The 114,226-nt window shown below is 45.7% G+C and carries 127 protein-coding genes, 1 other RNA gene, 3 pseudogenes and 1 riboswitch (2 of these 132 running past the window's edge); of the genes and pseudogenes, 98 read left to right on the top strand and 33 right to left on the bottom strand.

The annotated features are described in order from the left end of the window. The 10 genes from panC to M1E06_RS09725 form a co-directional block, all read left to right on the top strand. Positions 1-347, top strand: the 3' end of a protein-coding gene (panC, locus tag M1E06_RS09680) for a pantoate--beta-alanine ligase (RefSeq protein WP_026579393.1). 520 nt of this gene lie to the left of the window's left edge; 347 of the gene's 867 nt are visible here — the last part of the coding sequence; the start codon falls outside the window, past its left edge; its stop codon occupies positions 345-347. Beyond that, a complete protein-coding gene (gene panD / locus M1E06_RS09685) occupies positions 347-730 on the top strand; it encodes an aspartate 1-decarboxylase (RefSeq protein ID WP_003182918.1) in 384 nt (127 codons plus the stop codon). The genes panC and panD overlap by 1 nt, the downstream gene beginning before the upstream one ends. Before the next feature lie 123 nt (positions 731-853). Beyond that, complete coding sequence (dinG, locus tag M1E06_RS09690; protein ID WP_035338528.1) at positions 854-3,646, top strand: ATP-dependent DNA helicase DinG; 2,793 nt, start codon at positions 854-856, stop codon at positions 3,644-3,646. Between the two features lie 152 nt (positions 3,647-3,798). Next, positions 3,799-3,969, top strand: a complete 171-nt coding sequence (locus tag M1E06_RS09695; RefSeq protein WP_003182913.1) for a YpmA family protein — start codon at positions 3,799-3,801, stop codon at positions 3,967-3,969. A gap of 9 nt (positions 3,970-3,978) precedes the next feature. Beyond that, entirely contained in the window at positions 3,979-4,464 is a 486-nt protein-coding gene (tseB, locus tag M1E06_RS09700; protein ID WP_020451926.1) for a cell wall elongation/penicillin-binding protein regulator TseB, read from the top strand. A 21-nt stretch (positions 4,465-4,485) separates the two neighbouring features. Continuing rightward, on the top strand, positions 4,486-5,670 hold the full coding sequence (locus M1E06_RS09705; RefSeq protein WP_023857423.1) for a pyridoxal phosphate-dependent aminotransferase: 1,185 nt from the start codon (positions 4,486-4,488) through the stop codon (positions 5,668-5,670). 148 nt (positions 5,671-5,818) lie between these two features. Then, entirely contained in the window at positions 5,819-7,111 is a 1,293-nt protein-coding gene (gene asnS, locus M1E06_RS09710; protein WP_026579395.1) for an asparagine--tRNA ligase, read from the top strand. 74 nt (positions 7,112-7,185) lie between these two features. After that, entirely contained in the window at positions 7,186-7,884 is a 699-nt protein-coding gene (locus tag M1E06_RS09715) for a DnaD domain-containing protein (RefSeq protein WP_023857421.1), read from the top strand. A 16-nt stretch (positions 7,885-7,900) separates the two neighbouring features. Beyond that, positions 7,901-8,563, top strand: a complete 663-nt coding sequence (nth, locus tag M1E06_RS09720) for an endonuclease III (protein ID WP_023857420.1) — start codon at positions 7,901-7,903, stop codon at positions 8,561-8,563. After that, complete coding sequence (locus tag M1E06_RS09725) at positions 8,560-9,063, top strand: YpoC family protein (RefSeq protein ID WP_035338530.1); 504 nt, start codon at positions 8,560-8,562, stop codon at positions 9,061-9,063. The genes nth and M1E06_RS09725 overlap by 4 nt, the downstream gene beginning before the upstream one ends. 20 nt (positions 9,064-9,083) lie before the next feature. On the opposite strand, the gene M1E06_RS09730 is transcribed toward M1E06_RS09725, so the two are convergent. Both M1E06_RS09730 and recU read right to left on the bottom strand, forming a co-directional pair. Next, a complete protein-coding gene (locus M1E06_RS09730) occupies positions 9,084-11,753 on the bottom strand; it encodes a penicillin-binding protein 1A (RefSeq protein WP_035338532.1) in 2,670 nt (889 codons plus the stop codon). Positions 11,754-11,810: 57 nt separating this feature from the next. Continuing rightward, positions 11,811-12,407: a Holliday junction resolvase RecU gene (gene recU, locus M1E06_RS09735; protein WP_003182896.1), complete on the bottom strand. Its 597-nt coding sequence runs from the start codon at positions 12,405-12,407 to the stop codon at positions 11,811-11,813. 52 nt (positions 12,408-12,459) lie between these two features. Here recU and M1E06_RS09740 point away from each other — a divergent pair, with 52 nt between their 5' ends. Beyond that, positions 12,460-13,419, top strand: a complete 960-nt coding sequence (locus tag M1E06_RS09740; RefSeq protein WP_035338534.1) for a DUF2515 domain-containing protein — start codon at positions 12,460-12,462, stop codon at positions 13,417-13,419. A gap of 31 nt (positions 13,420-13,450) precedes the next feature. On the opposite strand, the gene sspM is transcribed toward M1E06_RS09740, so the two are convergent. Beyond that, complete coding sequence (sspM, locus tag M1E06_RS09745) at positions 13,451-13,555, bottom strand: acid-soluble spore protein SspM (RefSeq protein ID WP_009328007.1); 105 nt, start codon at positions 13,553-13,555, stop codon at positions 13,451-13,453. Between the two features lie 198 nt (positions 13,556-13,753). Between sspM and M1E06_RS09750 the strand changes: the two genes are divergently transcribed. Both M1E06_RS09750 and M1E06_RS09755 read left to right on the top strand, forming a co-directional pair. Beyond that, entirely contained in the window at positions 13,754-13,981 is a 228-nt protein-coding gene (locus M1E06_RS09750) for a YppD family protein (RefSeq protein WP_035338535.1), read from the top strand. A 57-nt stretch (positions 13,982-14,038) separates the two neighbouring features. Further along, complete coding sequence (locus M1E06_RS09755; protein ID WP_023857415.1) at positions 14,039-14,410, top strand: YppE family protein; 372 nt, start codon at positions 14,039-14,041, stop codon at positions 14,408-14,410. A 23-nt stretch (positions 14,411-14,433) separates the two neighbouring features. Here M1E06_RS09755 and M1E06_RS09760 read toward each other — a convergent pair whose 3' ends face one another. Continuing rightward, positions 14,434-14,634: a YppF family protein gene (locus tag M1E06_RS09760; protein ID WP_011198064.1), complete on the bottom strand. Its 201-nt coding sequence runs from the start codon at positions 14,632-14,634 to the stop codon at positions 14,434-14,436. 178 nt (positions 14,635-14,812) lie between these two features. Here M1E06_RS09760 and M1E06_RS09765 point away from each other — a divergent pair, with 178 nt between their 5' ends. Next, positions 14,813-15,259 carry a YppG family protein gene (locus tag M1E06_RS09765; protein WP_020451916.1) on the top strand — a complete coding sequence of 149 codons (447 nt, stop codon included), beginning with the start codon at positions 14,813-14,815 and terminating at the stop codon, positions 15,257-15,259. Positions 15,260-15,277: 18 nt separating this feature from the next. Here the strand turns inward: M1E06_RS09765 and M1E06_RS09770 are convergent, their stop codons facing one another. Beyond that, positions 15,278-15,697, bottom strand: a complete 420-nt coding sequence (locus M1E06_RS09770) for an Hsp20/alpha crystallin family protein (protein WP_023857414.1) — start codon at positions 15,695-15,697, stop codon at positions 15,278-15,280. Between the two features lie 172 nt (positions 15,698-15,869). On the opposite strand from M1E06_RS09770, the gene M1E06_RS09775 reads away from it, so the two are divergent. The 8 genes from M1E06_RS09775 (at position 15,870) to M1E06_RS09810 (ending at position 23,313) form a co-directional block, all read left to right on the top strand. Then, positions 15,870-16,376, top strand: a complete 507-nt coding sequence (locus tag M1E06_RS09775; RefSeq protein ID WP_020451914.1) for a PTS sugar transporter subunit IIA — start codon at positions 15,870-15,872, stop codon at positions 16,374-16,376. Between the two features lie 132 nt (positions 16,377-16,508). After that, positions 16,509-18,752 carry a DEAD/DEAH box helicase gene (locus M1E06_RS09780; RefSeq protein WP_051967080.1) on the top strand — a complete coding sequence of 748 codons (2,244 nt, stop codon included), beginning with the start codon at positions 16,509-16,511 and terminating at the stop codon, positions 18,750-18,752. Between the two features lie 5 nt (positions 18,753-18,757). Continuing rightward, positions 18,758-20,071 (top strand): ribonuclease H-like domain-containing protein, encoded by a 1,314-nt coding sequence (locus tag M1E06_RS09785; protein WP_035339366.1) that lies wholly within the window; start codon positions 18,758-18,760, stop codon positions 20,069-20,071. Positions 20,072-20,312: 241 nt separating this feature from the next. Then, positions 20,313-20,582, top strand: coding sequence for a CotD family spore coat protein (locus tag M1E06_RS09790; RefSeq protein WP_020451911.1), 270 nt, complete (start codon positions 20,313-20,315; stop codon positions 20,580-20,582). A gap of 116 nt (positions 20,583-20,698) precedes the next feature. Continuing rightward, entirely contained in the window at positions 20,699-21,250 is a 552-nt protein-coding gene (locus M1E06_RS09795) for a DUF1273 domain-containing protein (RefSeq protein WP_020451910.1), read from the top strand. An 80-nt stretch (positions 21,251-21,330) separates the two neighbouring features. Then, the gene (gene gpsB, locus M1E06_RS09800) at positions 21,331-21,627 is read left to right on the top strand and encodes a cell division regulator GpsB (RefSeq protein ID WP_003182873.1); all 297 of its coding nucleotides are present in this window, start codon (positions 21,331-21,333) and stop codon (positions 21,625-21,627) included. Positions 21,628-21,679: 52 nt separating this feature from the next. After that, positions 21,680-22,066: RNase P RNA component class B (gene rnpB, locus M1E06_RS09805), an RNA gene on the top strand. Positions 22,067-22,161: 95 nt separating this feature from the next. After that, positions 22,162-23,313 carry a THUMP domain-containing class I SAM-dependent RNA methyltransferase gene (locus M1E06_RS09810; protein ID WP_026579403.1) on the top strand — a complete coding sequence of 384 codons (1,152 nt, stop codon included), beginning with the start codon at positions 22,162-22,164 and terminating at the stop codon, positions 23,311-23,313. 128 nt (positions 23,314-23,441) lie between these two features. Here the strand turns inward: M1E06_RS09810 and M1E06_RS09815 are convergent, their stop codons facing one another. Then, positions 23,442-23,903: a hypothetical protein gene (locus M1E06_RS09815; RefSeq protein ID WP_020451908.1), complete on the bottom strand. Its 462-nt coding sequence runs from the start codon at positions 23,901-23,903 to the stop codon at positions 23,442-23,444. Between the two features lie 255 nt (positions 23,904-24,158). On the opposite strand from M1E06_RS09815, the pseudogene M1E06_RS09820 reads away from it, so the two are divergent. The 15 genes and pseudogenes from M1E06_RS09820 to M1E06_RS09890 form a co-directional block, all read left to right on the top strand. Then, positions 24,159-24,280: pseudogene (locus tag M1E06_RS09820) on the top strand (IS1595 family transposase); the annotation flags it as partial. Between the two features lie 146 nt (positions 24,281-24,426). Next, complete coding sequence (locus tag M1E06_RS09825; RefSeq protein WP_026579404.1) at positions 24,427-24,789, top strand: hypothetical protein; 363 nt, start codon at positions 24,427-24,429, stop codon at positions 24,787-24,789. A gap of 197 nt (positions 24,790-24,986) precedes the next feature. After that, complete coding sequence (locus tag M1E06_RS09830) at positions 24,987-25,163, top strand: hypothetical protein (protein WP_020451906.1); 177 nt, start codon at positions 24,987-24,989, stop codon at positions 25,161-25,163. 108 nt (positions 25,164-25,271) lie between these two features. After that, the gene (locus M1E06_RS09835; protein WP_026579405.1) at positions 25,272-27,191 is read left to right on the top strand and encodes an ATP-dependent DNA helicase; all 1,920 of its coding nucleotides are present in this window, start codon (positions 25,272-25,274) and stop codon (positions 27,189-27,191) included. A gap of 115 nt (positions 27,192-27,306) precedes the next feature. Further along, positions 27,307-28,809, top strand: a complete 1,503-nt coding sequence (locus M1E06_RS09840) for a carboxypeptidase M32 (protein ID WP_026579406.1) — start codon at positions 27,307-27,309, stop codon at positions 28,807-28,809. Between the two features lie 139 nt (positions 28,810-28,948). Further along, positions 28,949-29,048, top strand: a riboswitch (purine riboswitch). 117 nt (positions 29,049-29,165) lie between these two features. After that, on the top strand, positions 29,166-29,750 hold the full coding sequence (gene xpt, locus M1E06_RS09845) for a xanthine phosphoribosyltransferase (protein ID WP_020451903.1): 585 nt from the start codon (positions 29,166-29,168) through the stop codon (positions 29,748-29,750). Beyond that, positions 29,747-31,063 (top strand): nucleobase:cation symporter-2 family protein, encoded by a 1,317-nt coding sequence (locus tag M1E06_RS09850; RefSeq protein WP_035338544.1) that lies wholly within the window; start codon positions 29,747-29,749, stop codon positions 31,061-31,063. The genes xpt and M1E06_RS09850 overlap by 4 nt, the downstream gene beginning before the upstream one ends. A gap of 73 nt (positions 31,064-31,136) precedes the next feature. Beyond that, entirely contained in the window at positions 31,137-31,688 is a 552-nt protein-coding gene (locus M1E06_RS09855; RefSeq protein WP_020451901.1) for a GNAT family N-acetyltransferase, read from the top strand. A 41-nt stretch (positions 31,689-31,729) separates the two neighbouring features. After that, positions 31,730-32,827, top strand: coding sequence for a type III polyketide synthase (locus M1E06_RS09860; protein WP_035338545.1), 1,098 nt, complete (start codon positions 31,730-31,732; stop codon positions 32,825-32,827). 7 nt (positions 32,828-32,834) lie between these two features. Beyond that, positions 32,835-33,338 (top strand): isoprenylcysteine carboxyl methyltransferase family protein, encoded by a 504-nt coding sequence (locus M1E06_RS09865; RefSeq protein WP_035338546.1) that lies wholly within the window; start codon positions 32,835-32,837, stop codon positions 33,336-33,338. Between the two features lie 63 nt (positions 33,339-33,401). Further along, positions 33,402-33,497, top strand: a complete 96-nt coding sequence (fbpC, locus tag M1E06_RS09870) for a Fur-regulated basic protein FbpC (RefSeq protein WP_003182857.1) — start codon at positions 33,402-33,404, stop codon at positions 33,495-33,497. A 144-nt stretch (positions 33,498-33,641) separates the two neighbouring features. Next, a complete protein-coding gene (locus M1E06_RS09875) occupies positions 33,642-37,205 on the top strand; it encodes a dynamin family protein (protein ID WP_035338547.1) in 3,564 nt (1,187 codons plus the stop codon). Positions 37,206-37,279: 74 nt separating this feature from the next. After that, positions 37,280-37,549 carry a YpbS family protein gene (locus M1E06_RS09880; RefSeq protein ID WP_023857403.1) on the top strand — a complete coding sequence of 90 codons (270 nt, stop codon included), beginning with the start codon at positions 37,280-37,282 and terminating at the stop codon, positions 37,547-37,549. A gap of 79 nt (positions 37,550-37,628) precedes the next feature. Further along, positions 37,629-37,778 (top strand): hypothetical protein, encoded by a 150-nt coding sequence (locus M1E06_RS09885; RefSeq protein ID WP_003182852.1) that lies wholly within the window; start codon positions 37,629-37,631, stop codon positions 37,776-37,778. An 84-nt stretch (positions 37,779-37,862) separates the two neighbouring features. Continuing rightward, positions 37,863-38,750: a 5'-3' exonuclease gene (locus M1E06_RS09890; RefSeq protein ID WP_020451896.1), complete on the top strand. Its 888-nt coding sequence runs from the start codon at positions 37,863-37,865 to the stop codon at positions 38,748-38,750. A 9-nt stretch (positions 38,751-38,759) separates the two neighbouring features. Here M1E06_RS09890 and sspL read toward each other — a convergent pair whose 3' ends face one another. From sspL to M1E06_RS09905, 3 genes are read right to left on the bottom strand one after another with little or no spacing between them, the layout of a single operon-like run. Then, a complete protein-coding gene (gene sspL, locus M1E06_RS09895; RefSeq protein ID WP_003182847.1) occupies positions 38,760-38,906 on the bottom strand; it encodes a small, acid-soluble spore protein L in 147 nt (48 codons plus the stop codon). A 42-nt stretch (positions 38,907-38,948) separates the two neighbouring features. After that, entirely contained in the window at positions 38,949-39,347 is a 399-nt protein-coding gene (locus M1E06_RS09900) for a reverse transcriptase-like protein (RefSeq protein ID WP_020451895.1), read from the bottom strand. After that, positions 39,337-40,038, bottom strand: a complete 702-nt coding sequence (locus tag M1E06_RS09905; protein ID WP_023857402.1) for a queuosine precursor transporter — start codon at positions 40,036-40,038, stop codon at positions 39,337-39,339. Before M1E06_RS09905 ends, M1E06_RS09900 begins: the two co-directional genes overlap by 11 nt. Positions 40,039-40,131: 93 nt before the next feature. Here M1E06_RS09905 and M1E06_RS09910 point away from each other — a divergent pair, with 93 nt between their 5' ends. Beyond that, positions 40,132-40,773 (top strand): reverse transcriptase-like protein, encoded by a 642-nt coding sequence (locus tag M1E06_RS09910; RefSeq protein WP_229030001.1) that lies wholly within the window; start codon positions 40,132-40,134, stop codon positions 40,771-40,773. 14 nt (positions 40,774-40,787) lie between these two features. After that, positions 40,788-40,973 carry a zinc-finger domain-containing protein gene (locus tag M1E06_RS09915; RefSeq protein ID WP_003182841.1) on the top strand — a complete coding sequence of 62 codons (186 nt, stop codon included), beginning with the start codon at positions 40,788-40,790 and terminating at the stop codon, positions 40,971-40,973. A 59-nt stretch (positions 40,974-41,032) separates the two neighbouring features. Here the strand turns inward: M1E06_RS09915 and M1E06_RS09920 are convergent, their stop codons facing one another. Further along, positions 41,033-41,299: a DUF2564 family protein gene (locus M1E06_RS09920; protein WP_020451892.1), complete on the bottom strand. Its 267-nt coding sequence runs from the start codon at positions 41,297-41,299 to the stop codon at positions 41,033-41,035. 160 nt (positions 41,300-41,459) lie between these two features. Between M1E06_RS09920 and M1E06_RS09925 the strand changes: the two genes are divergently transcribed. Beyond that, positions 41,460-41,642: a hypothetical protein gene (locus tag M1E06_RS09925; protein WP_003182837.1), complete on the top strand. Its 183-nt coding sequence runs from the start codon at positions 41,460-41,462 to the stop codon at positions 41,640-41,642. Between the two features lie 54 nt (positions 41,643-41,696). Here M1E06_RS09925 and cspD read toward each other — a convergent pair whose 3' ends face one another. Then, positions 41,697-41,897, bottom strand: coding sequence for a cold-shock protein CspD (cspD, locus tag M1E06_RS09930; protein ID WP_003230776.1), 201 nt, complete (start codon positions 41,895-41,897; stop codon positions 41,697-41,699). Positions 41,898-42,181: 284 nt separating this feature from the next. Between cspD and M1E06_RS09935 the strand changes: the two genes are divergently transcribed. Next, on the top strand, positions 42,182-42,871 hold the full coding sequence (locus M1E06_RS09935) for an AIM24 family protein (protein WP_020451891.1): 690 nt from the start codon (positions 42,182-42,184) through the stop codon (positions 42,869-42,871). A gap of 53 nt (positions 42,872-42,924) precedes the next feature. Here M1E06_RS09935 and M1E06_RS09940 read toward each other — a convergent pair whose 3' ends face one another. Together M1E06_RS09940 and metA are read right to left on the bottom strand one after the other, a co-directional pair. Further along, complete coding sequence (locus tag M1E06_RS09940) at positions 42,925-44,076, bottom strand: diglucosyl diacylglycerol synthase (RefSeq protein WP_020451890.1); 1,152 nt, start codon at positions 44,074-44,076, stop codon at positions 42,925-42,927. Between the two features lie 269 nt (positions 44,077-44,345). After that, on the bottom strand, positions 44,346-45,254 hold the full coding sequence (metA, locus tag M1E06_RS09945; RefSeq protein ID WP_035338549.1) for a homoserine O-acetyltransferase MetA: 909 nt from the start codon (positions 45,252-45,254) through the stop codon (positions 44,346-44,348). 151 nt (positions 45,255-45,405) lie between these two features. Here metA and M1E06_RS09950 point away from each other — a divergent pair, with 151 nt between their 5' ends. From M1E06_RS09950 to M1E06_RS10000, 11 genes are all read left to right on the top strand, one after another. Beyond that, positions 45,406-47,085, top strand: coding sequence for a formate--tetrahydrofolate ligase (locus M1E06_RS09950; RefSeq protein WP_035339368.1), 1,680 nt, complete (start codon positions 45,406-45,408; stop codon positions 47,083-47,085). Positions 47,086-47,100: 15 nt separating this feature from the next. Then, a complete protein-coding gene (locus M1E06_RS09955; RefSeq protein ID WP_020451887.1) occupies positions 47,101-47,580 on the top strand; it encodes a glutathione peroxidase in 480 nt (159 codons plus the stop codon). After that, entirely contained in the window at positions 47,568-48,239 is a 672-nt protein-coding gene (locus M1E06_RS09960; RefSeq protein ID WP_216904413.1) for an HD domain-containing protein, read from the top strand. The genes M1E06_RS09955 and M1E06_RS09960 overlap by 13 nt, the downstream gene beginning before the upstream one ends. Before the next feature lie 30 nt (positions 48,240-48,269). Next, complete coding sequence (locus M1E06_RS09965; RefSeq protein ID WP_026579412.1) at positions 48,270-49,406, top strand: conserved virulence factor C family protein; 1,137 nt, start codon at positions 48,270-48,272, stop codon at positions 49,404-49,406. 343 nt (positions 49,407-49,749) lie between these two features. After that, positions 49,750-51,426, top strand: coding sequence for a dihydroxy-acid dehydratase (ilvD, locus tag M1E06_RS09970; protein ID WP_020451884.1), 1,677 nt, complete (start codon positions 49,750-49,752; stop codon positions 51,424-51,426). 88 nt (positions 51,427-51,514) lie between these two features. Then, positions 51,515-51,949, top strand: a complete 435-nt coding sequence (locus M1E06_RS09975; RefSeq protein WP_025811259.1) for a BrxA/BrxB family bacilliredoxin — start codon at positions 51,515-51,517, stop codon at positions 51,947-51,949. A gap of 36 nt (positions 51,950-51,985) precedes the next feature. After that, positions 51,986-52,756, top strand: coding sequence for a class I SAM-dependent methyltransferase (locus tag M1E06_RS09980; RefSeq protein WP_035399808.1), 771 nt, complete (start codon positions 51,986-51,988; stop codon positions 52,754-52,756). A gap of 272 nt (positions 52,757-53,028) precedes the next feature. Next, complete coding sequence (locus tag M1E06_RS09985) at positions 53,029-53,631, top strand: YpjP family protein (RefSeq protein WP_035338552.1); 603 nt, start codon at positions 53,029-53,031, stop codon at positions 53,629-53,631. Between the two features lie 15 nt (positions 53,632-53,646). Further along, entirely contained in the window at positions 53,647-54,186 is a 540-nt protein-coding gene (locus tag M1E06_RS09990) for a phosphatidylglycerophosphatase A family protein (protein ID WP_025811261.1), read from the top strand. A gap of 357 nt (positions 54,187-54,543) precedes the next feature. Further along, positions 54,544-55,032 carry a dihydrofolate reductase gene (locus M1E06_RS09995; RefSeq protein ID WP_020451878.1) on the top strand — a complete coding sequence of 163 codons (489 nt, stop codon included), beginning with the start codon at positions 54,544-54,546 and terminating at the stop codon, positions 55,030-55,032. A 14-nt stretch (positions 55,033-55,046) separates the two neighbouring features. Then, positions 55,047-55,670, top strand: a complete 624-nt coding sequence (locus M1E06_RS10000) for a hypothetical protein (protein WP_025811262.1) — start codon at positions 55,047-55,049, stop codon at positions 55,668-55,670. Between the two features lie 40 nt (positions 55,671-55,710). On the opposite strand, the gene trhA is transcribed toward M1E06_RS10000, so the two are convergent. Beyond that, a complete protein-coding gene (gene trhA, locus M1E06_RS10005) occupies positions 55,711-56,352 on the bottom strand; it encodes a PAQR family membrane homeostasis protein TrhA (protein WP_020451876.1) in 642 nt (213 codons plus the stop codon). Positions 56,353-56,367: 15 nt separating this feature from the next. After that, positions 56,368-57,369 (bottom strand): sigma 54-interacting transcriptional regulator, encoded by a 1,002-nt coding sequence (locus M1E06_RS10010; RefSeq protein ID WP_075213131.1) that lies wholly within the window; start codon positions 57,367-57,369, stop codon positions 56,368-56,370. Positions 57,370-57,601: 232 nt separating this feature from the next. Between M1E06_RS10010 and ilvA the strand changes: the two genes are divergently transcribed. The 7 genes from ilvA (at position 57,602) to ypmT (ending at position 62,512) form a co-directional block, all read left to right on the top strand. Further along, entirely contained in the window at positions 57,602-58,870 is a 1,269-nt protein-coding gene (ilvA, locus tag M1E06_RS10015) for a threonine ammonia-lyase IlvA (RefSeq protein ID WP_020451874.1), read from the top strand. Positions 58,871-58,962: 92 nt separating this feature from the next. Continuing rightward, on the top strand, positions 58,963-59,214 hold the full coding sequence (locus M1E06_RS10020; protein WP_020451873.1) for a YpmP family protein: 252 nt from the start codon (positions 58,963-58,965) through the stop codon (positions 59,212-59,214). Positions 59,215-59,364: 150 nt separating this feature from the next. Then, entirely contained in the window at positions 59,365-60,207 is an 843-nt protein-coding gene (locus M1E06_RS10025; protein ID WP_020451872.1) for a DegV family protein, read from the top strand. A gap of 8 nt (positions 60,208-60,215) precedes the next feature. Next, entirely contained in the window at positions 60,216-60,806 is a 591-nt protein-coding gene (locus tag M1E06_RS10030) for an SCO family protein (protein ID WP_031305174.1), read from the top strand. A 139-nt stretch (positions 60,807-60,945) separates the two neighbouring features. Further along, on the top strand, positions 60,946-61,698 hold the full coding sequence (locus M1E06_RS10035) for an SGNH/GDSL hydrolase family protein (protein ID WP_020451870.1): 753 nt from the start codon (positions 60,946-60,948) through the stop codon (positions 61,696-61,698). 9 nt (positions 61,699-61,707) lie between these two features. Next, the gene (locus tag M1E06_RS10040; protein ID WP_020451869.1) at positions 61,708-62,280 is read left to right on the top strand and encodes a YpmS family protein; all 573 of its coding nucleotides are present in this window, start codon (positions 61,708-61,710) and stop codon (positions 62,278-62,280) included. A gap of 31 nt (positions 62,281-62,311) precedes the next feature. Next, complete coding sequence (ypmT, locus tag M1E06_RS10045) at positions 62,312-62,512, top strand: protein YpmT (RefSeq protein WP_020451868.1); 201 nt, start codon at positions 62,312-62,314, stop codon at positions 62,510-62,512. A gap of 95 nt (positions 62,513-62,607) precedes the next feature. Here the strand turns inward: ypmT and M1E06_RS10050 are convergent, their stop codons facing one another. Next, entirely contained in the window at positions 62,608-63,312 is a 705-nt protein-coding gene (locus M1E06_RS10050; protein WP_020451867.1) for a DUF4397 domain-containing protein, read from the bottom strand. A gap of 96 nt (positions 63,313-63,408) precedes the next feature. On the opposite strand from M1E06_RS10050, the gene M1E06_RS10055 reads away from it, so the two are divergent. Then, positions 63,409-64,740, top strand: a complete 1,332-nt coding sequence (locus M1E06_RS10055; protein ID WP_026579414.1) for an MATE family efflux transporter — start codon at positions 63,409-63,411, stop codon at positions 64,738-64,740. Between the two features lie 135 nt (positions 64,741-64,875). Beyond that, positions 64,876-65,964 carry a diguanylate cyclase gene (locus M1E06_RS10060; RefSeq protein ID WP_020451865.1) on the top strand — a complete coding sequence of 363 codons (1,089 nt, stop codon included), beginning with the start codon at positions 64,876-64,878 and terminating at the stop codon, positions 65,962-65,964. 60 nt (positions 65,965-66,024) lie between these two features. Here M1E06_RS10060 and M1E06_RS10065 read toward each other — a convergent pair whose 3' ends face one another. Further along, positions 66,025-66,276, bottom strand: coding sequence for a hypothetical protein (locus M1E06_RS10065; RefSeq protein ID WP_020451864.1), 252 nt, complete (start codon positions 66,274-66,276; stop codon positions 66,025-66,027). A gap of 62 nt (positions 66,277-66,338) precedes the next feature. Further along, entirely contained in the window at positions 66,339-66,773 is a 435-nt protein-coding gene (locus M1E06_RS10070) for a MarR family transcriptional regulator (RefSeq protein WP_020451863.1), read from the bottom strand. Between the two features lie 356 nt (positions 66,774-67,129). On the opposite strand from M1E06_RS10070, the gene msrA reads away from it, so the two are divergent. Both msrA and msrB read left to right on the top strand, forming a co-directional pair. Next, positions 67,130-67,675, top strand: a complete 546-nt coding sequence (gene msrA / locus M1E06_RS10075) for a peptide-methionine (S)-S-oxide reductase MsrA (RefSeq protein ID WP_020451862.1) — start codon at positions 67,130-67,132, stop codon at positions 67,673-67,675. Beyond that, positions 67,662-68,102: a peptide-methionine (R)-S-oxide reductase MsrB gene (gene msrB / locus M1E06_RS10080; protein WP_020451861.1), complete on the top strand. Its 441-nt coding sequence runs from the start codon at positions 67,662-67,664 to the stop codon at positions 68,100-68,102. Before msrA ends, msrB begins: the two co-directional genes overlap by 14 nt. 353 nt (positions 68,103-68,455) lie before the next feature. Here msrB and M1E06_RS10085 read toward each other — a convergent pair. Further along, positions 68,456-68,604, bottom strand: a pseudogene (locus M1E06_RS10085) (DUF2178 domain-containing protein); the annotation flags it as partial. A gap of 79 nt (positions 68,605-68,683) precedes the next feature. Here M1E06_RS10085 and M1E06_RS10090 point away from each other — a divergent pair. From M1E06_RS10090 to M1E06_RS10155, 14 genes are all read left to right on the top strand, one after another. Further along, on the top strand, positions 68,684-70,450 hold the full coding sequence (locus M1E06_RS10090) for an ATP-dependent nuclease (protein ID WP_020451860.1): 1,767 nt from the start codon (positions 68,684-68,686) through the stop codon (positions 70,448-70,450). Then, on the top strand, positions 70,438-71,814 hold the full coding sequence (locus M1E06_RS10095) for a UvrD-helicase domain-containing protein (RefSeq protein ID WP_035338557.1): 1,377 nt from the start codon (positions 70,438-70,440) through the stop codon (positions 71,812-71,814). The genes M1E06_RS10090 and M1E06_RS10095 overlap by 13 nt, the downstream gene beginning before the upstream one ends. Positions 71,815-72,159: 345 nt before the next feature. Continuing rightward, positions 72,160-72,927, top strand: a complete 768-nt coding sequence (locus M1E06_RS10100) for a GNAT family N-acetyltransferase (RefSeq protein ID WP_025811273.1) — start codon at positions 72,160-72,162, stop codon at positions 72,925-72,927. 80 nt (positions 72,928-73,007) lie between these two features. Next, positions 73,008-73,136: a YjcZ family sporulation protein gene (locus M1E06_RS10105; RefSeq protein ID WP_003182774.1), complete on the top strand. Its 129-nt coding sequence runs from the start codon at positions 73,008-73,010 to the stop codon at positions 73,134-73,136. A gap of 139 nt (positions 73,137-73,275) precedes the next feature. Then, entirely contained in the window at positions 73,276-74,511 is a 1,236-nt protein-coding gene (locus M1E06_RS10110; protein WP_020451857.1) for an MFS transporter, read from the top strand. 152 nt (positions 74,512-74,663) lie between these two features. Further along, positions 74,664-76,004, top strand: coding sequence for an aspartate aminotransferase family protein (locus M1E06_RS10115; protein WP_020451856.1), 1,341 nt, complete (start codon positions 74,664-74,666; stop codon positions 76,002-76,004). Then, positions 76,001-76,693, top strand: coding sequence for a CoA transferase subunit A (locus M1E06_RS10120; RefSeq protein WP_020451855.1), 693 nt, complete (start codon positions 76,001-76,003; stop codon positions 76,691-76,693). Before M1E06_RS10115 ends, M1E06_RS10120 begins: the two co-directional genes overlap by 4 nt. After that, on the top strand, positions 76,675-77,328 hold the full coding sequence (locus tag M1E06_RS10125) for a 3-oxoacid CoA-transferase subunit B (RefSeq protein ID WP_020451854.1): 654 nt from the start codon (positions 76,675-76,677) through the stop codon (positions 77,326-77,328). The genes M1E06_RS10120 and M1E06_RS10125 overlap by 19 nt, the downstream gene beginning before the upstream one ends. Positions 77,329-77,341: 13 nt before the next feature. Next, complete coding sequence (locus tag M1E06_RS10130; protein WP_026579416.1) at positions 77,342-78,610, top strand: peptidase; 1,269 nt, start codon at positions 77,342-77,344, stop codon at positions 78,608-78,610. 27 nt (positions 78,611-78,637) lie between these two features. Further along, complete coding sequence (gene ablB, locus M1E06_RS10135) at positions 78,638-79,471, top strand: putative beta-lysine N-acetyltransferase (RefSeq protein WP_023857378.1); 834 nt, start codon at positions 78,638-78,640, stop codon at positions 79,469-79,471. Positions 79,472-79,569: 98 nt separating this feature from the next. Further along, a complete protein-coding gene (gene kamA, locus M1E06_RS10140; protein WP_101561006.1) occupies positions 79,570-80,979 on the top strand; it encodes a lysine 2,3-aminomutase in 1,410 nt (469 codons plus the stop codon). Then, positions 80,976-81,257 carry a YokU family protein gene (locus M1E06_RS10145; protein WP_020451850.1) on the top strand — a complete coding sequence of 94 codons (282 nt, stop codon included), beginning with the start codon at positions 80,976-80,978 and terminating at the stop codon, positions 81,255-81,257. The genes kamA and M1E06_RS10145 overlap by 4 nt, the downstream gene beginning before the upstream one ends. Positions 81,258-81,343: 86 nt before the next feature. Continuing rightward, positions 81,344-81,565: a YozE family protein gene (locus tag M1E06_RS10150; RefSeq protein ID WP_020451849.1), complete on the top strand. Its 222-nt coding sequence runs from the start codon at positions 81,344-81,346 to the stop codon at positions 81,563-81,565. Between the two features lie 165 nt (positions 81,566-81,730). Continuing rightward, positions 81,731-82,411 (top strand): hypothetical protein, encoded by a 681-nt coding sequence (locus M1E06_RS10155; protein ID WP_020451848.1) that lies wholly within the window; start codon positions 81,731-81,733, stop codon positions 82,409-82,411. Here M1E06_RS10155 and M1E06_RS10160 read toward each other — a convergent pair. After that, entirely contained in the window at positions 82,404-82,538 is a 135-nt protein-coding gene (locus M1E06_RS10160; protein ID WP_020451847.1) for a hypothetical protein, read from the bottom strand. The genes M1E06_RS10155 and M1E06_RS10160 overlap by 8 nt on opposite strands. A gap of 122 nt (positions 82,539-82,660) precedes the next feature. Here M1E06_RS10160 and M1E06_RS10165 point away from each other — a divergent pair, with 122 nt between their 5' ends. From M1E06_RS10165 to M1E06_RS10175, 3 genes are all read left to right on the top strand, one after another. Next, a complete protein-coding gene (locus tag M1E06_RS10165; RefSeq protein ID WP_020451846.1) occupies positions 82,661-82,831 on the top strand; it encodes a YozD family protein in 171 nt (56 codons plus the stop codon). Between the two features lie 109 nt (positions 82,832-82,940). Then, positions 82,941-83,552 carry a phosphatase PAP2 family protein gene (locus M1E06_RS10170; RefSeq protein WP_240635804.1) on the top strand — a complete coding sequence of 204 codons (612 nt, stop codon included), beginning with the start codon at positions 82,941-82,943 and terminating at the stop codon, positions 83,550-83,552. Between the two features lie 63 nt (positions 83,553-83,615). Then, positions 83,616-83,927 (top strand): YodL domain-containing protein, encoded by a 312-nt coding sequence (locus M1E06_RS10175; protein ID WP_173636688.1) that lies wholly within the window; start codon positions 83,616-83,618, stop codon positions 83,925-83,927. A 37-nt stretch (positions 83,928-83,964) separates the two neighbouring features. Here the strand turns inward: M1E06_RS10175 and M1E06_RS10180 are convergent, their stop codons facing one another. From M1E06_RS10180 to M1E06_RS10190, 3 genes are all read right to left on the bottom strand, one after another. Beyond that, entirely contained in the window at positions 83,965-84,096 is a 132-nt protein-coding gene (locus M1E06_RS10180) for a hypothetical protein (protein ID WP_023857374.1), read from the bottom strand. Positions 84,097-84,166: 70 nt separating this feature from the next. Continuing rightward, complete coding sequence (locus tag M1E06_RS10185; RefSeq protein ID WP_216904416.1) at positions 84,167-85,039, bottom strand: TIGR03943 family putative permease subunit; 873 nt, start codon at positions 85,037-85,039, stop codon at positions 84,167-84,169. A 16-nt stretch (positions 85,040-85,055) separates the two neighbouring features. Beyond that, the gene (locus tag M1E06_RS10190; RefSeq protein WP_020451841.1) at positions 85,056-86,063 is read right to left on the bottom strand and encodes a permease; all 1,008 of its coding nucleotides are present in this window, start codon (positions 86,061-86,063) and stop codon (positions 85,056-85,058) included. Positions 86,064-86,270: 207 nt separating this feature from the next. On the opposite strand from M1E06_RS10190, the gene deoD reads away from it, so the two are divergent. After that, positions 86,271-86,969 (top strand): purine-nucleoside phosphorylase, encoded by a 699-nt coding sequence (gene deoD, locus M1E06_RS10195; RefSeq protein WP_003182742.1) that lies wholly within the window; start codon positions 86,271-86,273, stop codon positions 86,967-86,969. Positions 86,970-87,002: 33 nt separating this feature from the next. Continuing rightward, the gene (locus tag M1E06_RS10200; RefSeq protein ID WP_020451840.1) at positions 87,003-87,824 is read left to right on the top strand and encodes a M15 family metallopeptidase; all 822 of its coding nucleotides are present in this window, start codon (positions 87,003-87,005) and stop codon (positions 87,822-87,824) included. A 35-nt stretch (positions 87,825-87,859) separates the two neighbouring features. Here the strand turns inward: M1E06_RS10200 and M1E06_RS10205 are convergent, their stop codons facing one another. Beyond that, positions 87,860-88,114: a hypothetical protein gene (locus M1E06_RS10205; protein ID WP_020451839.1), complete on the bottom strand. Its 255-nt coding sequence runs from the start codon at positions 88,112-88,114 to the stop codon at positions 87,860-87,862. A 99-nt stretch (positions 88,115-88,213) separates the two neighbouring features. After that, positions 88,214-88,924 (bottom strand): class I SAM-dependent methyltransferase, encoded by a 711-nt coding sequence (locus M1E06_RS10210; RefSeq protein WP_020451838.1) that lies wholly within the window; start codon positions 88,922-88,924, stop codon positions 88,214-88,216. Positions 88,925-89,083: 159 nt separating this feature from the next. Here M1E06_RS10210 and M1E06_RS10215 point away from each other — a divergent pair, with 159 nt between their 5' ends. Beyond that, positions 89,084-90,481: a S41 family peptidase gene (locus M1E06_RS10215; protein ID WP_020451837.1), complete on the top strand. Its 1,398-nt coding sequence runs from the start codon at positions 89,084-89,086 to the stop codon at positions 90,479-90,481. 44 nt (positions 90,482-90,525) lie between these two features. Here the strand turns inward: M1E06_RS10215 and M1E06_RS10220 are convergent, their stop codons facing one another. Both M1E06_RS10220 and M1E06_RS10225 read right to left on the bottom strand, forming a co-directional pair. Then, positions 90,526-92,007: a sodium:solute symporter family protein gene (locus tag M1E06_RS10220; protein ID WP_020451836.1), complete on the bottom strand. Its 1,482-nt coding sequence runs from the start codon at positions 92,005-92,007 to the stop codon at positions 90,526-90,528. After that, complete coding sequence (locus M1E06_RS10225; protein WP_020451835.1) at positions 92,007-92,210, bottom strand: DUF3311 domain-containing protein; 204 nt, start codon at positions 92,208-92,210, stop codon at positions 92,007-92,009. Before M1E06_RS10225 ends, M1E06_RS10220 begins: the two co-directional genes overlap by 1 nt. 320 nt (positions 92,211-92,530) lie before the next feature. Here M1E06_RS10225 and M1E06_RS10230 point away from each other — a divergent pair, with 320 nt between their 5' ends. Next, complete coding sequence (locus tag M1E06_RS10230; protein WP_020451834.1) at positions 92,531-93,136, top strand: alpha/beta hydrolase; 606 nt, start codon at positions 92,531-92,533, stop codon at positions 93,134-93,136. A gap of 44 nt (positions 93,137-93,180) precedes the next feature. Here M1E06_RS10230 and M1E06_RS10235 read toward each other — a convergent pair whose 3' ends face one another. Further along, the gene (locus tag M1E06_RS10235) at positions 93,181-93,801 is read right to left on the bottom strand and encodes a nitroreductase family protein (RefSeq protein ID WP_020451833.1); all 621 of its coding nucleotides are present in this window, start codon (positions 93,799-93,801) and stop codon (positions 93,181-93,183) included. A gap of 134 nt (positions 93,802-93,935) precedes the next feature. Here M1E06_RS10235 and M1E06_RS10240 point away from each other — a divergent pair, with 134 nt between their 5' ends. The 3 genes and pseudogenes from M1E06_RS10240 to M1E06_RS10250 all read left to right on the top strand — a co-directional run bounded on the left by M1E06_RS10240 (position 93,936) and on the right by M1E06_RS10250 (position 95,360). After that, a complete protein-coding gene (locus M1E06_RS10240) occupies positions 93,936-94,256 on the top strand; it encodes a winged helix-turn-helix transcriptional regulator (RefSeq protein ID WP_023857369.1) in 321 nt (106 codons plus the stop codon). 5 nt (positions 94,257-94,261) lie between these two features. Next, positions 94,262-95,004: pseudogene (locus M1E06_RS10245) on the top strand (SDR family oxidoreductase). A gap of 65 nt (positions 95,005-95,069) precedes the next feature. Beyond that, positions 95,070-95,360 (top strand): hypothetical protein, encoded by a 291-nt coding sequence (locus tag M1E06_RS10250; protein ID WP_020451831.1) that lies wholly within the window; start codon positions 95,070-95,072, stop codon positions 95,358-95,360. A gap of 112 nt (positions 95,361-95,472) precedes the next feature. Here M1E06_RS10250 and M1E06_RS10255 read toward each other — a convergent pair whose 3' ends face one another. Both M1E06_RS10255 and M1E06_RS10260 read right to left on the bottom strand, forming a co-directional pair. Further along, the gene (locus M1E06_RS10255; protein ID WP_020451830.1) at positions 95,473-96,171 is read right to left on the bottom strand and encodes an expansin EXLX1 family cellulose-binding protein; all 699 of its coding nucleotides are present in this window, start codon (positions 96,169-96,171) and stop codon (positions 95,473-95,475) included. A gap of 228 nt (positions 96,172-96,399) precedes the next feature. After that, the gene (locus M1E06_RS10260; protein WP_020451829.1) at positions 96,400-96,852 is read right to left on the bottom strand and encodes a germination protein GerT; all 453 of its coding nucleotides are present in this window, start codon (positions 96,850-96,852) and stop codon (positions 96,400-96,402) included. Positions 96,853-96,933: 81 nt separating this feature from the next. Between M1E06_RS10260 and rarD the strand changes: the two genes are divergently transcribed. From rarD to bshB2, 4 genes are all read left to right on the top strand, one after another. Further along, complete coding sequence (rarD, locus tag M1E06_RS10265; RefSeq protein ID WP_020451828.1) at positions 96,934-97,866, top strand: EamA family transporter RarD; 933 nt, start codon at positions 96,934-96,936, stop codon at positions 97,864-97,866. A 74-nt stretch (positions 97,867-97,940) separates the two neighbouring features. Further along, on the top strand, positions 97,941-98,216 hold the full coding sequence (locus M1E06_RS10270) for a hypothetical protein (RefSeq protein WP_023857365.1): 276 nt from the start codon (positions 97,941-97,943) through the stop codon (positions 98,214-98,216). Between the two features lies 1 nt (position 98,217). Further along, positions 98,218-98,568 (top strand): YojF family protein, encoded by a 351-nt coding sequence (locus tag M1E06_RS10275; protein ID WP_020451827.1) that lies wholly within the window; start codon positions 98,218-98,220, stop codon positions 98,566-98,568. Positions 98,569-98,584: 16 nt separating this feature from the next. Next, positions 98,585-99,250 carry a bacillithiol biosynthesis deacetylase BshB2 gene (gene bshB2, locus M1E06_RS10280; protein WP_025811289.1) on the top strand — a complete coding sequence of 222 codons (666 nt, stop codon included), beginning with the start codon at positions 98,585-98,587 and terminating at the stop codon, positions 99,248-99,250. Between the two features lie 42 nt (positions 99,251-99,292). On the opposite strand, the gene M1E06_RS10285 is transcribed toward bshB2, so the two are convergent. Beyond that, positions 99,293-100,651, bottom strand: a complete 1,359-nt coding sequence (locus tag M1E06_RS10285) for an MATE family efflux transporter (RefSeq protein ID WP_023857362.1) — start codon at positions 100,649-100,651, stop codon at positions 99,293-99,295. Positions 100,652-101,770: 1,119 nt separating this feature from the next. Between M1E06_RS10285 and M1E06_RS10290 the strand changes: the two genes are divergently transcribed. The 6 genes from M1E06_RS10290 (at position 101,771) to odhB (ending at position 111,215) form a co-directional block, all read left to right on the top strand. Further along, entirely contained in the window at positions 101,771-103,087 is a 1,317-nt protein-coding gene (locus tag M1E06_RS10290; RefSeq protein ID WP_075213120.1) for a C40 family peptidase, read from the top strand. A 144-nt stretch (positions 103,088-103,231) separates the two neighbouring features. Beyond that, complete coding sequence (locus M1E06_RS10295; protein WP_407640594.1) at positions 103,232-103,792, top strand: superoxide dismutase family protein; 561 nt, start codon at positions 103,232-103,234, stop codon at positions 103,790-103,792. 94 nt (positions 103,793-103,886) lie between these two features. After that, a complete protein-coding gene (locus M1E06_RS10300; protein WP_023857357.1) occupies positions 103,887-104,777 on the top strand; it encodes an ATP-binding protein in 891 nt (296 codons plus the stop codon). A 10-nt stretch (positions 104,778-104,787) separates the two neighbouring features. Then, complete coding sequence (locus M1E06_RS10305) at positions 104,788-106,701, top strand: cobaltochelatase CobT-related protein (RefSeq protein ID WP_456270527.1); 1,914 nt, start codon at positions 104,788-104,790, stop codon at positions 106,699-106,701. A 384-nt stretch (positions 106,702-107,085) separates the two neighbouring features. Continuing rightward, positions 107,086-109,920, top strand: a complete 2,835-nt coding sequence (sucA, locus tag M1E06_RS10310) for a 2-oxoglutarate dehydrogenase E1 component (RefSeq protein ID WP_020451820.1) — start codon at positions 107,086-107,088, stop codon at positions 109,918-109,920. Between the two features lie 14 nt (positions 109,921-109,934). Further along, positions 109,935-111,215: a 2-oxoglutarate dehydrogenase complex dihydrolipoyllysine-residue succinyltransferase gene (gene odhB / locus M1E06_RS10315; RefSeq protein ID WP_020451819.1), complete on the top strand. Its 1,281-nt coding sequence runs from the start codon at positions 109,935-109,937 to the stop codon at positions 111,213-111,215. A gap of 31 nt (positions 111,216-111,246) precedes the next feature. Here the strand turns inward: odhB and M1E06_RS10320 are convergent, their stop codons facing one another. Then, positions 111,247-112,227, bottom strand: coding sequence for a bile acid:sodium symporter family protein (locus M1E06_RS10320; RefSeq protein ID WP_026579553.1), 981 nt, complete (start codon positions 112,225-112,227; stop codon positions 111,247-111,249). Between the two features lie 214 nt (positions 112,228-112,441). Between M1E06_RS10320 and M1E06_RS10325 the strand changes: the two genes are divergently transcribed. Further along, positions 112,442-113,782: a sodium-dependent transporter gene (locus M1E06_RS10325; protein ID WP_020451817.1), complete on the top strand. Its 1,341-nt coding sequence runs from the start codon at positions 112,442-112,444 to the stop codon at positions 113,780-113,782. 225 nt (positions 113,783-114,007) lie between these two features. On the opposite strand, the gene M1E06_RS10330 is transcribed toward M1E06_RS10325, so the two are convergent. After that, positions 114,008-114,226, bottom strand: the 3' end of a protein-coding gene (locus M1E06_RS10330) for a hypothetical protein (protein ID WP_020451816.1). The gene runs 312 nt beyond the window's last position; only the last 219 of its 531 coding nucleotides appear in the window; its start codon lies beyond the right edge, outside the window; it ends in the stop codon at positions 114,008-114,010.

Genomic DNA, 114,226 nt, shown 5'->3' on the forward strand with positions numbered 1-114,226 from the left:
AAACAAAACGGGAAGAAGACGGGCTTGCCAAAAGCTCAAGAAATGTCAACCTGCGAGCAGAAGAACGGCAGGAAGCACCCGCTCTCTATCAAGCCCTTCAGCGCGGCGCCGAGCTGATCCGTGATGGAGAGAGGGATGCGGAAGCTGTTAAGCGAGAGGTTCGGAGCATTCTTGAAAAAACGAGCGGTGTCATCGATTATGCGGATATTTATTCATATCCCGATCTGGAGATCAGGGAGCCATTGACTGGAAAAGTCATCATAGCGGTTGCCGTTCAGTTTTCCAAAGCCCGCTTAATTGATAATATCATCGTCGATATCCCGGCAGATCAAAAGGAGGATTTATGATGTACCGTACGTTAATGAGCGCAAAACTTCACAGAGCGAGAGTGACGGAAGCCAATTTGAACTACGTCGGCAGCGTGACAATTGATGAAGATTTGCTGGATGCCGTCGGAATGATGGCAAATGAAAAAGTGCAAATTGTGAATAATAATAACGGGGCCCGGCTGGAAACGTACATCATTCCCGGTGAAAGGGGGAGCGGCGTCGTTTGTTTAAACGGAGCTGCCGCCCGCCTTGTTCAAGTGGGAGATGTCGTCATCATCGTTTCTTATGCCATGATGTCTGAAGAGGAAGCAAAGACCCATAAGCCGAAGGTTGCCGTTTTGAACGAGAGAAACGAAATCGAGGAAATGCTGGGTCAGGAGCCCGCCCGTACCATTCTGTAGCCCCCTTGCCTTTAGGGGGCTTTCATATCGTTTAGAAAGAGTAGAAGGCGAAGCTTTTTCCCCGCATCTTTCTAAAACGTGTTACACTTTTGTCGAAGGTATCGAAATTGAGGTGTCCATTGAATGAACAATCAACGATATGTGGTCATTGATGTGGAAACGACAGGGAATTCGCCGAAAAAAGGCGACAGAATCATTCAAATTGCAGCGGTTGTGATTGAAAATGGACAAATGACCGAACGTTTCTCCAAATATGTGAATCCCAATCAGCCGATTCCCGCTTTTATCGAGCAGCTGACGGGAATTTCGAATGAAATGGTTGAAAATGAAGAGCCATTTTCGGCGATTGCCGAAGATATTTTTGAGCTGCTTCAAGACAGCTGTTTTATCGCTCATAACATTCATTTTGATCTTGCTTTTGTAAAGTATGAGCTGCAGCAGGCCGGTTTTGGCGAGCTTGAATGCAGCGTTCTCGATACGGTGGAGCTTTCGAGAATCGTTTTTCCGGGTTTTGACGGCTATAAATTGACTGAGCTGAGCGAAGAGCTTCAGATTCGCCATGAAAACCCGCACAGGGCTGACAGCGATGCGGAAGTGACCGCTTTGATCTTTTTACATATGATGGACAGACTGAAAAGGCTGCCGATTCCGGTTTTGAAATCAATCAGACGTTTATCCTGGCATTTGATCAGTGACGCGCAGGAGCTTTTTGACGGCTTGATCGCTGAAAAAGGCGCCGATGCCGAACTTGATGCCGGCTTTATGAAGGTTGGTTCCTTTGTGATCAGGACCCCTGAAGACGAGGATGAAGAGGCCGGTCATAAGAGCCGGGTCCCGCAGACAGAGCCGCTTATTTGGGAAAAAGACGGCGGACTTTCTTCATTGGACGACCGGTTTGACAAGAGAGAAGGACAGACGAAAATGATGCGGGAGGTCTGGACCGCTTTTCAAAATCATGAGCATGCTCTGATCGAAGCTGCCACTGGAATCGGAAAAACGCTCGGATATCTCGTGCCGGCTGCAATCCGCGCCAAGCAAACAGGCAAGCCGGTCGTGATCAGCACATATACGACATTGCTTCAGCAACAGATGATCAACCGTGATATCCCGCTTTTGGAAAAGATTTTTCCTTTCCCGGTCAAAGCCGCGGTTTTAAAGGGCCGCTCTCATTATTTATCCATTCGCAAGTTCAAGCATATTTTACAGGAAGATGATGACAATTATGATAGAGTCCTTGCAAAAGCGCAAATTCTCGTCTGGCTGACAGATACAGAAACGGGCGATTTATCGGAAATTAATCTTCCGTCAGGCGGAAAGCTTCTGTGGGACAGACTGGCATATGATTCGCATTCATATGCAGAAAACAGCACCCTAAGGAAACTGTGTTTTTATGAGAGAGCCAAAGCGCGGGCGCAGAAGGCTGATATGATCATTACCAATCATGCGCTTCTGTTGACTGACGAAGCCAATCAGCGAATTCATACCGGTGATGCCGATACGTTTGTTATTGATGAAGCCCATCACTTTGAACGCGCAGCGGGCGAGCAGTATGGGGCAAGAGCAGACTATGTCTTTCTCCATAAAAGGTTGATGCGGCTCGGCACCCTCAAACAAAGGGGGATTTTAAAAAAAGCCGAACGCCTCTACCGGTCAGCAGGCATTTCACCAGAATCTTTTTTCCAAATGGACGAATGGCTCGCTCAGCTTCTTGAAGAAAGCGATCTGTTCTTTACGGCTGTTCATTCTTTTGTCAAGCGGAGGAAACCAAGAAACGATCTCAACCGTCTCTTATATAAGATCGGCGAAATCGGTGAAAGCAGGGCATGGAACAGGCTTGAAGAAAGCGCGAGAAGACTGTGTTCCTTGCTGTATGACATGCACCGGCTGTTTTCGGATCAAAAGAAAAGCCTCGCTGAAAAACAGGCTTCCTTCACCAGCCGCCAGGTGTTTTTGTTAGAGGAATACGATTCATGCATGGACGACCTTGAAGAATATCGAAAGACGCTCGCCCGCTTGATGTTTGACCCTGTCGAAGATGAGGTCGTCTGGATTGAAATTGACGCGAAGGGCGCAAAAAACGCCGCGGCCATTTACGCTCAGCCGCTTGATACAAGCGAAGTTCTGGCCGACCGGTTTTTCACCGAGAAAAAAAGCGTTGTGCTCACATCGGGGACGCTTGTCGTCGAGAACTCATTTGGCTATATGATCAAAAAGCTCGGTTTAAGCGATTTCTATCCGAGGACCTTGCAAATCGAGGCGCCTTTTTCTTATGATAAGCATATGAACATCATGATTCCGACAGATGTCAGCCCGATTCAAAACGATCCTGAAGACTATATTCGAGATGTCACGCGTTTCGTCAAGGCGCTTGCAAAACAGAAAAACGCCAAAGTGCTCGTCCTGTTTACGTCTCATGATATGCTGCGAGATGTCTACCATGCAATAAAACAAGAGGAAGATTTTCCTTGTCAGCTCCTCGCACAGGGGATTTCCGGCGGAAGCCCCGTCAAGGTTATGAAATTGTTTAGATCGTATCCCCATGCGGTTCTTCTCGGAACGAACCATTTTTGGGAGGGCGTTGACTTTCCGGGTGACGAGCTGACGACGCTGGTCATCGCAAGGCTGCCGTTCAGGCCGCCAGACCACCCCGTTGAATCAGCCAAGTGTGACCGGGCAAAGAGAAGGGGAGAAAGCCCGTTTCAAGCGGTATCTCTGCCGGAAGCTGTCCTGGCATTCAGGCAGGGCATCGGCAGACTGCTTCGCTCGGAGAAAGACAGCGGAACGGTCGTGATTCTCGACCGCCGCATCCGAACCTCTTCCTACGGTACGGTGTTTATGAAGGCTCTGCCCCCTGCAAAAGTCATGGAGCCTACATTCCTTGAGCTTGAAGCGTACATAGCCGGGAAAAACGGCTAAAAGCCGCATAAAGCGGCTCTTAAATGGTGTGGATTAAGGTTTTATTTTTTAGGCTGTTTATTTAAACGGTTATCCCGTTGTAACAACTAGTATGGCTTTAGGCACAGAGAGTATGAATTACAATTATTGTTTCGTTCGGAGGTATTTGAAAAATGGAAAACAAAATCGAAATTTTATCTACCGTAAGCGTCGAGCATTCAGAAGACCTGTATAAAATCGTCGACCTTTTGAACCGCACGCTCAAACGCGATGATCTCATGTTCGGCCTCGCTCTCGATGAAGAAGATCAAAAACAGGCCATTTTTACGATTTATCGTACTTAGGAGCAGAAAATGGGCAAAAAAACATTAATTTTCATACTGATATTTGGTATTATCTTTTTAACAGCACTTCTTGCGGGAGCGAATGTCTACCGTACGGCTATGGATCAGAAAGAAAGCGGCCACGAGCAGGCTGCCGAAACAGCCAAGCAGGAAGCAGGCTTAAAACAAGTTGACAGCGTGGAGACGTTTGTCGGCAAAGAAAAGCAGTACATTGTCACAGGGACGGACAAAAAAGGCGGCAAAATGTATGTTTGGGTGCCTGCTGACAAAAAGCAGAAAACGATTTACAAAAAAGCGGCAGACGGCATTACCGGCCGCCAGGCTTCAAAAGCGGTTCAGGATGAAGGCCTTGTGTCTGAGCTTAAAGAGGTGCACCTTGCAAGGGAAGGCAATGTTCTATTGTGGGAAGTTACATACTTAAATAAAGATGGGCAGTACAGTTTAAGCTATGTGGACTTTATAAACGGAAAAATTCACAAAAATATTACGCCTTAGACGAAACAGGGGGAAATCGAGTTGAATCTAGCTAAAAGAGTATCAGCGTTAACACCATCTGCAACACTGGCAATCACTGCAAAAGCAAAAGATTTAAAAGCGGCAGGGCACGACGTCATCGGTCTTGGGGCGGGTGAACCGGATTTTAATACGCCTGAGCACATCATTGAGGCGGCTGTCCGTTCGATGAATGAAGGACATACCAAATACACGCCTTCCGGAGGTCTTGCGGCGCTGAAAGACAGCATCCGCGAAAAATTCAAGCGCGATCAGGGAATCGAGTACCGCCAATCTGAAGTTATCGTGTGCACAGGTGCAAAGCATGCTCTTTACACCCTATTTCAAGTGCTCCTCGACGAAGGGGACGAAGTGATTATTCCGACTCCGTACTGGGTCAGCTATCCTGAACAAGTCAAGCTTGCAGGCGGCAAACCGGTATTTGTGGAAGGCCTTGAGGAAAACAGCTTCAAAATTTCTCCGGAGCAGCTTGAAAAAGCCGTCACGGAAAAAACGAAGGCTGTGATCATCAATTCCCCAAGCAATCCGACAGGCATGATGTATACGGAAGAAGAGCTGAAAGCGCTCGGTGAAGTATGCCTTCGCCGCAACATTCTAATCGTATCTGATGAAATATATGAAAAGCTGATTTACGGCGGAAAAAAACATGTATCCATCGCACAGCTTTCTCCAGAACTTAAAAATCAAACCGTAATCATCAACGGGGTTTCCAAGTCACACAGCATGACCGGCTGGAGAATCGGGTATGCGGCAGGCAGCGAACCGATCATTAAAGCGATGACGAACCTTGCCAGCCACAGCACGTCAAATCCGACATCTGTCGCACAATACGGAGCCATTGCCGCTTACAATGGACCAAACGAGCCTGTTGAAGAGATGAGAAAAGCTTTTGAAGACCGGCTGAACAAGGTGTATGAACTGCTTGTTGACATTCCGGGATTGACATGCCTGAAGCCTGAAGGGGCCTTCTACTTGTTCCCGAATGCAAAAAAAGCGGCAGAATCGTGCGGCTTTTCAAGCGTTGATGAATTCGCCGAAGCGCTTTTGGAAGAAGAAAAAGTTGCGATCGTTCCCGGTTCAGGGTTCGGCGCACCGGACAACATCCGTCTGTCGTATGCGACATCCCTGTCACTTTTGGAAGAAGCGGTCGCACGGATTCGCCGCTTTGTCGTGAATCGCAGCCGCTAGAAGCAGAAAGCGTCCGCAGCTGGACGCTTTTTGCATGCACGCAAGCTGCATTGACCTGATCCAATCAAAAAAGGTATAATATACGTTATGGACGTCAGAAAGAATGAGGGCTTGACCGAATTCTTTCGTGTTTTGGAGGGAAACGATAGTGAAAACAACAATAAACCAAGTGTACAAGCATGTTGGTGAAGAAGTAACAATCGGCGCTTGGATCGCCAACAAACGCTCAAGCGGCAAAATTGCGTTTTTGCAGCTTAGAGACGGGACAGGCTTTATCCAAGGAGTCGTCGTCAAAGCGGAAGTGGACGAAGAAACATTTCAAGCTGCTAAATCTGTCACACAGGAAACATCTTTATATGTAAAAGGCGTCGTCAAAAAAGACGAGCGTTCGCCACTCGGCTACGAGCTTGCAGTCACATCGCTTGAAGTCATCCATGAAGCGACAGATTATCCGATTACGCCAAAAGAACACGGAACAGAATTTTTGATGGATCACAGACATTTGTGGCTCCGATCAAAACGGCAGCATGCAACGATGAAAATCCGCAATGAAATCATTCGCGCTACATACGAATTTTTCAATAAGGAAGGCTTTGTTAAAGTCGATCCTCCGATTTTGACGGGAAGCGCACCTGAAGGAACGACAGAGCTTTTTGCGACAAAGTATTTTGACGAAGATGCCTACCTTTCGCAAAGCGGCCAGCTTTACATGGAAGCAGCTGCAATGGCTTTAGGAAAAGTCTTTTCATTCGGGCCGACTTTCAGAGCTGAGAAATCAAAAACGAAGCGCCATCTGATTGAATTCTGGATGATCGAACCGGAAATGGCGTTTGTCGAATTCAATGAAAACCTTGAAGTTCAAGAGAACTATGTCTCTTTCATCATTCAAAGCGTGCTTGAAAACTGCAAAATTGAACTGAATACGCTCGGCAGAGACACTTCCAAACTGGAGCTTATCAAAGCGCCTTTTCCAAGAATCACGTATGATGAAGCGATTCAGTTCTTAAAAGAGAAAGGCTTTGACGATATTGAATGGGGCGATGACTTCGGCGCTCCTCACGAAACGGCGATTGCCGAAAGCTATGACAAACCGGTATTTATTACACACTATCCGACATCATTAAAGCCGTTTTATATGCAGCCTGCACCTGACAGGGACGATGTCGTACTGTGCGCTGACTTGATTGCGCCTGAAGGCTACGGTGAGATTATCGGCGGATCTGAACGGATCCATGATCTTGAGCTTCTCGAAGCGCGCCTGAAAGAGCATGGTTTAGAATCGGATGCTTATCAATGGTATGCAGAGCTGAGAAAATACGGCTCAGTTCCGCATTCAGGATTCGGACTCGGACTCGAACGGACGGTTGCCTGGATCTGCGGTTCTCCGCACGTCCGCGAAACGATTCCGTTCCCAAGACTATTAAATCGCTTATATCCTTAAGAAAAAAGTCTCCTGATTGCAGGAGACTTTTTCACAGTCATCCATGATATACTGGAAGGTAAGAGGTGTATCGAATGAAAAAACAGCACTTTATTAAGATGCAGGAGATGGGATCTGTCACCATTCCGAATCTGCTTTTTTTGAACTATCGGGAGCTTGGCTTAAATGAGACAGAATTCATGCTGCTCTTAAACATTAAAATGCATGTTGAAAGAGGTTCATTTTTTCCGACGCCGGAGGAATTAAGCAAGACGATGTCGATTGAAACCGAACAATGTATGAACATGCTGAGAATGTTCATTCAAAAAGGCTTCATCTATATAGAAGAATGCGAAGACCAGAACGGCATTAAGTTTGAAAAGTATTCGCTCGAACCTCTCTGGGGCAAGCTGTTTGAGCATCTTGAAATGGACGAGCAGAAGAAACTCGCTGAACAGAATGAAGGCGAAGAGAAGAGCCTTTATACGATCTTTGAAGAGGAATTTGCGCGGCCGCTGTCTCCGCTTGAATGCGAGACGCTCAGCATCTGGCTTGACCAGGATCATCACGATGCACAGCTGATCAAACAAGCTCTCAAAGAAGCCGTCATATCAGGAAAACTCAATTTCCGCTACATTGACCGGATTTTGTTTGAGTGGAAGAAAAACGGCATTTCAACAGTCGAACAAGCCGCAAACTACAGCCAAAGATTCAGGCGGAAGACCGCACCGCGGCAGAGTGAGCAAAAGGAGTATACAAGACAGGTTCCTTTTTACAATTGGCTTGAACAATAAAGTGAAAGGTGAAGACATGCTGACAAAAAAACAGATCGAGTTTTGTTTAGAAACAATCGGTGAAATGTTTCCGGATGCTGAATGCGAATTAGTCCATGACAATCCGTTTGAACTTGTCATCGCCGTCGCTTTATCGGCCCAATGCACAGATGCGCTTGTCAATAAAGTGACGAAAACGCTTTTCAAAAAATATAAAAAGCCTGAAGATTATCTTGCTGTTCCGCTTGAAGAGCTGCAGCAGGACATCAAATCGATCGGCTTATACCGGAATAAAGCAAAAAATATTCAAAAGCTCTGCAAAATGCTGCTGGAAGAATACGGCGGTGAAGTGCCGAAAGACCGGGATGAGCTGGTGAAACTTCCGGGCGTCGGGAGAAAAACCGCCAATGTCGTCGTTTCCGTTGCATTCGGTGTTCCAGCCATTGCCGTCGACACCCACGTGGAAAGGGTCTCAAAAAGGCTCGGCATTTGCAGATGGAAGGATTCGGTCACGGAAGTCGAAAAGACGCTGATGAAAAAAGTGCCTGAATCAGAGTGGTCCGTTACTCATCACCGCCTGATCTTTTTCGGACGCTATCACTGCAAGGCGCAAAGGCCGAAATGTGAAGAATGCCCGTTGTTTTCTCTGTGCAGGGAAGGGCAAAAACGATATAAAAAAGGGCTGGTGAAGCTGCCGTGACAAGCGTTTCTCTGTTGGACGAATACGAAAAAACGCTGCGTAAGAGAAGACCGGAATCCGGCGAAAGGCTTGACGTTCTTTCGGAAAATCCGCTCTGCTGCGATTTTTTTCAGGACATAGAAGAGGACAAGCCGTGGGAGCATGCGGAAGAATGGGTTCCGCTTCTGTTTGCGGCTTGGGAGCGTACAAAAGAAAAGGTTCTGCCCGTCTTTAAAACGAGAAAGTCAAGGTGCAGCCAGGATGATATGCTGAACGGGGTGTGCTGCTTGATCGCAAGCCTTCACTGGACGATGGGGGAGCCTGTCACAAGTCTCAACTGGGAGGCTATCACCCGTAAGGATTTTGGAGCCAAGCCGATGAACTGGACGGAACGCCTTGAGTTTATCCTCCAGAAACCAACGCAGTATCATTGTTTTATTCAGCTTGACGAATTGTTTACGGAAATGAAAAAGCAATTTTATAAATATGTTGCCATCAATCATAAAAAAGCCACTCACTAAACTGTGAGTGGCTTTTTAGATTAATGGGTGCCGGTTGATTGACCATTGGAATTTGTTTGTTGATCATCTGTGTTGCTGTCTTGATCCGGGTTTTTGTTTTTGTCTTTATTCTGATCTTTGTTTTGATCATCGGCGTCATCATCTTTTCTGCCGTCTGTATTTCCCGGATTTTGATTGTTTTGATCTGGATTGCCTGAATTTTGATCATCCGGCTGATTAGAGTTGCCGTTATTTTGTTTGTCTTTGTCCTGATCATCATCAGCATCCTGCTTCTTCTCGTCATCCTCGTCTTTCTTTTCATCGTCCGCTTTTGACTCATCATCTTCAGCCGCGTTGACTTTAAGCGTCACAGAAGCAGGGTCGCTTTCGCCATCTTCAGTAACGGCCGTGACTTGGAATTTGTAGACGGATCCTTCTTTTGCATTCGGTATGACGGCTTCTTTCGCACTGCTGCTTTGAATTTCGCTGTATCCACCACCGTCAACAGATTGTTTGACTTTAAAGGATACATCACCGTCTCCGGAATATGACCATGAAAGCTTGATGCTCTTTGATGCTTCATCATATTCTGCGCTCAAACCTGTCGGCTTGTCGGCATCTTCTTTTTCCTCATATTTTTTCGAAACAGTCGTCGGCTGTGTGCCTTTTACAAAGTACTCAGTGACTTTTTTATCGCTAGGCGTGTTGCTGCTGGCAAGCACCGGCGGGTTCGAGCCTTTTAGAACTGTCGCTTCAACGACGCTGTCAGGCTTTTCAAATGAGCCGCTGCCGTTGTCCACCTTGGCAATCAGTTTTTTGAACAGAAGTTTGGCGACTTGCTGTTCGTTTGCGCTCAGCGAATTAAAGCCTTCTTTACCGGTCCAGACCGCTGCCGTATATTGCGGCGTATAGCCGACGAACCATGAATCCCTCGCTCCATTTCGACTTATGCCGTGTTTTCTAATGTCGTCCTCGGTAAAGTTCGTCGTACCCGTTTTACCTGCTACAGTAACGCCATTGACTTGGGCGGCTGTTCCTGTTCCTCGCTGAACAGCGCTTTTCAGCATATCCGTTATCATAAATGCGGTATAATCGCTCATGGCTGCCTTTGATTCAGGCGTCAAATCAAGCTTTGTGCCGTCATTGAATTCCACCGCTGTAACAGTATGAGGCTCATTGTAGTAGCCGTTGTTGCCGAATGCGCTGTACGCTCCGGCCATTTGCAGAGGCGACACACCGTTTCCGAAGCCGCCGATTGCGTACGATTCGTGCAACTCATCCTTATCAATCGAAAGGCCAAGGCCTTTTGCAAAATTTAACACGTTATCTTTTCCGGCTGCCTGGAACGCTTTTAAAGCTGGAACGTTCCGAGAATCGACAAGTGCCTCTCTCATCGATATCCAGCCTCTGTGTCTTCTGTCATAGTTGTTAATCGGATCACCGGTTGAATACGTGTATGCTTCATCGTTAATCTGTTCATACGTCGACCATTTCTTGTTCTCAATGACTGGGCCGTAGTCAAGGATTGGCTTAATCGTTGAACCAGGTTGACGTTTCGTATCTACTGCATAGTTAAATTCGCCTGCTTTCCGGTCGCGTCCGCCGCCGAGTGCGCGGATTTCTCCGGTCTTCGTATCAAGCAAGGTGAGGCCGGCCTGCATTTTTTCGGTATACTGGATCGAATCGCCGTCCATCAGCTCATCCACATAATCCTGTGCATCTGTATCAATCGTCGTGTAAATCTTCAGTCCGTCCGTTCCCGGAGTGACGTTCGCTTTTTCTTTCACTTCGGCGACGGCCTGCTCGATAAACGCGCTGTATTTGTTGGACGTTGTTTTTGCGTACTCCTTCGGAGAGACAAGGCCTTTTGTGACGGCTACTTTTTTCGCTTTGTTGTACTCTGCGTCAGAGATAAAGCCGTGTTTATTCATCAGACTCAGTACGACATTGCGCCGTTTCTCGGCTTTTTCCGGATGTTTAATCGGGTTGTAGTTATTCGGGCTTTGCGGCATGCCGGCAAGCGTTGCGGCCTGCTCGACCGTTAAGTCGTTTAGATCTGTCACCCCGTAGAATTGCTCAGCCGCTTTTCCGACACCATAGGCCTGCGGCGAGAAGTAAATCCGGTTTAAATACATTTCCAGAATTTCGTCTTTTGAATATTTTCTTTCGAGCTGGAACGACAGCCAGACTTCCTGGACTTTCCGTTTCAGCGTTTTTTCATGTGACAGAAGAGAGTTTTTGACGACCTGCTGTGTGATCGTACTTCCGCCTTCAGAACCGAATCCGCCTTCGAAGTTTGCCAGAAGCGCTCCTCCGATCCGGATCGGGTCGACGCCGTGGTGGTCATAGAAACGCGCGTCTTCCGTTGCAAGAAATGCGTTTTTGACGGAATCAGGGATGTCTTTAATCGACACGTACGTCCGCTTTTCTGAACCAATTTCGGCGATTTCTTTTCCGTTTTTGTCATAGACGGTGGAAGAGTACGGTGTTTTCAGTTTTGCGTCATCAAGGGACGGCGAGTCCGCTACCATCACCGCAAAAGTGACGCCCCCGGCAATCAAGCCGATAACACCAATGATTAAAATGGATAAAAGAATTTTCTTAAACAATCCTGCTTTTTTCTTTTTCTTGGGTTTAGAATGAGTATTAGACCTGCTATTGCCCTGCTGGGCTTTTCGCCGTTCCTGGCGGCTGTTAAATTGATCTGACATAACATCTCAACCTTTCGTAGTTAAACCTTTCCGCTCACATGACTTTAAAATCATAATTTATGATGGCGAAAAATACAACTGATCAATAATCTTAATATAATCAATTCTTGGCGAGTATCCAAGTGAAATAGGGTGAGCGGCTTCCTGAAGCTCGTCTTTTCGGATTGATTTTCTGCCGTTTTGCTTTTTCCGCTCCCAGAAATAAAATAATTTTTCTGCTTCCAAAAAATAAATTTCTTCAAAAGCGGATATGATAACAAAACAAATGCCGTCTTGCGCCACAACCTGCTTCATATGCTCGATCTGATGATCGTGGAAATTCTGAAGCGGGAAAGAGGTCCGGCTCTTCGTTTCTTTCGCTTCAAAATCGATGTAGCGGCCTTTATAAACCCCATTATAATCAGTAGTTGACGACTGCTTGAAATATGCTTCCTTGATCACCGCAGCGCTTCGCTTCGGATAATCGACCTGAACAATCTGTACAGGAGTCGGTTTTTTATGGATGACCGCAATCGAATGAGATTGATAATACATATTCGTTTCATTCAGGTCATCTTCGAGGGTCATGCCGCGATTGGAATACGACGGCTTCTTTTGCAAGGATGAGGCAGCTGTTTTCGGCTGATACGATTTGCCGTTCGGGTAACGAATCACTTTCTTCATCCTCCTTTTACAAAAATCTGGATACTAACGGAAGTGGCTGATCTTGCACAACACTTTTTCCGCGGCGGAGCTGACGAGCCGCATTCAAGAGCTGACCGCAAAACTGAACAAGGACAATATCTCACGGACAAATGCCTACAAACGCTACTTTGACCGCCATCCTGAAATCAAGTGGTCGCTTTTGGCTTCATTTGTTTCCAGGAATGCCGGCTGGTCGATGACCGATTTAAAAGGGCGTTTATTCGAGCTCGGACTTACGGCTTTTCAGCAGAACTGGCTGTTTTTAACGTATGAAAGAGCGAACTGGCTGATTTTTTCGGACGCCTATCCGCAGCTCCTGTTATACCATTGGTCCAAGCAGCTTGGCCAGCCGCTGTTTCATTTGCTCTCCTCATTTGGTGTGTCTTCATTTATGAAAACGGAGTGGGAGCGGTTCTGGCATGAGCGCGATCAAAAGCGGCTCATGTACGCTCTCATTATAAATGAACAAAACACTATCCAAACTCCTATTATACAAAATCCTTTGTTTAAAAAGAATGTTTTTCAGACGATTCCTTTTCAGCTATGTGAATGGTTTCACTTCAACACAGTCATTTTTCCGACGGTAGAAGGCGTTTTTTACGGCGTGTCTGTCAAACGCTTCACTAGTTTAAAGGAAAGGATCAAGCTCGGCAAGCAATTAAGCGAGCTGCTGTTTTCGCCTGAGCTTTTCCCCGGTTTTTTTCACTTTACATCATGTGTTCCGCATACCGGGTCGCGCTTTGATATGGAACGCTGGGCAGGGGTTAAAATCAGAACCTCGCCATTTTTGAGAACGTGTTATCCCGTTGTTGCCCATTCATTAGACGGATTAAAATCCGATTGGTTTCGCGGAGGAAAGAGAGAGGCGATGTTCAAAGATGAAAAACTGCCGAAAACGATCGAAATCACCGATTGGTATTTTCAAAAAAGAAGGCAGCTGCAGGCATTGTTTTCACTGGAGCATTGGCTGAATAAGAGGTAAAACAGAAAAAAGCAAGGGTTCTCCTTGCTTTTTAAGTGGACGGGCGATTAGGTCCGCCTAATTTCTTATCCAGTGTGTCTGTTTGTTTAGCATCAGGTTTTGTTTTCGCAGGTGATTTCTTTTTGTTGTTTTCCACAGCGGGCACCTCCTTACCTTTTTAGATTTTGCAAAAAAGCGCTGATCATACCATTTTTCGCAAGATCACTTGTCGAAAGCGGGCGTTTGGCTGGAAAATGAGTTTCTTTGGCGGTTTGCTTCTAGTTTTGTCAGCTGCGGAGGAGAGGGGGCGCATAGGGGAGAATGCATAGAAGGCGATCAAAAAGGAGGGAAGCAAATGAACGGATTTGCAAGCAAAGACTCGGTCCTTCAAATGCTTTTGGAAACGGAATCAGACATGTCGTCTGCTGAGAAAGCTTTGACAGAAGCCGTACGCCGGGCGGAGCATGAAAAGCGGGCTGGCTGGAACGAACGGCTCGATCTGATTGAAAAAGAACTGGCAGAGCTCTCAGCTTGTTTAAACAGCACGTTAATGGGAGTGGAGCCAAGAGGAGAGACGGCATAAGCCGGATTCGTTGTAACGGTCGTCTTCCTTTGGTACGATAAACCCGAGGTGAAAAAATTGGATACACAATCTCTTCTTGTACAGACACGGGAATTAATCCGCCTCGTAAAAGAAGCGGAAGAACGATACAGTAAGGGAAAAGAGGAAGGGACGGAATACGATTTTTTCGAGGTTGTCAAACCTTCTGTCGAGAGATTCGAACAAACAGTGAAAAGCTGGCTGGCGGAAAGCCTGCCTTATATCAAGGCGAAACGGCCAAAATACATTTATGAAGAGCAGCTCAGCTCGGTTGAGGAAAATGCAAATGAAATTTTCATGCAGTCCTACTTCTGCAAAATCCATAAAAAACGCTTTAAAGATCTGACGGAGTCCGTCCTCTATACGCTGAAAAACGTAGAAGACGATATATTAAAAGAAGACCGGGATTAGAACCCGGTCTTCTTTTTGTTTGTTTAGCTGGCGTCCGTATTCATATCATAAGCAGGGTGCTGTGCGCCATTCGCTTCAAGAACTTTCATACTTGTGCGAAATTCGTTTAATGTCAGATGTCCCTGGATATACAAAAACTTGGCAAAATCCATCAGTTTGTTCATGCAGTCTGTCTCATACTGTTTCATCTCGGCAAAACAATTTCTTAAGTATGATACGTTCATATGGTGCATCCCCTCTCCTTTATATTAATAATATCGTACCATAACAATTCGACTTTTTTCTGTTTTTCAAATATTAAAATTTTCGACACTTTTTGACAAACTTGTGACAGAACCTTTGGAACAGGAAATGCCTTTATATCATACACATATAAAAAAGGGCTTTAGGAGGAGAGGAAAGATGGAAGAGAGGAGAACCGCCGTATATCCTTATTCCGGCCCCGGTGCGTATGTTCAAGCCGATCAGCAAAACCATCATGCCTATCATCCCGTTCAGCCGTACTACAGCCAGGAAACCGTCCCGTACGCTCATCCAGCTCAGCGGCCGCAGGCCTATCAGCAGCCGATCGAGCAGAATGTGGACCCGTTTTCAGTCTATCATCAGCCTGTTCAGCAGCAAATGCAGCCGCCGCTTCCGCCGTTTCAGGCATTTCCTTATCAGCATCCATATCCCTCGCCGCGGCCGAATCTCCACCAGCCATCACAGTTTCAAAGCTTTCTGTCGCAATTCAAAAAAAAGAACGGGCAGTTTGATTTCAGCAAAATGATGGACACCGCTGGCCAGATGGTGAGCACGGTCAACCAGGTCGGAGCGCTGGCCAAAGGGTTTATGGGATTCTTCAAATAAAAAAAGCATGGATGAAGGTCATTCATGCTTTTTTTGCTCCGGAAATGAGACCGTGAGGATATTTTGGTTCCACGACGTCTTCATTGTTTCTTCGCGGACGGGATATGGGAGCAAAACGGTTCTGGACAGGCTTGTAAACGATGAAGAACCGCCGCTTTCTTTTTTCTCCTTCAAGGCGACATGAAGATACCTCGATTTCGCTTCAATCATGATATCTCCGTTTTGAAACGATTCAGGAACGGCAATGTCGACGTGAAGCGCCTCATTCTCCTCTCTGATGTTCATGGAAATGGTGGAATTCTGAAGCTGGTCTGATATCAGTTTTTGGAATGAATTTAAAATATCGTGGAAAGGTGAATTGTAAAATAACTGTTCAACCGCTTCTTGAATTTCGTCTTTCTTGCTGAGCGAGTGATTGTCGTTTTCCTTGAAATCCATTCTTCATCACCCCGGTTTTTTATTTTCAGCTTATGCAGGGGCTCTTGGTATGGTTATTCATTGATGGGAATTTGAAAGTGTGGTTAAATAGTGGGGAATCCAAAGATTTATTTAACCTGTTCCTCTTTTAATAGCCATCATAAAGAGGCGTTTTGAAAGGAGCCCAACTGTATTGCTGAAAAAATTATTCGGTATTGGTCAGAAACAAAATGAAATGAAAGAAGAAACCGTTTTTTCACCGGTAGACGGACAAGTTTTGGAACTTTCAAAAGTCCCTGACCCCGTTTTCTCCCAAAAGATGATGGGTGACGGAATGGCTGTCGAGCCTTCCGCAGGCGAGATCGTCTCACCTGTCGACGGGGAAGTGATCCAGCTGTTCCACACAAAACATGCCATCGGCATCCGTTCACTGTCCGGCGTGGAACTCTTGATTCATATCGGTCTGGAAACCGTAGCGATGGAAGGCGAAGGTTTCACAGCCCATGTCAAAGAAGGAGACAAAGTAAAAGTCGGCGATCCTTTGATAACGTGCGATTTGGAACTGATCAAGGAAAAAGCGAGCAGCACCATTACGCCGATCGTCATTATGAACGGTGATGTGTTGGAGCGCGTCACAAAACATGAAGAGGCAAAGGCGAAAAAAAGCGAGACAAAGCTCATGGAGCTTAAAGTTAAGTAACAGCAAAAAAGCAGGGAGCGATTCTCTGCTTTTTCATTTTCTCAGGAAATCACCTCTTTCAGAACGAACGGACATTCGCTAAAATAGAAGGGAGAGGTGACAGCGTTGTTTCAAAAACGAAATTTGACAGATATGATTCAGCTTCTGAAAGAAGACCAAGCTTTCAGCAGGCAAATTGTTCATTGGCATACAATTGAGGAAAAAGAAGCGGATTACCGCGATTTTCCTGAAGGTTTAGATAAAAGAATCGTGCATGCTTTACAGCAGAGAGGGATAGAAAAGCTGTATTCCCATCAGGCTGACGCGTTTCTGCACAGCGCCGCCGGCAAAAACGTGACGCTTGTGACGCCGACGGCATCCGGGAAGACGCTTTGCTACAATCTGCCCGTCATTCAGCGGATCACAGAAGACCAGGATGCGCGCAGCTTATATCTTTTTCCGACAAAGGCATTGTCGCAGGACCAAAAAAGTGAACTGAACGAATTAATCGATGAAATCGGTGCGTCGATCAACTGTTATACATATGACGGAGATACGTCGCCTTCGATCAGGCAGAAAGTCAGAAAAGCAGGACATATCGTCATTACAAACCCGGATATGCTGCATTCGGCGATCTTGCCCCACCATACAAAATGGGTGTCATTGTTTGAAAATCTGAAATATATCGTCATCGATGAGCTTCACGTATACAGGGGAGTCTTTGGCAGCCATGTAGCCAATGTCATCAGACGGCTGATGCGGATCGCTGAATTTTACGGAAGCAAGCCGCAGTTTATCTGTACATCCGCGACGATCGCCAATCCATTGGAGCTCGCTGAGACGCTCACAGGGCAGCCGATGCATCTGATTTCAAACAACGGCGCCCCGTCGGGAAGAAAGCATTTTTTATTTTACAACCCGCCGATGGTCAACCGTTCGCTTAACATCAGGAAAAGCGCGACCCTTGAAGTGAGAAAGCTCGCATCCGAATTTCTGAAAAACGGCATTCAAACGATTGTGTTTGCAAGAAGCAGAGTCCGGGTTGAAATTATATTGACATACTTGCAGGAAGTGATGAAACCGATTGTCGGCCCTCATTCGATTCAGGGGTACAGGGGCGGCTATCTGCCGAACGAGCGGCGCGTCATTGAAAAAGGCCTTCGCAGCGGGGACATTAAAGGCGTTGTCAGCACGAATGCGCTTGAGCTGGGCGTTGATATCGGACAGCTGCAGACATGCATCATGACCGGATATCCGGGAACGATCTCGAGCGCCTGGCAGCAGGCCGGCCGCGCTGGAAGAAGGCACAACGAAGCGCTGATTGTCATGGTGGCAAGTTCCGCCCCGCTCGATCAGTACATTGTACAGAATCCGGACTATTTCTTTAAACAAAATCCCGAGACTGCCGTCATTAATCCGGATAACCTGGTCATTCTTGTCGATCATATTAAATGCGCAGCCTTTGAACTGCCTTTCAAAAGAACGGACACATTCGGCGGTGCCGACATCGAGGATATTCTTGACTACTTGGCAGAAGAAAGAGTCCTCCACTTAACCGGGAACACGTATCACTGGATGAATGACGCTTTTCCGGCGCACGGCATCAGCTTGAGGTCGGCTTCTCAGGAAAATGTTGTCATTATTGATCAGTCAAAGCGCGAGAAGGCGAAAGTGATCGGGGAAATGGACAGGTTCAGCGCCATGACGCTTCTGCACGATGAAGCCATTTATTTGCATCAAGGCATCCAATACCAGGTGGAAAAGCTTGACTGGGAGGAGAAAAAGGCGTTTGTCCGCGAGGTTCAAGTTGATTACTATACGGATGCCAATCTCGCCGTCCTATTGAGAGTTCTCGAAGTTGACAAGGAGAAAAAGACAGAAACCGCAGCGTTCGGTTTTGGGGATGTGACCGTTCAGGCGAAAGCGACGATTTTTAAGAAAATAAAATTTGAGACGCATGAAAATATCGGCTCAGGCCCGATTCATCTGCCTGAAGAGGAACTGCATACCAATGCGGCTTGGGTGCAGGTGAACGATGAGGAGCGGCAAAATTGGAACGACATCAAATTGGAAGAAGCTTTGCTTGGGACTGCAAACGTCCTGGGACATGTCGCCGCCTTAAAAGTGATGTGCGATCCGTCTGATCTGCACGTTTTTCCGCAAATTAAAGCCGTTCATAACGAAAAGCCGACGATCTTTTTGTATGATCGCTATCCCGGCGGAGTGGGGCTGTCTCAGAAAGTGTATGAACAAATGCCTGAGATCATCAGTGAAGCGCATCGGCTGATTTCAAGATGTCCGTGTGAGTCAGGATGCCCTTCCTGCATAGGAGTGGGCGGCAGCGGCGATCAGACAAAAAACAATGCGCTGCGCCTTTTAAAAGGCTGGAAAGGTTGAGCGGAATGTCTTTAAAACGAAAACTTAACCGCTATAAGCATCACCTGGGAAATCAAGCGAAAGAAGAAAAAACGGATTCTCCGGCAGAAAAGCGGACTTCCGCGTCCGTCGGCTTTGAGAAAGAATGGGCCGAACTCGGTGTTAAACCGTATGTGTTTGAGGACTGCTATTGCCTGATCAGGGAAGTCGTTTATCCGTTGACACATGTTCATGGCCATTACGCATTTTCTGAACTGCATGAGACGGTTAGGCGCTGGAACAACAGCGACGTTTCCCATTCGCTTTCAAGCAAAGGGTATACACCGAGCCAGCTTTTCTTCTTTGATACGGAAACGACCGGTCTCGGGGGAGGGGCCGGCAATGCGATCTTTTTGCTCGGCCATGCACGGGTGTATGACGACCGCGTAGTCGTCAAACAGCATCTGCTGCCAAAGCCGGGGCACGAAGCCGCCCTCTATCACAGCTTCCTGAGTGAAGTCGATATTCAGTCTCTTGTCACCTATAACGGGAAAGCGTTCGACTGGCCTCAGGTGAAAACGAGGCACACGCTGATCCGCGACAGGGTTCCGAAGCTGCCGGATTTCGGCCATTTTGACCTGCTCCACGGATCCCGCCGCCTTTGGAAGCATAAGTTTGACCGCGTCTCTTTGGGGACGGTGGAAAAGGAAGAGCTGGGTGTTGGAAGAACTGAAGATACGCCGGGCTACCTGGCGCCGATGATGTATTTTCATTTTTTAAAGGAGGAGCGTCCGGAAATCATTGAAGGCGTTTTGCGCCACAATGAGCTTGACGTGCTTTCTTTAATTTCTCTTTACATCCATTTATCGAAGAAAATCCTCACTCCGGAGCAGACAGCGGAAGCAAACGAAAAGTACGCGATGGCCAAATGGCTTCTCGCCAACCGGGAGACAGAGCTTGCGACAGCGCAATTGCAGGAGCTTGAAAAAAAGCCTTTCGAGCAGTCTGAACGCGCATCATTCGATTTATCCATGCAGTATAAAAAGCAGGGCATGCTAAAAGAAGCCGCATCCCTTTGGCTGAAGCTCCAAAATGGAACAGACGGAAAAACCGCCTGGCGCGCAGGCATCGAACTCGCCAAATACTTTGAACATCGAAAGCGGGACATTCGGGCCGCCCTCGAGGTAACGGATAACCTGATGCTGCAGCACGGTTCACAAAAGTTTGAGCTGACCGAAAAAGAAGTAGCCGGTCTTTTGAAACGGCGCGAGCGGCTGGAAAGGAAATTCGGACGAAATATTCCCCGGGCAAGCGCAGAAAACGACGATCTTCGAAAGCCAAACATTTCAAGCATGTTATGAATTGTAGAAACCGATCGCTTCTTGTAAAATAGCGTTAGAATGGTTTGAAGGGAGCGTCGATATGTATAAGGGGCTGTTTTATCTGTTTTTTGTCGTCGTACTGTTTATCGTATTAATCATGACGAATTTCAAGGAAAGCTTTATGGCTTACTTTTAAAATAGGTTTTTATATTAGTACATGTTTACCCCTTGCTTCATAGTTTAATAGTGTATATAGAAGCTTAAAGAAAGGGGAATTTTCATGCACTGTAAACCGCATGTAATGGCGCCGATTGTTCATCCTACTCAATGCTGCTACAACCATACGCAAAGCAAAACCGTCGTACCGCACATTCACCCGCAGCACACAACGAATGTCAACCATCAGCATTTTCAGCATGTTCATTACTTCCCGCAAACTCAATCAGCTGTCAACCAGGCATCACATCAGCACTTCGTGAGCCCTGGCGCAGGAATGATGCCCGGGCCTGGAGCGATGCCAGGACCTGGAATGGGTATGGGTCCTTACTAAAAAGGATTTTCGGAAGTTTTGTCAGGATGAACGAGCGCCGGATTGAACGTGAGCAACAGAATATCTTTTAAAAAAATGGGGCGGAATACGGCCCCATTTTTTAGCAGGTGATCATAATGAAAGTATTGGCCGTTACAGGGTACAAGCCGTTTGAACTGGGGATTTTCAAACAGGAAGACAAGGCCCTGTTCTACATAAAAAAAGCGCTTGAAAACCGATTGACCGCCCTGCTTGAGGAAGGGCTGGAATGGATCCTTATCTCAGGCCAGCTCGGCACGGAACTATGGGCGGCGGAAGTTGCGTTTTCGCTGCAGGAAGAATATCCCGACTTGAAAGTGGCGGTTATCACTCCGTTTTTGGAACAGGAAAAGAAGTGGAACGAGAAAAATCAAGAGCAGTATGAAGCTGTGCTCGCAGCCAGCGATTTCACTGAAAGCTTGACACACAGGCCGTACGAAAGCCCGGTCCAATTTAAACAAAAAAACCGGTTTTTCATCGAAAAGGCGGATGGCTTATTGATTCTGTACGACGAGGAAAGAGAAGGCTCGCCTGTTTATATGCTGAATGAAGCAAAAAAAGCTCAAGAAAAACGCGATTTTCCGATTTACACGATTACGATGGATGACCTGAGAGTCACCGTTGAAGAAAGCAGCTTTTACGAAGAGTAAAAAGTGCAAGAGAAAATTTGACATTGCACACGTTTTCTGAAAAAATATAAGATGATGATTCACGATATGAGGTGAAAAAGATGCTTGCTGATAAAGTGAAGCTTTCTGCTAAAGAAATTTTGGAAAAAGAATTCAAAACAGGAGTCAGAGGCTACAAGCAGGAAGATGTTGACAAATTCTTGGACATGGTCATTAAAGACTATGAAGCCTTCCATCAGGAAATCGAAGAATTGCAGCAGGAAAACCTGCAGTTGAAAAAACAGCTTGAAGAAGCGAACAAGAGACAGCCGGCTCAATCAAATACGACCAATTTTGATATTCTAAAACGGCTTTCCAATTTGGAAAAACATGTGTTTGGAAGCAAATTATACGATTGATGAAAACCGCTTGCCCTTTAGAACAAACTAAGCTATAATAGTTGATGTCTTAACGTTCGGGTAATCGCTGCAGATTTTACATCTGTAGAGGAAAGTCCATGCTCGCACGGTGCTGAGATGCCCGTAGTGTTCGTGCCTAGCGAAGTCATAAGCTAGGGCAGCCTTGCAGAAGGCTGACGGCAGGAAAAAAGCCTACGTCCTTTATGGATATGGCTGAGTATCCTTGAAAGTGCCACAGTGACGAAGTCTCACTAGAAATGGTGAGAGTGGAACGCGGTAAACCCCTCGAGCGAGAAACCCAAATTTTGGTAGGGGAACCTTCTGGACGGAAATGAACGGAAAGAAGGACAGAGTTGACTCTGTAGATAGATGATTACCACCCGAGTACGAGGCTTAGCAGCCGACAGCAGTACGACGGAACAAAACATGGCTTACAGAACGTTACACACTATTATGATGATGACAATGTATAAGCTCTCCGCAGGTAGGAGAGCTTTTATCATGTAAAAAACATACATAAAAACAGGTGATATGATGAAAACCTATACATTAATTGCAACAGCGCCGATGGGAATTGAAGCGATCGTTGCCAAAGAGGTGCGAGATCTAGGATATGATTGTACGGTTGACAACGGCAAAGTCGTGTTTGAAGGTGATGCCCTCGCCATCTGCAGAGCCAATCTGTGGCTGAGAACTGCTGACAGGGTGAAAGTGCAGGTTGCCGAATTTACGGCCAAGACCTTTGACGAGTTATTCGAGAAGACAAAAGCGATCGACTGGAGCGCCTATCTTCCTGAACACGCCTCATTCCCCGTGACGGGAAAGTCTGTTAAATCAGTGCTTGCAAGCGTGCCGGACTGCCAGCGCATCGTCAAAAAGGCGATCGCCGAGAAGCTGAAATCAGCGTATCAGACACAAGGCGGGTGGCTTGAGGAAACAGGCCCGGAATATAAAATCGAAGTCTCCCTTTTAAAAGACAAAGCGGTCATTACGCTTGATTCATCCGGAGCCGGGCTTCATAAACGGGGATACCGAACCGGTCAAGGGGAAGCGCCGCTGAAAGAAACCCTCGCTGCAGCATTGATTCAATTGACAAATTGGACGCCTGACAGACCTTTCGTCGATCCGTTTTGCGGTTCGGGCACGATACCGATCGAAGCGGCTTTGATCGGCCAAAATATTGCGCCGGGTTTCAACAGGGATTTTGCATCCGAAAGATGGGAATGGATCGGCAAAGAAGTGTGGGATCAAGCAAGGCTTGAAGTCGAAGACAAAGCGAATTATGATCAGCCGCTGTCAATTTCGGGGTATGACCTGGATCATCGTATGATCGAGATCGCCAAAGCGAATGCCGAGGAAGCGGGACTAGCCGATTTCATCGAATTTAAGCAAATGCAGGTAAAGGATTTTCGGACGAAAGAGGAATACGGCGTGATTGTCGGAAATCCGCCGTACGGGGAACGCCTCGGTGAAAAGAAAGCAGTCGAAGCCATGTATAAAGATATGGGCGAAGCATTTGCCGGACTTGATACGTGGTCTGTTTACATGCTGACATCAAACGAGCGTTTTGAAGAGTGCTACGGGAAAAAAGCGACAAAAAAACGGAAACTCTTTAACGGTTTTATTAAGACGGACTATTACCAGTATTGGGGGAAAAGGCCGCCAAAACCGAATAAAGAGAAGTGAAGCTAAAAGGCTGCCATGAAACGGCAGCCTTTTTTCTTTCCATAGCTGGAAAGCCGCCGAACGGCGTTTTTAAATTTGCGCGCCCGCGGGATTATCCCCTTAAAAGCGCATGGCAAAACATCGATTCACTAGTAAATCCATGAATCATTTTTCTTTTTATAAGACGAATCATAGCATTTTTTGCGCGGCTCATAGTAGCAGTCTTTCTTGCAAGGTTTGTGGTAATCGTAGTCTTTTTTACAAGGCTCATGGTAGTAATAATCCTTTTTGCAATAATCGTAATCCTTCTTGCAAGGCTTATGGTAATCGTAGTCTTTTTTGTAATCCTCATGGTAGTAATAATCCTTTTTGCAATAATCGTAATCCTTCTTGCAAGGCTTGTGGTAATCGTAGTCTTTTTTGTAATCCTCATGGTAGTAATAATCCTTTTTGCAATAATCGTAATCCTTCTTGCAAGGTTCATGGTAATAGAAGTCTTTTTTGCAAGGCTCATGGTAGTAGTAGTCCTTTTTGCAATAATCGTGATCTTTCTTGTAAGGATCATAATCATAATCCCAATAATCTTTCTTTGCCGGTTCATAATAGTACATAAACTCTCCACCTTTAGTCTATAAATTTTTAAGTCCCTACAGGATATGATAGAAAAACAGAATAGACTGGGTTTTTATTGTGGATAAAGCGCACATTGTCTAACACAGTCCTTACTATCTGATGTTAAGCTGTTGTTTGACTGGAAAAAGGGTGTTTGACCGCTGTGAAAACGGTTAAACGTAAATGTTGATATTTGATAACTTCCCCGAAATTTTGATACAATCAAAATCAGAACAAATATTCGATGGTAAGTTATCAAGGAGAGCAAAGCGTTTAGCAACTTGTTAAAGGATATCAGCAGATTACCACACACCCAAAAAGAACAAGATGGGTTAAACGCTATGTTGAACCTTCTTCCACTGTGAGTGGTCGATTGTCGCTGCGAAATATCTTGATTTTTATTTGTCGATAGTCGAAATGACAGTTTACGACTCGCAAAAATGAATGTGCAGTCCTAATTCAACCATTAAGCAGATTGTTAAAAAATGTTGAATCATTAAAAAAGAAAAATGAGGTTTGTATATGAATTCTGTCAGCCAAGAAATCCAAGATTTTTCCATTCAATCGTTGGAGTCAACTTTTAATAAACTAACAAATGCTTATAAAAGCACGAAAGAAAAAGGTTCAAACACAACTCTTGTCAAAAAGAGACTAAACGCAGTAAAAATTGGTTTAGAAAGCCTAAAAGGTATTTGGAATGGAGAAGATTTTGGCTATAACGAAGAAATCATATTGACTTCTAAAGAAGTTTTACAAGGTATCATTCCATCTATTGAAAAACAAATAGCCAAAGCAAAAGAAGGCAGTCCTCAAAAAACATTAAAAGAGCGTCGCTTGACTGCACTAAAACTGGCAATCGAATCTTTGGAGAACCGTCTTATATAAGACGGTTCTTAAAGTTTTTAATTGTTCCGGAATTGGGTGAGTTACATAACAAGATTGAAGGAAACCATTTTTCACTATGGATTCCCTTTATTTTTGCGTATTTATCAAGAGCAAAGAAAAAACATAAAATCAGCCTGTATAAAAACGATTCATCCTGCATATACTCGGGATTATTGATTTTGAAAAGGGGTGATTTCATGTTGAACAGCGATCACATTCATATGATTCAAAAAGCGCTGGAGACGTCAGAAAACCAGCTCGAGGACATTGGCGAAGAGCGCCTTACATATGCTAAGGAAGAATTGAAAAACGCGATCAGCCATATGGAATCGACGGATCATCCGTTTTTGACGCATTCGATTTACCGGAAATAGTTAAGAGAGGCTTCCTGCTCCTTTTCTCAAATCTTTCTTGTTGAATTTCCCGAATCATAGTGATAGGATAGAAGTTCTGAAAACTCGATAGTTGGGGGTTGGAGCAGGGTGACAGCATCTCGTCTGCCTTTTTCATTAACAAAAACAAAAAACTTTTATGAAGAACTGAACAATTGGATCGGTGATGTATTTTACGATATTCTTCCTGAAAAAGGCTTTGATTTGCGCGATGAGCAAATATTCATGGCTTTTCAATTAGAACGGGCATTTAAGGAAAAGAAGGTCATGTTTGCAGAAGCCGGAGTCGGAACCGGAAAAACGCTCGTCTATCTTCTGTTTGCCTTGAGCTATGCCAGGTATACGGGCAAGCCGGCGGTCATCGCTTGTGCGGATGAGACGCTGATCGAACAGCTCGTCAAAAAAGAAGGCGATATTTACAAAATTTCCGAGCATTTGGGCTTGACGATTGACGCAAGGCTCAGCAAATCGCATGATCAATATTTATGTTTGAAAAAACTGGAGAAAACGATGCAGCGATCTGATGATGAGAAATGGCTTGACCTCTACGAAAGTCTGCCGTCTTTCGTTCATGAATCGCAGGGCATGCAGTCTTTTTATCCGTACGGCGACCGCAAAGAGTATTCGTCTTTATCAAATGATGAATGGTCTGAAATCGGTTACGATTCTTTTCAAGACTGTCTCACGTGCGACATGAGGCACCGATGCGGACTTACACTGTCAAGAGACCATTATCGAAAATCAACCGATTTCATCATCTGTTCCCATGATTTCTATATGGAGCACGTTTGGACAGAAGAGGCGAGAAAACGGGAAGGCCAGCTTCCGCTTTTGCCGGAACACAGCGCTGTGGTTTTCGATGAAGGGCATCTGCTCGAGTTTGCGGCGCAAAAGGCGCTGACGTACAGGGTGAAGCAATCGACGCTCGAAATGTTTCTCGAGCGCCTGCTCGGCAATGACATCAGAGAAGAATTTGCAGAGCTTGTCGAAGAAGCGCTTCGCGCCAACGACGAATTTTTCGGTTTGCTTTCAGAAAACGCCGAAAAAGCAGAAGGCTCTGAGCGCATGCGCATCAAAGATCATGCCAATCTGAAAAAAGCGGCCGCCGAGCTGTATGATTTGCTTGAAAAGATCGGGGAGGCGCTCGTTTTTGAAGGCGAGCTGTACACGATCGACCAATACGCTTTAACCGTTGTTGAAGAGTATCTCGAACAGATGGCTTACTCCCTTTCGCTCTACAGGAAAAATGCGATCAGCTGGCTTGAGCAAAAAGAGCTTGAGTCAACATTCGTCGTCATGCCGAGAACCGTCTCCGAAGTTCTCGGAGAAAAAGTGTTCTCCAAGCAGATTCCATTTATTTTCTCATCGGCGACATTATCGGAAAACGGATCGTTCGATTATTTAGCGACAAGCCTTGGGATCCGCGACTACTTATCATTTACCGTTGATTCGCCGTACGACTATGAAGAGCAGATGAAAGTGTGCATCCATCGAATTGAGGAAAAAGAAGCAAAAGAAAAAGCGGCAATCCGTGCAATCAAAGAATCGGGCGGGAAAACGCTGATCCTGTTTCCGTCTTTTGAGGAGCTTCTGTCCTTCAAGCGCCGGACTGCACAGGAATCATTTTCGTTTCCTGTTTACTTTGAGGGGGATGAAGAAATCAGTACAATCGTTGAAAAGTTTCAAACGGTTGAAGAATCCGTTTTGTGCTCTGTGCATCTATGGGAAGGGCTCGATATTCCCGGAGATCCGCTGCAACATGTCATCATCTGGTCGCTTCCTTTTCCGCCGCATGATCCTGTGTTTGAAGCGAAGCGGAGCGGTTTGGAAAACGCCTTTCGCGAAGTAGACCTTCCTTACATGCTGCTAAGGCTGCGCCAAGGCATCGGCCGTCTGATCAGATCAAACAGCGACCGCGGCACGATCAGCATTTTTGCGGGCGATGAACAAGAATGGAATGTGATAAAAGAAGTCGAATCTGTGCTTCCTGTTCAGCCGGTTTATGTATAAAGAAAAGCGGACATCCCGCTTTTCTTTTTTTTGGTTGCATAAAAGTTGACTTTCGTAAATATTTCCATTAGTCTGATTACAATTCGCATCATATAAGGGAAGAGGAGGATGAATGATGTCGATCAATACATATGAAAAAGAGTTTTTAGAAACATTAAAGAAAATCAGCCGGTATGAGCAGGCGATTAACGTGATGTATTGGGATATGAGGACGGGCGCGCCGAGAAAAGGCGAAGAAAGCCGCGCCGAAGCGATCGGACAATTGTCGGCAGACGTCTTTCAAATGAGAACGTCCCCGCGGATGAAGGAGCTTTTGGATGCCCTTGCCGAGCAAAAACAGGATCTGCCTGCCGATACACAGAAAGCGGTTGAGGAAGCGAAAAAAGAATACGATTTAAACAGCAAGATTCCGGAAGAGGAGTTCAAAGAATATACGACGCTGACATCCAAAGCGGAATCCGTCTGGGAAAAAGCGAAAAAGGCGTCCGATTTTTCTCTCTTTGCTCCGTATTTAGAAAAAATCATCGACTTTAAAAAACGATTTATCTCGTACTGGGGATATGAAGGCCACCCCTATAACACCCTTTTGGACCAATACGAACCAGGCGTTACAGTCGAAAAGCTCGACGGCCTTTTTTCTGAATTGCGGGAGGCGATCGTTCCGCTTGTACAAAAGATTGCCGCCAGTGATCAAAAGCCTGATACGGGCTTTGTGCACGAACGTTTTCCAAAAGAGCGGCAGCGCGATGTATGCCACTTTTTCTTAAAAGAACTGGGCTATGATTTTGAGGCGGGGCGCCTGGATGAGACGGTTCATCCTTTCCAGGTGACGATCAGTCAAGGGGATGCCCGGGTGACCACAGCATATAATGAAAACGATTTTCGCTCGGCCGTTTTCGGAACGATTCATGAATGCGGCCATGCCATTTATGAACAGAACATTGATGAAGCGCTGGGCGGAACCAATTTAGCAGACGGCGCATCAATGGGGATACATGAATCCCAATCCCTTTTCTATGAGAACTTTATCGGCAGACATCAAGGTTTTTGGAAGCGGTATTTTGAGAAAATAAAAGAAGCAAGTCCTGACCAGTTTGCAGGCGTTACTGCCGAAGGGTTCTACAGGGCCGTTAATGAATCAAAGCCGTCGCTGATTCGGATTGAGGCTGATGAGCTGACATATCCGCTGCATATTATGATTCGCTACGAAATTGAAAAAGCGATTTTCAGCGGCGAAGTATCGGTCAGAGACCTTCCGAAACTATGGAATGACAAATATGAAGCATATCTGGGCATTAAGCCTCCTGACGATGCTAAAGGAATTCTCCAGGATGTCCATTGGTCCGGCGGCGATTTCGGTTATTTCCCTTCATATGCGCTCGGATATATGTATGCGGCTCAACTGAAATCAAGCATGCTGAAAGATTTTCCGGAGTTTGACCGCATGATTGAAAACGGCGAATTTGAACCGATCAGAAAGTGGCTGACAGAGCACGTTCACATCCACGGCAAAAGAAAAAAACCGTTGGACATCATCAAGTCTGCGACAAGCGAAGAATTAAACGTCCGTCATTTAATCCGCTACCTGAAAGAAAAATATACAACACTCTATTTGTAAAAAAGAAATCCCTCCCGTGAGCCCGGGAGGGATTTTTGGATCAGAATTTTCTGTTAAATACGAACATTAAACTGAAAAAAATGTGTGCAGGTTCGTCTTTTTTGTTTTATCCCTTTTCAACCGGATCGAAAGTTGATATAATTTGATACATTATATCACTCATATAATCGCGTGGATATGGCACGCAAGTTTCTACCGGACACCGTAAATGTCCGACTATGAGTGGGCGCTAAGAAAACGAACGTCTTTTAGTGAAACAGACGGAATTCGTCTTTTTAAGCATTGCCCGCTCGCATTCAAAATCCGAGCGGACAATGCTTTTTTTATGAAGGGCAATTGATGAACGGAGGGGTTTAATGGAAAAGCTAAAACGAAAAATTGCAGAGCATGGCACGGTGTTGTCTGACGAAGTGCTGAAAGTTGATTCATTTTTAAATCATCAAATCGATCCGGAATTAATGCTTGCTGTGGGCGAAGAGTTTGCCTCGCTTTTCCGGGAGGAAGGCGTCACGAAGATTGTGACGATTGAATCCTCAGGCATCGCACCTGCCGTGATGGCAGGCTTGAAACTGGGCGTGCCGGTAGTATTTGCAAGAAAGCGTCAATCGCTTACCTTAACGGAAAATCTGTTGACGGCTTCTGTCTATTCATTTACAAAAAAAACGGAAAGTACGATTGCCGTATCAGCCAGCCATCTTTCAAAGGATGACAAAGTTCTGATCATCGACGATTTTTTGGCAAACGGACAAGCGGCGAAAGGGCTCGTTTCCATCATTGAACAGGCCGGCGCAAAGGTGTGCGGAATCGGGATTGTCATCGAAAAATCATTCCAGACGGGCAGGGAGGAGCTTGACAATCTTGGAATCAGAGTCGAATCCCTTGCGCGTATTGCATCTCTTGCCGATGGAAAAGTTACCTTTTTACAGGAGGTTGGGTCATGAAACTTACGGCCGGTAAAACCGTTTCATTAAGCATTCAGCACGTCCTGGCCATGTATGCAGGAGCCGTTGTCGTGCCGCTGATCGTCGGCGGCGCTCTCGGCTTGACGCCGGCTGAGCTCACATACCTTGTGTCTGCCGACATTTTGATGTGCGGTGTGGCGACACTGCTGCAAGTTTGGAAAAACCGCTTTTTCGGAATCGGTTTGCCTGTTGTATTGGGGTGTACGTTCACAGCCGTTTCACCAATGATTGCGATTGCTTCAAAATACGGTATTCCAGCGATCTATGGAAGCATCATAGCAGGCGGTGTGATTGTCGTTATCGTTTCTTTTTTCTTCGGAAAGCTTGTTAAGTTTTTCCCTCCCGTGGTCACAGGATCGGTCGTCACGGTGATCGGTATTACCTTGATTCCCGTTGCGATGAACAACATGGCCGGCGGTGAAGGCAGCAGCGATTTCGGCGAGCTGTCCAATCTTGCTTTAGCTTTTTCCGTTTTACTGGTCATCGTCCTTTTATATCGTTTTACAACAGGATTTATCAAATCCATTTCCATTTTAATCGGTTTAATTGCAGGAACAGCCGGCGCCGCTCTGATAGGAAAAGTTGATTTTACAGAAGTGGCAAACGCAGGCTGGGTGCAGATGATCCATCCGTTTTACTTCGGCACTCCCGTTTTTGAGATCACACCGATCTTGACGATGTCTCTCGTCCTGATCGTCAGCCTTGTCGAGTCTACAGGCGTCTACTTTGCATTGGGTGATTTGACGGACCGCCGGCTGACAGAAAAAGATTTGGCAAAAGGATACCGTGCCGAAGGGATTGCCGTGCTGTTGGGCGGGGTTTTCAACGCCTTCCCTTATACGGCCTACTCGCAAAACGTCGGTCTCGTCCAGCTGACAGGAGTTAAGAAAAACAGCGTGATCGCGCTCGCTGGAGCTTTTCTAATTATGTTGGGGCTGTTTCCGAAAGCCGCTGCTTTAACGACGATCATTCCTAAACCTGTGCTCGGCGGCGCTATGGTCGCGATGTTCGGCATGGTGATCGCCTACGGGATCAAAATGCTGAGCCGGGTTGATTTCGGAAAGCAGGAGAACTTATTGATCGTAGCGTGTTCCATCGGACTCGGCCTAGGCGTGACGGTTGTACCGCAAATGTTTCAAAACCTTCCCGATGCCGTCAAGCTTTTGACAGAGAACGGAATTGTCGCGGGAAGCTTTACAGCCATTCTCTTGAATGCGATCTTTCATATCCATCCGTTTTCTCGTCATGCTGAACAGCCTGAAGCAGTTCCAACTGAAAAATCAGCCGTTTAAAACCTCACAGATTGTGAGGTTTTTTTGCATTGCGGATAAGCCATACTACCGGTATGAAGAGGAGGCGTAACGAATGGAAACTGTGAATGAGCTTGTCGAACGAATCAGCACGAAAGACGGCGGTGAAGCTGTCATCCGTCCCGTCAAAATGGCGGATGCCCCCGACATCATTGAAGCAGTAAAAGATGTGATTCAAACCGGTGTGTACATCCAAAAAGAACGGCCGCGCACACTTGAGGAAGAGCGGGCATTCATCAGCGATATGATGGAAAAGGATAACATGTATGCGGCGGTTGAAATCGATGGTGCGGTGTACGGAATTGCCCGGGTCATTCGCGGCGACCTCAAAATGAAGCGGCACACGGGGCTGTTCAGAACATGGCTTCACAGCAAAGCGCAAGGGCTTGGAATCGGCAGGGAAATCATGTCCTACACCCTCAACTGGTGCAGGTTGCATCGTCTGCATAAGCTCTGCCTGACCGTATTTTCTGCAAATAAAGCAGCGCTGTCGCTCTATGAGAAAAGCGGCTTTATCATTGAAGGGGTTCAAAAGGAGCAGGTTTTTGCGGACGGGAAATATGAAGATGAAGTGCTGATGGCCTATTTTTTCGAGAGGTCCACATAAGGCCGGGCGATTCGGGAGACGCTGTAAATAGAGGTGGTGTTATGGCCTACGTCATTTCGGCGGGGACAAGCCTTCCCCGCTGCCATGTTGACCAGAAGGAAGCGGCCGTTTTTGCGAGGGAGATGTTCAAAGATTCATTTAAAGACATTGACCGGCTGCTGTCAGCTTTCCAAAATGGAGAAATCGCTTCAAGACAATTTGTCATGCCTTTGGATTGGTATAAAGAATCCAGGAGCTTCAAGGAAAAAAATCAGGCGTACATTGAAATGGCTGTCAGACACAGTGCAGAAGCCGTTTCGAATTGCCTGTCAGACGAACGGTTTTTGAAAAAAGAAATCCCTTTCGAAAAAATTGAAGCGATTTTTTTTATATCTTCTACAGGCATCTCGACTCCCGGCATTGAAGCGAAGCTCATGAACATTCTGCCTTTTTCAAAACAGACGAAGCGGATTCCGATTTGGGGGCTCGGCTGTGCAGGAGGAGCATCAGGTATAGCGCGGGCATTCGAATACTGCAAAGCGTTTCCAAAAGCCCATGTCCTTGTGATTGCGGCGGAGCTGTGCAGCTTAACGTTTCAAAAGGATGATCAATCGAAAAGCAACCTTATCGGCACATCTTTATTTGGCGATGGAATCGCCGCACTCTTAATGTGCGGCAAGGAAGCGGATATCTCATCAGCCGGATTGGAAGTTCTTCCGGAAGTAGTGAGCTCACAATCAGCCACCTTGGAAGATTCGGAAGATGTCATGGGCTGGGAAATCAATGACAACGGTTTCCGTGTTGTTTTTTCCAGGGACATTCCGACATTGATCAAAACACATTTAAAGAATGATGTCGAAGCATTTCTCAATAGGGAACAACTCGCTTTGGAGAACATTCAAGTATTTCTTGCCCATCCTGGCGGAAAAAAAGTTCTCGACGCTTATATAGCAAGCCTCGGCTTTTCCGAAGCGCACATCGACTGTTCACGAAAAATTTTGGCCAGGCACGGCAATATGTCATCAGCCACTGTGATGCATGTTTTAAAAGAATATTGCCTGCATGGCAGTCCCATACCGGGAAAATACGGTCTCTTAGGGGCGCTCGGCCCGGGCTTTTCATCGGAGCTGCTGCTTTTGAAATGGACAAAAAGAGAGTGACTGACACATGTTTTGGACAATTTTAAGCATTTTTGCCGCCCAGCGCCTGTTTGAGCTGGCAGTCGCGAAGTTCAATGAAAAAAACGCTCTGAAAGAGGGAGCGGTCGAATACGGGAGACGTCATTACCCTTATATCGTCGCGATGCATGTTTTGTTTTTCATATGTTTGATTTGGGAAACGATCGCTTTTCAACGCGGACCTCTTCCGATGGCGCTTGTCGTATTAACAGGCCTCATCTTCACTCAGGCCCTCCGGTATTGGGCGCTCTTTTCTCTGGGGAGATGCTGGAACACGAAAATCCTTGTCATCCCTGGAACGAACCTTGTCCGAAAGGGGCCTTATCAATGGTTCAAACACCCTAACTATGTGGCGGTGGCTCTTGAATTTCTGCTTTTGCCCCTGCTTTTCCAGGCATACGCCACCGCACTTTTATTTACGGTGCTCAACGCTGCTGTCATGTACATCCGCATCCGCACGGAAGAACAGGCATTAGAAAAATTACACCATTGAAAATGATTATCATTTCATTTATAATGATGATAAACATTCTCATTATAGGATGGTGAGTCGCGTATGACGATGTTTTTTTTGCTGGCGGCGGTCAGTACATACAGTTTATTGATTGGTTATGTCTTAAAAGGTATCGCAGGAGCGAATCCGCAAAAATAAATAAATACACGTGCTGAAGCTGCCGAAACAGGCAGCTTTTTCTCGTTTTTTCTTTCAGATTGTGAAGAAAAATACAGCAAGGTTGTGTAAAATGGGAGAAAGGGCTAAGATGGCAAACAACAACGCATAAAAGGGGTAGGAAACATGGCACAAATAAACACGAAAGACGACTTGTTGAAAAGAGCCGGAGCGGTTTTCGGGGAGCTCAGGAAGAACGGGGATGACAAGCGGTCTGCGCAGCTTGCGGGAATCATCCGAAAATGGCTGAGAAAAGAAGTGTACATTGCGTTAACCGGACATTATTCAGCAGGAAAATCATCGCTATTGAACGCGCTGCTTCAGGAAGACGTCCTGCCGACAAGTCCGATACCGACGAGCGCCAATCTTGTGCTGGTTCGCCGGGGGGAAATGAAAACAACACTCCATACGATCGATGGAAGATACGCCCGGATGGATGGCTCTTATGATAAAGAAAAAGTGCAGGCGTACTGCAGGGACGGCAGCCAGATTGAAATGGTGGAAATCGAGGGGCCATTTTCAGGAATCGCGCCTCAGGCCGTCTTAATTGACACGCCCGGAATTGATTCGACGGACGATGCCCATTTTTTATCGGCGTCTTCGATACTTCACCAGGCGGATGCCTTGTTTTATGTCGTGCATTACAATCATGTCCATTCCGAAGAAAATGTGAAATTTCTTCGATCAATAAAAGATCAGATACCCAATATTTTTTTCATCGTGAACCAGATTGACCGTCATGACGAAGCAGAAACAGGCTTCCATGCCTATAAAAAGCAAGTGCTTGATATGCTGCAGAAAGAAGGGATCGATGAAGATCATCTCTTTTTTACATCGGTCACCGAAGCCGGTCATCCGCTGAACGAATTCACCTGGCTTCGCGCTGTGCTGGAAAGGTTGCAGCATCAATCCGAACAGCAGCTAAAGGCATATACGGAGCAAAAAATCAGCAGCCTGATTCATGAACATATCAAAATGCTGATCAGTGACGAAGACACGGCTCTGTCTGAAGAAACCGCTTCCTTAAGAGAAAAAGTCGAGTCTGTAAAAGCAAGGCTTGCCGATTTGATAGAACAGGAAAAACGGGCGGAGGAACAAATCAAAAAAGACATTCATACAATTGCCCAAAACGCAAACTTAACGCCGTTTGAGATGAGAGAACTGGCCAAATCGTATTTGGAATCTATCGAAAAAGGCTTTAAAAAAGGATTTCTTTTCAGCAAGGCCAAAACGCTTGAAGAAAAACAAAAACGAAAAGAAGTGTTTCTTGCCGACGTTCAAAAAAGGGTTCAAGCCGAAATCGACTGGCATGCCATTGAAGCAATCAAGGCTTTCATGAACCGCTTTAACGTCCAGAGTGATGAACTGCTTCGGGACGTTCTTCAATTTCGGACAGAGGTAGATGAAAATGAACTGCTTCGTTCCCAGAAAAAAGGGGCTGAGCTTACACCGGAATACGTGCTGAACTATACGAAAGAACTGGCTGAAAACATCAGAAGAAAGGCAAAAAGACAAGCGCAGCCGCTTATCGATCAGCTCAAAACATTCATCAAAGAAAGAAACGGCCTGCAGGCGGAAGCGATGAAAGTCGAATATGAAGCGGAACAGGCGAAGCTCGCCGAGCTCGAAAGCCGGTTGATCGAACAGCAGAAGTCATATGAAAAAGCAAACCGTCTCTGGGATCAATGGGAACACGGCGATCAGAGCGAGCTGCCAGCGAATTGGTATGCCGAAGAAAAAAAGCCCCTTGAAAAACCGCTTGATGCCCGACGAGCGGAACCGGTCCGTGTGCAAGGGGAAAACAGCAGCCGTAAAGACGATGTGCTCCATCCGAAAAAGGGCGTTTCTGAGTACATTGAGCACTTTTTCGACTTGGCCCGGTTTTTGGCGGATATTCCTGCTTTGGAAAAGCAGCGAAAAGCATTCTTGGACAAAACGGAACGCCTTCATACAAGGCAGTTTACCCTGGCGCTCTTCGGCGCATTCAGTTCCGGCAAATCGTCTTTTGCAAATGCGCTCTGCGGGCGGAAAGTGCTGCCGTCATCTCCGACGCCGACAACGGCAACGATTAATAAAATAACAAAACCGTCGGGAACCAAAAGGAACGGGACGGCTGAAGTCGTTTTTAAAACGGAAGAGGAAATCAGAGCGGAACTGGATCAGCTATTGGAGGGGAAAATGGCTGCGGCAAAAGGCTCCGCTTTTGGCGAAAAACTTGGAAAGCTTTTGAAAAAAGGAGACCTGGATGATGATGAACGGCTGCTGATCAAGAACTTCCTCAAAGCTTATGAGCGTTATGGTTCATATATCAACGATCGGGAAATCCTGACGATTTCCGCTGAAGATCTGCATCCGTATGTCGCTGAAGAACAAACGGCCTGCGCCGTCCGTGAAGTCACCGTTTATTTGAGCACACCGGTCACGGAGAAAGGAATTACGATCGTCGATACACCGGGTGCCAGCAGCATGAATAAGCGGCATACTGAGCTTGCGTTTCAATACATGAAAGATGCCGATGCTCTGCTTTACTTAACATACTACCAGCATGCATTTTCCAAAGCGGACCGGTCGTTTTTGCGCAAGCTCGGACTCATTAAAGACGCTTTCAGCATGGATAAAATGTTTTTTATTTTAAATGCGGCAGACCTCGCGGAAAACCCGGCCGAATTACAGACGGTTGAAGACTATGTTAGGGGAGAGCTCTTGAAAGAAGGCATTCAAAACCCGCATCTGTATCACGTATCGAGCAAACAGGAGCTCAGCAAAAAAGCTTCGCCGAATAACGATTTCAGCAGATTAAAGCGGGAGCTCGACGATTTTATCGAAAATGGTCTAGCCAGAACAGCTGTCGAAGAGCTGCTTGATGAAGGCAAAAAACTGTGTGAAACCGTCTTTCAGCTCCGCCGTTCACTGCACCGTTCCGCTGAAGAAAAGGAAGCGGAGCAAAAGCGGATCGCCAAAGCTTATCAAGCGGCTTTAGCTGTCATTGAAGAAGCAGAAAAGGGATCATCAATCCTTCAAATGACCGAAAAGGATGTGGAAGAGCAATTTTACCACATGAGGCAGCGCCTGGCCTTTTATGCACATGATTTATTTAAAGCTGCAATCCATCCAGGTCTTCAGAACGGAGATTGGCGCGCCAATCTGCAAACCGCTTTGAAAAGCTGCTTAAAGGAGTATGAATTCGAATTTTTGCAGGAACTAAAAGCGCTTGATATCAGAATGGAAAACATCATGCTCAAGTATGCCGGCGAACAGTGGGCAAATGCCGTAAAAGAGCGGCTTGCCGATAATCCTTATTTTGCGGTTCATATCACAGCTGACCGCCCTGAGACCGGCAGCTGGGAAACAGCTGCAGCGTCAGCGGATGAAGGGGAATTTGCAGATGAACTGAAAATGTTCAAAACGCCTAAAGCGTTTTTTCAGCAAAATGGCAAAGCCCGGCTTGTCGAGGCGTTTACTGCAAAGCTTTCGGCTATCACGGACGAATGGATTCAACGTGAAAAGCGGACATGTTTAAAGCGCTGCAAAACGAGCGCCGGACAATTACAGAAAGCGGCTGTTCTGTCCGCAAAAGCTCAACTCGAAGAACAAAAAGAAGCGTACTTTCATGAGCCGTTGGAAAGCGCAGAGCGTGAAAACATTGAAAAAGCGCATAACTTGGCAGGCGAATGGCTCCGCTCAAGTTGAATCAGATTGATATTGGTATGGATATCTGGCCGGCAGACATGATAGACTGAATAAAAAAAGAAGGGAATTAGATGATGACAAACGTTCATGAAGCCATTACAGCACATTCCAAAAAACAGCACCAGCACATCAAGCAGTTCGTGCGTCTCGAACAGGAGAGGGAAAAAGCGATCGATGAAGCGGTTGATAAGTGCCGGCGAAATGAAGCATTTTCAACCGGCCTCATCAACCAAATTACCATGCAAATGAACGAATTGGCCAAAAAAGGCATCGTTCCCACGAGACGGCTCGTCTCGAAAGAAATGGTCGCCGAATACGTCAGCCGAAAATATCCGCAGGCCTAGCTGGTGAATCCTTCCGCGTGTGGCGTCATGTTTTTTTGCAAAACATAAACCATGTCACGCCCGCTGGAGGTGAAGTGTAATGGGAAGAACAAAGCTTGGCAACGCGAATGCACAGCGAAACAACAACGCTAAAAAGAAGAACGGCTTTAATACTGAATTTGCGACTGAATCCTATTCGCAAATGGAAGCCGCCAAATTAATTTCTAGCAAAAAACAGCACCAAAAATAGAAACAGCGTCGATTGACGCTGTTTTCATCATTTTTGCTCCTGTGGTACAATAAGTGCATTGTATGATGAAAGGAAGTTTCCATAATGAACAAGAAGCTGCTGCTTGTAGACGGGATGGCTTTATTATTCCGGTCTTTTTTTGCGACTGCGGTGCACCGCAATTTTATGCTGAATGACAAAGGGGTGCCGACGAACGGGGTTCACGGCTTTTTAAAGCATCTGTTAACCGCGGTGTCTGCGTTTGAACCGAGTCATGTCGTCTGCTGCTGGGACATGGGAAGCAAAACGTACCGCAACGATTTATTTAAGGACTATAAAGCGAATCGCGGCGAGCCGCCTCTAGAATTGATACCGCAATTTGACATGGCAAAGGAAGCGGCGGAAGAGCTCGGGATTTTAAATATCGGCATTGCGGGCTATGAAGCCGATGACTGCATCGGCACGCTGTCAGCGATGTTCAGCGAAGAAGCGGAGATCACGATCGTCACCGGTGATAAAGATTTGCTTCAGCTTTTAACAGTCAATGTTAAAGTCGCCCTATTACAAAAGGGAATCGGCAATTATAAAGTATACACGGAAGAATCATTCAGTGAAGAGACCGGTGTCGAGCCGAAGGCTTTGATTGACATCAAAGCGCTGATGGGTGATACAAGCGATAACTACCCGGGTGTAAAAGGCATCGGCGAAAAGACGGCCTACAAACTGATTAAGGAATATTCGACTGTTGACCGGCTGCTGGAAAACATCGGACAGCTGACAAAGGGTCAGCAGACGAAAATAACCGAATGTCTTGAAGACCTGAAGCTGTCCAGAATCCTTGCAGAAATCAAATGCGATGTACCGCTTTCCTGCTCATTGGACGACGCAGACTTCACCTTGATGCATGACAGGGCGAAAGCGATGCTGAGACTTCATCAAATACGGGGAATCGAACCGCTGCTGGTGAAATTCGAAAAAAGAGAGATCGGATAACCGATCTCTCTAATGTTTTGTATTGCTTTTTTTCGCCCGGTTTTCAAGCTCGGTTTTTGGGTCTGTATGCCGGTTATCCCGGTTTAATACAATATCTCCCTGGGGCGTGACACCGCCTGTCAGGCGGCCTCTTCCTGCTGAATGCTGTTTTTCCACATGAACCACCTCACTCGTTATGATGTGCAGCGGGAATGGATTTTACTCGGGGTGATTCAGCAATATCGCCTTTTTCGCAAGCTTGTCAGCCGCCTGGTTAGACTTCGAAGGAATCCACTTGATAAAAAATAAATCAAAATCGTTTTTTAAGCGGATGATTTCATCCAGATAAGGCTTAAATGCCTGATTTTTGACAAACTCCAAATCCGCCGTGCGCTCGACGATCTGCGAATCGGTCCGAAACGAAACGATCCGGTAGTTTCGTTCGGCGCACAGCTTCATTCCTTCGATCAGCGCCTTGAATTCCGCTTCATGATTGCTCAGTAAGCCGGCGGGAAGGGAGAAGGACTCGGTCTTCTGACCGTCTTTGATGAAAATGCCAAGTCCGGACGGTCCGGGATCACCCGCGCTTGCTCCGTCGATATAGACCTCAATCGGCATTGTTTCCGCTCCTTTCATCCAAAGGGGTGATTCTTTTAGCGGCATAAGCGTACGGCGCTGCGAAAACGGCGACAACGAATTTCAAGACATATGTCGTGATGAAAATCTGAATCCAGACATTCAGCGGATAAGCGCCCATAAATGCGACGCTTGTAAAAATCAATGTATCGAGCAGCTGGCTTAGGGCTGTGCTGCCGCTGTTGCGAAGCCACAGTGCCCGATCGGAAGGAAATAACCTTCTGATTCCCGAATATACATAAACATCAAGCGTTTGGCTGATGATATAGGCGAGCAGGCTGCCGAGCGCCACACGGGGCAAGAAGCCGAATATCGTCTCCAGCGCAGGCTGTGCAATGTCTTCCGGATGCGGCTTGAACAGAAGCGCTCCCTGCATGACGAGCGTCAAAGCAATCAGAATGAAAAAACCGATTGAAACGGCTTTTTTCGCTTCTTCCTTTCCGTATCTTTCATTGATGACGTCAGTCGCAAAAAATACGCTTCCGTACAGGATGTTGCCGAGTGTCGCGGTCAACCCGAACAGCTCGACCGTTTTGACCACCTCGATATTGGCGGCGGCTGTCGCAAAACCGATCCAGACAAATAAACCGGTTTTGCCAAATCGTTTAAAAAAGAAGAGAACAATGATAAAATTAATGATCGCAAAACTAATCCATAATATTTCGTTAAACAAGAACGGGTACTTCCTTTCTGAATAAACTGTTTTGATTATAGCATAACAAGCCATAATTTGAATAAAGGTGATTTTGTGAAACTGAGAGCAGGTATGAAAATCAAGATTAAAGGGTCTTCACCCATTCCTTTTACAGCTGATGAATGGATCGAGATGAAAGAGGCAATGGCGGCTGGGCGTCAGCTTTCTCAAAGTCCGTATGTCACTGAACTTGAGTTTGAAGATGAGAAGGGCAGCTTTTGGACTCTGAAAGAGCTGGAAAAGCTGAAAGAAGAACTTGCGGCTGAACCGGATGAGATCACCGTCTATTTTGACGGCAGCTATGATAAAGAAAGTCAGCTCGCTGGTTTAGGCATTGTGATATATTACTCCCTCGGCGGGGACCGGTACCGATTGAGAAAGAATAAGAGCTTTCGGCTGACAACGAATAACGAGGCGGAATATGCGGCTCTCTCCGAAGCCGTTAAAGAGCTTAGAGACCTTGGGGCAAGCAGGAACTCTGTCGTCATAAAAGGGGATTCGCTCGTCGTGCTGAACCAGCTTGAAGGTAACTGGCCATGCTATGACCCCGTTCATTCGAAATGGCTGGACAGAATCGAGAGCCAGCTTCAAAAATTAAAGCTAACGCCCACCTATATTCAAATCAGCCGCAAAGACAACAAGGAAGCGGATCAGCTCGCAAAAAAAATGCTTGAGCATACCATTGTGGAAAGCCAAATCAAACTAGATGAATAACGGAGATGAACGTTTTGGATAAGAAAGAGATCTTTAAGGAACTCACACATTTGCAGGACACCTACTGTGAAGGGTGCTTCATTAAAAAACACTTCAGAAAAGAATACGGAAAAACGTATGCCCACGCATTTTGCATTTCAAAATGCACGGTCGGAGAAAAGCTCCGAACCTATGGAGACGTGCTGACAAACAAAAATTGATCCCCCCAATAAACCATCATCCTTGGGCCGCGCTAAAAAAACCGCTGAACGCGGTTTTTTTAATGCTGTGATTCGTCAAGCTGGTGCTGGCAATCATTTAAGATGTTGAGCTGTTCGTTTAAGAAGTCTTCATCCAGGGCGGATAGTTCCTCAGCCTGTGACAGCTGTCTGGCGTCTTCGATGGATTGATACGCCGATTTCAGCAAAGTGGAGCTCTTTTGCCTCGTCGCCATTCCCGTCGTCTTTTGGGCGGTTTCTACGGCTATTTCAAGCTGCTTGCGCTGATTAAATCCCGTTACAAGATCATCGCGATGTTCTGAGTTCATGATCATACACCTCCGACAAGTATTTTTTCTAAAAAAGGCATTTTTATGTGTGAAATAGAAAAAATAAAGTAAAATTAATCCGATATAACTATTGAACCTAAAAAATATAAGTCTTTATTACTAATTTAGGTAATCATGAAAAAAAGGAGTCTGAGGAACAGTGGAAAGCAATGAACTGCAAACCGTTCTTCACAAGACATTTGTGGAGGTATATAAAGATCTTGAACAGCTCGTTGATATCGCGAAAAAGGGGCGTCCATCTCTCGAGAAGAACATTGAAGAAATCGAGCAAAGGTTGAAGCAAAATATACTGGCAATCGAAATTCAGCTGAAAATTAAATAGGAGAGGCAAAAAATGCCTCTCCTCTTATTTGAAGTCTCAATTGTCTTGATTTTGTTAAAGCTTTACAACGTTAGATGCTTGAGGTCCACGATTACCTTCAACAATCTCGAAAGAAACTTCTTGTCCTTCTTCTAGAGATTTGTATCCGTCACCTTCGATTGCAGTGAAATGAACGAATACATCGTCTCCGCCTTCAACTTCGATGAAGCCGAAGCCTTTTTCATTGTTAAACCATTTTACTTTACCGTTTTGCATATTGCTTAATCCTCCTAGTACTGTAGCACAATGTGCTAAAAAAAATTTTCATCATCTAACGGTGTTCTGCTAAATGATGGTTTCACTATACACTATCTATGGAGGCTTCGTCAAGCTGTCAAGAGAAAAAAATGAACTTTAATGCTTTTTTAAGGAATTTCTTTGAAATCGTTTTCAGTTTCTGGTTATTGATCATTATTTTTCGCAAAGTGGACGAAACATTTTAAGCGTCAGCCCGTATATAATAAAACCAATATCAGGAATGCGAAGAGGAGTGTTTATAGATGAACCGTTATTCGGTTGATGAGTTTGTATCCAAAACCCAGCAGGAAGACAAAGGGGAGGGGCTGTTTGAAATGGAAACACCCCGTCTCTTGGAAGTTAATCTCGATGGAAAAGTGTGGGCAAAGGCCGGTTCGATGGTTTCCTACAGGGGAAGAGTCAAATTTAAGCGTGAAGGGGTATTTGAACACGGAATTGGACGGATGGTGAAAAAAGTGTTCAGCGGAGAAGGGGCTGCACTGATGAAAGCGGAAGGAAACGGAAAGGTGTACCTTGCTGATCAAGGAAAGAAGATCTCCATCTTAAACTTGAAGGGGGACTCCATATTTGTGAACGGGCACGATCTGCTCGCATTTGAGCCGTCAATCCATTGGGACATCAAACTGATGAAAAGAATTTCCGGCATGCTGGCCGGCGGATTGTTTAACATTAAGCTTGAGGGAACTGGAATGGCTGCAATCACAAGCCATTACGAACCGCTCACTTTGATCGTAACCCCGGAAAGCCCAGTCTATACCGATCCAAACGCAACGGTTGCCTGGTCTGGAAGCCTTCAGCCTGAATTTGTGACAGATGTATCTTTTAAGACGTTCATCGGCAGGGGAAGCGGGGAATCGATCCAAATGAAGTTTTCAGGGAACGGGTTTGTCGTTGTGCAGCCGTTTGAAGAAGTTTATTACTCGGAATCTTAATATTAAACGAAAAAAACACTTGCAGGGCAAGTGTTTTTTTGACTCGGGCTTTTTTAGGACAGCGCCCGGACAGTCTGTTTTTTGTTCATGATGATTTCAGACTGCTCGATAATGTCCGTCAGGATGACTTCTGATGAATTGGATAAATGCAAGTTTTTAATGTTTTTCTTCATTTCGTTTAACTTTTTCTCATCAGCCAAAAGGGAGGAGACTGATTCAAGAATTTCCTCATGCCTGTTGACGACGATGGCAGCTCCTCTGTCTTCGAAGAACAGGGCATTTTCCTTTTCCTGCCCGGGAACAGGCTTGTAAAGGATGACGGGAACGCCGATTGCCGTGGCCTCCGTCAAGGTAATTCCGCCCGGCTTTGTGATCATGCAGTCAGCCACCCTGAACAGCTCGTCAATTCTTTCGATATAACCGAGTGATTTCAGCTTGTTTGGATAAAGGGCTTCAATGTCTTCCAGTGAAGATTTCAGCATCGTATTTTTTCCGCACACGACGACGACTTGAACATCCTCTTTCGTTACCAGAGATTCACACAGTTCCTTTACGTTTTTAAGAACCCCGTGTGCGCCTGCCATGATCAGCAATATCTTCTTGTCGGGAGACAGCTGATACTTCTCGTAGATTTTATCTTTGTCCATTTCTTCTTCAAACTGCCTGCGGATCGGAATACCCGTGATCTTGACATTGCTCGGGTGAGTGCCGATTTCGAGCAGTTTTTCCTTCACATAATCAGTGGCTACGTAATATTTGTCAATGTGTTCGTGGACCCAAATTTTGTGAAGGCAGAAATCCGTCATGACGTTAAAGGTCGGAATGACTTTTCCCATTCTCCGTCTGTATTCGGGTACGACAATCATTGGAAACGTATTGATGATGATGTCTGGCTGATGTTTTTTAACCAGTTGGTCCAGCCGTTTATTTCCCATTTTGAAATAAATATTAAACTTTCTTTTATTGTAAATTTTATCGACCCCATAGTAGAAAAGGCGATAAAACTGTTTACCGATTGAAAAGCTTTTCAGGTAGAGATACTGTGTGATCTCTGACACAATCGGGTTTGATTCTTGATACAAATTCGAAACAGTTACATTCTTAAAACCGAGCCGTTCGCACTCTTGGTAGAGCGTTTTGGCTACTTGAACATGGCCATTTCCGTAATTTGCAGTCAAAATTAATATATTTTTATTGGTATTCAAGCATATTCACCTCAATTAATTCAAACAGCAAGAGCTAAAATGGTAAAAAAACAGGAGTCAATGTCCACACATACCATACCATAAATATTATTTTAATTATAAATGAAGAACAAAAATTAAGGTATTTTTAAAGTATGGATCGGCAGGAAAGCACTGGGTTCCTTATTATTCCTGCTTTCGCGGCCAAGCCGAACCCCCTTATGGAAGACTAACCCAACAGTATTTTAACACATTTTGAATGTCTTGCATCAGACCAGGGCATGAGAATTTCATTTCCACTCGTACGGTGTTTCCTGGTAAACGTAATAATTCAGCCAGTTCATGAACAAAAGAGTCGCGTGGGCTTTCCAGCGGTTTACAGGCGAAGCGCCGTCCGGCCCGTCTTTAAAATAATTCACCGGCGGATCAATGTCCATGTTTCTGGCCAAATCCCTTTCATACTCTTCTTTAAGAGTATCTGTATCATACTCAGGATGTCCAGTTAAAAAAACTTGTTTTTCATCTTTTGAAGCAATTAAACAGACGCCCGCTTCATCGGATACGCTGAGCACTTTTAAATGAGAAACGGCTTTTAGGTCATCCATATTTATATCTGTATGCCTTGAATGCGGGACATAGTAGAACTCTTCAAAGCCTCTGACCAGTCTTTCATTTTTCTCCATTATTCTGTGTTCGAAAACGCCAAATGTTTTTTTCGGCAGTTTGACTTTGCGAATTCCGTAATGATGATAAAGCCCCGCCTGCGCTCCCCAGCAGATGTGAAGCGTTGACGTGACATGCGTTTTGCTCCACTCTAAAATCTCCTGAAGTTCTTTCCAATAGGACACTTCCTCATACTCCAGGTGCTCGATCGGCGCGCCGGTAATGATCATGCCGTCAAATTTTCTGTCCCTGATCGAAGAAAAAGTTGTATAAAACTGTTCCAAATGCTGCCTTGGTGTATGTTTTGGCGTGTGTGTAGACGGTATTAAAAAAGTGAAATATACCTGTAAAGGAGAATTTCCGAGCATTCTGAGCAGCTGTGTCTCGGTCCTGATTTTCTGCGGCATCAGATTAAGAATCACAATATTTAAAGGTCTGATGTCCTGATGAAAAGCCCGTTTTTCATCCATGACAAAAATATTTTCACTTTCAAGAATCTGCTTCGCTGGCAAATTGATAGGTATGTTGATAGGCAACACGCCACCTCCGGTTTTCTCCGCTGATTTTTCTTCATTATAGGAACTTTTTGGCGATATTTCAATGTGTGAATTGTGTTACAATGAAAGAAGTGTGTGAAAAATATGGAAAATCATCGTGTGATGAACCAAAAGGAGGATCCTCTTGCAAATGAAATCCCATCTATCAGACATAGAAATCGCCCAAAGCACGGAATTAAAACCGATTGCCGAAATTGCACGGAAGCTCAATATAAATGACGATGAAATAGAGTGTTTTGGTTGCACAAAAGCGAAAATTTCTTTAAAAATTTTTGAGCGTTTAAAAGAAAAAAACGATGGACAGGTGATTTTGGTAACCTCCATCAACCCGACCCCGGCCGGCGAAGGGAAGTCGACTGTCACCGTCGGATTGAGCCAGGCGCTCTGGCAGATTGGCAAAAAATCGATCGTTGCACTGAGGGAACCTTCACTCGGTCCGACAATGGGACTGAAAGGCGGGGCTGCCGGAGGAGGATATTCCCAGGTTCTGCCGATGGAGGATATCAATCTTCACTTTACAGGAGATATGCATGCGATCACAGCTGCGAACAACGCTTTAGCGGCTTTTATAGACAATCATATTCATCAGGGAAACGAATTAAACATCGATATTAGAAAAATCGTCTGGAAAAGGACGCTTGACCTCAATGACAGGGCGCTGCGCGAAACCGTTGTCGGCTTAGGCGGAAAAGCGAACGGATTTCCCCGGGAAGACGGCTTTGACATTACAGTCGCATCGGAAATCATGGCCGTTTTATGCCTGGCCGGAGACTTGGCCGATTTAAAAAGACGTCTGGCGGCAATGATCGTTGCCTACACTGTTGACGGACAGCCGGTGACGGCCGGCATGCTCGGTGTTCAGGGAGCGCTCGCTCTCCTGTTAAAAGATGCCATCAAACCAAACCTTGTTCAGACTGTTGAAGGAACACCGGCGCTCGTCCACGGAGGCCCGTTTGCAAACATCGCACACGGGGCGAACAGTTTGATCGCGACTAAAACGGCGGCGAAACTGGCTGATTATGTCGTGACTGAAGCGGGATTTGGCGCGGATTTGGGTGCGGAAAAATTCATGCACATCAAAACGAGAGCCGGCGGGTTCACCCCGGGAGCGGTCGTGATCGTCGCCACCGTAAGAGCGCTGAAAATGCACGGCGGAATGCCTCTCGCCGATTTGAAGCAAAAAGACGTAAACGCATTAAAAAGCGGAATCGCAAACCTTGCCAAGCATATCGAAACGATAGACGCCTTCGGTCTTCCGTACGTTGTGGCCGTCAACAGGTTCGTACACGATGCGGAGGATGAGCTTGAGACGGTTCTTGGCTGGTGCAGGGACAACGGGCATCCGGCTGCACTGTGCAATGTTTGGGAAGAAGGCGGAAAAGGCGGGATTGACCTGGCAAGTGAAGTCATTCATGTCATGGAGCAAAAGGACAATCATTTTTCCTATTTATACGAATTAACCGACTCGATCGAAGACAAATTAGCCAAAATTTCCCGCACCGTTTATGGAGCCGAGGGGGTAGAGTTTACCGAAAAGGCGAAAAAGCAGCTGCTGGAATTGAAAAAGAACGGATTGGACGGGCTGCCAGTATGCGTGGCCAAAACTCAGTATTCTTTATCAGATGATCCGGGGAAAATTGGCAGGCCGAAAGGTTTCAGCATCACCGTCCGTGAATTAAAACCATCGAGGGGCGCGGGATTTATCGTCGCTTTAACTGGCAGCATTTTAACAATGCCCGGGCTGCCGAAACATCCTGCTGCACTTAAAATGGATGTCGGTGAAGACGGCAGGGCCAAAGGTTTATTCTAAAAAGGAGGGACCGTCATGTCCATTTACGATATCAGCGTCAAGACGATTAAAGGCGAGGACACGACACTGCGGCCGTATAAAGGCAAAGTGCTTCTCATCGTCAACACGGCCTCAAAGTGCGGATTTACACCCCAATATCAACAGCTTCAAGACTTGTATGAAACATATAAAGACCGGGGGCTTGAGATTCTGGGCTTTCCCAGCAACCAATTCATGAATCAGGAGCCTGGCGATGAAAAAAGCATAGAAGAATTTTGCAGCGTAAACTACGGGGTCACGTTTCCGATGTTTTCGAAGGTGAATGTAAAAGGAGATCAAATCCACCCGCTGTTCCGCCACTTGACGAACAAGGCGAAGGGCATGCTTGGAACAAAAGCGGTCAAATGGAATTTCACAAAATTTCTCGTTGATCAAACCGGGGAGAACGTTGAGCGTTTTTCACCGCAAACCAATCCAAAGGAGATGGAGGAGGCCATTCAGAAATGGCTGGGCTGAATCAGGAACAAACAGAACAGATCCGCTTGATGTCCGAATGGGTAAGAAAAAAGCTCGCAGCCGAAGGGACAGGACATGACTGGCTGCATATCGAAAGGGTTCGGAACATAAGCCTTCAGATTGCAAAAGAAGAGGGTGCAGACCTGTTTGTGACCGAAGCTTCCGCCCTTCTCCACGATATGATTGATGTAAAGCTGGACGATGAACACCGGGTTCCGCTTGATGAGTTGAAAAGGCGCCTCTCAGAAGACTGGAAGGTCGATCCTGGAACGGTTGACGGGATTCTTGCCATCATCACAAGAATGTCATTCAGAGACAGAGAAAAATATAGAGACGAACGCCTTTCAAAAGAAGGTATGGCAGTTCAGGATGCCGATCGGCTTGATGCGATCGGCGCCGTCGGGATCGCCAGGGCTTTGATGTATGCAGGGGCAAAGGGTCATCTCCTCTACGGGAGCGCCAATGCGCCTACTGCTGTCGGCCACTTTTACGAGAAGCTTCTCCTTTTAAAAGATTTGATGAATACAAAGACGGGACGGATGCTCGCGGAAAAAAGGCATCAGCTGATGCTCGAATTTCTCGGCGAACTGGAAAATGAATGCGCCTTCTCCAGAGAAAGCCGCCTTGATAGATCAGGGCCGGGGGTTATGGTAGAATAAGACCGGATCTTTTAACAGAGGGGGACAATGATGAAAATTAAATCGATAGAACCGACACCGAGCCCGAATACAATGAAGGTGATTTTGACCGAAGAACTGCCGGGCGGAAAAAGCAATAATTATAAAAAGGACCATGCGGAAGGCGCGCCTCCCGTCATCCAAGAGGTTTTAAACATAGAGGGAGTAAAAGGCGTCTACCATGTGGCCGATTTTATCGCTGTCGAGCGCAATGCGAGATTTGACTGGAAAGACATCCTCCCTGCCGTGCGTGCTGCTTTCGGAATGGACGAAGCCGAAGAGGCGGGGGGCCGTTCCGAAGAAAAAGAATCGTTTGGCGAAGTTAAAGTCTTCGTGCAAATGTTCAGCGGGATACCGATGCAGGTGAAATTGACCGACGGCGAGCGCGAGGAGCGCTTCGGCCTTCCGGAACGTTTCCAAGAAGCGATCTTGAAGCTTAAAACCGCGTCTTCCAACGTCGTGCTCGAACGGTCTTGGAAAGAGCAAGGCGTCAGATTCGGCGATTTTTCAGAAATCGGCCGTGAAGTAACGGAAGAGCTTGAGGCGGCTTACGATGAGGAGCGCCTGCGGAAGCTGACGGAATCAGCCGCATCAAGCGATGCTGAGGATAAACGCGCGGCTGTGCAGCGAAAGTCTTACCGGGTAACGCTTGAAATGATGGATGAGGAAGATTGGCAAAAACGCTATGCCCATCTTGAACAAATGGATCCGGATGAAAAGGACATTCCAGTACTCGAAAAAGCGCTCAATGACCCGAAAACATCGATCAGAAGACTTGCTGTCGTTTATTTGGGCATGATCGAAACGCCTGCGGTGCTTCCTCTTTTATATCAAGCACTCGAAGACAAAACGATCACGGTCAGAAGAACAGCCGGTGATTGTCTGTCAGACATCGGAAACCCGGAAGCGATTCCGGCAATGATCAAAGCGCTCAAGGACCCGAGCAAGCTTGTGCGCTGGAGAGCCGCCATGTTTCTGTACGAAGTCGGCGATGAGAGTGCGCTTCCCGCTTTAAAAGAAGCTGAAAACGATCCCGAATTTGAAGTCAGCCTTCAAGTCAAAATGGCGGTCGAACGGATCGAATACGGTGAAGAAGCGAAAGGCTCCGTATGGAAGCAAATGACGGAAAGCCGCAAAAAAGACGGCTGACAAGGACGCTGGAAACAGCGTCTTTTTTTATGCCTTAAGCTCTTCGCTCTGCAGCGGCGATCCATCCGGGAATTTTGAAAAAAGTCACGCGTCTTGTTATAAAATATCACTTTTTCTATAAAAATATTTCGAATATTGTTGAAAAACACGCTGAAAATATATATAGTAGTTAGCAATCATATGGAATGTGGAGGTTCTGATTCATGGGGAATGATTTACAGATGAAGATCAAAACAGCCGTCATCTTGCGGATCAGTCCGGCAAGCGGTTAGCAGACAGTTTTTTAAAACTGAATATTCAGAAAATATAGAATGTAAATACGAAGATGTTTAGGAGGATCACGATGACAGGTTTACGCAGTGACATGATTACAAAAGGGATCGACAGAGCGCCGCACCGCAGTTTGCTGCGCGCGGCTGGGGTAAAAGAAGAGGACTTCGGCAAACCGTTTATTGCCGTTTGCAACTCATATATCGATATCGTACCGGGTCATGTCCATTTGCAGGAGTTTGGAAAAATCGTCAAAGAGGCGATCAGAGAGGCCGGCGGTGTTCCGTTTGAATTTAATACAATCGGGGTCGACGACGGAATTGCGATGGGGCACATCGGAATGAGATATTCTCTTCCGAGTCGCGAAATCATCGCCGATTCAGTGGAAACGGTTGTATCAGCGCACTGGTTTGACGGAATGGTATGTATTCCAAACTGCGATAAAATCACGCCGGGTATGATCATGGCAGCAATGCGGATCAATATTCCGACCGTGTTTGTCAGCGGGGGGCCGATGGAAGCGGGAAGAACGAGCGACGGACGGAAAATCTCGCTTTCCTCTGTATTTGAAGGCGTTGGCGCTTATCAATCAGGCAAAATCGATGAGAAAGGGCTTGAGGAGCTTGAACAGTTCGGCTGTCCGACATGCGGATCATGCTCGGGTATGTTCACGGCCAACTCGATGAACTGCCTTTCTGAAGCTCTTGGCATCGCCATGCCGGGCAACGGCACCATTTTGGCGACATCGCCCGACCGCAGGGAATTTGCCAAACAGTCGGCCCGCCAGCTGATGGAGTTGATCAAGTCGGATATTAAACCGCGCGACATCGTGACCGAAAAAGCGATCGACAACGCGTTCGCTTTAGACATGGCGCTCGGCGGATCAACGAATACGATCCTTCATACGCTTGCGATCGCCAATGAAGCGGGGGTCGACTACTCGCTTGAACGGATCAATGAGGTAGCGGCAAGGGTTCCGCATTTATCAAAGCTTGCGCCGGCTTCCGATGTGTTTATTGAAGATTTGCATGAAGCTGGAGGCGTATCAGCAGTCTTAAACGAGCTGTCGAAAAAAGAAGGCGCGCTTCACTTGGATACGCTGACCGTAACGGGAAAAACGCTTGGCGAAAATATTGCCGGGCGCGAAGTGAAAGATTACGAGGTCATTCATCCGATCGATCAGCCGTTTTCAGAGCAAGGCGGACTCGCCGTCCTGTTCGGCAACCTGGCGCCTGACGGTGCGATCATTAAAACCGGCGGCGTCCAAGACGGGATTACCCGCCATGAAGGACCTGCGGTTGTCTTTGACTCACAGGAAGAAGCGCTTGACGGCATCATCAACCGTAAAGTAAAAGCGGGAGATGTCGTCATCATCCGCTATGAAGGTCCTAAAGGCGGACCGGGAATGCCTGAAATGCTTGCACCGACTTCGCAGATCGTCGGAATGGGCCTCGGTCCGAAAGTTGCTTTAATTACCGACGGCCGCTTTTCCGGAGCCTCCCGCGGTCTTTCGATCGGCCACGTTTCGCCGGAAGCAGCCGAAGGCGGCCCGCTTGCTTTCGTAGAAAACGGCGACCATATCATTGTTGATATCGAAAAGCGGATTTTAAACATCGAAATCTCCGATGAAGAATGGGAAAAAAGAAAAGCAAACTGGCCCGGATTTGAACCGAAAGTGAAAACGGGCTATCTCGCCCGGTATTCAAAGCTGGTGACATCTGCCAATACCGGCGGCATTATGAAAATCTAGCGGTTTTTTCGCCCGGTGTTTGAAATTCAGCCCCCGCTGTAGTATCCTTGACATCAGTAGTCAAGGTTTATAGAGGGGGCTTTTTAATATGTCAACAGCTTATGAAGAATACATGCGCCAGCTCGTTCTTCCGATGCGTCAGGAATTGGTGCAGGCCGGCTTTAAAGAGTTATCGACCGCGGAAGAAGTTGAGACATTCATGGAAGGTGCAGAAGGCACGACTTTCGTCGTCGTCAATTCAGTCTGCGGATGTGCCGCAGGGCTGGCGAGACCGGCAGCCGTTCAGGCCGTCTCCGGAAGCGAAAACGGGCCTGATGAGACCGTTACAGTCTTTGCCGGACAGGACCGCGAAGCAACGGCGAAAATGAGGGAATACTTCGAAGGATATGAACCGTCTTCACCTTCAATGGCACTGCTGAAAGGCAAAGAAGTCGTTCATTTCATTCCTCGTGAACAGATTGAAGGCCGTGAAATGACGGAGATTATGAAAAACATCACGGACGCTTTTGAAAAACATTGCTAAAATGCCCTTTGAAGGGCATTTTTTACGGAGAAAAACATGATTGTCACAACAAGCTACAGACCGACTGAAAACACGGTTTTAACGGCGGAAAAAATCAGCCGGACGCTCGGCGCCCGCTTTTCCGAACGGAGAAAACGGCCGATTCGCCAAATCCGGGAGACAGAGCAGGAAGATGTTCTCGTGGTTGGAAAAGAGCGCTTCGAGCTGTATCATTCAGAAGGCGAAAAGTTCTTTTTCCACCCGAACTCTGCGATGTTCCGGGCGAAGCGCATGTTAAGAGGCGAACCGGATCCTTTTGTCGAAGCTGCACAAGTTGAACCGGGAGACAAGCTGCTCGATTGTACGCTCGGCCTTGGATCAGACGCCATCATTGCAAGCCTTGCCGCTGGCGAACAAGGTGAGGTGTGCGGAATTGAAAAAAGCCCGCTCCTCGCTTTTCTTGTCGAGGCGGGGCTTCAATCGTGGGAGACAGGCCTTGACGCTTTGGATCAGGCGATGAAAAGGATTCGGGTTCATTCCGGCGACAGCTTTGAATATCTGCTGGAGCTTGATGATGATTCAGCAGATATCGTCTACTTTGACCCGATGTTTGATGATGGAATCGAAGAATCAAACGGCATCGCCCCTTTAAGAAAGTGGGCGCATTCCGAGTTTACGCTTGACGGTGCTTTAAATGAAGCCCTTCGGGTCGCCAGAAAAAGAGTGGTCCTGAAAGACCACTGGAAAAGTCCGCGCTTCGAAAAATACGGATTTCGCGTAAAAAAACGCAAAACGGCCCTGTTTCATTACGGTGTTCTCGAAAAATGAAATCCCAAGGTATATACCTTGGGATTTTTTAATCTGCGATTTCCATGACGATAAAATAAGCGAGGGTAATCAATGAAGCGGTTATAAAAAGACCTTCAATCATGAACGATCACTCCCAATTTTGGAATTTTCATCTTTGATTGTAAACGTTTTATCGCCAAAAGAAAAGGCGTTTTGTTTATTTGCACCGTCACTTTATGAATGACTGAAAATTCAACCTATGATAGAATAAGAGAAAACGAGAAAGCGATATAAAAGGGGACTAACCAGTCATGAAGATGTGGATGAGAAAAGCGCTTGTCACATTATTTACAATTGCAACGTTCGGCCTTGTATCTCCTCCTGCGGCATTAATGGCGGACAAGCCGCAGGAGCATCAGAGCATGAAAGAATCCGGGTATACAGCTGTTTATCAAAAGCAGGAAGAGCCCGAACTTGAAGAAGACGGCCAATCCAAATCTTCATTTGACAGCTACAAGGATGAACTGCTCAATGAAGCAGAAGATCTGTCATTCGTAAAATTCGGCAGCAGGATATCGCCGGTCATCGAAGACGAGTACAGGGAAGAAGTGCTTCCAAAGGTCGAGGAGATCATCGTCAGCCATCTCATGACAATGCAGGACAATGACGCTTACCAGGATCTTGTCATTTCCAAAACGCCGACGGCGGGGAAGTCGGAGAGAATCTTCCACGTTTACAACCGGAAAACGGGGGAGGATGTGCTGAGGTTCCATGTGCGCAGGGACAAGCCGCCGCATAAAGGGTACTGGTTTAACTTTCATTATCATACTGCCGAAGACGGCTTTCAAAAACATCACGATCTCGGAAGCATATACTGGGACCGCAATACACCGCCTAACTGGATGAGCCACTAAAGGAGATTGATGCAGATGAAGAAGTATACGATGAATGAAATGGTGCACTTAACGAAAAATATGCTGAATGAGCGCGGGGTTACGATTGAGGATATTGCACTGATCGTACAAAAGCTGCAGGAAAAATACCATCCTGATCTGTCGCTTGCTGTATGCGTTGAGAATGTCGAAAAGGTCTTAAACAAAAGGGAAATCGTTCATGCCGTGTTAACGGGGATAGCGCTTGACCAGCTTGCCGAGAAAAAGCTATTGCCTGAACCGCTTCAATATTTGGTCGAAACGGATGAACCCCTTTACGGGATCGACGAGATTATTCCGCTTTCCATCGTAAACGTCTACGGTTCGATCGGCTTGACGAACTTCGGCTATCTGGATAAAGAAAAGTTCGGCATCATTAAAGAACTGGACGACTGTCCGGACGATGAGGTTCACACGTTCCTTGATGATATCGTCGCTGCCTTGGCGGCAGCTGCTGCAAGCCGAATTGCCCATTCGCATCAGGATCTTGAGGATGAAGAGAGAACAGACGGACAGAGCGTTGCGAAAAGCCGTTGAAAGACCTCGCCCTCCCCGCCATCAGGCGGGGTTTTTTTATGCCGATATTTTATGTCTTTTCCCGAAAAATGTCTTGTTTTCGAAAGGTTAAACAAGATACACTACAAAAGGATGAAAAAAATGAAACATCATGCGGATATATGCCGTCATATGTTAGAGAACCGGAATTTAACAAAACGGGGAATGACACCAATGCATTCGGGCGGCCTGATCAGAATGAAAACCTCGAAGAAAGGTTTCCTCTCATCACAGCTTTAACCTCCATCTTCATGCATCATGTTCACAGATGATCACACAAAGAGATGAGCATCATCCGGCATTATTTCGCTACAAACATCATAAGGGGGCTTTAAATTAATGATTTCATTGATTACCGCCATGGACAGAAACCGCCTGATCGGCAAAGATAATGATCTGCCATGGCATCTGCCGCAGGATTTGAAGTATTTTAAAGAGGTGACGAAAGGACACGCCGTGATCATGGGGAGAAAGACGTTTGAATCCATCGGCAAACCTTTGCCTCACCGGGAGAACATCATCGTCACATCCAATAAAGAACTGGATATTCCGAATTGTCAGGTGATGCACTCGGCAGAAGAAGCGGTGCGGTTTGCGAAAAACAAAAACGAAGAATGTTTTGTCATCGGCGGTTCAACACTGTACGCGGAGATTCTGCCTTTTGCGGACAAGCTGTATGTGACAAAAATCGATGAAACCTTTGAAGGGGACCGGTATTTTCCTGAATTCAGCGAAGCTGAGTGGGAAATCGTTTCGAGGCGGAAAGGCCTGAAAGATGACAAAAATCCATATGACTACGAATTCCTCGTTTATCAAAGAAAAGGATAGAGGAGAGGATTTTCATGTTTCGCTATTGTTTTTTATGGATGTATTCGGCCTATATGTTCATCAAGCATATCAAGCTCCTGCAGGCGCTACAGACACTTGACCCGCGCCTTTCGTACGCCAATCAGATGGAAGCTGTCTTTGATAAGCCGAAAGCTTTTTTACGGGGGTGCATCGGCTTAACCGGTTCGACCGTTTCCATCCATCAGAACGGAAGATCCCCGGCTGGCCCCGTCCTTTACGTGCATCCAAAGCTCGGCCTGTCAGAGCTCGCCGTGCTGCTCGGACACCTTGATAAAACGGCTTCGTTTTTTGCTGATCCGCGCGCCTTTCGTTATCCGCTGCTCAGCGGCTGGCTCAATAAAATGGCCGCGGTCAAAAAAAGCGCCGACAAGGAAGCATCACTTGAAAAAGTGGAAGAGATCGTCAGGAAAGGCCAAAGCTTTATTCTGTCTGAAGATGACGGGCTCGATTACAAATCTTTATCCAAAAAGCTCGGCATTCCGATCGTTGCAGTCGAAACAGCCGGTACGGAAGACATGAAGAAAGGCAAGTTGTTCAAGAGGCTGAGACCTGCTGATATCGACTTGACGATCCACCCGGCATACGTCCTGACCGAAAACAAACAGCTTCGGGCATAAAAAAACCAGGCTTCCTTTATGGGAGCCTGGTTTTCGCCGTTTATGATATAAACGGCACCTTTGCCACGTAGAAAAGCACGCAGAAAAACATGGAGGCGCTGCCGCCGAGTACGAAGGTGTGCCAAATCGCATGATGATACGGGATCTTTCTCCATAAATAAAAGATCGTTCCGACAGAATACAATATTCCCCCTAAGAGCAGCAGGGCGAATCCTTCTCCGGTCAAGGCCGTATAAAGCGGCTTGATCGCAATAATCGCCATCCAGCCCATCACAAGATACACCAGCGTGCTGACCACGATAAATCGTTTCACAAAAAAGATTTTAAATACAACTCCGCCAATCGCAAGTCCCCAGACGACCGCAAGCATTGTATAGCCGAGCGTGCCTTTCAAAGGTCCGAGGAGCAGCGGTGTGTATGTGCCCGCAATCAGTACGTAGATGGCTGAGTGATCGATGATCTCAAGAATATCTTTTGTTTTTTGGTGCTGAATGCTGTGCAGAAGGGTCGAACTTAAATACAGGAACAGCATGGAAGCGCCGAAAATCGAAAAGCTGACAACATCCACTGGACTTCCGTAGCGAATCGCAAATATCACCAAAAATACGATGGCGGGTATGGAGAGGAGAACGCCGAGCCCATGGGTAATTGCATTCGCAATTTCTTCTTTAATCGTGTACATACCAAGACACCCTTTCTAATCTTGAATAATGTGATGCTTTAAAGAGCTTAAAAAGCGGAGGCCTTCAAGCGTGATTTTTGTCCCGGCTCTTCCGCGGCCCTTTGTAATAAACTCTCTTTTTTCCAAATAATCCAATCTGCTGCGCACTTGCTGGGGGGTAAGCTCCGACTTGCCGTTTTTGCTCAGTTCAGACAGAACTCTGCGGCTGGCAGGCTCTCCTTTTTCATTTAATTGCTTGACTGCATCGAGCAAAAACGCAAACTCCTCTTTTTCCATCAAAGTCAGTGATGTTGAAGCCGTTTTTTTATCTTTTGGCTTCTTCTTTTCGATTTGTTCTCTTAACGCCGGCGGAGTGTCGTAAAGCTGAATCGTTTTCCCGTCTGAGACGGTTTTCATATAATCCGTCATGTTTTTGAGTTCTCTGACGTTCCCCTCAAACTCATGCTGCTCTAAAGCCTTCCAAACGACCGGTTCGACATATATGTCATGATCCCCGCTTTTTAAAAAATGATGCACGAGAAGGGGGATGTCGCTTCGCCGTTCAGCAAGGGGGGGAAGCGGAAGGTCGAGCACATTGAGCCTGTAGTACAAATCCTTGCGGAATTCCCTGCTTTCAATCCGTTCACCGAGCGGCACGCTTGAGGTGACAATCAGTCTTTTTGGCATCCCTTTTTCAATGGCTGCCAAAAGCTTGCCCTGGAGAGGCAAGGAAAGCCCCCACACTTCGTCGAGAAACAAGGTTCCGGATTCATTCATCTCTGAAAGAAAAAAGTCTTCAGTCGCTTCATCTTCATTCAGCGTGCTGCAGCTTACGTGTGTGAAGGGATCATGGTTGAAAGATGATCCGGAATGAATGGCTTTGGCGAACAGCTCTTTGCCTGTGCCTGTTTCTCCATGAATCAGAATCGGATGGGAAGAGGCTGCAAATTGTATCGCTCTGTTTTTCGTTTGCAAAAAGGAATCGCATTCCCCGATCAGCTCGGAGAACCCTATGGATGGGTACGTGTGTTTAATCATGGCGGATCTCCTTTTGGTTCTAATTGGTTCTATTATAACACCCAATTAGAACAAATAAAGAGTTTTTTGAAAAAAAGTATATTTGGCTGCACATTAAGAATCGAAAAGAACTCCGTATATATTGAGAAAGTGTATAATATTCTGTAAATAACAAAGAATTGCCCTTTAAATTTTGAATATTCATGATATAATGGCGTATTAAATAAAGCTTTATACAGAAAGGATCTTATACATGAAACCGTTGCTTAAAGAAAACTCTCTCATCCAAGTCAAAGACATTTTAAAAGCCCATCAAAATGTAAAAGATGTTGTCATTCATACCCCCCTCCAAAAAAATGAGAGGCTCTCCGAGAGGTACGATTGCAACGTATATTTAAAAAGAGAAGACCTGCAGGTTGTCCGCTCTTTTAAACTGAGAGGCGCCTATTATAAAATGAAGCAGCTTTCAAAAGAAACGACGAAAAACGGGGTCGTCTGCGCCAGTGCAGGAAACCATGCGCAGGGGGTCGCTTTTTCCTGTAAACATCTCGGTATTCACGGAAAGATTTTTATGCCGTCGACGACTCCGAGGCAAAAAATTTCTCAAGTCGAATTGTTCGGCAAGGAATACATCGAGATCATCCTGACAGGCGACACGTTCGATGATGCATATCAAAGCGCAGTCGCCTGCTGCGAGGAAGAAAAACGGGCATTTATCCACCCGTTTGACGATCCTGCCGTCATGGCCGGACAGGGAACGGTTGCGGTCGAAATCTTAAACGATATCGAAACAGAACCCCATTATTTATTTGCAAGTGTAGGCGGCGGCGGCCTGCTTTCAGGAGTGGGAACCTACATGAAAAACGTGTCCCCGGATACAAAGCTGATCGCGGTTGAGCCCAAAGGCGCGCCGGCTCTATTTGAATCAAACAAAAAAGGCGAAGTCGTGACCCTCGAGAAAATCGATAAATTTGTAGACGGAGCCGCCGTGCAAAAAATCGGCGAAGAGACATTTAAAACGCTTGAAACCGTTGTAGATGATATTTTGCTCGTTCCCGAAGGAAAGGTATGCACCGCGATTCTTGAGCTGTACAACCAATGCGCGATTGTCGCCGAGCCTGCGGGAGCGCTGCCGATCGCCGCTTTAGACCTTTACAGGGATGAAATCAAAGGAAAGAATGTCGTATGCATTGTGAGCGGAGGAAACAACGATATCGGCAGAATGCAGGAAATCAAAGACAGATCGATGATGTATGAAGGACTCCAGCATTATTTCATCGTGAACTTCCCGCAAAGGGCGGGAGCTTTGCGCGAATTTCTAGATGAAGTGCTCGGGCCGACCGATGATATCACCCGGTTTGAATATACGAAGAAAAATAATAAAAGCAGCGGCCCTGCGCTCGTCGGCATCGAATTGAAACAGCGCGAAGACTACGAGCCGCTGATTGCGAGAATGGACCGTAAAGGCTTCCGCTATGTCGAAGTGAATAAAGATGAAGGGCTCTTTCATTTGCTGATTTAAGAAATTTTTTTGAAAACACGTATAAATCAAAGACAACGGCTCCTGAGATTATGTATAATAAAGAAAATATCTCATAAATGAGGATTGATAGCTTGTTACTTAAAAGCCTGGAGTTCAAACGTTCGGATGGACAGAAGGTGAAGGTGACGGAAATACCCCTGCTGAAGGAGGACGACCCGCATTTTTTTATGGCCAGTCTGAGGCTCGAAATCTTTTTAAAGACACTCTATTGCTCAAAGCGGAAAAAAAACGTCTACTCCTTTAGGGACTACTTAAAGAGAGCATTGAAATGGCAGGATTACCTCGCCATTTATCAAGAGGAAGAATTGAAGCATAATGCATAAGAATTGATAGCATTCTTTGCCGGCCCATGAAGACAGCCAAATCCGCTTGGAAAAGGGCGGAAGACGGCATTCGGCCGGCAAAGAATTTTTCATGCCGAATTTGGCCTCACTAGGAAATTCACCATTTGAACCGACAGGATGTGAAGGGAATTGCCAAGCATTAAAATTGTAACGGACTCAACAGCTGACTTGAGCGAAGAACTGCTCAGAGAATATCATATTTCCGTTCTCCCGCTCTCGATATCAATCGACGGCATTGTTTACAGAGACAGGTTCGATATTCAGCCGGACGAATTTATTGAGAAAATGGAGAGCGCCGCAGAACTCCCGAAAAGTTCACAGCCGCCTTTAGGCGCTTTTATCAAACTGTACGAAGAGCTGACCGCTGACGGAAGCGAAGTGATCAGCATCCATCTCTCAAGCCAATTGAGCGGGACATACCAGACGGCTGTAAGCGCTTCAAACATGGTCGACGGGAATATTACGGTGATTGATTCCATGTATATTTCAAAAGGCCTCGGCTTTCAGGTCGTACGAGCCGCCTTGCTGGCCGAAGAGGGAATGACGGCCGAAGCGATTGTAAAAGACCTGGAGAACTTGCGCGACCGGACATCCCTCTATGTGACAATTGATCATTTTGATAACTTGATCAAAGGCGGCCGCATCGGGAAAGGAAAAGCGCTGATCGGCTCATTGCTCAAGGTTAAGCCGATCGCGAGGCTTGAGGACGGAATCTATACGCCTGAAAAAAATGTCAGGAGCACCAGTCAGCTTATCCGTTATTTAACGGGTCAATTTCTTTCCGCGGTGAAGGGAAGGACGGTGCAAGCGATCGGAATCGCCCATGCCGATGCACTCGACCTTGCTCATAGGCTGAAAGACTCTTTGCTTGAACATATCCCGGGAATCGATATTGATATTGCGTACACAACGCCGATTATCTCTGTTCATACCGGAAAAGGAGCGATCGGTTTTACTTTTTACACCGATTGAAAAAGGGGATGGAAGGATTGAAAAACGTTTTTGGCATTTTCCTTGCAGGGATTCTCACAGTGTTTCTTTCGTCCTGCGGAACTAGCAAGATTGAAAATTCTTTAAACTATGACGTACAATCTTTTTCTTTTCAAAATCAAGACGGGAAAACCGTGTCTCTTGAAAGTTTAAAAGGCCAGGTGTGGGTGGCCGACTTTATATTTACGAACTGTAAAACGATCTGTCCGCCGATGACTTCACATATGGCTGAACTGCAAAAACAAATGGAAGAGGAAAACCTGCAGGCCCGCATCGTCTCTTTCAGCGTTGACCCCGAAAATGACACGCCGGAAAAGTTGAAAAAATTTGCGGCCAACTATCCGCTCAATTTTCAAAACTGGGATTTTTTAACTGGATACTCGCAGGAGGAAATTGAAAAATTTGCGCTGAAAAGCTTTAAAGCAATCGTGAAAAAACCTGAAGATGAGGATCAGGTGATTCACCAATCGTCATTTTATCTAGTCGATCAAAACGGCAAAGTCGTCAAGGATTATGACGGTGCAAAAAATACGCCGTACGATGAAATCATCGCCGATATTAAGACGCTGGAAAACCGTTGATAAAAACGGGCGCCTGCCGCTGAAGCCTGCTTCCTGACCACCGGAAACAGGCTTTTTTTTACACCTGTCAAATCATTTTCAAAAGAATCAAAACATGGTACACTTTTTTTTAGGTATCTAGAAGGAAGGGGCATCATTTTTGAACATACGGTTTATAACAGTCATGATGGCCCTCGTCTGTCTGCTTTCAGCCTGTACGGAATGGAATGCGGGCGTTGAAAAAACATCGGTCTCCCCTAAGCGCGATATCGTGATTGCAGCAGTGGGCGATTCTCTGACAGAGGGGGTAGGCGATCAAGAGAAGAAAGGCTATGTCGGCATGGTGGCCGACGAGCTTGAAAGCCGGAGCGATGTGAAGTCCGTAACGGTCAAAAATTATGCCGTTAAAGGCTCCCGGACTGATCAGCTGCTTGAAAGATTAAAAGAAAAAGAAGTACAAGAGGGCCTGAAAGATGCAGACTACATTTTGTTTACAATAGGGGGCAACGACCTGATGAAAGTCGTCCGCCAAAACTTCGCGCACTTAACGCTTACACCTTTCCGCGTTGAACAAAAACTGTTTGAAAAGCGGTTTTCGAATATTTTAGCGGAAATTAGAGAGCAAAACGCCAGCGCTGAGTTGATTTATGTCAGCATGTATAATCCGTTTAAGTTTACGCTGTCTGAACTGAGGGAAATTGACCAAGTCGTAGACGAATGGAATGAAGGAGCAGAAAAAAGCCTGAAAAAGGTCTCCAACACGAAAATAGCGAATATCGCTGATATTTTTGAGGAATACAGCGATGAAAAGAAGATTGCAAAAGATGAGTTTCATCCTAATCAATACGGATATTCTTTAATAGCGAAACGCGTTTACGAACAAATTAAAAACGAAGACCCCCAAGCAGAATAAGGTGAAAAAATGAAGAAATGGAAGAACTTATTTTTAATTTTAGCAGCAGTCAACGTCATCATACTTGCCGGGATTTTCATTCTCGTATTCATGCCCGGCGGTCAAAAGGAACCGTCGCGGCCGACTCCGAGCGAATACCAATTGAACGTGACGAGCACGAAAGAATCATTGGCCGCATTCATCAACACATATTTGGAGAAGGAGTCTTCGCCGGATCTTGACTATCAAATCGAAATCGACGATGAATTCCACATCGTCGGTGCGATCCGCGCCTTTTCCTCGACAGTCGATGCGAGGGTGTCCTTTCGGCCGACAGTGGAAAAAAACGGAGATGTGGTTCTTGACGTGACGAGATTTTCGATCGGCAAGTTAAATGTTCCGATATCGATGGTGCTGAACTACATGGATCAATTTTATGATCTTCCTGATTTTGTACACGTTCGTTCGGATGCTAAAGAAATTCAAGTCCGTCTGTCAGAGATGCCGCTTAAAAACGGAATGTATGTGAAAGCAAAAGACATTGATTTAGAAAAAGATCAAATCGAATTTGTTTATTATCAGCCTGCACAAACAGATTCATAGATCGTGCGGCGGGATTTACAGGGGTGAACATATGGAACGTATCTACACATATTTCAGCTTGCTGTCTATGTTGTTTTCACTGTACTTCGGCGGCCTCGCCGCCTTCAGTTTCATCGATGAAAACATGGACAAGATGTATTTGAACATCGGGTATTGTGCGTTGTTTTTAAGCATTATGATCTTTACCCTAGATGCGAAAAAACATAAAAAAACTGACCATCACAATCAATAATTGCCGGCAAAATCCTAAAACATGAGACCGTTTTAGGATTTTGTTGTCCATGCTTCAGCAGACTGTAAAAGAGACATCAGGTCTCTTTTTTTTCGCTATGAAGGCGGAGCTTTGGCAGGAAACGGCGCCGCTTTTATTGTGAGAGAAGGGGAGCCGTTGACGAAACCGAGGCCATACAAAGTTGTGGATTCCCCGGCGTGAAGCGTGATTTTCGGAACCTTCAGCAGGACCGCTGTTGAACCGGCGGCCTTTACCTCCATGTCGATTTTCTGTGAACGCACCTGGATGTACCGCGTGACCGTTTGAAAGGGGACACCTGAAAACAGGACAGGTCCGTTTTGCACTGCAAAGTCAAGAGCTGGAGAGTCCGGTGATAAATGAACGAAACGGATGCTGCGGCTTTCCGGATCAGCCGCAGGCCGGTCATACATTCCGACGGGAATGAGCTTTGCAGCTGTGCCTGTAACGGCAACCGTGCAGTACCCGCCGTGGATCAGGTGATACTGTACCGACAGCAAGGGACCGTGCGCCCTGCCTCTTTGGAAAACATCGATTTGAATACGGCCGGCAGGAAACCGGACATAAGAAGATAAATCTGTATAGGAGATGTTTTGAAAAACGGATATGCCGTTTACGAATACGTCGAGATTGTCGGTGTGAGGAGCCGCGTGGAGCAGTCTGATCATCGCTGCTTTTCCGCCGTTTCGAAAATAAAAGGGCGCCTCTACAGGCGGAAGATGGTAGCAGTTCCTCCGAAAACCCTCCGCCATTTGACGGGCATCATGATCTGTAGAGAACATTTTGTCACGCCCCTTTGCATGCTTTCTGACATTATATGAGGCTGCGAAGCCATCGGTCACATCGCGATCAAGACGACAGATGAAAAGGAGTAAACAATGAAAACGGATTTTACATACGGAAATGTGTTTAAACAGCTGGTCTTTTTTTCCGGCCCGATCATTTTAGCCAATCTTTTGCAGATTTCATTTCAATTCGTCGATAGCTTGTGGGTCGGAAATCTGCTCGGAGCAAAAGCACTCGGTGCTGCGGCCGTCTCAGGGACGGTTTTCTTTACGGTGCTGTCGTTCGTATTGGGCGTCAACAATGCGGCGCTGACGATTCTTGCGCAGCAGAAAGGAAAAGGGGATAAGAAGGGACTTACTTCATATATCAACGCGTTTGTTGTTCTGATGACAGCGATGAGCGTATTGCTCGGGGTTATCGGCTATTTTTTCACAGAGCCTCTGCTTTCGCTTCTTCAAACGCCCGGCAATATGATGGATTTGGCTGCAAGCTATTTGAGCATTCATTTTATCGGGATTATATTCTTATTCGGCTATAATTTCATCAGTACAGTGTTAAGGGCGGTCGGCGACAGTCAAACACCTTTGCGTTTCGTCCTCTTGGCCGTCATCCTGAACCTGTTCATGGATCCGCTGTTTATCTCGGTATTCAACCTCGGAATTGCCGGAGCGGCCTATGCAACCGTCATTTCCCAAGGGATTGCTTTCATTTACGGTGTGGTCTATACGGTGAGAAAGCGGCTTGTTCCATTTTCAAAGCCCGCGCTTCCGTCTCTGGAAGAGACGTCCGTCATTTTGAAGCTCGGAGTGCCTGCCGGCTTGCAAATGATGGTGATTTCAGGCGGCTCGATGGCGATTATGAGCGTTGTCAATTCATTTGGAGAACGTGTCGTGTCAGGGTTTGGCGCGGTACAGAGGCTTGACAGCCTGCTGATACTCCCGGCGATGGCCATCGGCACGGCTGTCAACAGTATGGCTGGCCAAACCGTCGGCAGCGGCGATATGGAGCGTACGAAAAAAATTGCTCACTACGGCGTCATTTATGTTCTGCTGTTTATGGCTGCCGTCAGCACCGCGATATTTCTGACAGGCTATCATGCGGTCAGGCTGTTTATTTCGGAAGCCGATTCAGCTGCATTCGGGGAAGAATATTTAAAAACGATTGCTTTTTTCTATCCGTTTATCGGGATTAACTTTGTGTTAAACGGTGTTGTAAGGGCAGCGGGCGCGATGTTTCAAATTTTGGTGCTGAACGTGATTTCTTTTTGGGTTTTGCGCTATCCGTTTACATACTTATTTTCAAAGTGGCTTGGCGAAAACGGCATAGCACTTGGCATTGGAATGAGCTTTATGCTGAGCAGCCTGACCGCGTTTTTATATTACCGCTACGGGAAGTGGAAGGACCTCGTTTTATTTGAAAAATGAAAGAACAAGCTCCTGCGGCAAGCCCCGGAAGCGATTCCCGCCGGCCATCTGAAGCAAAGAAACAAAAATGCTGTTAACGTCTTAATAATTGACGATATATACAATATAAAATGAGTTTGGTGTTGGGGGCTTGTCATGTTTTTAATCGATTTATTTTTGAATTTGTGCATTTTAATTACTTCACTCTTTATCTACACTCAGCTAAAGTGGAATATTTTTTCCCGAAAAGCTACAAACAAACAACTTAATTGGATTGACGGCGTCATGGGAGGATTGCTCGGGAATGTGCTCATGTTCTTTTCGATCCAGGCAACCGATGAAACGATCGTTGATTTGCGTTATGTGCCCGTTATGATTTTGTTTCTATTTACGGGCGTCTTTCCGGCCTTTATTTGTTCTCTGCTGATTATAGGAGGAAGATTTGTTTACGGGGGGAATATATCTTCGATTGCAGCGCTTACAGGAATGATCGTTATATTCATAGGATATTATCTCATCCTCAGGGTCATGGATAAAGACGCTGACACTTATCGAAAGACATTTGCTTTGGTTATTTTTGCTAATGTGGCGATTTCAATTGTGATCTTGATGCTCCTCCATGATTTCCATTTAGTAAAAATTTTAATGATATGGTTCTGGATTTTATCTACTATCGGCGGATTTACATCAGTATATGTCGTCTCATATTTAAAAAAATCTCATTTTCTGTTGAAAAAGTATGAAGAGGAGTCGTCGCTTGATTATTTAACGGGATTGAATAATGTCCGCCATTTTGATGCGATATGGAATGCTCATATTTCAAACGCAAGGGAGAAGAACGAGAAACTGTCTTTGCTTATGATCGATATCGATTATTTCAAAACGATTAATGATACATACGGACATTCAAATGGAGACGTGATTTTAAAAGAACTGGGAACGATTTTAAAAAAGTCAACACGTGCGGAAGGTATCGTATCAAGAAACGGCGGAGAAGAGTTTTCGGTCATATTGCCGAACAGTTCTCATTCGCAGGCTGCAGAGATTGCTGAAAGGATACGCAAGGAAGTGGAGACACACACTTTTTCAATTTCTCATTCTAAAAAGATTCATATTACCGTTTCGATTGGGGTTGCGGCATTTCCGGAGGTCATTCGCAGTACGGACGAGTTGATTGAAAAAGCCGACCAATGTTTGTACAGGGCTAAGCACCTTGGGAGAAACCGGGTGTGCGCCTCCGTTTGAATTCACGTTAAGCTGCACGAAGAAGGATAGATGAAACGATGTCCATCTATCCTGTCTTTATTATGTTCGTTTATCGAATTCCGCAAGTTTGATAAAAGTCTTTTCGTCTTCAATTAATCCGCACGCGCCGCACTGCACTTTTATGGCGGGACCGCTGTAGGGCAGGTGAAATGGAGAAAGCTCGTCATCTGAATACGTTTCCATGATCTCCCCTGTTGCCGGATCAATCTTAACGGATGTCGGAGACTGTTCGATTAAGTTGAACCGTGTTCGGTTTGTTTTGCAGTTTGGACAAAGATAAGGAGCTGTCATATGTCAATACACCTCTTTTTTAATTAAGGTGCACAGATTCGGGCCAATTTATGAAAACCCGATTAGCGCTGTTCCCGTTTTTTGTCCAATTTGCTGAACAGTTCAATCAGCGTTTTCAGCTCTTCATCACTGAAGCTGCTGAACCGCTTGAAATAATATTCCGTTTTCTTTTCTTCAAAATATCTGATAATTTCTTTTCCCGCGTCTGTCAGATGGATTTTGATGATCCGTCTGTCTTCTTTTGACCGGACTCTCGTGATCCATCCTTTTTCAACCAACGCATCGGTTACAGCTGTGATATGGCTCGCAGAAACGCCTAAAATCGTTGCAAACTCCGTGACTTTCTTCGGACCTTGCTCACTCAGCAGGCGGAGAATCATGAATTCATTGCGGGACATCTCTTTTTCGAGCAGCTCATTTATCTCATCACGTATCTGTTTAAATACTGTGCGAAGCAGTGCTTCCATATCATACATCATTTGTTCTCTAACTTTCAAAATTTCGCCCCTCCATATAAGTAGCAAATTTCAGCTTTTTTTAAAAAGGAATGACCGAATCAGCATGAATATTATTTTTCATGAACATGATATCACTATGATACCATAATTTTCGTTTTTCAAGTGTATGTTTCAGAAGATTTTTAGTTCATTTGACCATCAATTGAACAACGGTCCATGACAATGATAGATGAATACTGCTGTTTCTTAGAATTTGGCGATGGCAATGACATATTATTGTCATTTTTTCTTTTTAGGCAGCGGCTGATTTTGCGATGAGCGGGAGAGGGCTTAAAAATGAGCATGCTGTGATATAATGGTTCCCAACAAATGTTGAAAAGAAGGAGGCAGAACAGATGGCTGAAAAACGAGAACTCGCCACATTTGCCGGAGGCTGCTTTTGGTGTATGGTCAAGCCTTTTGACGAACAGCCGGGCATTATAAAAGTCGAATCCGGCTATACTGGCGGCCATACGGAAAATCCGACCTATGAAGAGGTTTGCAGCAATACAACGGGACATAGGGAAGCGGTGCAAATCACGTTTGATCCCGATGTCTTTCCATACGAAAAACTGCTGGAACTCTACTGGCAGCAAATCGATCCTACTGACAGCGGAGGACAATTCGCAGACCGCGGCGAGTCTTACCGGACAGCGATTTTTTACCATAATAACAAGCAGCGGAAACTCGCTGAGGAATCGAAGAAAAAGCTTGAAGAAAGTGGCATCTTTAAAGATCCAATCGCGACCGACATTCTGGAAGCCGCGCCATTTTATCCGGCTGAAGAATATCATCAGGATTATCATAAAAAGCATCCTGAACGCTACACACAGTATCGGATCGGAAGCGGAAGAGAAGGATTTATACAACAGCATTGGGGGCGTAAGCATGGCGAACAATAAAGAAGAACGGCTGAAGCAGCTGACCCGGATGCAGTATGAAGTGACGCAGAAAAACGGGACGGAGCCTCCATTCCAAAACGAATACTGGGATCTGCACGAAGACGGAATCTATGTCGATATCGTGTCGGGAAAACCGCTGTTTTCATCGCTTGACAAATTTGACGCACACTGCGGCTGGCCAAGCTTCACAAAACCGGTCGATACCGGGGAGATCGAAGAAAAACTTGACACTTCACACGGCATGGTTCGGACTGAGGTGAGAAGCAAGTCTGCCGATTCCCATCTTGGACACGTGTTCCCGGACGGCCCCGGACCGGACGGCCTGCGTTATTGCATCAATTCAGCAGCCCTCCGTTTCGTGCCGAAGGATGACCTTGAGAAAGAAGGGTACGGCGAATATGCCAAGCTGTTTGAAGGGGAAAAATAGATCTTAAAGGCACTCGTCGTGTACCTTTAGTATGATAAATAACCAATGGTTTGCCCTCTTTGCTCTCACAAAGCAGAGAGGGCTTTTTCATCTCCGAATTTGGAATTGAATACTCCGAGCTAGAAAGTCGAGTAGTTTCTATTGCTAAAGTAAAGCGGCATAAGACTGCCGTGAGGATACCCAGCATACAATAAAAATTTGAAACATGTTTGATGTTAAAGGGTGTGGTCTCGTTAAGGATAAGTAAGTGCGGGCACACAAGCATCCAACAAACCAACAACCAGCGTTTTGGCCTCGTCTAATCCTCCATTCTTAGCTGGCCCTCTCTCGTCGATCTTTCCTTACAAGAAATCCTATATATATTGGATGGGCAGGTAAACCCCACTAGCTAAAAATGCCAGCGCATATTTGAACAAAAAAAGATAGTCCACATATCGTCTTTAGGAAAAATGATGTCACATAGAATAATTGCCAACAGCATTTAGGAACTGCTTTTCAAAAAGGTTGTACCCACTGATCCACTGTTCTTTTATTGAAAATAATAGTATAATTTAACTATTAACAAGTAAAGGGGTTTTAATTTGAAGATATCAAATATTAAGGTAAATAATTACCGAAACTTAAGAACAGTCGATTTAGATACCAATAACGTTGTGATTTTAATTGGGGATAATAATAGTGGTAAGAGTAATCTTCTTAGAGCAATAACGCTTCCTTTTATGAATCATGATATTGGAGCGGTTAATAAAAACCTCGGTTGGCAAGACATTAATAGTGCATCAAAGCAAGACTATTATTCTTTCATAGAAGAAAATTTAGAAGAAATTAAAAGCAGTGTATGTGAACTTGATAAATTTATTGACCATATACCTTCTGTAAGCGTTGAAGTAACACTTACTCCCCAAAAAATTGCAGAAGAATATTATGTTCGCAATTGGATAAATAATTTAGACGATGATACACCCTCATTCACTATAAAATATGAATATAAAGTTGAAGATCCTCAAGATTTACTTCGCCACATCTCAGATATATTAAAAGATGTTGATTCCATAGATGATTTAAAAATGAATTTACTACCAATTGAGTTTTATAAACATCAAACAATCATCCCCACAACCAATGAAAAGGTTTCTTATACGGACCTGGCTTACTTCAAATATAATGCACTAGCTGCTGAAAGAGATGATTTTTCAAATAAAGCTTCACAGCTAGGCTCTAAATCATTAGTATCTCTCTTACATAGTAAGATGAATACAGATGACAAAAAGAAAGTGGAAAAATCATATGAGACTTTTTTCAATGACTTAAAGAACATTAGTAGCTTAGAAGAAGTATTTAATTGGCAGGAATCATCTGACTTGGAAAATGCTAAAGATTTTTTTGGGAAGATTACTTTGCTACCGAATGTTCCTTCAATGAGTTCTTTATTAAATAATGTTCGTTTAGGTTATGGCGATGAATATTTAAATTCGCAGGGCTTAGGATATCGAAACTTAATCTATTTATTTGTCATGTTGAATTCTTTAAGCATAGAAAGTGATGTAGCTTTAAATATATTAACAATAGAAGAACCCGAAGCTCATTTAAGTGTAAGCAATGAACACCTTTTAGCTAGTTTTATAAATACAACGATGAGTAACAATCACCAACTACAACTATTTATTTCAACACATAGCTCAGAGTTTCTTAATAAGCTTGAATTAAAGAATGTAGCAATAGTGGCAGAAGGAAAAACTTATGCTCTAAAGAATGAACTCGAAGGTGATCAATTAGATTACTTGGCTAAAAAACCTAACTTGGACTTTCTCAAGTTTCTCTATTCAAGAAAGTGCATTCTAGTAGAAGGACCTACTGAGGAAATGCTTATCAAATCTTACCTTAGTACACAAACGAAACAGTTAAATGATATTGAAGTAATCTCTTTACATAAGGGCTTTAAAAATATGCTTGATATATGGCTTAAAGTGAATCAAAATACAAATCATAAAATCGGTATAATTAGAGATTTTGACAATCAAATTAAGGCAAAAGAAGATCATGAGACTTATAATCATCATCCCAACATTTATATAACAACTACACAAGAGTATACCCTAGAACCTGAATTCGTAAACACAAGTAATAATTTTCAAAAGCTAAAAAAGTACTTTTCTACCAAGTATGGCTGGGAAGATATTGACACTAACGAAAAACTTTCAGATAAGTGGATGGGAGCAAAGATGGATACTATGTTACACTTTTGTCAAGACATAGAAACTGAAGAATTAAAAGATGTGGTAATGCCAAATCACATTAGCGAGGTCATTCATTTTTTAAAAACAGGAGAAAAAATGTGTATATTGTAGTGGCTGGGGCTGGTGCAGGAAAAACAACCTCAATGGCTGATCTCGTGATATCAAGGCTTAAAGAGATTACTGATAATAAAATAATATACGTTATCACTTACACTAATGCTGCGAGAGATAGAATAAAAGAAAAGATTACAGAGAAAGAAGGGAACATCCCTAGACAACTAAAGGTTGAAACTATACATTCATTTTTGTTAAAAGAAGTGATTTATCCTTTTAATCACTTAATTTATAAAAACCTTTATAAATCTGCTTCACAGATCCCCCTTCCTTCTAAACCTGCCTATAAAGCAACAAAGAAAAAGGAACTAAGAGAGGAACATATAATACATGTAGAAGATGTAACAAAGACAGCCAAATATCTTCTTTGTGGCAAAAGCAATGATACCGTAAAGATAAAACTCAGGCGTGATAATGCTTTAAAAATGTTGTCTAGATACTTAGATTCAATATATGTAGATGAAGCACAAGATATGGATAAAGAGCTTTCAGAAGTATTAACCATGTTTGCGCATTTTGATATCAATGTTAATTTAATAGGTGATCCTAAGCAAGACCTTAGAAATAGAGGAGCTTTTCGGAAAATTATTTCGGGTGATTTAACTGTTGAATACAAACCAGAGAACCACCGCTGTCCTAGTACACATGTTGATTTTTCTAATAGTTTCATTCCAACAGAAGAACAGCAAACTTCCACAAATGAAGGAGGCACCTTACAATACTTATTAGAGTCAAATTGCAGCATTCAAGAAGAAATTGAAAGTGGTTTGTATGATTTGGCTTATATTTATCAAAAGAACACTAGATTTAAGACTCATCGAGTAGATAAAAATAAATCAGAAAACTTATTATTTTACGAACTAAAGTCCTTAGCACTTAAAGCATCTTCTATTAAAGAGAAAAACTTAGATCTAGTGGCTTATGTACTTTTAAAAAAGACAGCTAACGCTATGAAAAATAACAAAGCTACTGAATATATCTTTGCTGAACTTGAGCACGATCTTTCAATAGTTCTAAATTATAAAGATAAAGGAAAAATTAGATCTGCTGTGGATTCATATAGGAATATATTAACAGTAGAACCTGGGACATTAGTAGATTCTATTGATGCTATCAAAGGATTAGAAGGCTATAATTGTTTGTTTATAATTTCCACTGAGCTTGCTCCGTATTTATTTAAAAAAGTTGTTGATCACAATAAAATGATGAACTATTTATATGTAGGACTTACTCGCTCTAAACGGGATTTAACTATAATGGTTACAACTGAGGTAGAAAAAAAGTATGGCCATAAATACATCCATGAAAAATTTAATGAACTAGGCATAGAAGAGCTAAAAACCTATACTAGAGCTTTTTAACTGGTTTTATATGATCATAGTATAGGATATAATATAACAATTACGTGTTTATGTTGGATAAGTACAAATATACTGAGCATTCATACGACCTATGATAAATTTTTGGAAAAATGTAATTAAACAAACAGGGGAACAAGTCGTAAGTTCTTTTAATTATCAATAAGGACCTATACAATGGAAGGTAAACCCAGATTTGAAAGAACGCACGAAATCCGGAGAAGAAAGCCGAGAAGAGCAGCATGTTCAGATGATCCTTTCTTTCAAAGAGTCATCTTTTTTAGAGGATTTTCTGCTCTGAAAGCGAAAAACAATATAATAGAACATCTTAGAAAAGAGGCAGCCGTTGTGACATCCATTTCAAACACAGAAGACCGTTATTTAATGCTGACATGCAGCAAAAAAGTTGAGTCGCATTATCATATATACACAGATGACCAGATCCCGCAAATGTTTTCATCTCATTTTCTGCAGCTGCAGGACGAATTTCCGCTGAGAGAGCTGTACTCCCTGCTCGTTCGGGTACCCGATATTTTAAACCGAAATTATATTCATGTGAAAAGCTCTTTTAACCGCGATCTCCCTTTCACAATGAAAAAGTCGCTCTTTGATCTTGGATACATTCTTGATGAAGAATTGTTTTATTCGATCCGGCTTGCAGATTGGAAAGGAGTTTCCCCTGTGCGGGCAGAATGGGGGACGAAGAAATCTCTCATTGACGGCTGCCGCATCATGCAGGCTTATGATTCGTTGTCGATCAATGAAGCGTTTGCGAAGGAAAAGCTGCTGCGCAAGTATCGTTTTTACGAGGAAGGCATCATTCAGCTGTGTGTCTGCTACTCGGAAGAAGGAGAACCGATTGGATGTGCCGAGCTTTATCTCGATCAGGACGAAAACGTTGCTAAAATCGAGGAAGTCGCCATTTTGGAGCCTTATCAGCGGAAAGGCTATGGATCGGGCCTTATCAAGCAGATGCTCGTCGCTGCCAAACAATCGAGCATGGAATCGTGCTATCTTGTGACTTCGGGAAGCGATCAGGTGAAAACGTTTTATGAAAAGCTGGGTTTTCAGCAGAAGGGAAAGCTTACGACGATATTTAAATATTTGTTCGAATAAAGTAGGCAGGTGCACATACCAATTGGGACTTGGCCTGCATAGGCTGGGGTGTAGACTTTATACGAAAGGATGATAAGCCTGTGCATTACTCCCATTATTGCTGTCCTACTGGAGGATACGGCTACGGGTTTCACGGCAGAAACACATTTGTGCTCATCGTTGTCCTCTTTATTTTGCTCATCATTGTCGGTGCGGCTTTCATTTGCTAGCTAAAAGCCCAACGCCCGGTCGCTTGACATGCTCACAAAGCCTTCCATCCGGAAGGTTTTTTTGTTTTTGTTGTAAAATTTTACATATATATGTAATATAATCATGAGGTGAAAATATCGGACAAACGGGGGAGAAACTTTGAAATATGCTTGGGTCATTAAAGGGGACTTTTTCAGACTGTGGTCTGGAACGTTTTTATCGCTCTTTAGTTCGGTTCTTTTCTATTATTCATTGGTATGGTGGTCTTTAGCTGAAACCGGAAGCGCCCTTTCGGGAAGCGTCGTGATCGGCATCGGGCTGACTGTCTCGATTTTGATATCGCCGTTTACAGGCTGGCTGTCCGACAGGTTTCACAGGGGGAAATTGATTGCGGCTTCAGATATGATCATTTCAACTGTATTTTTAATAATCGGATTTTTGGCGCTGTCAGGCATGAGTTCAGTTATGTTACTGGCGGTTGCAAGGGTGATTGTATCGGCATGTTTGACCGCAATCGAACCTGCTGCAAGATCGCTCTTGCCGGATACACTGAGGAAAGAACAAATTGAAAAAGGAATCGCATTTCAAGAAGTGATCACACAGCTTATCCAAGTGATCGTTCCGCTTGTCACAGGGGTTCTGTTTTCCTTTCTGCATTTCGGCTGGTTATGGGTGCTGTGCGGAAGCCTCTCCTTCCTATCCATCTTTTTGGAGTGGAGAATCAAAGATAAAAGGGGCAGCCAAAAGCGTATTCCTTTTACAAACAAACAATTGTTCAGCGGTTTTACAAGCTTGCTTCAAAATAAGCCGCTCAAGTATTTGTTGTATGGGACGAGCATACAGCAGCTTGTATTCAGCGGTTTTCCAATATATATCGTCATTTGGACCTCGCTATTATTAAAAGATCAGGCTTGGCTGGGCGGCGCTTTTCAATCATTTTGGGCGTGCGGGACGCTGTCTGCGGCGCTTTTCTTGTCTTTTATCGCAAAACCGGAGCACGCAAAAGCTGCTGTGCCCGCTTTAATGCTGATTTTCGGCCTGCTTTTGTCGCCTCTAGGCTGGATTAATCATGTCGTGCTCGGCGCCGCGATTTTGATCGTCATCGGAATGATCAGCGGCGTAGTCAACATCTATATTGAAGGTTACTTGCAAAGGGTAACGGAAGGTGAAAACAGAGGCAGATCGCTGGGCGCTTTTTTTGCGGTCAACAGCGCTTTTATGCCGCTCGGCTATGCGGCCGCGGGAATGTTGTCGGATGCTGTCAGTCCCGAATATTTATTCCTCATCGTCGCACTGCCCGCGCCGTTTGCTGCGTTTTCGATGATGAGATCATTTTATTTATGGGAAAAACAGACGAAGGAAACCGTTGCTTTGCAGGACAAAACGTCAATGTGAATAAGCGCGCTTGGAAAAATAAAAGGACATGTCCTTTTATTTTTTTGTTTACGCTCCGAAATCAACCATTTCACTTGAAAAGAGAATGCCGCCTTTTCCCCATTCATATAATGTAAAGAAAAACCTCTCATTGGGGAAGGGGGGATGTTTTCATGTCATTTTTGATTAAGCCGGATTTGCACGCAAGCTATCCGGTCGTTCAGTATGCAAAAGGAAGCTGGATTGTCGACAATTCCGGAAAACGGTACCTTGACGGCTGTTCGGGGGCTGTTACCTGCAATCTCGGGCACGGTGTACAAGAAGTGATTGATTCTCTCAAAGAGCAGCTTGATTTCGTTTCATTTGTCTACCGTTCACAGTTTACGAGTGAACCAGCTGAACAGCTTGCCGAACTCCTTGCTGAATGGCTGCCGGGTGATCTGAATTGGTCTTTTTTTGTCAACAGCGGGTCGGAAGCTGTTGAAACCGCCATGAAAATCGCCGTTCAATACTGGCAGGAAAAAGGACAAAACGACAAAACGATTTTCCTTTCAAGATGGAACAGCTATCACGGAATTACAAACGGAGCCCTGTCGCTGTCGGGATTTTATGAGCGCCGCTACAGGTTTACGCACATGCTGCACAAGTATCCCGCCGCTTCCGCGCCAAACTGCTACAGATGCCGGCTTTCTCATCCCGACTGCCAGGAAGCGTGCGTGAAAGAAATCGAGCTCGCCATTAAAAGGATCGGCAAGCAATTTATCGCGGGCTTCGTGGCCGAACCCGTCATCGGGGCTGCTGGAGCAGCCATAACAGCGCCCGATGGTTATTACAAAAAAGTAAAAAAGATTTGCGAAGAAAATGAAATTCTTTTTATTGCGGATGAAGTCATGAGTGGGATGGGAAGAACCGGCCGGTTGCTGGCGATTGAACATTGGGGTGTGACCCCGGATATTGCCGTACTCGGCAAGGGGATGAGCGCAGGGTATTCACCGATTGCCGCAGCTGTCATATCCGATGACATCATGGAAACGGTCAAAAACGGCTCAGGAGTCATCATGAGCGGACATACGTACAGCGCAAACCCTTTTTCAACCCGTGCGGCGCTCGCCGTTCTCCGCTACATTCTGAAGCACGATCTTGTCAAACAAGCCAGGATAAAAGGGGAAAAGCTGAAAAAGATGCTGAAAGAAATCATGAAACAGTCGAGCATCATTGGCGACGTTCGGGGCAAGGGGCTTCTTATCGGGATTGAATTTGTCGCCGATCGAAAAAGCAAAAAGACATTTCCTTCATCAATGCCGGTGTCGGCTCTCGTCATTTCCGAAGCGAAAAAAAGAGGCCTGCTTCTTTATCCGTCCCAGGCGGGCATTGACGGCGGCGGGGGAGATGCGGTCATCATTGCGCCGCCCCTTACGATATCGGATCAAGAGCTGGAAGAACTTATTCATATATTTAAACATGCCGTACACGAGATTGAAAAACAAGCAGAAAAGGTGATACGCGAAAGATGACGGTCCTGAACAAACGAATTGCTGTTGAAGATGCGATTGCCGATTTGAAAGACGAAGCGACCGTCATGTTTGGCGGATTTGGGGGAGTCGGTTCACCGCCTTCTTTCATCAGTGCGATTTTGAAAAAAGGCGTAAAAAATTTAACGGTCATATGCAATGACGCAGGCTTTCCCGGCATCGGCATCGGGCCATTAATCGTCAATAACCGCGTAAGGCGGCTGATCGCTTCCCATATCGGATCAAATCCCGTTGCGGGAAAACAAATGACTGACGGTTTTCTCGCCGTTGAATTTTCACCGCAAGGGACGCTCGCGGAAAGAATCCGTGCGGGCGGCACAGGTCTTGGCGGCATTTTGACCGATATTGGGATCGATAATGACATGGTGCGTCAAGGAAAGAAGATCGTTTCTTTGAATGGTCGTGCATACCTTGCCGAAGAAGCGCTGAGTGCGGAATACGCTTTTATTTATGGGAAAACCGCCGATGAATTCGGCAATATCATCTACGACAAAACGGCGCGTAACATGAACCCGCTTATGGCGATGGCTGCTGATCGGACATTTGCCGAAGTGGAGCGGATCGTTCCCCTGGGAGAGCTGGATGAAGAAGAAATTGTAACACCCGGTGTTTTTGTCGAAGGTGTCGCTGAAACGGAAGGGGTGAACTGGAAATGGGTTTGGGAGTCATAGAGCGGGAGAGAATTGCAAAACGGGCGGCCCGCGAAATCAAAAGCGGAATGATTGTCAATCTGGGCATCGGCATTCCGTCTTTAGTTCCCAATTTTTTAGATCCGGGCACTTCCGTTATGATCCAATCTGAAAACGGGCTTCTCGGCATCGGCGAGTCGCCTGAAAAAGGAAGGGAAGATGAGAATCTTTGCAATGCGGCAGGCTGGCCTGTCACCGTAGTAAAAGGCGCTTCTTATTTTGATTCGGCTCTGTCGTTCGGCATGATCAGAAAGGGCGCGATTGATGTCACGATTCTTGGTTCTCTGCAGGTCAGCCAGTCAGGGGATCTGGCCAACTGGATCGTCCCCGGCAAAAAGGTTCCTGGAATGGGAGGGGCGATGGAGCTTGCCCAAAAGGCGAAAAAAGTCATTGTCGTGATGAGCCATACCGATAAAAACGGCGCCCCCAAACTTGTCGCCGACTGCACTCTGCCACTGACTGCAAAAGGCTGCGTTGACATGGTGATTACAGAAAAAGCCGTGATCACCATTGACAGCGGCGGCTTTGTATTAAAAGAGCTGATGAATGAAGAGGATCTTGATGATGTGCTGCGGCTGACGGATGGAAAGGTCCGGATCGAACTGCCGCTTTCGTAAGAGGAGGAATTGGATGGAGAACATAGAGAGAAAGGTGTGCGATTGGATCGATTCGCACGAGAAAAAAGCGGTTCGCCTTTTGAAAAAACTCGTCGGAGAAAAAAGCACAATGGGCAGTGAATTTACCGCCCAAGCTGTCGTCCTGGAGAAACTGAGACAATTCGAAGCTGAAATCGATGTCTGGGAGCCGAGCATGAAGCAATTGGAACAGCACCCGCTGTTTAAATCAGACAGAACAAGCTTTAAAGAAAGCCCGAATATTACGGCTGTCAAAAGAGGAAAGGGCGGCGGGAAATCGCTGATCTTAAACGGACACATCGATGTCGTGCCTGAAGGAAACAGAAAAGACTGGGAGACGGAGCCTTTTCAGCCGGTCATGAAGCAAGGACGGATATACGGCCGGGGCACAACTGACATGAAAGGCGGCAATACGGCTCTTTTAATGGCGATGGAAGCGCTGGAGCAATGCGGGGTTCAATTAAAAGGAGACCTGATTTTTCAAAGTGTCGTAGACGAGGAGTGTGGCGGAGCCGGGACGCTGGCGGCCGTCATGAGGGGCTACAAGGCGGACGGCGCTTTGATTCCCGAGCCGACAAATATGAAAATGTTTATTAAGCAGCAGGGGTCGATGTGGTTCAGAATCACGGTCAAAGGGCTTTCTGCACACGGCGGCACAAGATATGAAGGTGTCAGCGCCATTGAAAAAAGCATGCTTGTCATCCAGTCGCTTCGCCAGCTTGAACAGGTCAGGAATAAGAGAATAACAGATTCTTTGTATGACAATATCCCGATTCCGGTTCCGATTAACATCGGCACGATCAAAGGAGGCGCATGGCCTTCATCGGTCGCTGACACGGTGACACTGGAAGGAAGGTGCGGAATCGCTCCGAACGAATCTCCTGAAGCCGTCCAGTCCGAGTTTGAAAACTGGCTCAATGATCTTCAATACCATGATGAATGGTTTAAACACTACCCTGTTGACATAGAATGGTTCGGCGCCATGTGGCTCCCAAACGATTTGGCTGAAGACCATGAACTGACGAAAGTGCTGAAATCCGCCTATCAAACCATCACGGCAAACGATCCCCTAATCGAAGCTTCCCCGTGGGCGACAGACGGCGGAATATTGTCGCACGCCGGAGGCACCCCTGTCATCGTCTTCGGTCCGGGAGAAACGAAAATGGCTCACCAGGCAAATGAATACATTGAAAAAGACGCCCTGATTCAGTCAGCCAAAATCATCAGCCTGTTTATTATGAATTGGTGTGATTATGAACGGTGAAAAGATCAGCTGTTTTGGAGGTTAAATATGGTGGAAAAATGGAGCAATGACAGCTGTACGCTTGAAGCGGATGTCGACTTGTTCAGTAAAAGAATCAGAATCATCAATTATGAAGGCGATGTGTGTTCATTTTTTCCCGCCATATTGAAAGAAGCAAAAAAACACGGCATAGGGAAAATGATCGTTTTCACCAAAACGAATGACAGAAACGCTTTGCTTGAGCGGACGTTTGAACCGGAAGGGAAAATTGACGGATACTTTAACGGGCATGATGCTGACGTGTTCGTAAAATATGTGAAAGAAGACAGGCGAAAAACCGCTGACTGGCTTGCGCAGGATCAAATGCTGACAGAGCTGTTCAGCACTCCCCGCATCGCGGAGGCCCAAAACGCTTCCTTTCAAATCAGGCGGGCCGCCTCCAGTGATGCGCCTGGTCTCGCCGATCTCTACAACTGCGTCTTTCCTGTATACCCCGCGCCTGTTTCAGATCCGGCATATCTTAAGGAAGCGATGGGGAAAGGGGCTGTTTACTACCTCGCTTTTGACGGGGAAAAAGTGATTGCATCAGCAGGTGCAGACGTGAATCCCGTTTTGGGGAATGCGGAAATAACAGACTGCGCCGTCCTGCCGGAATACAGGGGCTTTTCATTGACGAGGCGGCTGATTGCCGCACTCGAAACCGATTTGAAACAAGCGGGTATCTTTTACGTTTATTCAATCGCAAGAGCAGCTTCTTTCGGGATGAACGCCAGTCTTTATCATTTATCATACTCATATAGGGGCCGGCTTTTGAACAACTGCCTCATTTATAAAACCATCGAGAACATGAACATCTGGTGCAAAAATTTAAGCCGGTCTTAAAAAGCGGTCTTCCGCGGGTTTTATATTTGAAGAGACACTTTTCACACCGGTCACATAACCTGAAAAGTATAGGGAAAATGCTGATAGGGGGATGAAAGATGGAAAACGGTCTGTTTCAGCCGAAAAGGCACTGGAAGGATATTGAGCTTTGGAAAGATGTTCCCGAGGAAAAATGGAACGACTGGATCTGGCAGCTGACCAACACCGTCAGAACGCTTGACGATTTGAAAAAAGTCGTCAATCTTACGAAAGAGGAAGAAGAAGGGGTGAGAATCTCCACAAAGACGATCCCTTTAAATATTACGCCGTATTACGCTTCACTGATGGATCCGGATGATCCGCGCTGTCCGATCAGAATGCAGTCGGTGCCCCTGGCAGAAGAAATGCACAAAACAAAATACGACCTTGAAGATCCCCTTCATGAGGATGAAGATTCGCCTGTCCCCGGCTTAACCCACCGCTATCCGGACCGGGTTTTGTTTCTCGTCACTAATCAATGCTCGATGTACTGCAGGTACTGTACAAGGCGGCGTTTTTCCGGACAAATCGGCATGGGCGTGCCGAAAAAGCAGCTCGATCAGGCGATCGCATATATCCGGGATACGCCCGATGTCAGGGATGTCCTGATTTCAGGAGGGGACGGTCTTCTCATTAACGATCAAATTCTTGAATATATTTTGAAAAACCTCCGTGCGATCCCGCACGTGGAAATCATCCGGATCGGCACGAGAGCCCCGGTCGTCTTCCCGCAGCGGATTACCGACAAACTTTGCAGCATTTTGAAAAAGTATCATCCCGTCTGGCTGAATACGCATTTCAACACGAGCATCGAAATCACGAAGGAAGCGAAGGAAGCCTGTGAGAAGCTGGTCAACGCCGGGGTTCCGGTCGGCAATCAGGCCGTGATTTTGGCTGGTATAAATGACAGCGTTTCCATTATGAAAAAGCTGATGCATGATTTGGTGAAAATCAGAGTCCGTCCGTATTATATCTATCAATGCGATTTGTCTGAAGGAATCGGCCATTTCAGAGCGCCTGTCTCCAAAGGTCTTGAAATCATTGAAGGCTTGCGCGGACACACAAGCGGTTATGCAGTCCCTACCTTTGTCGTTGACGCGCCGGGCGGGGGCGGAAAAATCGCCATACAGCCGAATTACTTGATTTCGCAAAGCCCCGATAAAGTCGTGCTCCGCAATTTTGAAGGCGTCATTACGTCTTATCCTGAGCCTGAGAACTATATTCCGGGAAGAGCGGACGACTATTTTGCCAAAATTTTCCCTGGTGTAATGAAGGAAAAAGAGGAGATCGGCATATCGGCAATCTATGCGGATCAAGCTCTTTCATACACACCGGACGGCTTAAAACGGCTTGAAAGAAGGGAGAGCTATTCCACAAGGCCCGATCATGAAACATTGAAAAGCCGCCGGGCAAAGCGCGATGAATTGAAAGAAAAGAAATTCCTTGCTCAGCAAAAAAAAGAAGGCGAAGCTGAGGGGCGTGTGCAATGAAGAGGTGTGAATGGTGCAGTGAAGAAAAAGCCGGGGAAGCCCGCACGGCGGTTTATTGGGAGCTTCCTGACGGGACGAAAGCGATCGAAATCACCGATACACCTGCGGTGGAATGCGAAGGCTGCGGCATGGTCTATCAGGAGGACAATGTCACTTGGGAAATTGAAAATCAGCTGCTCTTGATCGATACAAAAAAACTGCCTTCGTCCGTTTCGTATGATGCGCTGATGAAAACAGAGCGCATATTGAAGCGCAATTACTTTGATTTTTCTTCATGAAGCCGGCTTTTTGCCGGTTTTTTTTGTTTGTATTTTTTCAGACGCCCTGTATAATAGAACATCAAAAGAGGACAGGAGGGGAGACCGTGAAGTCTTTTTACCATTATTTAATGAAATACCGCCATCCGAAACCGAAGGACGCGATCAGCGAATTTGCGAACCACGCTTATCTTGATCACGGATTTCCCAAGACATCAACTCATTACGATGAAATCAGCTCTTACCTTGAGCTTAATGGGGATTATTTATCGTCAATGACGACATTTGATGAGGCTTGGGAGCAATATATTTCGGAAACAAAGCGATAAAAAATCCGCAGTTCTGAATAACTGCGGATTTTTTACGTTCGCCTAAAGCCGGCTGGGCTTTTCGGAAAACTCATCGGGCTTTGTAACCTTAGCCCATGCGAATTAACAGCACTCAGCATACGATAAGCGTAACACGGAAGCTTCAAGGCAAGGGGGAATCCAAATATGAAGTCAAACGCGCCTAAATTCAAAGTCGGGGATGTTGTCGTTGTCGTGATGTACGGGACGGTCGGAACGATTACAAAAGTTCATAAAATCGATAAGCATTTTTTGTATGAAGTCAATCATAATGAAGTGCTTTATTTTGAAACTTCTCTTCAGCTCTACAAAGATTATGACGGGGTCATTGTCGATACGGAAAAGCTTGATATCGAATATGAATTTTTAATCGGGGATGTCGTCTATGTAAAAGATTACGGCAAAGAATTGTTTAAAATCACCGGGCACAGAACGGAAATTTGGAGATATGTGGAGGATGGCTGGGAAGATATCATTTACGAGCTGACCCGTTTGAAAGACGGAGAATGGCTTGAAACCGAAGAAGAAGATTTAACGCTCGTCCTCAGAACTTACGAAATGGACCAGTTCGTCCATCAGCTTCTGTTTGTTCATTATGTCGGCGAAGCCGGACAAGAGCTTGATGAACCGATATCTGAAAAGGTGTTTCTGCCATTCGCGGGGGATCCCGAGGAGCATGAGCATGAGCGCAACATGGCTGTTGCTGTCGTGGATGAGCTGCTTGATATTTACAATGACTATAAAGTATTGTATGAAATGTTTCAGGATGCGGAATATAAAGAAATGATGGAGTTTGTGTTAAGCAGCCTGAAAGAATATTTCAAATGATAAACAACAAATATAAAAAGTAAGGAAAACAGCCGAACACAATCAGGCCGAACATGGCTTTCAAGACCTTCCCCAATACCAGGTCAAACCCTTCTCCGTCAAGTGCTTCAAGCGTTTTTTGGATCATTTTCTTTTCCCCTTCCGGCTTTTGTCTTGTTACGACATGTATATGACAGAGGACAAACATTATGACAAACCGGTTATAAAACCGGATGCCAGCTCATACATCAGAATAAGGAGGCGATCACAATGAAAGAAATTGAACTGATGATAGATACAGAAGAAATCGCTGATTTTTTTTATCTAGAGCTGACAAGAAGAGGCTACATACCGAGCGAGGACGAACTGTTCGAAATTGCCGATATCACCTTTGATTATCTGATTGCAAAATGTATGATAGATGAGCATATAGAGGATTGAAAAAAGGGACCGGGGCGCACCTGCTCCGGTTTTTCTTATAAATTTGCCCGGCGGGGGAGCCGGGTGTAAAATGTTTAAAAACAATGACAAGGAGGCACTGATTTTTTCAATGTATAAAGCACTATTTTCAGCCGCTGTCTTTGCAATGATGGCCATTCTTATCCGCATCCCGGCGGTTCAATCGTTTGATGTGAGCGTGATACAAGCTCTCGAATCTGTTAGATACCCGGTTCTCACAGCGTTTTTTAAAGCGGTGACAGAGCTTGGGTCAAGCGGCTTCATGCTGCCGCTGATGCTTGCTTTAACCTTGGTACTTGCCGTCTATAAAAAAGCAGCGGCATCACTGTATCTTTATTTGCTGTTTTTTGTTGAAAGAACGGCCAATGAAGCTTTAAAAGGCTGGATTGCCAGAGAGCGCCCTGCGATAAACCCGCTCGTCCACGAATCGTCACACAGCTTTCCGAGCGGCCATTCAATGAATGCGGCGAGCATATATCCGTTTATCGCATATCTCTTTTTGCTCTGCATTCCTTTTTTTCAACAACGCAGCCGCGCACTTTACATGTGGACAGGCTTTATCGTCGGACTCATCGGCATCAGCCGCATGTATCTCGGCGTTCATTATATGACAGATGTCATCTCAGGATTTTCTCTCGGTCTGGCGCTGTTTTTCATCTTCAAAAAAATTGGCGAAAAGTACCCGCTTGTTCGACAAAAGTAGTCAAAGGGATTGAGCCGCGAAGCGCCAATTGTATAAAAAAAGGAGGGATCTGTATTGCCGTTAATGTTTCAACTGTTTAAAAAGAAGCTGACACCTTATGATGTGACGATTTTTCAAACGCCTTGCTTTGGTGAAGATAAGGGATATGAAATGGTTTACAGAACGGAAATAAACGGCAGAACCCATGAAGATGTGCTGGAACGGACATTTTCCACTTTCAATGTTTATGACACGGTGCCGAATGATTATAAGGCGAGATTCCTTGCAACAGGCGACATCGTTTTAATCGATGAAGGAAGAAAGGGAAAAACCTATTATAAACTGCTGTCTACGGGATGGAGCAAAATCAACCGCATTTTGCTGCAGTCATCGTAAAGCTGAAAAAACTGCGGAAGCGCTGTCCGCAGTTTTTTTATGTTGTATTCTTTCGTTTTCTGGCGCTGAATTCCTTTTCGTGTGCATCCTCTGCCGCGATGACGTCCTTTGTCGGGATGTGGTTGTTCTTTTTCAGACCGGTGACTCTGTTTCGCTGTTTTTTGCCCATCATTTATGACCTCCTTCCTAAAAAATAGGATGACTAAACGCCCCGCTATTTATCCAAGAGAAAGTCGTCTTTATTCTGTCATATTGATCGCGGCCGGGTAGACATACGGCTGCTTCGGCTCGCTGATCTCCTTCCATCGCTTCGTGCGGATGATCGGGATGACAGCGCCGTTATAAGATGCTTTGCCGAGCGTTCCTTCCAATTCAATCCATGTATCAGGCTGCAATTGCTCAGCGCCGCTCCATTCGGCGAGAAACCCGATCAGGCTGGCGTCTGCGATGCAGTGCGTGATCATAAATCGGGACAGCACGAGCTGGCGTGCGCTCAGCCCCGCTTCCTTATGGACGAAGCCTTTGACCGTGATTTCTTTTCCAATGTAATGATCAAGACGGCTTGTCACTTCATCATAATAGTCTGCAAACATATCGTCATTCATGACAATTTGCTTTTCATGCTTAAATTGCTCCATCTTCCGGTCATACGCCGACTTCGGCATCGCTGAATCGGCGAGCCCCTGCTGAATCTCCGGTGTCATGACATGTTCCTTTTCGCCTTCGGTTTGAGGGGCGATCTCCGTTTTGGTGAGCATCGTCCCTTTATTGGCGGCGACAGACGAATTCAGTACAGCCGGGGAAAGGGTGAATCCGGTGATAAGGGGAAGCGTGATTACGCCATAATGCATCAGCCTGATGAAAAAAGGCTTTGATTCGTCATGATCATGTCCGCAGCCGCAATCTCCAGAGTGGTCATCCTTCACCGTCCAGACCCTTGTCAGCTGAATGATAAACAGAAACGCAAACACACCTGCGGCGATGAGGCTTGTGTAATCGTATTTCGGATTGATCAGCTTATCAATTTCCCCTGTGTAATGGAGCTTGAAAATAAAGACGGAAAAAGCCGCCAACACGAGTGCGCGCAAAAATTGTCGAGGCTGAAAAACCATTGGTGAAACCTCCTTTCTAAAGCAAACTGACAAATTTGATACAAACATAGACAACAACTGTGATCAGAACAGACAAACAAATGACGAACTTCGGCTTAAACGCATGCAGCATCATGACCGTATTTTTTAAATCGAGCATCGGTCCGTATACGAGAAAAGCAAGGATGGACGAAGAAGGAAACAAATTGGAGAAGGAGGCGCCGATAAATGCATCCGCTTCAGAGCACAGTGATAAAAAGTAAGCCAGTCCCATCATGACCAATGCCGAGTCGAGCATGCCCCCTCCGAACAAAAACAGCGACTTTAACGGGAGGTAGGTTTGCACAAGTGCGGCAATTAAAGCGCCGATAATCAGAAACCTTCCCATATCAAAGAATTCGTCAACAGCGTGTTTCAGCATATCAAATAGCTTTTCCGAAAAAGGGGATTGTCTGCCGGAATGGGCGCAGTGTGCAGCTGTTATGCTGCTTTCCGTTTTCAGCTGGCTGGAGCGGAACATCATGCTGATCGCAAAAGCGATGATGACCGCTGCGGCAAAACCGACAGCAACCCTTAAAACGGCCATTCGCAAATCATTGCCAAATGCCATAAAAGTGGATAAGATGACAATCGGATTGATCAGCGGACCTGTCAACAGAAAGCCGACGCCGGCATAGATGGGAACGCCTTTTGAGACGAGCCTTCTCACGATCGGGACAATTCCGCATTCGCAAGCCGGAAAACAAGCGCCGAGCAAACAGCTGACAATTACTCCTGAAAACCTGTTTTTTGGAAAAAGCGAGCGGATGTGCTCTTCAGTCACAAAAATCTGGATGAAACCGGCGATCAATACCCCGATTAACACAAAGGGAAGAGCTTCGATTAAAATGCTGATGAAAATCGTATTCAGCTGCTGAACGGAAGCCGGAATCTGGAAGGGGAGGCCTGCGGCGAGCGATCCGCCGGCTGACACAAGGCATAGCAAAACACCGATGACAACAAGCCCGGTAAAGTCGATTAAATAACTATTAAGTGAACGAAACATCACTTTTCCTCCATCCTGAAATAGCTAATCGTAATGATTCTTTTTTAAAGGTATGCCTGTCCTTTTTTAAACATGACAACAAAAGAATGATGCCGAAGTGAAGCAGGGCTTTATTTTCTTTTTCCGCGATGTTGGTTTATAATACATATGCGATGGATGCTGCAATCATCATCACCAATCAGCTTTAAAAAGGCAGGAGGAATATTCATGAGCGTACATATTGGCGCAGAAAAAGGACAAATTGCAGAAACGGTGCTGCTGCCAGGAGACCCGCTGCGTGCAAAATATATCGCTGATACATATTTGGAAAACGTTGAATGTTATAACGAAGTACGGGGAATGTACGGCTTTACGGGCACTTATAAAGGAAAGCGCGTTTCCGTACAGGGGACAGGCATGGGTGTGCCTTCTATTTCAATTTATGTCAATGAACTGATTAGAAGCTATGATGTGAAAAACCTGATCCGCGTCGGATCGTGTGGTGCGATCAGAAAAGACGTCAATGTAAGAGATGTCATTCTGGCAATGACTTCATCAACCGATTCGCAAATCAACAGAGTGGCATTCGGATCGATCGACTTTGCGCCCTGCGCAGACTTCGGCCTGTTAAAAGCTGCTTATGACGCTGCAAGTGAGCGGAACATCCCGGTTACGGCAGGGAACGTGTTTACGGCGGATCAATTCTATAATGACGACAGCCAAATTGAGAAGCTTGCCAAACATGGAGTGCTTGCGGTCGAGATGGAAACGACGGCGCTTTATACATTAGCTGCGAAATTCGGCCGAAAAGCCCTCTCCATTTTAACGGTCAGCGATCACGTTATTACCGGCGAGGAAACAACGGCAGAAGAAAGGCAGACGACCTTTAATGATATGATTCTGCTGGCTCTGGATACCGCATTGTAACCAGATACATGCACTGAAAAAGGATGGATTCGAATGAACGGAAAGTACAAATACGTGACGATTGCTTCATTGCTGAGTGCAGCGGTTCTGCTTGGCACAGGATGTACCATGACTGAACAGAAGCAAAATGACACGGCTAAAACACAGAACACTGCAAATGCAAGCAAAGATGCGAAAGACCAAAAGGACGACAGCAGCCTGGAAGATCAGGAGTTCATACTTGAGAGCAAGTATTTTAATCAAATTAAAGATGTAGACGGGCTGCCGACGATTCAAAATCCGGAAAACATACTGGCGCTTGTCAATAAAGAATACGCGCTTCCCGGCAACTATGCACCGAGCGACCTGACAGTGCCTGATGTCGCATTTTCTTTTACCGAGGATATCGACAAGCGGTATATCAGAAAAGAAGCCGCCAAAGCGCTTGAAGAGATGTTCAGTGCCGCGAAAAAAGAAGGCTATGAACTGGCTGCGGTGTCCGGCTACAGATCCTATGACAGACAAAAAGCGATCTATAACAACGAAGTGAGCCAAAAGGGAGAAGAAAAGGCGAAAGAAGCTGTGGCATATCCGGGTCAAAGCGAGCATCAGACAGGACTTGCGATGGATATTTCCAGCAAAAGCAACGGCTTCGCCTTATCAGAGGATTTCGGCAATACGAAAGACGGACAATGGGTCGAGAAGAACGCCTACAAATACGGCTATATCATCCGTTATCCGAAAAACAAAGAAGACATTACGAAATATAAGTATGAACCATGGCACCTGCGCTATGTAGGCAAAAAAGCGGCTAAAGTCATCCAAGAACACGGCTTGACGCTTGAAGAGTATTTTAAACAGGTGAAAAAGATATAAAAGGGAAAAGGCCGATAGATATCGGCCTTTTCATGTTACCAAAAAAACAAACCTGCAAGGGCCACACCGGCAATTAAACCAAGGCCAAGTCCGTATACAGGGCCCCAACCCCATCCGCCGCCGTAATATCCGTAGGCGAATCCGCGGCCTCCCCGTCTGATCATCGGGGCGATATACACTTTGCTTGGTGATACACGGACGATTCTTCCGACATGGACGCGGCCTCCTTTGTCGGTGATTCTCGCAACTCTGCCAACATTTTGGTGGCAAAACCTATAATATCGGTCCACTTGAATGCTCCTTCCATCATCTAATCTATTCTATTCCTAGTCAGCTTATGACAGTTTCAATAGAAAAGGTTGGACGAAAGAAGGAGGACAAATGATGGTTTATAGATGTGATATAAAAATAATATGATCAAGAGAATCCCGGTATTTTTCCAGGTAATGCAGGTGTTTTTCCATTGTTTCATAGTTTTTGTCGGAAATCGAAGGCGACAAATCCATTTCGACGGCGTCATCAGGGTCTGCTGCGTCTTCCAATAGGACAGGGATGATGCTAACCTTTGAAAATCCTTCTTCCCGCAGGACATTGACCCATTCATTCTCGGCATATAAAGCGGTGAATCCGTAAAAGTCCGTGATTTCTTTTTTGGCTTCGTCTGTCAGAGCGTTGCCTTCCTTAAGGCACACTTCGATCGCGATCAGCATCCCTCCGGGTTTTAAAATCCGCCGGATTTCCTGTAAAGCGGACCGGATATCTGTGAAGCTCAGTACAGATTCAGATAATACACAGGCAAAGCTTTCAGACTGAAACGGCATTTCCTCGAGGGGAGAGTGGACAATCGGAATGGATAGCTGTTCTTTTTTAAAACGCTGTCGGGCTTTATCGATCATGACTGGGTCGGCGTCAAGGGCAGTGACAGGAAACAGCAGCTGCCCCAAATAAGCGGCGGTCTGGCCGGTTCCGCAGCCTGCATCAAGAATCGGCTGCTCAGGGTCGATGCCAGCTTTGGCGAGCACTGCCTTTGACAGGGACATACCGCCAGGATGAGCGGATGAGACGCCGAAGCTGGCAAGCATGTCTAAATAATCGCTCAAATTGAGATCCCTCCTTTTTTGTATGCATATGCAAAAAAGGAATAATGGTTGAAAAACGATCGAATGCCAGCAGCCCGGAAAATCGGATCCTGAGTAATTCGAGTTGACGAATAAAGATTCGTCCATGATAATATGGTAAGAAGAAAAGGTGGTGTTCGTTTGAAACAGCAGTTAAAACTCTTTTTGGCTGTATTGATTACGGCTGTCGCCGCCTCCGCACTGACGCTTTATCTGGTGGGCAAAGGCAGCGGCGGTTCAGTATATTCCGCTTCAGACTCCGAGAAATTCGAAAAGCTGATGGCGGCGTACGACAAAATCAAGAGCGACTATTATCAAAATGCAGACGATGAAAAGCTGACTGACGGGGCAATTAAAGGGATGCTTGGAGCTTTGGACGATCCATATTCAACATACATGGATAAGAAAGAAGCTAAAAGCTTTGAAGAAAGCATTACCTCTTCTTTTGAAGGAATCGGCGCCCAAGTAGAAGAAAAAAATGGACAAATTCTAATCGTCGCGCCTATTAAAGGATCTCCCGCAGAAAAAGCCGGCTTAAAGCCGCATGATGAAATTCAGAAAGTGGACGGCAAAAGCGTAAAAGGCAAGACCGTCAACGAAGCGACAGCAATGATCCGCGGCAAAAAAGGCACGAATGTCAAGCTTGTTCTCAACAGGGGAGGCGTCGGCCAAATCGATGTTACGATTAAGCGCGATACGATTCCGATCGAAACGGTGTACTCTAAAATGATCGGCGGCAACATCGGTGAAATCCAAATTACGTCTTTCTCTGAAAATACCGCTAAGGAACTGACGAAAGCCATTGATGACTTGTCTGAAAAAGGTGCGGAACGATTTGTGCTTGACCTCAGAGGAAATCCCGGCGGCCTGATGGACCAAGCGATTATGATGAGCAACATGTTTGTCGATAAAGGCAAAACCATTATGCAGGTTGAATCCAAAAACGGGAAAAAAGAAGTGTACAAAGCTGAGAAGGAACGAAAAGTGAACAAGCCGACCGTCGTTCTCGTCAACGGAGGAACGGCAAGCGCCGCTGAGATCATGGCAGCAGCACTTCACCAGTCTTCAGGCATCCCGATTGTGGGTGAAAATACGTTTGGAAAAGGAACGGTTCAAAATGCGGAGAGCTTCTCCGACGGATCGACCGTCAAGCTGACGATTGCCAAGTGGCTGACGCCAAATGGTGACTGGATTCACGAAAAAGGAATCAAACCTCAATATAAAGCGGAGCTCCCAAGCTATGCTAAACTGCCGTACCTGGATTCCAAAAAAGAGTATAAGGCAGGCAGCACCGGAGACGAAGTGAAAGCTGCCCAGCAAATGCTCCAAGCGCTCGGCTATAAGCTGAATGCGACGGGAGCATTCGACGCACAGACGGAGGCTGCCGTTAAGGCTTTTCAAAAAGACCAAAAGCTGAAAACGACAGGCATCCTAACGGGCGAGACGACGATCAGCATGACAAGTAAGCTGCAGGCTAAGCTTGCTGACAATGATACGCAGCTGGATAAAGCGATAGAGATCTTAAAAAAAGAAAAATAAAAGAAACCCTTGCGCTCACACGAAGCGCAAGGGTTTTTTAGTGATCAAGCGCTTTTTTGCACATCCTTCTTAGCATGGAACAAAAAGCTGATCACAGAATTGTGTTTTACATTTTTCACAAAAAACGGATTCAACAAGACAACGGTCAAAAGGTTGGCGGTAAGCCCCCAGAAGCCTTCGTAAATGCCGAAAGTGGCACCTGTTAAATAAACGGTAAATGTAACGGCCAGGCCGATGAGAAGACCGATGATCGTCGCTTCCTTCGTCTGGTTTTTCCAGAACAGGCTGATGACGATGGCAGGGAATATCTGCACCATGCCTGATACACCGAGCAGCTGAAGCGTTACAAGCGCTGCCGGGAACAGCATTCCGAATAAAAGGGCCAGACCGATGACGACGAATACCATCGAGCGGGTGATGATCGTCAGCTTTTGTCCCGAAACGCGGGGGTTGATCAAATCGCGGTATAAATTGTTAGCGAATAGGTTGGATGCCCCTATCGCCATAATCGAACACGGGATCAGACTTGCCAGGGCAATCGTTGAATAGGCGAATCCTTGCGTGACGCCGCCGTAGGAACTTTGAATTAAATACAGCAATGCAAATCTCGGGTTAATGTCATCAGGAAGTACGAGAAATGCGATAAAGCCTAAGAAAATGACTAAAATCAATACAATATTGTACAACGGCAGAAACATACTGTTCTTTCTGAGTGCATCCGCGCTGTTCGCCGTGAAAACGCCTGTCGCCGCATGGGCCCACATGAACAGAGCAAACGCGGAAACGATCGATGCCGTGATGAACCAGGCGATTCCGCGAGGTCCGTCAGAAGGGATTGTCAGCATATGCGGCGCTTCATTTGCCAGCTTGTCAATCATCGGCGTCCAGCCGTTAAAATGGATGAGCGGCAACGAAACGACCATAAACAGCATCATCACCCAAACTAAAATGTCTTTAATAATGGCAGTGTATGTAGGACCTTTGATGCCGCTGAAAAACGTATAAAGCGCGACAAGGACGAACGAAATGATTACGACGACATTGACGTTAATAAACCCTGTACCCGCGATTTGAAGCGTATCCTGAATTCCGCTGAGCTGCAGGCAGATATACGGGATCAGCATTAAGACGCCGACAATCGCAACAAGCGAAGACAGGAGCTTGCTGCTGAAGCGCTCCCTTGCATAATCGGCCAGCGTTGTGAGCTGGTGCACTTTCGCAACCTTCCAAATCTTCGGCAGAAAAAAATAGGCGATGAAATAGGCCAAAACCGAATAAGGAATCGCGAAAAAAGCGACGCTTCCGCTTGTAAAAGCGGTGCTTGTCAATCCTAAAAACGTGTAGGCCGTATACAAGTCGGCACCCACAAGAAACCAGACGAGCAGCCCTCCGAAACGCCTTCCGCCGACAGACCACTCTTCAACCGATTTCCGCGACTGCTTATTGCTGCCGGCGATAAACCCGATACAGACCACGGTCAAAATAATGCCGGCGGTGATGAGGAGCGCTGTTAAATTTCCCTGCATCACTCATAACCTCCGTTTCTTTTCTCAAATCTGTAAATCGCAAATGTGATCATCGGTGTCAGCACAATCCACAGCACCAGCCAAAAATGAAAAAATGGAAGTCCGAAAACGATCGGATCAATCCGGTTTACAAATGGTAGCAAAGCAAGCTGCCCGATAAAAGGGATGATGAACAAAACCCATTTAAAAAGCTGTTGATTCACCTTTTTTCCTCCTTTAGCGATTTTAATGTTCATAATCATAGCAGTTGTCAGATTTAATCACAAGATAATTATTAGAAAAAAGTGATTTTTTAAATTATTTAAACAGGCGTTCTGGCTTGCATATTCGAAAGTATAACTTTACAATAATTAATATCTTGAATTCGAGATAAAACAGAATGAAGAGGATCACCATGCAGGAGACTGCTGAGTAAAAGAATGGGAAAGAGACGGGCGAACGGGGGCTTTTTGATTGATGAACCGCTGGAAAGCACCGGCGCAATGACATCGCTGAAACAAAATGGGAAAAGGAGTGAAAGGAAATGAATCATATATATGAGAAAGGGAATTCTGATACCACCCTGTTGTTATTGCATGGAACAGGGGGAAACGAACACGATCTTCTGCCGATCGGCAGGATGATTGATTCCGATGCAAATTTACTCGGAGTCAGGGGAAATGTGCTGGAAAACGGAATGCCCCGTTTTTTCAGGCGCTTGAGAGAAGGGGTGTTTGACGAGAAAGATTTGATCGACCGGACGGATGAATTAAAAGCGTTTTTAGATGAAGCCGCAAATGAATTTCACTTTGACAGGAGCCGGGTGGTCGCAATCGGTTATTCAAACGGCGCCAATATCGCGGGAAGTCTGCTGTTCCGTCATGAACGTGTACTGAAAGGGGCGATTTTGCATCATCCGATGGTTCCGTTTAGAAATCGCAAGCTCCCTGATATGACAGGCCTGCCCGTGTTCATTGGAGCCGGCAAAACAGACCCCCTCTGCCCACCGCAGGAATCAAGCGAGCTTGCCGGCTATTTCACAAACGCCGGCGCCCAAGTGCTCCTTCACTGGGAAAGCGGCGGTCATCAGCTGACACACAGCGAGATCGACCAGGCGAAAATCTGGTATGAAAAGCATATAAAAGCATAAAAATAAACCTTAGTCCTTTTTGGGGACTAAGGTTTTTAGCGTGTTTACAGCCATGTAGATACGTCAGACACATCAAAACGATTGCTTTTGTGCGCAGGTTTGACCGGTTTTCCGATCGAAATCAGCATGACCGGTACATAACGTTCATTGATGTTGAATTCTTTAACGAACGCTTGCTTGTCAAAGCCGCCCATCGCGCATGTGTCATAGCCCATAGCTTTAGCCGCAATCATCAGCTGCATGGCCGCGAGCGATGCGTTAGTAAAGGCGGCGTCTCTTGCAAATCCGCTGTTTTGATAAGCGCCGTTGATTTGTCCGAGCAGCGTGTTTTTAATGTCTTCAGTCATATAACCTGCTTCTGTCAGAGGGCCGTATACGGCTTCACCGTTCAGGTTCGCTTGTAAGTCTCCAAGCACGGCTACAACCGCAGATGCCTGGCTGACTTGTTTTTGGTTGAACGCGATCGGAAGGAGCTTATCTTTTGATTCTTGGCTGTGGAAGACTGTAAAATGCCAGTGCTGCAGATTCCAGGCTGACGGAGCCTTTGTTGTGACGCTCAGCAGCTTTGTCAGCTCCTCTTTGGAAATGGAAACGCTTGTGTCATATTCTTTAATCGAAGTACGCTCTTCCAGAATGTTGAGAGCAGTGTTTTCTTGTGAAGACATGTGACTTCCTCCTTTGGGCTAAACATGTTATGATAGAGTCAGACAAAAAGTTAGAAACTTACTTTTTGTAACTTTATTGAGTATTTTAATGGCACACATTATATTTGTCAACTGGATATGGAGGGGTGAGAGAATTGGGGTTTACAATGTGTCCTAGAATGGAAGCCGCCTTTTCTTTACTCGGCAAACGATGGAATGGATTGATCATCCATGTATTGTTGGATGGACCTAAACGGTTTAAAGACTTGACCGAAATGATACCGATGATTAGCCAAAAAATGCTGGCTGAACGTTTAAAAGAGCTCGAACACTGCAAAATAATCGAGCGCCAAGTGCTGCCGGAAACGCCGGTAAAAGTCATCTATCAATTGACAGACAAGGGAACGGCGCTAGAGCCTGTCCTCAGAGAGATACAAACCTGGGCCGAGCATCATTGCGATCCGGAAGGGAGCTGACCGGATTGACTAGTAAAGAAACAGTCGTCATTACAGGCGGGGCCAGAGGCATCGGAAGAGACCTTGTGACCGCCTATGCTCAAAAAGGTTTTATCGTCGTATTCGCCGATTGAAGGAAGAGGGTGAACAGCTTGAAAAAGAGCTGACCGCTTCCGGAGCGCGGGTTCAGTTTGCAGCTTGTGATGTGGGATCTGAAGAAGATGTGAAACAGCTGATGCAGGAAGCTTCCCGAAACGGCCGTTCGATATCTGCGCTCATTAATAACGCGGGCAGATCAGTTTGGAAGTCCCCTTATGATTTGACGGCGGAAGAATGGGACGATGTGCTGAATACCAATTTGAAAGGCGGGTTTCTTTGCGCAAAAGAAGCCGCCAAAAAAATGAAAGAAGCGAAAACAGGCGGAGCCATCGTCAATATCGCTTCGACAAGGGCGTTTATGTCCGAGCCTGACTCGGAAGCCTATGCCGCGTCAAAAGGGGGCTTAATCGCTTTGACTCACGCATTGGCCGCGTCTTTAAGCAAAGATTCAATCGTCGTCAACAGCATTTCCCCGGGATGGATCGAAACCGGTGATGATACTGCCCTGCGGCCTATTGACCACGAACAGCATTTGTCAAACAGGGTCGGCCGCCCTCAGGATATCGTCAAAGCATGCTTTTACTTGGCCGATCCGGACAATCGCTTTGTCACCGGTACAAACTTGACGGTGGACGGCGGAATGACAAAAAAAATGATTTATGAAGAATAGCCCAAACGTTTCCCGACTTTATGAATACCTTTACTATAGGCAGACATAAAGGAGGATAAAAGCCAATGAACCCTCATATGCTTTATTCGAGATCAGGTCCTGCCGGATACCCGGCCAGATTCCCGGCCAGATTCCCGTTATTCTGGGGTTTTGGAGCGCCGCTTGTCGGCGGATTGCTGGGCGGATTTCTCGGAAGCGCGATTTTTAACTACCCAAGACCTTACGCTTACCCGCCGCCATACCCGGGACCTTACGGCGGCACGCCTTATTACGGCTATGGGTCAGCTCCTGGGGCCGTTCCGTACGGAGGTGTTCCGGGCGCAGCTCCATTCAGAGGGGCGGGACCGGGCTATTGATCAATAAGCCAATTGTTGCTGGCATCTAAATGCCGGATGTCCAATATGAAGCGGCGGCCAAAGCTTGCGAATCTTTTCGCCTTTGGCCGCCGTCTCATTCTTTCCGGATCGATCAGTCAGGGAACTGTACTTTTCCAGGTACGGTATATGCGCTTGACGTCCCGTTTTCCGGCAGTTTTTTGATCGTGTCTTTTACGACTTTTCCTCGGATATCTGTAATTCTGACTTTAAGCGGACTTGTCCCAAGATTGGTGCTGACGAAATGGTTGTAGTCCGTTTTCTCCATATTGATCCACTTTCCGCCTTTGTAATATTCCATTTTCATGACGGGATATTTGTGATTTCTGACTTGGATTGCCGCCCACCACTGGCTGCTGCCTTCTTTGATCCGGTAAGTGAAATTGCCGGTAATCGGCGCTTTGACTACACGCCATTTAATGTTGATTTTGCCGTCTTTCATATCGCCGATCTGGCGAAAAGCGTTCGGTGAAAGGTCAAGAGCTCCCGGCGCGCCTTCAGGATACAGATCGGTCACATAGACGGTCGTTTTTCCTTTCGGCCCTTCAACCCGCAGATAGGCGCCGGCAAGAGCTGCTTTCACTCCGCGGTAATTCATATCTGTCGGATTTAAAGCGGTGATCTTCATATTGGACGGAATAGGATCCAAAAGCAATGCACCGCCGGAGTAACCCGACCCCGTGTAAGTGGCGTAGCCCTTATGCAGTGAGTTGTATGCTGCAGAAGCTTGAGGTGAAAAACAAAGGATCGTCAAAAACATTGCTGTGATCAATAAGCTGATTTTCTTTTTCATATCCATCCTCCTGTTTTATAAATTGAGAACCATTATCATTATAAGGACTAACTGACAACAGCCGAAAGAGCAAATAGTTACAGAGATTTTTTAAGGAATAATGACTAACACCGTCGAAATGTAAAAGTTCAGCCGCATGTCAGGCAAATGAGGTGATCATCCTTGAGGACTAGTGTTAAAATGGTACAGGAAGAAAAAAAACAGCCTGCTTTGCCAAGCTGGCCGTTTTCAAAACGTGATGTCGATTTCAGACAGGTTAAAGTCCTCATTTTTTAAGAACATCACTTCTAAAATGCCGTCTTTAAATATTGCTTTCGTACCCTTTCTGCGCACTAGAGAGGGGAGAACGACTTTTTCCTGCCGCCCTTTTTCAGGGTAGTTTTCTATGATCAGGGTTTGTGAAGTATGTTTAATTTTCAGAAGGTTAAGCTGTTCTTTGGTGAGCGGTATTTTAACAAATACATGGCTTGTCGTTTCAAAAATATCAATCGGATCAGATTCATCTGCCGCCTGTGTTTCTTTTGAGAGAGGGTCACGAAAAGGAAATTGAACTGCATACCCCGGGCCGAAAACGCTTTTCATCATGTGGTGGATATACTGCTCCACATCTTTCGGGTCAGCGTTTTTTAATCCGTCCTTGGAAAACTGCTGAAATGGAAAAAAGCGTTGCCAATCAAACACGATCACACTTCCTTTCACATAGACGGTACAGTATATGCAAAAAAGTGCGGAAAGTGATGAGAAGAAAGGAAAGAAACAGACATGAATCATTCATCTCAAACGAAAGGAATCATTTACACAGCGCTTTCTTATCTGCTGTGGGGGCTCCTTCCTTTATATTGGAAAGTGCTCGATCAGACGGCTGCGCTCGATATACTGGCTCACCGGATTATCTGGTCATTTGTTTTCATGTGCGGCGTGCTTCTCGTTTTGCGGCAGTGGAAAAACGGAGTTAAAGCATTTCGCGCGCTTTCGGGAAACCGAAAGGAATTTGTACCGCTCATTTTGTCGTCCGTTCTGATTTCGATCAATTGGTATGTCTACATATGGGCTGTCAGCAACGGTTATATTCTTGAAGCGAGCCTGGGCTATTACATCAATCCGCTCGTATCGATCGTGCTCGGAATTGTCTTTTTAAAGGAAAAGCTGACACGGATGCAGGGAGCGGCAGTTCTTCTCGCTGCCTTCGGCGTGCTTATTTCCGCCTTCCAGTACGGTTCCGTGCCATACATCGCCCTGATACTTGCATTCAGTTTCGGGCTCTACGGACTGGCGAAAAAGCGGACATCGCTCTCAAGCGCCATAGGACTTACCCTGGAAACGATGATGATCGCTCCGGTTGCAGTGATCTATCTGTTGTTCTTCAGCCATCCGGAAAAGGCTCAAGCCGCTTCAGGGAGCATCGGCATGATGGTACTGCTGTTTTTGGCAGGAGTGTTAACTGCGATTCCGCTGCTTTTATTTGCGGAAGGTGCGAAAAAACTTCCGCTTTATCAAGTCGGCATTTTGCAATATATCGCTCCGACCATTACATTATGCTTAGGCGTGTTCGTCTACCATGAACCGTTCAGCAGCAGTAAGGTCTTTACGTTTACCTGCATATGGGCGGCGCTGATTTTGTTTACACTTTCGCAATTTCAATGGAAGAAACCGGAGAAGGTATTTTTAAAAAGAAAAAATTCCTTTCATCCGTAAGCCCTTTTTCTTTTCAACAAGCACTGATTATGTATAATTAAACATTATTGAAGCAATTCGGAGGTTATTCCGTCATGGCAGACGAACTAGAGCTTTTCCGGGCGTATAAAACCCTTTGGAAAAACCGGACGATGGACGGAGAAGGCAGGCAGGCGCTTCATCGGGCGATTGATGATGAGTTGAACGACCTCCGCACCCATCCAAGGCTCAGAAAGACGAAGCACGAAAAATACTATCAATCAATCCGGCGCATTGTGAATTCACAATTGGAACCAGATATGAAGCTCAAGCTGATTGAATGGCATACGGAACGATTGGAGTTATTAACAAACGAAGAAAGCAGGGAGTAACATGAAAGCAATAATAAAAGAAGATGTGCAGGCTTCTTTGGAAACATTTTTAAACCAGCCTGTTTACATTCATTTGGAGACGACAACCGGATCGTATTCCGCGCATAAAGATGAGCAGAACATGACCGTGGTGGCGTATATCAGAAACGCGAAGGTGACATGCTCCCGCGCCAAAATCACGGGCGAGGGGCCATTTCGCGCCGGTTTGAAAATTGAAGACGGCTGGATCTACGCCGAAGGCCTGACGGATTATACGGTTGATGATGAAGGAAGGTTGCTTCTCGCCGGCTATTTGCCGGGCGGCAAACTCGCCATTTCGCTTCAAATCAGCAAAAAGCCATTTGCAGTCTAAAAAGAAGGTGTTATAGATGAAAAAACATTTACTCGTGATCTTGCCGCATCCTGACGATGAATCTTTCGGAGTCGCCGGCTTGATCGCCTTAAACCGAAAAGAAGATATACCTGTAACATACGCGTGCCTGACGCTGGGCGAGATGGGAAGAAATATGGGAGACCCGCTTTTTGCCAACAGGGAAACCCTTCCGCTGCTCAGAAAGCAAGAGCTGATCGACGCCTGCAGGGAAATGGATGTACAGGATTTGCGCATGCTCGGATACCGCGATAAAACGCTCGAATTCGAGGATGAAGAAAAACTGGCCGATCGAATAGAGGCTGTCATTGATGATGTAAACCCGAGCCTTGTTGTGACGTTTTATCCGGGACACGGCGTTCATCCTGACCATGATGCGTGCGGTGCCGCGGTTATCAGGGCATTATCGCGGAAAAAGAAAGAAGACCGGCCGCGCGTCTTATGCATGGCCATCACCCACCACAGGGAAGAGGTTCTTGGCAAACCTGACGTCGTTCTTGATATCAAAGAAGCTGCAGATATTAAAATGAACGCGCTCAAAGCACATAAATCTCAAACAGGCGGCTTTATGAAAGAAATAGAGAAAAAACTCGCCAATGGCGAGCCGGTTGTTGAGACATGGTTTGAAAAAGAAACATTTTGGACCTATCAATGGAATGATTAAAATGATCAAAAAAGGTGTCGGGCATATGAGCCCGGCACCTTTTTACACGCTTTGAGTGTGAATATAGCGGTTTTGAATGCGTTTGAGCCTGAAAAACAGCCCGACTGCACCGGCTGCGAGCCCCGTGATCAGTCCGATCCAGTACCCGAAAGCTCCGAATGAAGTATACGTTCCGATCACAAAACCGACCGGAAGCCCGATAATCCAATACGAGACGAGAGCTGTGACAAGCGTGTAGTTAACATCTTTATATCCTCTGAGCGCTCCTTGAATCGGAGCGGCGATGGCATCCGACAGCTGAAAAAACAACGCAAACAGCAAGAAGTCCTTTGTCAGAAGCAGCACATCCCGGTCAGCCGCATACAAACCGGCGATTTGCTCTCTGAACAGTAAAATGATGAGTGCGGTGAATAATGAAAAACCGACCGCTATTGAAATGCCGAGATAGCTGTAGGTTCTCGAGTCTTTAAACCGTTTTGCTCCGGCCTCAAAGCCGACGACAATTGTCAGCGTCATCGATACGCTCAATGGAAGCATGTAAAGAAGCGAAGCGAAATTCATTGCCGCCTGATGGGAAGCGATCGTGACCGTGTCAAAATGGCTCATCAGCAAAGTGACAGCTGCGAATATACTCGTCTCAAAGAAGATGGCGAAACCGATCGGAATGCCGATCTTCAGCAGTTTCATACTTTCAGCAAAAGAAAATGAATAGAATGTTCCAAAAATCCTAAACTGGTGAAACGGCGTCTTTTTGTGGACGATGTATAAAGAGATCAGACAAATGCACCAATATGTGATGGCGGAAGCCATACCGGCTCCTGCTCCTCCAAGCTTTGGAAAGCCGAAGTTCCCGAAAATGAACAAATAATTCAAAACAAAATTAATGGGCAGAGAACAGAGCGTAACCAGCATCGTCACCCGCGTTTTTCCGAGTGAATCAATAAAGCAGCGCATCACATTGTAAACAAACAACGGCAATATGCCGAGCCCGATGCAGATTAAATATTGCTTTGCGATGACCGCTACCTTCTGTTCAAGATCGAGATTCTCAAGCACCGGATCAATCAGTAAGTACCCGGAGACGATCACGGCAATGCTGATGATTCCGGCCACATAAATCGATTGAATAACAGTATAAGGGACATCCTTTTGCCGCTTGGCCCCCATCAGTTGGGCGACCATCGGTGTTACAGCCGTCAAAATGCCGGCAAGCCCTGTATAAACCGGGGTCCACAAACTCGAGCCGATTGCGACGCCGGCGAGGTCGGCGGCACTGACTTTGCCTGACATCACCGTGTCGAGAACCGTAATGAGCGACAGTCCCGCTTGCGTAATCAAAATCGGAATTAAAATCGTTAAAAACTGCCTTGTTTTCTCCCGCAAATCCTTTGTTTCCCTCATATCAGTTCCCCGTTTCTTTTGGATAACGAGAGAAATTATAACACGTTATGTATAAAATGCAATAAATGTCTGTTCAATCTTTTTTCGCCTGTTTTGCTTTTTTAAACATTTGCACATAAATAAAGGAAAGAGAAAGAATTCCTAAACACGTACATAAATATTGACATATTTTTTGAATGGCCAAGAAGATTCACCTCCATATCTTAAAATGCGTCATAAAAGGAGGAAACATGCATGAAAGCGGCGGTAATAAACCGGAAGTTTTTTTATGTGTTTTCTAATAGTAAATAACGACTATTGATATACAAAAACGAATGAGTATTAAGTGTTAATTTTACATTTATCTTTATATTAAGATAGGAAATAAGAATCTATAGATGAAATAGTAAAACGCCGTTCGATCTAAAAAAAAGATACTCCCAATTCCGGATGTTGGCAAAAAAAATGTATGATATAGTCAATTTATGGTTTCGTGGAGGAATTTGTGCTGAAATGTAGAAATGTATGAGTGATCCTGATCTTTGCTTTTCGATTAGGCAATAGATGAGGATTGATCGGCGATTTACGGTAAACTAATGAATAAGAATACGCAGTTTTTACACCCTCAACTTGAACGCTGGGCTTGACCGTTTGATCCGAAAAAGAAAATCGGCTGTAAAACGGCACAGAAATCCGCATGTTACGGCGTCTATTCGGGCTGTTTCGGCACATGCAGCATATCCAGTTAACTCCTTTTCGCTGTTTTTCACCATGAACCTCTGATTTTAAAACAACTGATCATCGTATTTCCGAAAACTTAAAACTCAAACCTTTGCAAAAAAAGCACCCGATATCTCGAGCATTGAAAAAAGTGTTGATTTTTGTCAATGTGCCTATCAGTCTGTATTTTTAATAAGAAATTTGTAAAAAGGCAAAAAGACTATTAAAAAAATATAAATTAGACCGATACAAATCGTGAATTGCATTTTTTGCTTAAGAATATAAAAGGGGGCTTTCAGCCAAAGGCCATCCATACGGTGATCAGATCACCTGCCTGACCGGCTGGATAAAGTCTTAAGCAATGGCAAATGTAATGGCATACATAGAGAGAACGAAAATGAAACGGGAGGTTAAGAGGTTATGAAGAAGAAGATAGCAGTAGGTTTGGCGGCCTCTGCGGTAGTTGGAACTTCATTGGCGGCGTCACCGGTAGAAGCCCAAACCATCAAGGTGAAAAGCGGAGACTCACTGTGGAAGCTTTCAGCTGAGTACAATACCAGTGTTTCGGCACTTCAATCAGCCAACAATCTTTCATCTACAGTTATTTATGTCGGACAAACTTTAAAAGTACCGGACGGCAAGTCAAAAAGCAGCTCACAGACAAAATCCGCAAGTTCCAGCTCAAGCTCAAGCACTGCAAAGTCAACTTACACAGTGAAATTAGGAGATTCCTTGTGGCTGATTGCCAAAGACTACAAAACAACCGTAAAAGAGATTAAAAACTTAAACGGTCTGAGCAGCGATATGATTTACCCGGGACAAAAGCTGGTTATTAAAGGAAGCGCGAAAAACACCGGTTCCAGCTCTGGCTCAAGTTCGAGTTCCAGTTCCAGTTCGAAATCATCCAGCTCATCCTCAAGCTCGCAAAGTTCAAGCAGCACATACAAAGTCAAATTGGGCGATTCTTTATGGAAAATTGCCAATAATTTGAATATGACAATCGCCGAAATTAAAACGCTGAACAACTTGAAGTCGGACACGATCTACCCGAACCAGGTTCTTAAAGTGAAAGGAACGGTTTCCAGCGGAAGCAAAACATCTTCTGGTTCGTCTTCAAATTCTTCATCAAGTAAAACGAACACAAGCAGCAGTTCAAAAACGACCACTTACACGGTTAAACCAGGCGATTCTCTGTGGAAAATTGCAAATTCGATGAATGTGACAGTACAAAGCATCAGAGAAGCTAATCGATTAAAAACAGATGTCCTGCAAGTTGGCCAGAAGCTTAAAATCTCCGGTGCATCGACTTCCGGATCATCTGGCAGCCCGTCTTCCAGCTCGCCGAACTCTTCAGTTTCAACCGGCACTTCGACAAGTGCAAAGGTCGAACGGATGATTGCAGAAGCAGAAAAGCATATCGGCGTGCCTTACAGATGGGGAGGCAACAACCCTTCAGGCTTTGACTGCAGCGGATTCATCTATTACACGTTGAACAAAGTCACATCTGTCTCAAGGCTGAGCGCAGCCGGATACTGGAGCGTCATGTCACCAGTCAGCCAACCTTCAAGAGGAGACTTCGTTTTCTTCCAAACATATAAAGCGGGCCCTTCACACGTCGGCATTTATTTAGGAAACAACAAGTTTATCAATGCCAACGATTCCGGTGTCACTGTCAGCGACATGAACAATTCCTACTGGAAACAGCGCTATCTCGGCGCAAAACGGTATTCATTCTAAAAAAGCCATTTTATATGGCTTTTTTTTTTGCGTGTTTTCAGGATAGGAAGGACAGGTTTAATGCCCCTCTTCGTTGTCTAAACTGAAAAGAAAAGCGAAGGGGGGAGCCGTTTGAGAACATTACATTACATATTGCTCACATGTATGGCCGTTTGTCTGGCAGCTGCATGTACACAGCAGAAAGAAATTCAGCAAAAAAATGTCGAACAGGAACATAGAGTAACCTTTGAAGCGATGACACAGCCGTTAAAAGTACCGCTGATCAAACGCGACGGTACGGAAACCGGTTTTATAGAAGTGTCTGAATCTGCTGCAGAAGGCCTTGATATCAGAGTCAGCGCCCATAATCTGCCGCCGGGAATGCTTGCTTTTCATATTCATGAAACGGGCGTGTGTAAAAAGCCTGATTTTGAAAGTGCGGGTGCTCATTTCAATCCTGACCAAAAGGAGCACGGCTTTCACAATCCGAAAGGACCGCATGCCGGTGATTTGCCGAATATTGAAGTCGGAGCCGACGGCAAAGTCGACGTTATCGTAAATGCGCCGGACGTCACCCTCGATCAGAAAAGCAAGTTCAGTCTGCTTGATCATGACGGAAGTGCTTTCGTCATTCATGAGCATCAGGATGATGATCTGACAAATCCATCCGGAAACTCCGGAGCCCGGATGGTTTGCGGAGCGCTGACGAACACCGGAAAAAAGTGAATCGGCGCATGGAAGCCGTTTATATTGAGGGCAGCGCATCTTTTCTAGTATACTTACATACAGAAGACGCTTTGAGAAAGGAATTTTACAACACATGAAATATGATCTGCATGAACTAGAGCTGCCTGAAAAAATAAAAGAGCGGCTGATTCAGTCTGCCGCTAAACCTGTTGCCGCGGAATACCAATCATTGATTGGAACGCCCGGTTATGAAGCGGAAGACAGCGCTATTCTCTATGACGCGATGATCGCGCTGTCACTCGGAAAAAACGTTTTGTTAAAAGGCCCGACAGGCTCCGGAAAAACAAAACTTGCCGAAACGCTCTCCGCTTATTTTCAAAAACCTATGCACAGTGTCAACTGTTCTGTGGATCTTGATGCAGAGGCGCTTGTCGGTTACAAAACGATTGAAAACACCAACGGGAACGCCTCTATTGAATTTATCGAAGGTCCTGTGACAAAAGCGATGAACAACGGCCATTTCCTATATATTGACGAAATCAACATGGCGAAACCGGAAACGCTGCCGATCTTAAACGGGGTGCTCGATTACCGGAAAATGATGACCAATCCGTTTACGGGGGACGTCATCAAAGCGAAAGAGGGATTCGGCGTGATTGCAGCGATAAACGAAGGCTATGTCGGAACGGTCCCGTTGAACGAAGCGCTGAAAAACCGGTTTGTCATTATCGACGTGCCCTACATTAAAGGTGACCTGCTGAAGCGGGTGCTTGAAACACAATCCGAACTAAAAAATCAGAAGCTGCTGAACCGGTTTGTTACCCTGTCATCGGACTTAATGACGCAGGCTCATAATGGACAGGTTTCTGAAGAGGCCGCTTCCATCAGAGCGCTTCTCGATACTTGCGACCTGTCGACATATATTCCGCCGCTGCGAGCGATCGAACGCGGCATCGTTGAAAAGCTTGATGATGAACGCGAAAAAGCGGCGGTCCGAAATATTGCCCAGACTTTGTTCGAATGAGGGTTTTTTTATGAAGTTTATTAAATTCAATGACAGCAAGATTGACTCTCTGCTTTTTATGGAGCTGACAGATCTCGCGAAAACGCTCGCGAAAAGCGATCAGGTTGAAGTGGAGTACGGGGTTCAGTCTTACTACAATCCTTTTGAGAAAAAGATCTACATGAGCCATTTTTGGAAAGACCGGAACCACCGGGATATGGTAGAAGGTTTGAAAAGCGATGTATACTTGCGGTCAATCGGCTCCCGTTACAGCTCGATGAAAGACTTTTCCCGCATGCTTGACGCGACTCGGAAATATCATTTTAAGAGTTTGGCAAAACAGTTGTTTATGCTTTTTGAAGATATCAGAATCGAAGAGTTCATCAAGAGGGAGCGGCCCGGTACAAAACCGGTATTTTCGAGCCGGAAATCAATGTACCGGAAACATTTTGCGACCCAGTTGACGCTGAATCTGGAGCGGAGCATTTTTACAGATGCTTTGTTTTGCGCTGTATATCTTAAGCTGACCGCGGAGTCGCCGCTTGATGAGATACCGGCTATCCATGAATCGGTCGATCCGATGAAGGGATTTATAGAAGCCGAGCTCGCCCGCGTATTCGAAGCGCGTTCAACTGCTGACATCGTCTCGATTGTAAGCGGGCTGATGGAAGGTTTTGAAGAGGTGCTCGAAAAAGATATGCTGAATACGTACTTCTTTTTTCCGGAATTGGAATACGAACAAGTTGACGAAGAAGCGCTTTTTCAAGATTTGAAAGCAAAACCGAAGCTGAGCGAGGATCTGACGCTTGAAGAGAAAAGTGCGGGTGATGAGGAAGTTCATGAAGAAGAAATGCCGACTTGGCACAGAGAAACGGAAGCTCCGGCGAAAAGCTTTCTCCAGTTTGATTTGGAGCACGGTGCAAAAACCGATATTTCCGGCGGGGCTTTAAGAGAAGGCGAAGACGGCGACCAAGCGCTCGGGTCAGTTCAGGGAACGGCGAAGCAGACGAAAAGAAAAGACTATTCAAAACTTGAATCGCTTGAATCTGTTCAAGATGAGCCAAACGGCGGCGCCGCACCAGCCGGCAAAGAAAACCGCTATGCGTTTTCGGTGATGAAGCCTCCGGAAAAACCTTCTAACGAAGACATATTAGACTACCAGGCTCAAGCAAAAACAATCGAATCGTATCAAAAACGGCTCAAGCAGATGATTCAAAAAACGCTCGAGCATAAAAAAACGCTCCTGAGAACCGATTTGCATGCAGGTAGATTGAACAATAAACTGCTCCGTTACTTTACAGAGCGCAATCCGCGCCTCTTCTATAAAAAGCAAGAACCGTCAACAGAGATCGACGCCGTTTTTACATTGCTCGTCGACTGTTCAGCAAGCATGCATGACAAAATGGCCGAGACGAAACGGGGCATTGTCCTGTTTCACGAAGCGCTTAAATCTGTTGCTGTCCCTCACCAAATCGTCGGTTTTTGGGAAGATACGAACGATGCGACAGAGACGAGTCAGCCCAATTACTTTCATACGGTCGTCTCTTTTGCGGATTCCTTAAAAGCAGGCGCCGGACCGCATGTCATGCAGCTTGAACCGGAGGAAGACAACCGGGATGGATATGCGATCAGACAGATGACGAAGATGCTTGTTCAAAGAAGCGAAGCTCAGAAGTTCCTGATTGTCTTTTCAGATGGGGAGCCAGCCGCATTCGATTATGAACAAAACGGGATTGTCGATACACATGAAGCCGTTATGGAAGCGCGGAAACGAAATATCGAAGTCATCAATGTATTTTTATCAAACAGCGAAATCGAAGAATCGCAAATCAAGACGATACAGGACATGTACGGAAAGTACAGCCTTTTCGTCCCGGACGTCGATCAGCTTCCCGATGTTCTGTACCCGCTTTTAAAAAAGCTGTTGAACAAAAGTATAGGCTAGATAGGACAGATGGCAGCAATACTCGCGGCCATCTGTTTTTTATCGTAGAAACACAGTGAAATATTGAAATTTTTATTATTTTTATCAACTTAATTTTTTGCGGAGCACATCGGGATGTTAAAAAATAGACGGTCAGGGGAAATATGTGAATAAATAATGAGCCGGTTTAAAAGAATTCGGTCTGAAAGTTCAAAATTATAAAATTTTTTATTTTTCAAGATGATTTTTTAATTTTATTTGAACAATCTGTGTAGAAACAAATGAGAAACAGTGGTAAAATGTACGTGGAAGCGTTTTTATTACATATTTCTGGGCGTAAGGTTCAGAAGATATATTAAGATAGTGAATCATTCACTTGATTATTAGGTTGGGGGTAATGTTCAAATGTTTCAAAATAGTATGAAACAAAGAATGACTTGGGAAGAATTTCACGGTCCGAACCTCGGCTATGTGCTGGAGCTTTACGATCAATACGTCAAGGATCCAGAAAGCTTGGATGCTGATTTAAAAGAGATGTTTGACGAACTTGGAGCTCCCCCGGGCGATATAAGGGCCGCCTCTCTAAAAAACGAAGAGGCAGATTTCACGGCTGGATCTATTCAAAAAATCGCATCAGTGATAAAACTCGCAGAAGATATTAGAACCTATGGCCATTTAAACGCTTCCGTCAATCCACTGAGAAAAACACAAGAGAAACAGGAGCTTTTTCCTCTTGCTGAGTACGGGTTAACTGAGCAGGATGTGAAAAAAATTCCGGCGTCTGTCATATGCAAAGATGCCCCTAAAGAAGTAACGAACGGTTTAGAAGCCATCCAGTACTTGAAAAACACATACAAAAAATCGATTTCTTTTGAATTTGACCATGTGCACATTTTTGAAGAGCGCAACTGGCTGATGAAAAAGATCGAATCCGGGGAATTATTCGCCCCGAAATCGAAAGAAAAGCTGGTGGAAGTTTTAAGAAGGCTGACAGAAGTTGAAAGCCTTGAACAGTTTCTCCACAAAACCTTTGTCGGGCAAAAACGCTTTTCAATAGAAGGACTTGATGCGCTTGTGCCCATGCTGGATGATATTATCGCCAAGTCCGTTTCGGCAGGTACGACAAACGTTAATATCGGAATGGCGCACAGGGGCCGCCTGAACGTTCTTGCGCATGTGCTCGGAAAACCTTATGAAATCATTTTTTCTGAATTCCAGCATGCGCCGAACAAAGATCTCGTTCCGTCGGAAGGTTCGACAGGGATCAATTACGGCTGGACGGGTGACGTAAAATATCACCTCGGCGCCAACCGTCAGATTCAGGATGAGCATACGAAAACGGCGCGCATTGCGCTCGCGAACAATCCGAGCCACCTGGAGTTCATCGATCCGATCGTTGAGGGATCGACAAGAGCCGCCCAGGAAACGAGAACGGAGAGCGGCTATCCGCTTCAAGACGTTAAAAAATCGCTGGCGATTCTGATTCACGGCGATGCGGCATTCCCAGGGGAAGGCATTGTCGCGGAAACGCTGAATTTAAGCCAGCTTAAAGGCTATCAGGTGGGCGGAGCGATTCACATTATCGCCAATAACATGATCGGCTTTACGACGGAAAGCAATGAGTCAAGATCAACGAAATATGCAAGCGACCTTGCAAAAGGTTTTGAGATTCCGATCGTCCACGTCAATGCGGATGATCCTGAAGCATGCCTTTCAGCGGTTCAGCTCGCTGTTGAATACCGCATGACTTTCAACAAAGACTTTTTGATCGATCTGATCGGCTACCGCCGTTTCGGCCACAATGAAATGGATGAGCCGTCTGCAACGCAACCGATGCTGTATGATGCGGTCAGAAAGCACCCGACCGTCAAGAACATCTTTGCTGAAAAGCTGATTCATAACGGGATCGTCGATAATGAAACCGTCGACAAAATCGGGGACGCTGTCATGAAGCGTTTAGAAGAAGCCTATCGCAAAGTGCCGGCCAAAAAGGAAGATATGACGCATGAAATCGTTCTTCCGGAACCTGTTTCCAACGGTTTTCCTGATGTTGACACGTCGGTTGATGTTGAAACTTTGCGCAAAATTAATCAGGAGCTTGTTTCATGGCCTGAAAACTTCAACGTTTTCGATAAGCTAAAGCGAATCCTCGAAAGGCGCGCCAAAGCGTTCGACGATGACCGAAAAGTCGACTGGTCGCTTGCAGAGGCGATGGCTTTTGCATCCATTTTGAAAGACGGCACACCTCTAAGGCTGACCGGGCAGGATTCAGAACGCGGCACATTCGCACACCGCAACCTTGTCCTTCACGACAGCAAGACAGGGGACGAATTCATCGCACTGCATCACCTTGCAGATACGAAAGCGTCATTTGCGGTTCACAACAGCCCGCTTTCTGAAGGATCCGTCCTTGGCTTTGAATATGGATATAACGTGTCTTCGCCGGAAACGATGGTGATCTGGGAAGCGCAGTTTGGAGACTTTGCAAACGCGGCGCAAGTGTACTTTGATCAGTTCATTTCTGCAGGAAGAGCGAAATGGGGACAAAAATCAGGGCTCGTTGTTCTCTTGCCGCACGGCTATGAAGGGCAGGGACCTGAGCATTCAAGCGGAAGAACGGAACGCTTCCTTCAGCTGGCGGCGGAAAACAACTGGACTGTCGCCAACTTGACGAGCGCTGCCCAGTATTTCCATATTTTAAGAAGGCAGGCGAAGATGCTCCTTCGCGAGGAGATCCGCCCGCTGATCATCATGACGCCGAAAAGCCTGCTGAGAAATCCGAATACCGTATCAGAAGTGCAGGAGCTCAGCGACAGTAACTTTAAGCCGGTCTATGAAATGTCAGGACTTTCCCATCAGTATGACAAAGTGACGCGCCTCGTCCTTTCAAGCGGTAAAGTTTCGATTGACATCAGCAGCCATTTCAATAAAATGGAAGGTGAAAAAGATTGGCTGCATATTGCACGGGTTGAAGAGCTGTATCCTTTCCCTGCAAAGCATATTAAAGCGATCTTCAGCAAACTCCCGAATTTGGAGGAGATTGTCTGGGTACAGGAAGAACCGCAAAATATGGGTGCATGGAACTATATCGAGCCTTATTTAAGAGAGATTGCTCCAAAGGACGTGAAGGTCCGCTATATTGGCAGAAGAAGACGTTCAAGTCCGGCAGAAGGGGATCCGACGGTTCATAAAAAGGAACAGGAACGCATTGTATCTGATAGCTTGACTCGCAAAAATTAAGGGGGAACTAAAAAATGGCGGAAATTAAAGTACCTGAATTAGCGGAATCAATTTCAGAAGGAACGATAGCCCAATGGCTGAAACAACCGGGAGATTATGTAGAACAAGGGGAATTCCTGCTTGAGCTGGAGACTGATAAAGTCAACGTTGAATTGACGGCAGAGCAGTCCGGCGTTCTTCAGGAAGTGCTGAAAGATTCCGGTGACACGGTTCAGGTCGGCGAAATAATCGGAACGATTTCAGAAGGCGAAGGAGAAGGAGGCCAATCAACGGCTCCTCAAGCTGACGCTCAAGAAAGCGCCGGCGCTTCGGAAGAGAAGCCAGCCACGTCTGAAAAGACAGCCGAACCTCGCGAAAGCGCGAACGATGAGGCGGATACAACCAAAACAAGGACAATCGCTTCTCCGGCTGCCCGAAAGCTCGCCCGTGAAAAAGGCATCGATTTATCGGAGATTCCTACCGGTGATCCGCTCGGAAGGGTCAGAAAGCAAGATGTTGAATCTTATCAGAAGAACGAGCAGCCGCCAAAAGCTCAGCCTGAACCAAAACGCGAAACACAGGCGCCGGCTGCTAAACAAACCGAAAATGCAGGTAAACCGGTAGAGCGTCAAAGAATGTCCCGCCGGAGACAGACGATCGCCAAACGCCTCGTTGAAGTTCAGCACACCGCCGCTATGCTGACGACATTCAACGAAGTGGACATGACGGCGGTCATGAACCTAAGGAAACGCCGAAAAGATCAATTCCTTGAGCAGCATGATGTGAAGCTCGGATTCATGTCATTCTTTACAAAAGCTGTGGTCGCCGCGCTGAAAAAATATCCGCTCCTCAACGCGGAAATTCAAGGCGACGAGCTTGTGATCAAACAATTCTATGACATCGGAATCGCTGTTGCTGCGCCGGATGGCCTCGTCGTACCGGTCGTTCGGGATGCAGACCGCAAAACCTTTGCTGATATTGAAAAGGATATCGGAGAGCTTGCGAAGAAAGCGAGAAACAACAAATTGTCGCTCAACGAGCTTCAAGGAGGCTCCTTTACGATCACAAACGGAGGAACGTTCGGATCACTGTTGTCGACTCCGATTTTGAACAGTCCGCAAGTTGGTATTTTGGGCATGCATAAGATCCAGCTGCGCCCTGTAGCAATTGATGAAGAGCGTTTCGAAAACCGCCCGATGATGTACATTGCATTATCGTATGACCACCGGATCGTCGACGGTAAAGAGGCAGTCGGCTTCCTGGTTACGATTAAAAATCTGCTTGAAGATCCTGAACAGCTTCTGTTGGAAGGTTAAATCAAGAAAAAAGCTTTGGCCGCATGTACGGTCAAAGCTTTTTGTTTATCATCTGCGGGGCAGGAGAATAATTGTTATTCTTCTGCTTATTTGCTTTCTTGCTCCAGTATGTCGCAAGCCATGAGCCTGAAAGGTTATGCCAGACGCTGAAAACAGCGCTCGGGACAGCGGAAAGAGGAGAGAAGTGCGCCGTTGCCAATGCTGCACCGAGACCCGAATTCTGCATGCCGACCTCAATGGACACGGCTTTTTGTGATGCATAATCCATTTTAAAGCACTTTGCCAAAACAAAGCCAAGGAAAAGGCCGAGGCCATTATGAAGAACGACGACCGCAAAAATCAACAGCCCTGATTGAATAATGTTTTCCCGGTTGCCTCCGACGACCGCGGTGACGATGGCGACGATGCCGAGAACAGAGACGAGCGGAAGCACCTGCACCGCTTTTTTCACTTGTTTTTTAAAGAAAAATTGAACGATCAGCCCGGCGATAATCGGGAGCAGCACCGCCTGTAAAATCGACAAGAACAGTGAGCCCGGAGATACCGGAAGCCATTCTTTTGCGAAAAATAAAATGAGAAACGGCGTTAAAAAAGGGGCAAGCAATGTGGAAACCGTTGTAATCGCCACTGACAGGGCGATATTCCCCTTCGCCAAAAATGTCATGACGTTTGATGCCGTTCCCCCGGGACAGCATCCCACTAAAATGACCCCAACCGCTATTTCGGAGGGAAGCCCGAGTCCATAGGCCAGTCCAAAAGCGAGCAGCGGCATGACCGTATATTGAACCAGCACACCGATCAGCACATGCAGGGGACGTCTCAGCAGCTCTTTAAAATCGTCCGCTGACAATGTCAATCCCATGCCAAACATAATCACGCCAAGCAGGATGGTAATATAAGGGGTGATCCAGGTGAATTGCGTCGGAAAGGCAAAGCCGAGAACCGCAAACAGAATCACCCAAATGGCGAACGTTTTTCCTGCAAATTGACTGATTTTGATCAAATAACTCATAAGTCCAGCTCCTCACATCTGTAGAAAATATAACATCCTCTTATTATAATTAATATTCTGAATAATTCAATACTTGTAAAATTCGAATTTGTTTTAAATAATATTATTATGTAAACTGAAAGAAATGTTTGAAAACCTTGACGAATTCGTTTATGCTTTTTAAAATGATAGTTTGTAGCCATATGCAATTAGACCGAGAAGAAGAGGTGCTTAAGTGGAAAATCAACAAAATATATGGTCATCAAAGCTTGGATTTATCTTAGCTTCGGCCGGCTCGGCAATCGGGCTCGGCGCGATATGGAAGTTTCCTTATGTCGCCGGAACAAGCGGCGGCGGAGCATTTTTACTTATGTTTATTCTTTTTACTTTATTGATTGGGCTTCCGTTATTAATGGCGGAGTTCATTATCGGCAGAAAGACTCAAAAAGATGCCGTTGAATCCTATAAGGAGCTGGCGCCCGGCTCGCTTTGGCATTGGATCGGCCGGCTTGGCATTATCACGTGTTTTATTCTGCTGTCTTTTTATAGTGTTGTCGGCGGCTGGATCATCATTTATATTATCAAAGGACTGACCGGCGAACTGTCAAGAAGCACGGATTATGCAGGTCTTTTCGGAGAGACAATTGCAAATCCGTATCTCGTTCTTGCGAGCCAGTTTGCATTTATCATGATCACGATTCTTGTTGTTGCAAAAGGGGTCAGAAGCGGAATTGAAAAAGCGAGCAAGTTTATGATGCCTGCTCTGTTCGTTATTTTTCTGCTTTTGATCATCCGTTCGCTTACACTTCCCGGTTCAATGGAAGGATTGGAATTTTTCTTAAAACCTGATCTTTCCCATATCACAGCCAAAACGGTGCTGTTTGCGCTTGGACAATCCTTTTTCTCGCTGAGTGTCGGTGTTTCCGTTATGGTAACGTACAGCTCTTATTTATCGAAAAAAGAAAACCTTATACAGTCGGCCGTTTCAGTGACATTGCTCAATGTATCTGTAGCGATTCTTGCCGGGTTTGCGATTTTTCCGGCCGTTTTTTCATTCGGATTATCTCCTGATGCCGGCCCGATGCTGTTATTTAATGTGCTGCCGTCAGTCTTTCACAAGATGCCTTTGGGAATCGTCTTTTTATTGGCGTTTCTGCTCTTATTTTTATTTGCTACACTGACGTCCGCATTTTCAATGCTTGAGATCCTTGTTTCTTCCTTATCAAAAGGGGATCCTAAAAAAAGACAGGCTTTCGCTTGGGCCGGGGGAATTGCGATTTTCCTATTCGGAATTCCTTCAGCATTATCATATGGCGTGCTTCAGGATGTATCGATTTTTAATCTATCTATTTTTGATGCGGCGGATTACCTTGTCAGCAATATTTTAATGCCGCTCGGCGCTTTGCTCATCGCTGTTTTTGTGCCGCTCAAAATCCCGAAAGAAGAGCTTTTTGCTGAATTGAGGGAGGGCTCTAAAATCAGCAGAAAATGGTTTGCAGCATGGCTTTTGCTGATCCGCTACGCCGCTCCGATCGTTATTATTGTCGTCTTTTTGGACGTCATTGGCGTATTTTAAGATTGAATTGTTTATAAGGCCGGATTTGTCCGGCCTTTTTTTCATGCAGACAGTTTGTCAGCGGTACTTTCTTTTCTCTCTGTGAAATGGCAGCGGTATGACCGGCAAGGGAAGTGTATGATTAATCGGCTTTTTTCTGCGGCAGACATATTAAAAAGGCCTGCCGGTGAATTCGTTCTTGACGATTTTACCGGCAGGCAGAAGAGGGGGATACTTTGACTTTGATTAAGGCTTGCGGAATGTTACAGTTTGGCCGTTTCGATCAAACCAGCCTTTAAAGGCCCAGTTAATCCAGCCGCCGTCTCCCTGGTTTGTAAATTGTCCGCTTTCAAATACCCAAATGCCGTAAATCACGCCATGATAGTTGGCAGATCCATAAAATTTAACTCCTCTTAAACCGTTGTGATAGCCTTGGCTTAAGTTGAACACCATGACATTGTATCT

The organism is Bacillus sp. AK124, from assembly GCF_053903085.1.

Bases quoted from the DNA above. Each gene is read 5' to 3' on its own strand.
- panD (WP_003182918.1), top strand. From the start codon at position 347: ATGTACCGTACGTTAATGAGCGCAAAACTTCACAGAGCGAGAGTGACG.
- dinG (WP_035338528.1), top strand. From the start codon at position 854: ATGAACAATCAACGATATGTGGTCATTGATGTGGAAACGACAGGGAAT.
- M1E06_RS09695 (WP_003182913.1), top strand. From the start codon at position 3,799: ATGGAAAACAAAATCGAAATTTTATCTACCGTAAGCGTCGAGCATTCA.
- tseB (WP_020451926.1), top strand. From the start codon at position 3,979: ATGGGCAAAAAAACATTAATTTTCATACTGATATTTGGTATTATCTTT.
- M1E06_RS09715 (WP_023857421.1), top strand. From the start codon at position 7,186: ATGAAAAAACAGCACTTTATTAAGATGCAGGAGATGGGATCTGTCACC.
- nth (WP_023857420.1), top strand. From the start codon at position 7,901: ATGCTGACAAAAAAACAGATCGAGTTTTGTTTAGAAACAATCGGTGAA.
- M1E06_RS09730 (WP_035338532.1), bottom strand. From the start codon at position 11,753: ATGTCAGATCAATTTAACAGCCGCCAGGAACGGCGAAAAGCCCAGCAG.
- M1E06_RS09750 (WP_035338535.1), top strand. From the start codon at position 13,754: ATGAACGGATTTGCAAGCAAAGACTCGGTCCTTCAAATGCTTTTGGAA.
- M1E06_RS09760 (WP_011198064.1), bottom strand. From the start codon at position 14,634: ATGAACGTATCATACTTAAGAAATTGTTTTGCCGAGATGAAACAGTAT.
- M1E06_RS09765 (WP_020451916.1), top strand. From the start codon at position 14,813: ATGGAAGAGAGGAGAACCGCCGTATATCCTTATTCCGGCCCCGGTGCG.
- M1E06_RS09770 (WP_023857414.1), bottom strand. From the start codon at position 15,697: ATGGATTTCAAGGAAAACGACAATCACTCGCTCAGCAAGAAAGACGAA.
- M1E06_RS09780 (WP_051967080.1), top strand. From the start codon at position 16,509: ATGATTCAGCTTCTGAAAGAAGACCAAGCTTTCAGCAGGCAAATTGTT.
- M1E06_RS09785 (WP_035339366.1), top strand. From the start codon at position 18,758: ATGTCTTTAAAACGAAAACTTAACCGCTATAAGCATCACCTGGGAAAT.
- M1E06_RS09790 (WP_020451911.1), top strand. From the start codon at position 20,313: ATGCACTGTAAACCGCATGTAATGGCGCCGATTGTTCATCCTACTCAA.
- M1E06_RS09795 (WP_020451910.1), top strand. From the start codon at position 20,699: ATGAAAGTATTGGCCGTTACAGGGTACAAGCCGTTTGAACTGGGGATT.
- gpsB (WP_003182873.1), top strand. From the start codon at position 21,331: ATGCTTGCTGATAAAGTGAAGCTTTCTGCTAAAGAAATTTTGGAAAAA.
- M1E06_RS09810 (WP_026579403.1), top strand. From the start codon at position 22,162: ATGAAAACCTATACATTAATTGCAACAGCGCCGATGGGAATTGAAGCG.
- M1E06_RS09815 (WP_020451908.1), bottom strand. From the start codon at position 23,903: ATGTACTATTATGAACCGGCAAAGAAAGATTATTGGGATTATGATTAT.
- M1E06_RS09825 (WP_026579404.1), top strand. From the start codon at position 24,427: ATGAATTCTGTCAGCCAAGAAATCCAAGATTTTTCCATTCAATCGTTG.
- M1E06_RS09830 (WP_020451906.1), top strand. From the start codon at position 24,987: ATGTTGAACAGCGATCACATTCATATGATTCAAAAAGCGCTGGAGACG.
- M1E06_RS09840 (WP_026579406.1), top strand. From the start codon at position 27,307: ATGTCGATCAATACATATGAAAAAGAGTTTTTAGAAACATTAAAGAAA.
- xpt (WP_020451903.1), top strand. From the start codon at position 29,166: ATGGAAAAGCTAAAACGAAAAATTGCAGAGCATGGCACGGTGTTGTCT.
- M1E06_RS09850 (WP_035338544.1), top strand. From the start codon at position 29,747: ATGAAACTTACGGCCGGTAAAACCGTTTCATTAAGCATTCAGCACGTC.
- M1E06_RS09855 (WP_020451901.1), top strand. From the start codon at position 31,137: ATGGAAACTGTGAATGAGCTTGTCGAACGAATCAGCACGAAAGACGGC.
- M1E06_RS09860 (WP_035338545.1), top strand. From the start codon at position 31,730: ATGGCCTACGTCATTTCGGCGGGGACAAGCCTTCCCCGCTGCCATGTT.
- M1E06_RS09865 (WP_035338546.1), top strand. From the start codon at position 32,835: ATGTTTTGGACAATTTTAAGCATTTTTGCCGCCCAGCGCCTGTTTGAG.
- fbpC (WP_003182857.1), top strand. From the start codon at position 33,402: ATGACGATGTTTTTTTTGCTGGCGGCGGTCAGTACATACAGTTTATTG.
- M1E06_RS09875 (WP_035338547.1), top strand. From the start codon at position 33,642: ATGGCACAAATAAACACGAAAGACGACTTGTTGAAAAGAGCCGGAGCG.
- M1E06_RS09880 (WP_023857403.1), top strand. From the start codon at position 37,280: ATGACAAACGTTCATGAAGCCATTACAGCACATTCCAAAAAACAGCAC.
- M1E06_RS09885 (WP_003182852.1), top strand. From the start codon at position 37,629: ATGGGAAGAACAAAGCTTGGCAACGCGAATGCACAGCGAAACAACAAC.
- M1E06_RS09890 (WP_020451896.1), top strand. From the start codon at position 37,863: ATGAACAAGAAGCTGCTGCTTGTAGACGGGATGGCTTTATTATTCCGG.
- M1E06_RS09900 (WP_020451895.1), bottom strand. From the start codon at position 39,347: ATGCCGATTGAGGTCTATATCGACGGAGCAAGCGCGGGTGATCCCGGA.
- M1E06_RS09910 (WP_229030001.1), top strand. From the start codon at position 40,132: ATGAAAATCAAGATTAAAGGGTCTTCACCCATTCCTTTTACAGCTGAT.
- M1E06_RS09920 (WP_020451892.1), bottom strand. From the start codon at position 41,299: ATGAACTCAGAACATCGCGATGATCTTGTAACGGGATTTAATCAGCGC.
- cspD (WP_003230776.1), bottom strand. From the start codon at position 41,897: ATGCAAAACGGTAAAGTAAAATGGTTTAACAATGAAAAAGGCTTCGGC.
- M1E06_RS09935 (WP_020451891.1), top strand. From the start codon at position 42,182: ATGAACCGTTATTCGGTTGATGAGTTTGTATCCAAAACCCAGCAGGAA.
- M1E06_RS09950 (WP_035339368.1), top strand. From the start codon at position 45,406: ATGAAATCCCATCTATCAGACATAGAAATCGCCCAAAGCACGGAATTA.
- M1E06_RS09955 (WP_020451887.1), top strand. From the start codon at position 47,101: ATGTCCATTTACGATATCAGCGTCAAGACGATTAAAGGCGAGGACACG.
- M1E06_RS09960 (WP_216904413.1), top strand. From the start codon at position 47,568: ATGGCTGGGCTGAATCAGGAACAAACAGAACAGATCCGCTTGATGTCC.
- M1E06_RS09965 (WP_026579412.1), top strand. From the start codon at position 48,270: ATGAAAATTAAATCGATAGAACCGACACCGAGCCCGAATACAATGAAG.
- ilvD (WP_020451884.1), top strand. From the start codon at position 49,750: ATGACAGGTTTACGCAGTGACATGATTACAAAAGGGATCGACAGAGCG.
- M1E06_RS09975 (WP_025811259.1), top strand. From the start codon at position 51,515: ATGTCAACAGCTTATGAAGAATACATGCGCCAGCTCGTTCTTCCGATG.
- M1E06_RS09980 (WP_035399808.1), top strand. From the start codon at position 51,986: ATGATTGTCACAACAAGCTACAGACCGACTGAAAACACGGTTTTAACG.
- M1E06_RS09985 (WP_035338552.1), top strand. From the start codon at position 53,029: ATGAAGATGTGGATGAGAAAAGCGCTTGTCACATTATTTACAATTGCA.
- M1E06_RS09990 (WP_025811261.1), top strand. From the start codon at position 53,647: ATGAAGAAGTATACGATGAATGAAATGGTGCACTTAACGAAAAATATG.
- M1E06_RS09995 (WP_020451878.1), top strand. From the start codon at position 54,544: ATGATTTCATTGATTACCGCCATGGACAGAAACCGCCTGATCGGCAAA.
- M1E06_RS10000 (WP_025811262.1), top strand. From the start codon at position 55,047: ATGTTTCGCTATTGTTTTTTATGGATGTATTCGGCCTATATGTTCATC.
- trhA (WP_020451876.1), bottom strand. From the start codon at position 56,352: ATGTACACGATTAAAGAAGAAATTGCGAATGCAATTACCCATGGGCTC.
- M1E06_RS10010 (WP_075213131.1), bottom strand. From the start codon at position 57,369: ATGATTAAACACACGTACCCATCCATAGGGTTCTCCGAGCTGATCGGG.
- ilvA (WP_020451874.1), top strand. From the start codon at position 57,602: ATGAAACCGTTGCTTAAAGAAAACTCTCTCATCCAAGTCAAAGACATT.
- M1E06_RS10030 (WP_031305174.1), top strand. From the start codon at position 60,216: ATGGAAGGATTGAAAAACGTTTTTGGCATTTTCCTTGCAGGGATTCTC.
- M1E06_RS10040 (WP_020451869.1), top strand. From the start codon at position 61,708: ATGAAGAAATGGAAGAACTTATTTTTAATTTTAGCAGCAGTCAACGTC.
- ypmT (WP_020451868.1), top strand. From the start codon at position 62,312: ATGGAACGTATCTACACATATTTCAGCTTGCTGTCTATGTTGTTTTCA.
- M1E06_RS10050 (WP_020451867.1), bottom strand. From the start codon at position 63,312: ATGTTCTCTACAGATCATGATGCCCGTCAAATGGCGGAGGGTTTTCGG.
- M1E06_RS10055 (WP_026579414.1), top strand. From the start codon at position 63,409: ATGAAAACGGATTTTACATACGGAAATGTGTTTAAACAGCTGGTCTTT.
- M1E06_RS10060 (WP_020451865.1), top strand. From the start codon at position 64,876: ATGTTTTTAATCGATTTATTTTTGAATTTGTGCATTTTAATTACTTCA.
- M1E06_RS10065 (WP_020451864.1), bottom strand. From the start codon at position 66,276: ATGACAGCTCCTTATCTTTGTCCAAACTGCAAAACAAACCGAACACGG.
- msrA (WP_020451862.1), top strand. From the start codon at position 67,130: ATGGCTGAAAAACGAGAACTCGCCACATTTGCCGGAGGCTGCTTTTGG.
- msrB (WP_020451861.1), top strand. From the start codon at position 67,662: ATGGCGAACAATAAAGAAGAACGGCTGAAGCAGCTGACCCGGATGCAG.
- M1E06_RS10115 (WP_020451856.1), top strand. From the start codon at position 74,664: ATGTCATTTTTGATTAAGCCGGATTTGCACGCAAGCTATCCGGTCGTT.
- M1E06_RS10120 (WP_020451855.1), top strand. From the start codon at position 76,001: ATGACGGTCCTGAACAAACGAATTGCTGTTGAAGATGCGATTGCCGAT.
- M1E06_RS10125 (WP_020451854.1), top strand. From the start codon at position 76,675: ATGGGTTTGGGAGTCATAGAGCGGGAGAGAATTGCAAAACGGGCGGCC.
- M1E06_RS10130 (WP_026579416.1), top strand. From the start codon at position 77,342: ATGGAGAACATAGAGAGAAAGGTGTGCGATTGGATCGATTCGCACGAG.
- ablB (WP_023857378.1), top strand. From the start codon at position 78,638: ATGGTGGAAAAATGGAGCAATGACAGCTGTACGCTTGAAGCGGATGTC.
- kamA (WP_101561006.1), top strand. From the start codon at position 79,570: ATGGAAAACGGTCTGTTTCAGCCGAAAAGGCACTGGAAGGATATTGAG.
- M1E06_RS10145 (WP_020451850.1), top strand. From the start codon at position 80,976: ATGAAGAGGTGTGAATGGTGCAGTGAAGAAAAAGCCGGGGAAGCCCGC.
- M1E06_RS10155 (WP_020451848.1), top strand. From the start codon at position 81,731: ATGAAGTCAAACGCGCCTAAATTCAAAGTCGGGGATGTTGTCGTTGTC.
- M1E06_RS10160 (WP_020451847.1), bottom strand. From the start codon at position 82,538: ATGATCCAAAAAACGCTTGAAGCACTTGACGGAGAAGGGTTTGACCTG.
- M1E06_RS10165 (WP_020451846.1), top strand. From the start codon at position 82,661: ATGAAAGAAATTGAACTGATGATAGATACAGAAGAAATCGCTGATTTT.
- M1E06_RS10170 (WP_240635804.1), top strand. From the start codon at position 82,941: ATGTATAAAGCACTATTTTCAGCCGCTGTCTTTGCAATGATGGCCATT.
- M1E06_RS10175 (WP_173636688.1), top strand. From the start codon at position 83,616: ATGTTTCAACTGTTTAAAAAGAAGCTGACACCTTATGATGTGACGATT.
- M1E06_RS10180 (WP_023857374.1), bottom strand. From the start codon at position 84,096: ATGGGCAAAAAACAGCGAAACAGAGTCACCGGTCTGAAAAAGAACAAC.
- M1E06_RS10185 (WP_216904416.1), bottom strand. From the start codon at position 85,039: ATGGTTTTTCAGCCTCGACAATTTTTGCGCGCACTCGTGTTGGCGGCT.
- M1E06_RS10190 (WP_020451841.1), bottom strand. From the start codon at position 86,063: ATGTTTCGTTCACTTAATAGTTATTTAATCGACTTTACCGGGCTTGTT.
- deoD (WP_003182742.1), top strand. From the start codon at position 86,271: ATGAGCGTACATATTGGCGCAGAAAAAGGACAAATTGCAGAAACGGTG.
- M1E06_RS10200 (WP_020451840.1), top strand. From the start codon at position 87,003: ATGAACGGAAAGTACAAATACGTGACGATTGCTTCATTGCTGAGTGCA.
- M1E06_RS10220 (WP_020451836.1), bottom strand. From the start codon at position 92,007: ATGCAGGGAAATTTAACAGCGCTCCTCATCACCGCCGGCATTATTTTG.
- M1E06_RS10230 (WP_020451834.1), top strand. From the start codon at position 92,531: ATGAATCATATATATGAGAAAGGGAATTCTGATACCACCCTGTTGTTA.
- M1E06_RS10235 (WP_020451833.1), bottom strand. From the start codon at position 93,801: ATGTCTTCACAAGAAAACACTGCTCTCAACATTCTGGAAGAGCGTACT.
- M1E06_RS10250 (WP_020451831.1), top strand. From the start codon at position 95,070: ATGAACCCTCATATGCTTTATTCGAGATCAGGTCCTGCCGGATACCCG.
- M1E06_RS10255 (WP_020451830.1), bottom strand. From the start codon at position 96,171: ATGAAAAAGAAAATCAGCTTATTGATCACAGCAATGTTTTTGACGATC.
- rarD (WP_020451828.1), top strand. From the start codon at position 96,934: ATGAATCATTCATCTCAAACGAAAGGAATCATTTACACAGCGCTTTCT.
- M1E06_RS10270 (WP_023857365.1), top strand. From the start codon at position 97,941: ATGGCAGACGAACTAGAGCTTTTCCGGGCGTATAAAACCCTTTGGAAA.
- M1E06_RS10275 (WP_020451827.1), top strand. From the start codon at position 98,218: ATGAAAGCAATAATAAAAGAAGATGTGCAGGCTTCTTTGGAAACATTT.
- bshB2 (WP_025811289.1), top strand. From the start codon at position 98,585: ATGAAAAAACATTTACTCGTGATCTTGCCGCATCCTGACGATGAATCT.
- M1E06_RS10285 (WP_023857362.1), bottom strand. From the start codon at position 100,651: ATGAGGGAAACAAAGGATTTGCGGGAGAAAACAAGGCAGTTTTTAACG.
- M1E06_RS10290 (WP_075213120.1), top strand. From the start codon at position 101,771: ATGAAGAAGAAGATAGCAGTAGGTTTGGCGGCCTCTGCGGTAGTTGGA.
- M1E06_RS10295 (WP_407640594.1), top strand. From the start codon at position 103,232: ATGGCCGTTTGTCTGGCAGCTGCATGTACACAGCAGAAAGAAATTCAG.
- M1E06_RS10300 (WP_023857357.1), top strand. From the start codon at position 103,887: ATGAAATATGATCTGCATGAACTAGAGCTGCCTGAAAAAATAAAAGAG.
- M1E06_RS10305 (WP_456270527.1), top strand. From the start codon at position 104,788: ATGAAGTTTATTAAATTCAATGACAGCAAGATTGACTCTCTGCTTTTT.
- sucA (WP_020451820.1), top strand. From the start codon at position 107,086: ATGTTTCAAAATAGTATGAAACAAAGAATGACTTGGGAAGAATTTCAC.
- odhB (WP_020451819.1), top strand. From the start codon at position 109,935: ATGGCGGAAATTAAAGTACCTGAATTAGCGGAATCAATTTCAGAAGGA.
- M1E06_RS10320 (WP_026579553.1), bottom strand. From the start codon at position 112,227: ATGAGTTATTTGATCAAAATCAGTCAATTTGCAGGAAAAACGTTCGCC.